At 59.3% G+C, this 115343-nt stretch carries 91 protein-coding genes and 5 pseudogenes (1 of these 96 running past the window's edge); 62 read left to right on the top strand and 34 right to left on the bottom strand.

What is annotated here, in order from left to right; translation table 11 throughout:
- Positions 1-776 carry the 3' portion of an NAD(P)/FAD-dependent oxidoreductase gene (locus HDC30_RS12585; RefSeq protein WP_183783273.1) on the top strand. It extends 373 nt beyond the left edge of the window, so the window shows 776 of its 1149 coding nt (coding positions 374-1149); its start codon lies beyond the left edge, outside the window; its stop codon occupies positions 774-776.
- Positions 777-966: 190 nt separating this feature from the next.
- A complete protein-coding gene (locus tag HDC30_RS12580; protein ID WP_003213368.1) occupies positions 967-1242 on the top strand; it encodes an HU family DNA-binding protein in 276 nt (91 codons plus the stop codon).
- Between the two features lie 96 nt (positions 1243-1338).
- Here HDC30_RS12580 and HDC30_RS12575 read toward each other — a convergent pair whose 3' ends face one another.
- A complete protein-coding gene (locus HDC30_RS12575; RefSeq protein WP_150370041.1) occupies positions 1339-1695 on the bottom strand; it encodes a hypothetical protein in 357 nt (118 codons plus the stop codon).
- Between the two features lie 752 nt (positions 1696-2447).
- On the opposite strand from HDC30_RS12575, the gene tssA reads away from it, so the two are divergent.
- From tssA to HDC30_RS12405, 34 genes are all read left to right on the top strand, one after another.
- The gene (gene tssA / locus HDC30_RS12570; RefSeq protein WP_027610379.1) at positions 2448-4010 is read left to right on the top strand and encodes a type VI secretion system protein TssA; all 1563 of its coding nucleotides are present in this window, start codon (positions 2448-2450) and stop codon (positions 4008-4010) included.
- A gap of 32 nt (positions 4011-4042) precedes the next feature.
- Positions 4043-4546: a type VI secretion system contractile sheath small subunit gene (gene tssB, locus HDC30_RS12565; protein WP_003229587.1), complete on the top strand. Its 504-nt coding sequence runs from the start codon at positions 4043-4045 to the stop codon at positions 4544-4546.
- Positions 4547-4571: 25 nt separating this feature from the next.
- Positions 4572-6047 carry a type VI secretion system contractile sheath large subunit gene (tssC, locus tag HDC30_RS12560; RefSeq protein WP_003229584.1) on the top strand — a complete coding sequence of 492 codons (1476 nt, stop codon included), beginning with the start codon at positions 4572-4574 and terminating at the stop codon, positions 6045-6047.
- A gap of 9 nt (positions 6048-6056) precedes the next feature.
- On the top strand, positions 6057-6464 hold the full coding sequence (tssE, locus tag HDC30_RS12555; protein WP_007920274.1) for a type VI secretion system baseplate subunit TssE: 408 nt from the start codon (positions 6057-6059) through the stop codon (positions 6462-6464).
- 11 nt (positions 6465-6475) lie between these two features.
- Positions 6476-7000 carry a PAAR domain-containing protein gene (locus tag HDC30_RS12550; RefSeq protein WP_097089463.1) on the top strand — a complete coding sequence of 175 codons (525 nt, stop codon included), beginning with the start codon at positions 6476-6478 and terminating at the stop codon, positions 6998-7000.
- 1 nt (position 7001) lies between these two features.
- Positions 7002-7679: a DUF6695 family protein gene (locus HDC30_RS12545; protein ID WP_103368527.1), complete on the top strand. Its 678-nt coding sequence runs from the start codon at positions 7002-7004 to the stop codon at positions 7677-7679.
- Positions 7676-8041, top strand: a complete 366-nt coding sequence (locus tag HDC30_RS12540) for a hypothetical protein (protein ID WP_097089467.1) — start codon at positions 7676-7678, stop codon at positions 8039-8041. Before HDC30_RS12545 ends, HDC30_RS12540 begins: the two co-directional genes overlap by 4 nt.
- Positions 8042-8052: 11 nt before the next feature.
- Positions 8053-8214, top strand: a complete 162-nt coding sequence (locus HDC30_RS12535) for a hypothetical protein (protein ID WP_177409024.1) — start codon at positions 8053-8055, stop codon at positions 8212-8214.
- A 220-nt stretch (positions 8215-8434) separates the two neighbouring features.
- Positions 8435-8866, top strand: coding sequence for a hypothetical protein (locus HDC30_RS12530; RefSeq protein ID WP_177409027.1), 432 nt, complete (start codon positions 8435-8437; stop codon positions 8864-8866).
- Positions 8867-8893: 27 nt separating this feature from the next.
- Positions 8894-10681 (top strand): type VI secretion system baseplate subunit TssF, encoded by a 1788-nt coding sequence (gene tssF / locus HDC30_RS12525; protein ID WP_115988606.1) that lies wholly within the window; start codon positions 8894-8896, stop codon positions 10679-10681.
- A complete protein-coding gene (gene tssG, locus HDC30_RS12520; protein WP_003229570.1) occupies positions 10645-11652 on the top strand; it encodes a type VI secretion system baseplate subunit TssG in 1008 nt (335 codons plus the stop codon). The genes tssF and tssG overlap by 37 nt, the downstream gene beginning before the upstream one ends.
- 11 nt (positions 11653-11663) lie before the next feature.
- Positions 11664-14321 (top strand): type VI secretion system ATPase TssH, encoded by a 2658-nt coding sequence (gene tssH / locus HDC30_RS12515; RefSeq protein WP_095137721.1) that lies wholly within the window; start codon positions 11664-11666, stop codon positions 14319-14321.
- A gap of 10 nt (positions 14322-14331) precedes the next feature.
- Positions 14332-15852: a sigma-54-dependent Fis family transcriptional regulator gene (locus tag HDC30_RS12510; protein WP_096795408.1), complete on the top strand. Its 1521-nt coding sequence runs from the start codon at positions 14332-14334 to the stop codon at positions 15850-15852.
- A 333-nt stretch (positions 15853-16185) separates the two neighbouring features.
- The gene (locus HDC30_RS12505; protein WP_003229566.1) at positions 16186-16326 is read left to right on the top strand and encodes a hypothetical protein; all 141 of its coding nucleotides are present in this window, start codon (positions 16186-16188) and stop codon (positions 16324-16326) included.
- Positions 16327-16344: 18 nt separating this feature from the next.
- Entirely contained in the window at positions 16345-17538 is a 1194-nt protein-coding gene (gene tagH, locus HDC30_RS12500) for a type VI secretion system-associated FHA domain protein TagH (protein ID WP_027610387.1), read from the top strand.
- Positions 17539-17543: 5 nt separating this feature from the next.
- On the top strand, positions 17544-18044 hold the full coding sequence (gene tssJ, locus HDC30_RS12495; protein WP_007962325.1) for a type VI secretion system lipoprotein TssJ: 501 nt from the start codon (positions 17544-17546) through the stop codon (positions 18042-18044).
- A gap of 2 nt (positions 18045-18046) precedes the next feature.
- Positions 18047-19378, top strand: a complete 1332-nt coding sequence (gene tssK, locus HDC30_RS12490) for a type VI secretion system baseplate subunit TssK (protein ID WP_183783271.1) — start codon at positions 18047-18049, stop codon at positions 19376-19378.
- Positions 19379-19383: 5 nt separating this feature from the next.
- Complete coding sequence (gene icmH / locus HDC30_RS12485; protein WP_003229559.1) at positions 19384-20259, top strand: type IVB secretion system protein IcmH/DotU; 876 nt, start codon at positions 19384-19386, stop codon at positions 20257-20259.
- Between the two features lie 13 nt (positions 20260-20272).
- Positions 20273-23812, top strand: coding sequence for a type VI secretion system membrane subunit TssM (gene tssM, locus HDC30_RS12480; protein ID WP_123585878.1), 3540 nt, complete (start codon positions 20273-20275; stop codon positions 23810-23812).
- Positions 23812-24540 carry a PP2C family serine/threonine-protein phosphatase gene (locus HDC30_RS12475; RefSeq protein WP_027610389.1) on the top strand — a complete coding sequence of 243 codons (729 nt, stop codon included), beginning with the start codon at positions 23812-23814 and terminating at the stop codon, positions 24538-24540. Before tssM ends, HDC30_RS12475 begins: the two co-directional genes overlap by 1 nt.
- Positions 24537-25538, top strand: coding sequence for a serine/threonine-protein kinase (locus HDC30_RS12470; protein ID WP_183783269.1), 1002 nt, complete (start codon positions 24537-24539; stop codon positions 25536-25538). Before HDC30_RS12475 ends, HDC30_RS12470 begins: the two co-directional genes overlap by 4 nt.
- 28 nt (positions 25539-25566) lie before the next feature.
- Positions 25567-27792, top strand: coding sequence for a type VI secretion system tip protein VgrG (locus tag HDC30_RS12465; RefSeq protein ID WP_183783267.1), 2226 nt, complete (start codon positions 25567-25569; stop codon positions 27790-27792).
- Positions 27789-28796, top strand: coding sequence for a DUF2515 family protein (locus tag HDC30_RS12460; protein ID WP_096795403.1), 1008 nt, complete (start codon positions 27789-27791; stop codon positions 28794-28796). The genes HDC30_RS12465 and HDC30_RS12460 overlap by 4 nt, the downstream gene beginning before the upstream one ends.
- Positions 28793-29671 carry a hypothetical protein gene (locus HDC30_RS12455; protein WP_183783265.1) on the top strand — a complete coding sequence of 293 codons (879 nt, stop codon included), beginning with the start codon at positions 28793-28795 and terminating at the stop codon, positions 29669-29671. Before HDC30_RS12460 ends, HDC30_RS12455 begins: the two co-directional genes overlap by 4 nt.
- 86 nt (positions 29672-29757) lie before the next feature.
- Complete coding sequence (locus tag HDC30_RS12450; protein ID WP_183783263.1) at positions 29758-31152, top strand: TIGR01777 family oxidoreductase; 1395 nt, start codon at positions 29758-29760, stop codon at positions 31150-31152.
- A 9-nt stretch (positions 31153-31161) separates the two neighbouring features.
- Positions 31162-33612, top strand: coding sequence for an alpha/beta fold hydrolase (locus tag HDC30_RS12445; protein WP_183783261.1), 2451 nt, complete (start codon positions 31162-31164; stop codon positions 33610-33612).
- Entirely contained in the window at positions 33609-34118 is a 510-nt protein-coding gene (locus HDC30_RS12440; RefSeq protein WP_285373427.1) for a hypothetical protein, read from the top strand. The genes HDC30_RS12445 and HDC30_RS12440 overlap by 4 nt, the downstream gene beginning before the upstream one ends.
- Positions 34119-34204: 86 nt before the next feature.
- Positions 34205-34660 (top strand): hypothetical protein, encoded by a 456-nt coding sequence (locus tag HDC30_RS12435; RefSeq protein WP_183783528.1) that lies wholly within the window; start codon positions 34205-34207, stop codon positions 34658-34660.
- 4 nt (positions 34661-34664) lie between these two features.
- Positions 34665-35036 carry a hypothetical protein gene (locus tag HDC30_RS12430; protein WP_052032672.1) on the top strand — a complete coding sequence of 124 codons (372 nt, stop codon included), beginning with the start codon at positions 34665-34667 and terminating at the stop codon, positions 35034-35036.
- A 19-nt stretch (positions 35037-35055) separates the two neighbouring features.
- Complete coding sequence (locus HDC30_RS12425) at positions 35056-35604, top strand: hypothetical protein (protein ID WP_047596813.1); 549 nt, start codon at positions 35056-35058, stop codon at positions 35602-35604.
- On the top strand, positions 35591-36439 hold the full coding sequence (locus HDC30_RS12420; protein ID WP_183783259.1) for a type IV pilus biogenesis/stability protein PilW: 849 nt from the start codon (positions 35591-35593) through the stop codon (positions 36437-36439). Before HDC30_RS12425 ends, HDC30_RS12420 begins: the two co-directional genes overlap by 14 nt.
- A 2-nt stretch (positions 36440-36441) precedes the next feature.
- Positions 36442-37200, top strand: coding sequence for a lysozyme inhibitor LprI family protein (locus HDC30_RS12415; RefSeq protein WP_183783257.1), 759 nt, complete (start codon positions 36442-36444; stop codon positions 37198-37200).
- A 60-nt stretch (positions 37201-37260) separates the two neighbouring features.
- Entirely contained in the window at positions 37261-38346 is a 1086-nt protein-coding gene (locus HDC30_RS12410; protein WP_103369792.1) for a M48 family metallopeptidase, read from the top strand.
- On the top strand, positions 38343-38942 hold the full coding sequence (locus HDC30_RS12405; RefSeq protein WP_103369793.1) for a lysozyme inhibitor LprI family protein: 600 nt from the start codon (positions 38343-38345) through the stop codon (positions 38940-38942). The genes HDC30_RS12410 and HDC30_RS12405 overlap by 4 nt, the downstream gene beginning before the upstream one ends.
- 500 nt (positions 38943-39442) lie before the next feature.
- On the opposite strand, the gene HDC30_RS12400 is transcribed toward HDC30_RS12405, so the two are convergent.
- Positions 39443-39814, bottom strand: a complete 372-nt coding sequence (locus HDC30_RS12400; protein ID WP_027610398.1) for a DUF6124 family protein — start codon at positions 39812-39814, stop codon at positions 39443-39445.
- 518 nt (positions 39815-40332) lie between these two features.
- Here HDC30_RS12400 and HDC30_RS12395 point away from each other — a divergent pair.
- Positions 40333-40716 carry a helicase gene (locus tag HDC30_RS12395; RefSeq protein WP_103369794.1) on the top strand — a complete coding sequence of 128 codons (384 nt, stop codon included), beginning with the start codon at positions 40333-40335 and terminating at the stop codon, positions 40714-40716.
- A 256-nt stretch (positions 40717-40972) separates the two neighbouring features.
- Here HDC30_RS12395 and HDC30_RS12390 read toward each other — a convergent pair whose 3' ends face one another.
- The 6 genes from HDC30_RS12390 to exbB form a co-directional block, all read right to left on the bottom strand.
- On the bottom strand, positions 40973-42373 hold the full coding sequence (locus HDC30_RS12390; protein WP_095137709.1) for an aminoacyl-tRNA deacylase and HDOD domain-containing protein: 1401 nt from the start codon (positions 42371-42373) through the stop codon (positions 40973-40975).
- A 79-nt stretch (positions 42374-42452) separates the two neighbouring features.
- A complete protein-coding gene (recG, locus tag HDC30_RS12385) occupies positions 42453-44528 on the bottom strand; it encodes an ATP-dependent DNA helicase RecG (RefSeq protein ID WP_027610400.1) in 2076 nt (691 codons plus the stop codon).
- A gap of 9 nt (positions 44529-44537) precedes the next feature.
- Positions 44538-45467 (bottom strand): hydrogen peroxide-inducible genes activator, encoded by a 930-nt coding sequence (locus tag HDC30_RS12380; protein WP_007962352.1) that lies wholly within the window; start codon positions 45465-45467, stop codon positions 44538-44540.
- Positions 45468-45721: 254 nt separating this feature from the next.
- Positions 45722-46471, bottom strand: coding sequence for an energy transducer TonB (locus tag HDC30_RS12375; RefSeq protein WP_095137707.1), 750 nt, complete (start codon positions 46469-46471; stop codon positions 45722-45724).
- On the bottom strand, positions 46468-46896 hold the full coding sequence (gene exbD, locus HDC30_RS12370; RefSeq protein ID WP_007962355.1) for a TonB system transport protein ExbD: 429 nt from the start codon (positions 46894-46896) through the stop codon (positions 46468-46470). Before exbD ends, HDC30_RS12375 begins: the two co-directional genes overlap by 4 nt.
- Positions 46897-46902: 6 nt before the next feature.
- Positions 46903-47859, bottom strand: a complete 957-nt coding sequence (gene exbB / locus HDC30_RS12365; protein WP_150370062.1) for a tonB-system energizer ExbB — start codon at positions 47857-47859, stop codon at positions 46903-46905.
- 188 nt (positions 47860-48047) lie between these two features.
- Between exbB and HDC30_RS12360 the strand changes: the two genes are divergently transcribed.
- Entirely contained in the window at positions 48048-48905 is an 858-nt protein-coding gene (locus HDC30_RS12360; protein ID WP_183783255.1) for an SDR family oxidoreductase, read from the top strand.
- 137 nt (positions 48906-49042) lie between these two features.
- Here the strand turns inward: HDC30_RS12360 and HDC30_RS12355 are convergent, their stop codons facing one another.
- The 6 genes from HDC30_RS12355 to HDC30_RS12330 form a co-directional block, all read right to left on the bottom strand.
- A complete protein-coding gene (locus HDC30_RS12355) occupies positions 49043-49783 on the bottom strand; it encodes a hypothetical protein (RefSeq protein WP_007962358.1) in 741 nt (246 codons plus the stop codon).
- A 73-nt stretch (positions 49784-49856) separates the two neighbouring features.
- Positions 49857-50237, bottom strand: coding sequence for a RidA family protein (locus HDC30_RS12350; RefSeq protein ID WP_003229509.1), 381 nt, complete (start codon positions 50235-50237; stop codon positions 49857-49859).
- Positions 50238-50261: 24 nt separating this feature from the next.
- Positions 50262-52367: a bifunctional GTP diphosphokinase/guanosine-3',5'-bis pyrophosphate 3'-pyrophosphohydrolase gene (gene spoT, locus HDC30_RS12345; protein WP_064389568.1), complete on the bottom strand. Its 2106-nt coding sequence runs from the start codon at positions 52365-52367 to the stop codon at positions 50262-50264.
- A 57-nt stretch (positions 52368-52424) separates the two neighbouring features.
- The gene (gene rpoZ, locus HDC30_RS12340; protein WP_003229503.1) at positions 52425-52688 is read right to left on the bottom strand and encodes a DNA-directed RNA polymerase subunit omega; all 264 of its coding nucleotides are present in this window, start codon (positions 52686-52688) and stop codon (positions 52425-52427) included.
- Between the two features lie 167 nt (positions 52689-52855).
- Positions 52856-53476, bottom strand: coding sequence for a guanylate kinase (gene gmk / locus HDC30_RS12335; protein WP_003229498.1), 621 nt, complete (start codon positions 53474-53476; stop codon positions 52856-52858).
- A 10-nt stretch (positions 53477-53486) separates the two neighbouring features.
- Entirely contained in the window at positions 53487-54350 is an 864-nt protein-coding gene (locus HDC30_RS12330) for a YicC/YloC family endoribonuclease (protein ID WP_047596795.1), read from the bottom strand.
- Between the two features lie 270 nt (positions 54351-54620).
- On the opposite strand from HDC30_RS12330, the gene rph reads away from it, so the two are divergent.
- Both rph and HDC30_RS12320 read left to right on the top strand, forming a co-directional pair.
- Positions 54621-55343 carry a ribonuclease PH gene (gene rph / locus HDC30_RS12325; protein ID WP_003229494.1) on the top strand — a complete coding sequence of 241 codons (723 nt, stop codon included), beginning with the start codon at positions 54621-54623 and terminating at the stop codon, positions 55341-55343.
- A gap of 29 nt (positions 55344-55372) precedes the next feature.
- A complete protein-coding gene (locus HDC30_RS12320) occupies positions 55373-55741 on the top strand; it encodes a DUF4870 domain-containing protein (RefSeq protein ID WP_025112709.1) in 369 nt (122 codons plus the stop codon).
- Positions 55742-55918: 177 nt separating this feature from the next.
- On the opposite strand, the gene HDC30_RS12315 is transcribed toward HDC30_RS12320, so the two are convergent.
- Positions 55919-56698, bottom strand: coding sequence for an exodeoxyribonuclease III (locus HDC30_RS12315; RefSeq protein WP_003229491.1), 780 nt, complete (start codon positions 56696-56698; stop codon positions 55919-55921).
- An 82-nt stretch (positions 56699-56780) separates the two neighbouring features.
- Here HDC30_RS12315 and pyrE point away from each other — a divergent pair, with 82 nt between their 5' ends.
- A complete protein-coding gene (pyrE, locus tag HDC30_RS12310; RefSeq protein ID WP_090287521.1) occupies positions 56781-57425 on the top strand; it encodes an orotate phosphoribosyltransferase in 645 nt (214 codons plus the stop codon).
- A gap of 165 nt (positions 57426-57590) precedes the next feature.
- Here the strand turns inward: pyrE and argB are convergent, their stop codons facing one another.
- The 4 genes and pseudogenes from argB to coaBC form a co-directional block, all read right to left on the bottom strand.
- Positions 57591-58496, bottom strand: a complete 906-nt coding sequence (gene argB / locus HDC30_RS12305; protein ID WP_003229488.1) for an acetylglutamate kinase — start codon at positions 58494-58496, stop codon at positions 57591-57593.
- A 17-nt stretch (positions 58497-58513) separates the two neighbouring features.
- Positions 58514-59890: pseudogene (locus HDC30_RS12300) on the bottom strand (phosphomannomutase/phosphoglucomutase); the annotation flags it as partial.
- A 328-nt stretch (positions 59891-60218) separates the two neighbouring features.
- Complete coding sequence (dut, locus tag HDC30_RS12295; protein WP_047596787.1) at positions 60219-60674, bottom strand: dUTP diphosphatase; 456 nt, start codon at positions 60672-60674, stop codon at positions 60219-60221.
- Between the two features lie 5 nt (positions 60675-60679).
- Positions 60680-61888: a bifunctional phosphopantothenoylcysteine decarboxylase/phosphopantothenate--cysteine ligase CoaBC gene (coaBC, locus tag HDC30_RS12290; protein WP_103369705.1), complete on the bottom strand. Its 1209-nt coding sequence runs from the start codon at positions 61886-61888 to the stop codon at positions 60680-60682.
- 136 nt (positions 61889-62024) lie between these two features.
- Between coaBC and radC the strand changes: the two are divergent.
- The 3 pseudogenes from radC to HDC30_RS12275 all read left to right on the top strand — a co-directional run.
- A pseudogene (gene radC / locus HDC30_RS12285) lies at positions 62025-62543 on the top strand (RadC family protein); the annotation flags it as partial.
- Between the two features lie 372 nt (positions 62544-62915).
- Positions 62916-62969, top strand: a pseudogene (locus HDC30_RS29345) (hypothetical protein); the annotation flags it as partial.
- A 64-nt stretch (positions 62970-63033) separates the two neighbouring features.
- A pseudogene (locus HDC30_RS12275) lies at positions 63034-63480 on the top strand (IS21 family transposase); the annotation flags it as partial.
- A gap of 276 nt (positions 63481-63756) precedes the next feature.
- Here the strand turns inward: HDC30_RS12275 and HDC30_RS12270 are convergent.
- The 3 genes from HDC30_RS12270 to HDC30_RS12260 all read right to left on the bottom strand — a co-directional run bounded on the left by HDC30_RS12270 (position 63757) and on the right by HDC30_RS12260 (position 65311).
- Positions 63757-63933, bottom strand: coding sequence for a hypothetical protein (locus tag HDC30_RS12270; protein WP_183783249.1), 177 nt, complete (start codon positions 63931-63933; stop codon positions 63757-63759).
- 155 nt (positions 63934-64088) lie between these two features.
- Complete coding sequence (locus tag HDC30_RS12265) at positions 64089-64610, bottom strand: hypothetical protein (protein WP_183783247.1); 522 nt, start codon at positions 64608-64610, stop codon at positions 64089-64091.
- Positions 64611-64810: 200 nt separating this feature from the next.
- Positions 64811-65311 carry a hypothetical protein gene (locus HDC30_RS12260; protein ID WP_183783245.1) on the bottom strand — a complete coding sequence of 167 codons (501 nt, stop codon included), beginning with the start codon at positions 65309-65311 and terminating at the stop codon, positions 64811-64813.
- 339 nt (positions 65312-65650) lie between these two features.
- Between HDC30_RS12260 and HDC30_RS12255 the strand changes: the two genes are divergently transcribed.
- Positions 65651-65935 (top strand): hypothetical protein, encoded by a 285-nt coding sequence (locus HDC30_RS12255; protein WP_183783243.1) that lies wholly within the window; start codon positions 65651-65653, stop codon positions 65933-65935.
- A 37-nt stretch (positions 65936-65972) separates the two neighbouring features.
- Here HDC30_RS12255 and HDC30_RS12250 read toward each other — a convergent pair whose 3' ends face one another.
- Entirely contained in the window at positions 65973-66269 is a 297-nt protein-coding gene (locus HDC30_RS12250; RefSeq protein ID WP_183783241.1) for a hypothetical protein, read from the bottom strand.
- Between the two features lie 733 nt (positions 66270-67002).
- On the opposite strand from HDC30_RS12250, the gene HDC30_RS12245 reads away from it, so the two are divergent.
- On the top strand, positions 67003-67257 hold the full coding sequence (locus tag HDC30_RS12245) for a hypothetical protein (protein WP_183783239.1): 255 nt from the start codon (positions 67003-67005) through the stop codon (positions 67255-67257).
- Between the two features lie 328 nt (positions 67258-67585).
- Here HDC30_RS12245 and HDC30_RS12240 read toward each other — a convergent pair whose 3' ends face one another.
- The 3 genes from HDC30_RS12240 to HDC30_RS12230 form a co-directional block, all read right to left on the bottom strand.
- Positions 67586-67951 (bottom strand): histone-like nucleoid-structuring protein, MvaT/MvaU family, encoded by a 366-nt coding sequence (locus HDC30_RS12240; protein WP_183783237.1) that lies wholly within the window; start codon positions 67949-67951, stop codon positions 67586-67588.
- A gap of 1136 nt (positions 67952-69087) precedes the next feature.
- Complete coding sequence (locus HDC30_RS12235) at positions 69088-69360, bottom strand: hypothetical protein (protein ID WP_183783235.1); 273 nt, start codon at positions 69358-69360, stop codon at positions 69088-69090.
- Positions 69357-69620: a hypothetical protein gene (locus HDC30_RS12230; RefSeq protein WP_183783233.1), complete on the bottom strand. Its 264-nt coding sequence runs from the start codon at positions 69618-69620 to the stop codon at positions 69357-69359. The genes HDC30_RS12235 and HDC30_RS12230 overlap by 4 nt, the downstream gene beginning before the upstream one ends.
- Before the next feature lie 756 nt (positions 69621-70376).
- Between HDC30_RS12230 and HDC30_RS12225 the strand changes: the two genes are divergently transcribed.
- A complete protein-coding gene (locus HDC30_RS12225) occupies positions 70377-70760 on the top strand; it encodes a DUF4354 family protein (RefSeq protein ID WP_183783231.1) in 384 nt (127 codons plus the stop codon).
- Between the two features lie 125 nt (positions 70761-70885).
- A pseudogene (locus tag HDC30_RS12220) lies at positions 70886-71526 on the top strand (HAD family hydrolase).
- An 18-nt stretch (positions 71527-71544) separates the two neighbouring features.
- Here the strand turns inward: HDC30_RS12220 and queC are convergent.
- The 8 genes from queC to HDC30_RS12180 all read right to left on the bottom strand — a co-directional run bounded on the left by queC (position 71545) and on the right by HDC30_RS12180 (position 78342).
- Positions 71545-72240, bottom strand: a complete 696-nt coding sequence (queC, locus tag HDC30_RS12215) for a 7-cyano-7-deazaguanine synthase QueC (RefSeq protein ID WP_183783229.1) — start codon at positions 72238-72240, stop codon at positions 71545-71547.
- Positions 72241-72371: 131 nt separating this feature from the next.
- A complete protein-coding gene (locus tag HDC30_RS12210) occupies positions 72372-72899 on the bottom strand; it encodes a hypothetical protein (protein ID WP_183783221.1) in 528 nt (175 codons plus the stop codon).
- Between the two features lie 14 nt (positions 72900-72913).
- Positions 72914-73090, bottom strand: coding sequence for a hypothetical protein (locus HDC30_RS12205; protein ID WP_183783219.1), 177 nt, complete (start codon positions 73088-73090; stop codon positions 72914-72916).
- 450 nt (positions 73091-73540) lie between these two features.
- A complete protein-coding gene (locus HDC30_RS12200; RefSeq protein WP_183783217.1) occupies positions 73541-74923 on the bottom strand; it encodes an MATE family efflux transporter in 1383 nt (460 codons plus the stop codon).
- Between the two features lie 225 nt (positions 74924-75148).
- Positions 75149-76021 carry an EAL domain-containing protein gene (locus HDC30_RS12195; RefSeq protein WP_183783215.1) on the bottom strand — a complete coding sequence of 291 codons (873 nt, stop codon included), beginning with the start codon at positions 76019-76021 and terminating at the stop codon, positions 75149-75151.
- Between the two features lie 639 nt (positions 76022-76660).
- On the bottom strand, positions 76661-76861 hold the full coding sequence (locus tag HDC30_RS12190) for a carbon storage regulator (protein WP_183783213.1): 201 nt from the start codon (positions 76859-76861) through the stop codon (positions 76661-76663).
- Between the two features lie 147 nt (positions 76862-77008).
- Positions 77009-77473, bottom strand: a complete 465-nt coding sequence (locus HDC30_RS12185; RefSeq protein WP_183783211.1) for a hypothetical protein — start codon at positions 77471-77473, stop codon at positions 77009-77011.
- The gene (locus HDC30_RS12180) at positions 77470-78342 is read right to left on the bottom strand and encodes a winged helix-turn-helix domain-containing protein (RefSeq protein WP_183783209.1); all 873 of its coding nucleotides are present in this window, start codon (positions 78340-78342) and stop codon (positions 77470-77472) included. The genes HDC30_RS12185 and HDC30_RS12180 overlap by 4 nt, the downstream gene beginning before the upstream one ends.
- 1837 nt (positions 78343-80179) lie before the next feature.
- Between HDC30_RS12180 and HDC30_RS12175 the strand changes: the two genes are divergently transcribed.
- From HDC30_RS12175 to HDC30_RS12110, 14 genes are all read left to right on the top strand, one after another.
- Positions 80180-95311, top strand: a complete 15132-nt coding sequence (locus tag HDC30_RS12175) for an Ig-like domain-containing protein (RefSeq protein WP_183783207.1) — start codon at positions 80180-80182, stop codon at positions 95309-95311.
- Between the two features lie 107 nt (positions 95312-95418).
- A complete protein-coding gene (locus HDC30_RS12170) occupies positions 95419-96801 on the top strand; it encodes a TolC family outer membrane protein (protein WP_311660617.1) in 1383 nt (460 codons plus the stop codon).
- A 75-nt stretch (positions 96802-96876) separates the two neighbouring features.
- Positions 96877-99042, top strand: coding sequence for a type I secretion system permease/ATPase (locus HDC30_RS12165; protein WP_183783203.1), 2166 nt, complete (start codon positions 96877-96879; stop codon positions 99040-99042).
- Between the two features lie 33 nt (positions 99043-99075).
- Positions 99076-100245 (top strand): HlyD family efflux transporter periplasmic adaptor subunit, encoded by a 1170-nt coding sequence (locus HDC30_RS12160; RefSeq protein ID WP_183783201.1) that lies wholly within the window; start codon positions 99076-99078, stop codon positions 100243-100245.
- A gap of 164 nt (positions 100246-100409) precedes the next feature.
- Positions 100410-100928 carry a fimbrial protein gene (locus HDC30_RS12155; protein ID WP_183783199.1) on the top strand — a complete coding sequence of 173 codons (519 nt, stop codon included), beginning with the start codon at positions 100410-100412 and terminating at the stop codon, positions 100926-100928.
- Between the two features lie 84 nt (positions 100929-101012).
- Positions 101013-101756, top strand: coding sequence for a molecular chaperone (locus tag HDC30_RS12150; RefSeq protein WP_183783197.1), 744 nt, complete (start codon positions 101013-101015; stop codon positions 101754-101756).
- Between the two features lie 20 nt (positions 101757-101776).
- On the top strand, positions 101777-104455 hold the full coding sequence (locus HDC30_RS12145) for a fimbria/pilus outer membrane usher protein (RefSeq protein ID WP_183783195.1): 2679 nt from the start codon (positions 101777-101779) through the stop codon (positions 104453-104455).
- Positions 104452-105762 carry a fimbrial protein gene (locus tag HDC30_RS12140; RefSeq protein ID WP_260319912.1) on the top strand — a complete coding sequence of 437 codons (1311 nt, stop codon included), beginning with the start codon at positions 104452-104454 and terminating at the stop codon, positions 105760-105762. Before HDC30_RS12145 ends, HDC30_RS12140 begins: the two co-directional genes overlap by 4 nt.
- Positions 105759-106514, top strand: coding sequence for a molecular chaperone (locus HDC30_RS12135; RefSeq protein WP_311660609.1), 756 nt, complete (start codon positions 105759-105761; stop codon positions 106512-106514). Before HDC30_RS12140 ends, HDC30_RS12135 begins: the two co-directional genes overlap by 4 nt.
- Positions 106515-106697: 183 nt before the next feature.
- Positions 106698-107156, top strand: coding sequence for a hypothetical protein (locus HDC30_RS12130; protein WP_183783191.1), 459 nt, complete (start codon positions 106698-106700; stop codon positions 107154-107156).
- Positions 107157-107576: 420 nt separating this feature from the next.
- Positions 107577-108653: a DUF2235 domain-containing protein gene (locus HDC30_RS12125; protein WP_311660606.1), complete on the top strand. Its 1077-nt coding sequence runs from the start codon at positions 107577-107579 to the stop codon at positions 108651-108653.
- Positions 108654-108924: 271 nt separating this feature from the next.
- Entirely contained in the window at positions 108925-109155 is a 231-nt protein-coding gene (locus tag HDC30_RS29480; RefSeq protein ID WP_183783521.1) for a filamentous hemagglutinin N-terminal domain-containing protein, read from the top strand.
- A complete protein-coding gene (locus HDC30_RS12115) occupies positions 109152-109628 on the top strand; it encodes a hypothetical protein (RefSeq protein ID WP_183783189.1) in 477 nt (158 codons plus the stop codon). The genes HDC30_RS29480 and HDC30_RS12115 overlap by 4 nt, the downstream gene beginning before the upstream one ends.
- Before the next feature lie 450 nt (positions 109629-110078).
- The coding region (locus tag HDC30_RS12110; RefSeq protein WP_183783187.1) for an Ig-like domain-containing protein at positions 110079-115343 on the top strand (5265 nt) is incomplete at its 3' end.

Here is a 115343-nt window from a genome sequence, read left to right as displayed (position 1 = left end):
TTCCGATCAACGATCTCGAAGATTACGCGCGCTTTCGTGCAGCCGCTGCGGGCAAGCGCCGCGTGTTGCTGCTGGGGGCGGGCCTGATCGGCTGTGAATTCGCCAACGACCTGATCCTCGGCGGCTACGAGGTGCAACTGGTGGCGCCGTGCGAGCAAGTGATGCCGATGCTGCTGCACCCGGCCGCTGCAGCAGCCGTGCAGGCCGGGCTGGAAAGCCTGGGCGCGCGTTTCCACCTCGGTCCGGTGCTGACCCGCCTGCAAAAAGTCGCAGACGGTCTGGAAGCGCATCTGTCCGACGGGCAGGTGATTGCCTGCGATGTGGTGGTGTCGGCCATCGGCCTGCGCCCGCGCATCGATCTGGCCGCGGCGGCCGGGGTGCAGGTCAATCGCGGTGTCGTAGTCGACCGGTATCTGAAGACGTCCCACGCCAATATTTACGCCCTGGGCGACTGCGCCGAGGTCAATGGGCTGAATCTGTTGTACGTGATGCCCCTCATGAGCTGTGCGCGTGCGCTGGCACAAACCCTGGCGGGCAATCCGACGGCCGTGAGTTACGGCCCGATGCCGATCACGGTGAAAACTCCGGTGTGCCCGTTGGTCGTTTCGCCTCCGCCACGGGGCAGCGAAGGCGTCTGGACCGTCGAAGGGCAGGGCGCCGACATCAAGGCCCTGTGCCACAGTGCCGATGGTCAGTTGCTCGGCTATGCACTGACCGGTGCGGCTGTGATGGAAAAACTTGCTCTGAACAAACAGCTTCCGGCCCTGCTGGCGTAAATACCGGTCGTTCTGTCGGAATCACCCCGCTTTTGCCCCTACAAAGGTCGCGGGGAGACTGGCGCCGCCGGTATCCGCGTGCCATTCTCACTCCCGTCTGCCGCAGAGTAGAGCCTGCGGCGCCTTGGGCGCTGTTCCAACGAGAACAGCACGGACATAACAACAAAAAACCGTCAAAGGGGCTTCACTAATGCGTAAACCAGAACTCGCCGCTGCAATCGCTGAAAAAGCGGATCTGACCAAAGAACAGGCCAACCGCGTTCTCAACGCCGTCCTCGAAGAAATCACCGGCGCTCTGCACCGCAAGGACAGCGTCACGCTGGTGGGCTTCGGCACCTTCCTGCAACGCCACCGCGGCGCCCGCACCGGCAAGAACCCGCAAACCGGCGAGCCGGTGAAAATCAAGGCCAGCAACACCGTGGCATTCAAGCCAGGCAAGTCGTTGAAAGACAGCGTCAATCCTTAACTGCGGCGAACTCTCCGAATAACGGGGAGCAGCGCAATAAAAAAATGGGCACACCGATTGCGGTCGGGTGCCCATTTTTTGTGGCTGCAATTCGGCTTATTGACGCCGGAAGCAGGCCTTGCCGTTGCCGAAATCCACGGCCAGGCAATTCGGTTCGATCGCCAGTTGCAGATCCTGGAACAGGCCGGACAAATCGCTGTTCGACGCCGGTTTGGTATTGCTTTTCAGCGTCACGGTGTTGTTTTCCACCTGCCAGGTGCCCTTGGCAAACCCGTCAGCGCTGCCATACGCCACGCCCGCGTCAAACGTGCCGTCCTTGCGCAGCAGCAATTCGGCGCCCATTTCCATTGCGCCGGTCAGATAGTAATGACCGTCCAGTGACGGGGTATCTGCAGAGGCCTGAGTGACGGGTAGCCACATGAGTGCCGCGAACAACAGGGGTTTCAATTCCATGAGGTAAAGCTCCTTGGCGGCTCCGGGGTCAGGAGCCGAATGAGATGCAGGCTTCGGACCGTGGCTCAACAGTCAGCCGGTCTGGTTGACATTGCCGGTCGAAAAGAATTTACCAAGGCAAGCTGGCAACGTGGGAAATAAAACGACGTAAGAATTATCCCTGACATTTGTCAGAGTATTTTCGGCGTGGAAGTGTTGCGTAAGTGGTGGAAATGACTGTTGGATCGCACTTCGATAATTATTGAGTTGGCACTGAAGTACAGCATTCACGAGATGAATAAAGTTTCAGAAAAATGAATTGCCATCAAATTGATGGCACTTTTTTTGTTGAGCGTTGTCGCCGCTGAATTGTTTGTAATTCCAGCGGGTTCTCGGAAAAATCCTACTTCTATTTTTTTCGAGAGTTGTCATGCTGGCCCCCGTGTAATAGGACGGATGTTCGACGCGATTCGCGTAGGCTGGATCGGGCCGCTCTGGATCAAGGGTTCTGAGGGCCCAGGGCAAATGTTCACAATATAAATCGCCATCAGGGATTCCCCTGCCACATATAGGGCGATCTCCTACACGGCCCAATGAACACTTCGTCTTGTTGTTTAACCAGATGCTTGCTAGTGGCCATCATAGTGATTACGATGCGCCCACTTGAAAGAGCACATCTCAATTGGATGAGTCGCTTCACTGCTCTTCGATACTGTCCCGCGCCGCGGCAACTCCAATAGGCGCATGACTGTAATCCTAATTAAAGGCCATGGATGTCCTACTCAAGCAAACTTTCCGCCCATTACCTCGAACTCGCAAAAGTCTCTGTTTCCAAAGAGAATTTCGCGGGCGAAGACGTTCGTTTTTCGAGCGAATTCGAGGCGCTGGAAAGCGAGCTGGCCAAAGCCTCGTCGATGCACGAAAGCGGGCAGATCGACTGGCTGAAAATCCGTGAAAACAGCGAAAATCTGCTGCGTACCCAATCCAAGGATTTACGCGTCGGCGCCTGGCTGACCTGGTCGTTGTACCAGCGTGAATCCTTCCCCGGGCTGCTGGCCGGCCTCGGTCTGCTGCACCATCTGTCGGAAAACCACTGGGCCGACGTTCACCCGCTCAAACCGCGCACCCGTGCCGCTGCCATCGGCTGGCTGGTGCCGCGCCTGGAGCAGGTGCTCACTGAAAACATCGCGATCAAGGAACAGCTGCCGATGTTCCGGCAACTGTCCGAGCATCTGGCCGGCCTCGATGCCGCATGCACCGAGCACTTGGGCGATGACGCACCGCTGCTGCTGCCGCTCTCGCGTCGCTTGAAAACCATGATCCAGCGTGCCGCCGACAATCAGCCGGCCCCCGGTGTGGTGGGCGCAGCGGTGGCGCAGGTCAAGCAGGCCGCGAGCCAGTTGCTGACCCCCGGCGCACCGATCGATAACGAAAAAGATGCCTACAAGGCTTTGCGCGCGCAGCAGGAAAGCGCGCGTCCGTTGTGTGCCTGGTGGCTCAAGCAGAAGGCCACCGACCTGCGCGCCCTGCGCCTGAACCGCACTTTGCTGTGGCTGCCGATCGACGCGGTGCCCGAACGCAACGCTGAGCAGATCACCGTGCTGCGCGGTCTGCCGGTGGACAAACTCAAGCAGTATCAGGATCGCTTCGATCAGGGCAAATACGCCGACCTGCTGGTGGAACTGGAGGCGAGCCTGGCGAAGGCGCCGTTCTGGTTCGATGGCCAGAGGATGGTCTGGGAATGTCTCCAGAACCTCAACGCCGAGATGGCAATGCGCGAAGTGGAAATCCACTTCGCGCTTTTGGTTCAACGCCTGCCCGGCATCATCGAATGTCGTTTCCATGACGGCGCGCCGTTTGCCGATCCGTCCACCCGGGCGTGGATCGCCGGCAATGTCATGCCGCACCTGCAGAGCGCCAGTGCGCCGCGCAAGGTCGAAACCGACGACGTCGAAACCCAGCCCGCCTGGGAAAAGGCCCTTCAGGACGTGCTGCCGATGCTGCGCAAGGAAGGCCTGAAGCCTGCCGTGCAGACGCTCAAGCAAGGGCTGCAATCGGCTCACGGTGGACGCGAGCGGTTCTTCTGGCAGTTCGCCCTTGCCCGGCTGTGCTTCATGGCCAAGAAGTACGAACTGGCCAAGAACCAGCTAGAAACCCTCGATCAGACATTACAGGACTCAGGCCTGCACGCCTGGGAGCCCGATCTTGCATTGGAAGTGCTGCATTTACTGCATAGCTGCTGCGAGTTGTTGCCGCAGAACCATGCCGTACGTGAACGCAAGGAAGAGATTTATCGCAGGCTGTGCCACCTCGACCTCGAAGTGGTACTCGAATAGGCCCCAGGGCCACAACCGCAAGGAGAAAAGCCATGGCCAAAGAAGGCTCGGTAGCCCCCAAGGAACGCATCAACGTCACCTTCAAACCCGCCACCGGCGGTGCTCAGGAAGAGATTGAACTGCCGCTGAAGCTGCTGGCAATCGGTGACTACACCCACCGCAAGGACGATCGCAAAATCGAAGATCGCAAGCCGATCAGCATCGACAAGATGACCTTCGACGAAGTGTTGGCCAAGCAAGAGCTGGGTCTGACGCTGAGCGTGCCGAACCGTCTGCAGGAAGATGGCGAGGCCGACGAGCTGGCTGTGCAACTGCGCGTCAATTCGATGAAGGACTTCAACCCGGCCAGCCTGGTCGAGCAAGTGCCTGAGCTGAAAAAACTGATGGAACTGCGCGATGCGCTGGTGGCCCTCAAAGGCCCGCTGGGTAACGCACCTGCGTTCCGTAAAGCGATCGAAGGCGTGCTCGCCGACGACGAATCCCGCGGTCGCGTACTCGGTGAGCTGGGCCTGAACGCCGCAGCCCCGGACGCCTGAGACTCCAGCCAAGGAAGCCAACACAATGAGCACTAGCGCAGCACAAGAGAAGAGCGCCGAAAGCGGCGAATACAGCATTCTCGACAGCATTATCGCCGAAACCCGTCTGACTCCGGACGACGAAGCCTACGACATCGCCAAGCGTGGCGTGTCGGCGTTCATCGAAGAACTGCTCAAGCCGCAGAACAACGGTGAGCCGGTCAAGAAGGCCATGGTTGACCGCATGATCGCCGAGATCGATGCCAAGCTCAGCCGTCAGATGGACGAGATCCTGCACCACCCGGACTTCCAGGCTCTGGAATCGTCGTGGCGTGGCCTGCAGTTGCTGGTCGACCGCACCAACTTCCGCGAAAACATCAAGATCGAAATCCTCAACGTCTCCAAAGAAGACCTGCTGGACGATTTCGAAGATTCGCCGGAAGTCATGCAGTCGGGCCTGTACAAGCACATCTACACCGCTGAATACGGCCAGTTCGGTGGTCAGCCGGTGGGCGCGATCATCGCCAACTACTTCATGTCCCCAAGCTCGCCGGACGTGAAACTGATGCAGTACGTGGCCAGCGTATCCTGCATGTCCCACGCGCCGTTCATCGCCGCCGCCGGCCCGAAATTCTTCGGTCTGGAAAGCTTCACCGGCCTGCCGGATCTGAAAGATCTGAAAGACCACTTCGAAGGCCCGCAATTCGCCAAATGGCAGAGCTTCCGTACTTCGGAAGACTCCCGCTACGTTGGCCTGACCGTGCCGCGTTTCCTGCTGCGCAACCCGTACGATCCGGAAGAAAACCCGGTCAAATCGTTCGTGTACAAGGAAACCGTTGCCAACAGCCACGAGCACTACCTGTGGGGCAACACCGCGTTCGCGTTCGGCACCAAGCTGACCGACAGCTTCGCCAAATTCCGCTGGTGCCCGAACATCATCGGCCCACAGAGCGGTGGCGCGGTTGAAGATCTGCCGCTGCACCACTTCGAAAGCATGGGCGAAATCGAAACCAAGATCCCGACCGAGGTTCTGGTTTCCGACCGTCGTGAATACGAACTGGCCGAGGAAGGCTTCATCTCCCTGACCATGCGCAAAGGCTCCGACAACGCGGCGTTCTTCTCCGCAAGCTCGGTGCAGAAGCCGAAGTTCTTCGGCATCAGCGCAGAAGGCAAGGCGGCAGAGCTGAACTACAAGCTCGGCACCCAGCTGCCGTACATGATGATCGTCAACCGCCTGGCCCACTACTTGAAAGTGCTGCAGCGCGAGCAACTCGGTTCGTGGAAAGAGCGTACCGACCTCGAGCTGGAACTGAACAAGTGGATCCGCCAGTACGTCGCCGACCAGGAAAACCCGAGCGCCGAAGTGCGTGGCCGTCGTCCGCTGCGCGCTGCGCAAGTGATCGTCAGCGACGTTGAAGGCGAGCCGGGCTGGTACCGCGTGAGCTTGAACGTGCGTCCGCACTTCAAGTACATGGGGGCCGATTTCACCCTGTCGCTGGTTGGCAAGCTGGACAAAGAGTAAGAGCGACTCATGGACGGATACGGCAGCCTGTTCGAGCGTCTCAACGGCGACGCGCAACTACGCAAGGGCAACAGCCTCGAGGCTTGTGCCATGGCGTCAGTGGCTGCCCATCTGGCCAAAATGCTCAGCACCCGGGCCGGCAGCGTGCAAACGCTGGCCGACTACGGGTTGCCCGATCTCAATGACATGCGTCTGAGCCTGCACGACTCTCTGAGTCAGGCCCGTCTGGCCATCGAAAACTTCATCGAAGCCTACGAGCCGCGCCTGAGCAACGTGCGTGTCATTTCCCTGCCGCGTGACCACGACCAGCTGCGGCTGGCCTTCAGCATCGAAGGCCTGCTGGAAGTCGAGGGTTTCAAGCGTCAGGTCAGTTTTTCCGCGCGCCTGGATGGCAGCGGCCAAGTGAAGGTCACCTAAGGAGATTCCCGATGTCTGGCAAACCCGCAGCACGCGTATCCGACCCCACCGCTTGCCCACTTCCAGGCCACGGTACCAACCCGATCGCCGCCGGTTCCGGCGACGTGTTCTTCGACGGCCTCGCGGCCGCCCGCCAAGGCGATGCCTCGGCGTGTGGTGGTGCGTTGGTTGGCGATCTGGCGACCACGGTTTTGATCAATGGCAAACCTGCCGCCACCGTAGGTTCAGTCGGGGCCCATGGTAACAAGGTCACTGCCGGCTCCGGGACGGTAATCATCGGGAATTCGCATACGCCTGCACCGTTCGTTCCACCGATTCCGTTGAGTATTTTTGGGTTCAATGTTCGTGTTCAGCTCTTGGACGCTGCTTCCGGGGCACCACTCAAAAACGTCTCCTATGTAGCGACACTAGAGGATGGGACGCAGGTGCAGGGAGTGACAGACGAGGTGGGTTTTTCGAAGCCCTTGGGTCAAAAGGCTCAATCACAAAGCGTTCAGTTCGCTGCTAAGCCGAACTGGCTTTTGCGAGGAGAGTGAGATGGGTCAAGCGGCTCAAGTCTCAACCGTAGTAACGACGCCTGCAGCTGATGTGGCGCCGGTTCAAATCTATTTGGTGGGTGACGACGACTACGTTATTCCAGTTGTTTTTCCAGACTACAAAATCCACATCGACGGCTATCAGACGACGTTTTTCGGTAAAAAAATAGAGATACCCGGTGGCAAAGCTCCCTACCTCGGACATGCGGGCGTTCTCGTAATTAACGGAAAAACGGGTCAGTCAAAATATTATGAATATGGTCGTTATCCCGGGCCTGGACCGGCAGGGCGGGTACGCGTTGGTCGAATTCCTGACGTGGTACTGAAAGGTGGCTCGATTACTGAATCGTCCCTCAAGAAAACCCTCAGACACATCGCCATCGAGCACGGCCAATCCGGAAATATCACCGGGGTTGTTTTGAGAGGACATGTCTACGACCAAGCGCTTACTTGGCTCAAAGCGAAAGAGGCGGAAAACTCGAACGCCAAACGGCAAGAATATGATCTCGGAAATCATAACTGTGTGACGTTTGCGACGGATTTGGCAGAGGCGGTTGGTTTCTCGATTCCTTTTCGTACGCGGGTTGTCGTCCCAAGTGCCTACATGGCCCAATTTCAATTCAGTGAACCAGATCTGGACTACATCTTCTCAACCGACACTTTGGAGATTAGCAAGTGAAGGTATTGAAGTGGACTTTCGTTTCCATATTTGCGCTGACGCTCTTTTTGGGAATCGCAGCCTACTCATTGCTTGAGCGTTCTGACGGAAAGGTGCCGACCTTGAAAAATCATCCTAATGCTCATTGGAGCGGGGCGCAGGATGGAGGAGTTTTTTTTGAAATCACTAAATCAGATCCTCCAGCCTATTACGTTGAGATTCGTTATGAGAGTGGGGACATCTGGGCTGAGGGTTGGATAAAGCACGGCCTTAAAGAGGGCCGTAAGTTAACCAGCCAGGACCTACTTGGTTACGACGGTGGTGACGTTGTTTATTTACAGGATGGAACAGTTCTGGAACTGAATGCGGCAGCGGTCAAATGATGTGGCTGAATATGATCCGGATGACAGGCAACTATCAGTTGAACATCCACGATGCCGCGGGCAACAAGACCCTTGACTCCGCTCAGTTGAAACAACGCCTGGCTGCGGTCAAGAAGGTCACTGAAGGCACGCAACGGGAATGGACGATCCGTGAGGTTTCGATCTGCCCATGAAACTGTCAGGGATCATCTGCATGTTGGGCTGGACAGGGTCTTTCGCATTTCTGGTCTCGTTGCCTGCCAGCGCTGTTCAGCGGGTCTATCGCAATGACGTGTACCTGTTGAACACCTGCGCAGTTGCGCTGGAGCTGATGCGGCAGGCATTGCCTGCGATTGCTTCGCAGGACTTGGTTTCGAAGATGAGGGGTTGCCCGTGATTGGTGTATCGAACGAGATGCCCATCCTCAGTCGCGCGCAGCTGAGTTTCTTCATGGGCGCCTTGTGGACGCCATTCTTGGCCATGCTGGCGTTCTCATCTTATGGCCTGTGGATTGGCGAATTTTCGACATTCGATTCGTCCGAGACTCACTGGGAGTATCTGTTGTGTTTCGGCTTGCCCGGGCTGCTGTTGTTTGCTCTGTGGGTATCGCGGACTGCGAAGCGCCGCAATGAGCAGCAGGCGCTGCGAATGGTCTGGCTGGCGCCGTTGAAGTTCATACCTTTCTACGCGGTGCCCTGGATGCTTTATGGCTTGTGCAGTCTGATCGCCGGGCCGTTCGACAGTGCATTCATGGCTTACGGCTGGATTCTGCTCGTGCCGTATCTCCTGATCGCCGGCTATTTCTGTGCGGGCGTGACGGTTGCGCTCTACAGGATATTTTTTTGATGAGTTCCACTACCAGGCAGGTAACCCGTGTCTTTTAACCACTACTACCAAAGCGAACTCACCGCACTGCGCCAGTTGGGCCGCCGTTTCGCCGAGCGTAGTCCGGCGCTGGCGCCGTTCCTGGGGCAGGCCGGGCGGGATCCGGATGTGGAGCGGTTGCTGGAAGGTTTTGCGTTCCTCACCGGGCGTCTGCGGCAGAAGCTCGATGATGAGCTGCCGGAGCTCAGCCATTCGCTGATGCAACTGCTGTGGCCGAACTACATGCGTCCGCTTCCGGCGTTCAGCATTCTGCAGTTCGATCCGTTGAAACGTTCTGGCCCGGCGCTGGTGGTCGAGCGCGATACGCCGATCGAAAGCAAACCGATCGAAGACGTGCGTTGCCGCTTCCGCACCTGTTACCCGACTGAAGTGCTGCCGCTGGATCTGGCCGCGCTGAACTACTCGGTGAAGGGCGACGGTTCGCTGCTCAGCCTGCGTCTGGAAATGAGCGCCGACGGCCACCTCGGTGAGCTGGAGCTGAGCAAACTGCGCCTGCACTTTGCCGGCGAGCGCTACATCAGCCAGATGCTGTATCTGAGCCTGCTGCGCAACCTGGAAGGCATTGAGCTGATCCCGCTGGACGGTGCCGGCAAGCCGATCGATGGCGTGTCCGGCAAGCCGATGGCGTTCAAGATTCCCGGTGACCGGGTCAAGCCAGTGGGCTTTGCCGAAGAAGAGGCGTTGATCCCATATCCGCTGAACACCTTCCGTGGCTATCGCTACCTGCAGGAATACTTCGCCTTCCAGGACAAGTTCCTGTTCGTCGATGTCAACGGTCTGGACATCCTCAAGGCGCTGCCGGAAGACACCCTCAAGCAGATGCGCGGCCTCGAGCTGCGTTTCGATATCCGCAAGAGCGGGATCATGCGCATGCGGCCGACCCTGGATAACGTGAAGCTGTTCTGCACGCCGATTGCCAACCTGTTCGCGCATGACGCGCTGCCGATCCGACTCGATGGCAAACAGGATGAATACCTGCTGCTGCCGGCGGAATACGATCTGGAAAACTGCGGTGTGTTCTCGGTGGAAACCGTGACCGGCTGGAAGCCCGGCGGCCTCGGTTATCAGGAGTACGTGCCGTTCGAATCCTTCGAGCATGACCCGAGTTTCGACGTGCCCAACAGCCGTCCGCATTACAGCATCCGCCAGCGTTCGTCGTTGCTGCATGACGGCCTCGACACCTACCTGAGCTTCGGCATCCGCCACACCGAAGCCCACGAAACCCTGTCGATCGAGTTGATCTGCACCAACCAGAACCTGCCGCGCAAGCTCAAGCTCGGCGACATCTGCATGGCCTGTGAAGAGACCCCGGAGTTCCTGAGTTTCCGTAACATCACCCCGGCCACGTCGAGCTTTGCGCCGCCGCTGAACCGTGACTTCCTGTGGAAGCTGATCAGCAACATGTCGCTCAACTATCTGTCGCTGGCCGACGTCAACGCGTTGAAGGTGATTCTCGAAACCTACGACCTGCCGCGCTACTACGACCAGCACGCGGAAAAGGTCAGCAAACGCCTGCTCGGCGGCCTCAAGCACATCAAGCACCACCACGTCGACCGGCTGCACCGTGGCTTGCCGGTGCGCGGTCTGCGCACCGAACTGACCATCGACCCCGAAGGGTATATCGGCGAAGGCGACCTGTTCGTTTTCGCTTCGGTTCTTAACGAGTTTTTCGCGCTTTACGCCAGTCTCAATTCGTACCACGAGCTGCGGGTAAAAAGCACACAGGGAGAGGTGTACCAATGGACACCACGTATGGGCCTGCAGCCCCTGCTTTAAGCGGGCTGACCAAGGTAATACGCGAGTACTCGCTGTTTCAGGCCGTGCTGCTGGTGATCGACCGGCTGCGCGAGGCGCACCCGTACCTGAGCGAAGACGATCTGTACGATCAAGTGGAGTTCCAGGCCAACCCGAGCCTGGGCTTTCCGCGCAGCGACGTCGATCGCGTGGAGTTTTTCGAAGAGCACGGGCAGATGCGCGCGCGCATGCGTTTCAACCTGATCGGGCTGGTCGGCTCCGGTTCGCCGCTGCCGGCGTTCTACGGCGAACAAGCGCTGGGCGACAGCGAGGACGGCAACCCGACGCGCAATTTCCTCGACCTGTTCCATCATCGCCTGCAACGGCTGATGCTGCCGATCTGGCGCAAATACCGTTATCGCGCCAGTTTCCAGAGCGGCGCGATCGACCCGTTCTCCTCGCAGCTGTTCGCGCTGATCGGTCTGGGTGGCGACGAGATCCGCAAGGCCAAGGAACTGAACTGGAAACGCCTGCTGCCATACCTCGGTCTGCTCAGCTTGCGCGCGCACTCGGCGGCGCTGATCGAAGCCGTGCTGCGTTACTACTTCAAGCACGAGGACCTGGTTATCGAGCAGTGCATCGAGCGTCGCGTGGAGATCCTCGACGAGCAGCGCAACCGCCTCGGTCGCGCCAACAGCCTGCTCGGTGAAGACCTGGTGCTGGGCGAGCAGGTGCGCGACCGCAGCGGCAAATTCCGCATTCACATCACCGAACTCGACTGGGAGCGATTCCACGAATTCCTGCCGATCGGTTTCGGTTACCAGCCGCTGTGCGCGCTGGTGCGGTTCACCCTGCGTGACCCGCTCGATTACGACATTCGCCTGGTGCTGCGCCCGGAAGAAATCCGCGAACTGCGCATTGGTGAGAAGAACGACTGTCGCCTGGGGTGGACCAGTTGGCTGGGCTGCGAAAAAGCAGACGGCGTGGTCACCCTGGGCAGCAAAATTCATTAAGGACGTGAGCCATGATCAACGTAGACCTGCAACAACTCATCCAGGCGCTGGACGCCGAAACCCGTCGTGACCTGGAACGTTCGGCCGAACGTTGCGTGGCCCGTGGCGGCAGCAAGATCCTCGTCGAAGACCTGCTGCTGGGCCTGCTGGAGCGCCCGAACGGCTTGCTCTCGCGTGCGTTGCAGGATGCCGACGTCGATGCCGGTGAACTGAGCGCCGCACTGCAATCTCGCGTTGAACACAGCGCCTCGCGCAACCCGGTGTTCGCCCCGGAACTGGTGCAATGGCTGCAAGACGCGCTGCTGGTGGCCAACCTCGAACTGGGCCAGACCCAGGTCGAAGACGCCGCGCTGATCCTCGCGCTGCTGCGCAACCCGATGCGCTACGCCGGCAGCCGTTACCAGCCGCTGCTCGCCAAGTTGAACATCGATCGCCTGAAGGAATTCGCCCTGTCGCAACAGGAGCAACCGGCGGCCAATGGCAAGCCGGCGGCGCAGGGCGAATCGCTGCTGCAGCGCTTCACCCATAACCTGACCCAACAAGCGCGCGACGGCAAACTCGACCCGGTGCTGTGCCGCGATGGCGCGATTCGGCAGATGGTCGACATCCTCGCGCGTCGGCGCAAGAACAACCCGATCGTGGTCGGTGAAGCCGGCGTCGGTAAAACCGCCATCGTCGAAGGCCTGGCCTCGCGCATCGCTGCCGGTGAAGTGCCGCAGGTGCTCAAGGGCGTCGAGCTGCTGTCGCTGGACATGGGCCTGCTGCAGGCCGGCGCCAGCGTCAAAGGTGAATTCGAGCGGCGTCTCAAAGGCGTGATCGACGAAGTCAAAGCCTCGCCGAAACCGATCATTCTGTTCATCGACGAAGCCCACACCCTGATCGGCGCTGGTGGCAACGCCGGCGGTTCCGACGCGGCCAACCTGCTGAAACCGGCGCTGGCCCGTGGTGAACTGCGCACCATCGCCGCTACCACTTGGGCCGAGTACAAGAAATATTTCGAGAAGGATCCGGCGCTGGCTCGGCGTTTCCAACCAGTGCAGTTGCACGAACCGACCGTCAGCGAAGCGGTGACCATCCTCCGTGGTCTGGCGCAGGTCTACGAGAAGAGCCACGGCATCTACCTGCGGGATGACGCGGTGGTCTCGGCGGCGGAATTGTCGGCGCGCTATCTGGCCGGTCGCCAACTGCCGGACAAAGCCGTCGACGTCCTCGACACCGCGTGCGCCCGGGTGCGCATCAGCCTCGCCGCTGCCCCGGAAAGCCTCGAACGCCTGCGTGGCGAACTGGCTGAAGGTGGCCGTCAGCGTCAGGCCCTGCGTCGCGATGCCGAGGCTGGTCTGCTGATCGACCACGAAGCGTTGGATGCGCTGGAAGCGCGGCTCGACGAAGCCGAAAGCGAAATGGTCGCGCTGGAAAGTCTGTGGACCGAGCAGAAACAACTGGCCGAGCGTCTGCTGGAACTGCGTCAGCAACTGGCCAAGGCCCGCGAAGCTGCCGCCGTCGAGCCGACTGTCAGTGTTGAAGAAGACGCCGAAGGCACCGTGATCGAAACCATCGCCGCCGAGGTCGAGGAGGGCCAGAGCGTCGAAGCGCTGGAAGCCGAACTGCACCAGACCCACAGCGCCCTGACCGCTGCTCAAGTCAAAGAGCGTCTGGTCAGCTTCGAAGTCTGCCCGCGTCTGGTGGCCGAAGTGATCAGCGCCTGGACCGGTGTGCCGCTGGCGCAACTGGCCCGCGAGCACAACGCCAAGGTCGCCAGTTTCGCCACCGACCTGCGCACGCGCATCCGTGGTCAGGAACAAGCCGTGCACGCACTGGATCGCTCGATGCGCGCCACTGCCGCCGGCCTGAACAAGCCTGACGCACCGGTCGGCGTGTTCCTGCTGGTCGGCCCGAGCGGCGTCGGCAAGACCGAAACCGCGCTGGCCCTGGCTGACCTGCTGTACGGCGGCGACCGTTTCATCACCACCATCAACATGTCCGAATTCCAGGAGAAGCACACCGTCTCGCGTCTGATCGGTGCGCCACCGGGCTACGTCGGTTACGGCGAGGGCGGCATGCTCACAGAAGCGGTGCGCCAGAAGCCGTACTCGGTGGTGCTGCTCGATGAAGTCGAAAAGGCTGATCCCGACGTGCTCAACCTGTTCTATCAAATTTTCGACAAGGGCGTGGCCAACGACGGCGAAGGTCGCGAGATCGACTTCCGCAACACCTTGATCCTGATGACCTCGAACCTCGGCAGCGACAAGATCAGCGACCTCTGCGAAGACGGCGCCCGCCCGACCGCCGAGTTGCTCGAAGAGACCATTCGCCCAGTGCTGAGCAAACACTTCAAACCGGCGCTGCTGGCGCGGATGAAAGTGGTGCCGTACTACCCGGTCGGTGGCCCGGTGCTGCGCGAGCTGATCGAGATCAAGCTCGGTCGTCTCGGCGAGCGCCTGAACCGCCGTCAGCTGGATTTCAGCTGGTGCCAGAACCTCGTCGATCACCTGTCCGAGCGCTGCACGCAAAGCGAGAGCGGTGCGCGTCTGATCGACCATCTGCTCGATCAGCACGTGCTGCCGCTGGTGGCCGACCGCTTGCTCGATGCGATGGCCACCGGTGAAAGCCTCAAGCGTGTGCACGCCACGCTCGACGGCAACGCCAGCGTGACGTGCGAGTTCGCCTGAGGTGGGTGTGATGTTCACTCAAGTGCCGCAGCCACTGGTCTATGCCGAAGCCTTGCTGGCGCAGTTCGCCAGCCTGTCGCGCGCGGCGGACGGTGCTGCGCTGCTGGGTGACTTCGTGCGTGGGCTGGCCGAACTGAGCGGTTGCGAATTGACCCAGCTGTACCTGCTCGACGCCACCCACACTTGCCTGGGGATGAACGCCGAATGCCTCGACGGCGCGCTGCAACCGCGCGCCGCCACCAGCCTGCCGGCGGACTACAACGGTGAGCAGCTGCTGCAGTTTGCCCTGTGCCAGAACCGCGTGGTCTGCCTCGACGATCTCGGTGCCAGCCTGCACGAAACCAGCTTTCTGCCGGCCACCGCGGGTGCCTGGCAATCGCTGCTGTGCGTGCCACTGGTCAATCAGCAGAAGGCGGTTGAAGGCCTGCTGCTGTGCGCCAGTCGTCGTCACGTCGACCTGCAAGGCTTTGCCGATTCCCTTGGCCAGCTCGGCTCGTTCGTTCTTGGTCAGCTGCACTTGCTGCAGCGTCTGCGCCAGCCGCCGGCAGAATCGGCCACGGTGGCGCGCAGTGTGCCGAGCATCAGCGGCTATGGCCTGATCGGCAAAAGCGCAGCAATGCGCCAGACCCATTCGTTGATCAGCAAAGTCCTGCACAGCCCGTACACCGTGCTGCTGCGCGGCGAGACCGGCACCGGCAAGGAAGTCGTGGCCCGGGCGATTCACGATTGCGGCCCGCGTCGCTCTCAGGCGTTCATCGTGCAGAACTGCGCGGCAGTCCCGGAAAACCTGCTGGAAAGCGAGCTGTTCGGCTATCGCAAAGGCGCTTTCACCGGCGCCGACCGCGACCGTGCGGGGCTGTTCGATGCGGCCAACGGTGGCACGCTGTTGCTCGACGAGATCGGCGACATGCCGCTGTCGCTGCAAGCGAAGATTCTGCGGGTGTTGCAGGAGGGCGAGATTCGTCCGCTGGGTTCCAACGACACGCACAAGATCGACGTGCGCATCATCGCCGCGACGCACCGCGATCTGTCGACGCTGGTCAGCGAAGGCAAATTCCGCGAGGACCTGTATTACCGACTGGCGCAGTTTCCGATCGAGCTGCCGGCCCTGCGTCAGCGCGAAGGCGACATCCTCGAACTGGCTCAGCACTTTGCCGAGAAGACCTGCGCATATTTGCAGCGTGATCCGGTGCGCTGGTCGAGCGCGGCGCTGGAACACCTGTCCGGTTACACCTTCCCCGGCAACGTGCGCGAACTCAAGGCACTGGTCGAACGCGCGGTGCTGTTGTGCGAGGGCGGCGAATTGCTGGCCGAGCATTTCTCCCTGCGCATGGAGCCGATGCCCGAAGACCACAGCGGCCTGAATCTGCGCGAACGCCTGGAAAAAGTCGAACGCACGTTGTTGCTCGACTGCCTGCGCAAGAACGACGGCAACCAGACCCTCGCCGCCCGCGAACTGGGCCTGCCGCGCCGCACCCTGCTGTACCGCCTCGGGCGGTTGAATATCAACCTGGGTGACTTCGATGGTTGATCTGAACCTGGCTCTTGCCGTTTGCACAACTCCTGTCTTGAAGGACTTCTCTGTGGCGAGGGGATTTATCCCCGATCGGCTGCGCAGCAGCCGTAATCCAGCAAACGCGGTTCTCCTGAAAGAACCGGTAATCAGGTTTTGGGGCTGCTTCGCAGCCCATCGGGGACAAGTCCCCTCACCACAAGTTGCTCACTTGCCACAGGAGGTGCGTGCGCCTCGCTGGTCTGGCTCAAGGCCCCGATGTAGAGCCTTCGAGACCATTCAAAGAATTAATTTCAGCGCCGCCCGCAAGGGTCGGCGCTTTGTGCTTTGTCTACCCCTGGAGACCCTCTGATGTCTGTTCGTCACTGGCACGCTGTCCTGCTGACCCTCGTCGTTCTATGCGGCCTTGGCGGCTGTAGCGGCAATTACAAATTCAACGACAACGACTATCGCCCGTTGGGTGATCCGCAAGCGGTCAATCGCGGCAAGTGACCGCAAGGAGCATCAAACATGGAACTGGTTTTCGAAATGCTGAACACCAAGCAGTTCGTGCCCACCGAGTTGTGCCAGAAGACCTTCAAACAGGCCGGCGGCGTGATCGGGCGGGGCGAGGACTGCGACTGGATCATTCCTGACCGCAAGCGGCATCTGTCCAATCACCACGCGATTGTCAGCTACCGCGAAGGCATGTTTTTCCTCACCGACACCAGCAGCAACGGCGTCCAGGACGGCGGCAGCGGCGCACGCCTGCACAAGGGCGAACCGGTGCGCATCGAGCACGGCAGCACCTACGTGCTCGGTGACTTCGAGATTCGTGCACGGCTGGTGCGCGATCCGGCGACCTTCGACGGCGAAGTTGGCCGTCCGCGTGCCGCCGGCAGCATCATTCCGGACGACGCCTTCCTCGACCTCGATCCGTTGAACGCGATCGAACAGCAAGAGCGCGTCTATTCGGAAATCGACGAACTGTTGGCGCCGACGGCCAAGCCCGAGGACTCCCGTCAGCGTGCCGACTACGCGCGCATCGACATGGAAAGCCTGATGGTGCCGGAGCTGATCGCCCCGGTTGAGCCCGAGCCAGCTCCGGCCCCGAAAGCCGTCGAGCGTCAGAGCGAAGGTTTCTGGGAGCATTTCGGCGCGGCGCTGGGCGTGGATGTCAAAGGTCTGGATCACGACGCCCGCGAAGCCTTGGCGCTGAATGCCGCGCGTCTGCTGCGCCAGAGCATCGGCGGTTTGCAGCAGAGCCTGCGCACTCGTTCGGAGCTGAAGAACGAACTGCGTCTGGCCCAGACCACCGTGCAAGGCACCAACAAGAACCCGCTGAAATTCGCCGTCGATCCGAGCGAAGCGCTGGAGATTCTGTTGCAGCCGCACAAGCCAGGGCACCTGCCGGCCGAGCAGGCGATCTCCCGTGCATTCCGCGATCTGCAAGCGCATCAGGTCGCGCTGCTCACCGCCAGCCGCGCCGCCGTGCGCGGCACGCTGGAGCACTTCTCGCCAGAGCAGTTGACCCTGCGTTTCGAGCGCGACAACAAGCCGTTGATCGCCACCTCGGGCGGGCGCTGGAGAGCGTTCGGCCGCTACCACCAGGCCCTGCGTCAGGACGATGACTGGAGCGAGCGTCTGCTGGCCCGCGACTTCGCCCAGGCCTACGAAGAACAGATCCGCCTGATCTCCACCCTCCACACCGACCACCAAGGATGATGCGCATGTCTCGCCGCTCGACCGCTTTTTTCAAGACGCTGACTGCGCTCACCGTGCTGGTGCTGCTCGCCGGTTGCTCGTCGCTGTCGCCGTACTCGAAAGTGACCAAGATCAATCTGAAGCTGACCGGCAGCGATCAGCTCAACCCGGACCTCAACGGCCGTCCTTCGCCGATCGTCGTGCGCCTGTTCGAGCTCAAGCACCCGGTGACCTTCGAGAACGCTGATTTCTTCAGCCTCTACGAACGCGCCAAGGAATCCCTCAACCCGGATCTGGTGGCCAGCGAAGAACTCGAGCTGCGCCCGGGTGAAACCGTGGAAATGAAGCTCAGCGTGGAGGAGGGCAGCCGCTACGTTGGCGTTCTCGCTGCGTACCGCGATCTGCCGGAAACCAAGTGGCGCTACACCGTTCAGGTCACCCCGCTGGAGCTGACCGAGGCCGATCTGACCCTCGATCAGGCCGGTATCCGCAACACCCATGAAGCGCTCGCCAAGGCGGATGACTGAACATGAATACCCATAAAGTCATTTGGCAGGAAGGCATGTTGCTGCGGCCGCAGCACTTCCAGCACAACGATCGCTATTACGATCACCAGATGAAAACCCGCACCCAGTTGCTGGGTGGCTACACCTGGGGTTTCCTCAATCTGGAGATCGACCTGCAGTTCCTCAACATGGGCAAACTGGTGATCAGTGCCGCCTCGGGGATCCTGCCGGACGGCAGCCTGTTCGAACTCGGCGGCAACACCGAGCCGCTGGCGCTGGACGTGCCGCCGAACACCGGTAACACGCCGATTTACCTGGCGCTGCCGTTGGTCACCGGTAACCACATCGAAGCGCGCCGTCCGGAGCAGTCCGACGTGCTCGCGCGTTACACCGTGTACGACGCCGAAGTGGCCGACTCCAACGCCGGCGATGATTCCGCCAGCCAGGTCAGCTGTGGCCGCCCGGATTTCAAACTGTTGCTCGGCGAGCAGCAGAGCGATCAGGCCTACGTGAAGCTGAAGATCTGCGACGTGCTCGACACCACGCCGGACGGCGTGATCAGTCTCGACCCGGATTTCGTGCCGACCTACATCCAGGCCCACGCGTCCAGCTATCTGCTGTCGTGCCTGAAAGAAGTCATCAGCATGCTCAACCACCGGGGCGACACGATTGCCGAGCGGATCCGCTCCAACGGCAAGGTCGGCGGCGCGGAAGTCGGTGACTTCATGATGCTGCAACTGATCAACCGTACCGAACTGCTGCTGCGCCACTACCTCGGTCTGGAGCAGGTGCACCCGGAAGAGTTGTACCGCACGCTGCTGACCATGCTCGGCGATCTGGCGACCTTCTCCAGCGACAGCAAGCGCCCGCGTCTGGACAGCCGCTATTCCCACGCCGATCAGGGCGCGAGCTTCCGCAAACTGATGGAAGCGATTCGTCAGGTGCTGTCGATGGTGCTCGAACAGCACGCTATCGAGCTGATCCTGCAAGCGCGTCAGTACGGCATCATCGTGTCGCCGTTGCACGACCACAAACTGCTCGGCTCGGCGTCGTTCGTGCTGGCGGCGAGTGCCAACTGCGACTCCGAAGAACTGCGCCACCGCTTGCCGGCGCACCTCAAGGTCGGCCCGGTGGAGCGCATCCGCCAACTGGTCAACCTGCACCTGCCGGGGATCAAGGTCAAACCGTTGCCGGTGGCCCCGCGGCAGATCGCGTTCCACTCGAACAAAACCTACTTCATCCTCGAACTCAGTTCCGAAGACCTGGCGCAGCTCGAGCGCTCCGGCGGCTTCGCGTTCCACGTGTCCGGCGAATTCGCCGAGCTTGAACTGAAATTCTGGGCCATCAGGAACTGACCGCCATGATCAAGGAAACGGATTACAACCAGGACGACAAAACCGTCCTGCTCGATCGTCAGGGCCACGGACCGGCAGCCAGTCCGCTGACCGACTTCGCCGCGCCGCCGCGCTTCGAGCAACTGGAAGAACGGATGATCTACGCCGCGCGCCTGCGCCCGGCGGAGGCGTTCAACATCAGCCTCAATTCGCTGGTGGCGGCGTCGTCCGAACTGCTCTCGGAAGTGGTGCGCCTCAAGCACAGCGAAACTCGCGAAGACCTCTACGCGCTCAACGAGCGCCTGACCGCCGGGCTCAAACTGTTCGAAGTGCGCGCCCTGCACAACGGCGCCGAAAGCAGCCAGGTGATGGCCGCGCGTTACGTGCTCTGCACCGTGGTCGACGAAGCTGTGGTGACTACGCCGTGGGGCAACGAAAGCGAGTGGTCGCAGATGAGCCTGCTCAGCAGCTTCCACAACGAGACCTTCGGTGGCGAGAAGTTCTTCCAGCTGCTCGATCGCCTGTCGAAGAACCCGGTCAAACACCTGCCGATGCTCGAGCTGATGTACCTGTGCCTGTCCCTCGGTTTCGAGGGCAAGTACCGCGTGCAGGCCCGTGGCATGCTCGAACTCGAAGGCATCCGCGACGCCCTGTACCGGCAGATCCGTCAGTTGCGTGGCGACGTGCCGCGCGAGTTGTCGCCGCACTGGGAAGGCCTCAACGATCAGCGCCGCAACCTGGTGCGCATCGTGCCGGCGTGGATGGTGGTGCTGTTCACGTTGGTCTGCCTGGTGGTGATGTATTCGGGCTTCGCCTGGGTCCTGGGCGAGCAGCGCGACACCGTTCTGCAACCTTATCAGCCGCTTGATCCGGCCGCGGTGCAACCGCAGTCGCAGCCGTAAACAGGGACGTGTGATGAAAAAGTTTTTCAAGAAAGTCGGCGCCTTCCTGCGCCAGACCTGGGTCTGGACTCTGCTGCTGGTGCTGTTCGTGGCGCTGCTGGTGTGGTTCGTCGGCCCGTTGTTGGCGGTGGATGACTACAAGTTCTGGGAAAGCGCGACCTCGCGTCTGCTGACCATCGCCGTGTTGTTCCTGATCTGGGGCCTGACCATGGTCTTCGTCAGCTGGCGCGCGGGCATCCGCAAGAAAGCCGTCGAAGAAACCGAAGATGGCCAGGATCGCATCCGTCGTGACGAGCTGATCGAAGAAGAGCAGAAAGAGTTGAAGGCGCGCTTCAAGGACGCGCTGAAAACCCTGAAGACTTCGAGCCTGTATCGCGGCCGCAGCGAACGCTGGCGCAACGACTTGCCGTGGTACCTGCTGATCGGTCCGCAGGCTTCCGGCAAGACCAGTCTGCTGGACTTCTCCGGGCTGGAATTCCCGATCAACAAGATCGACCGCAAGCTGACCCGCGACACCCTCGGCACCCGTCATTGCGACTGGTACTTCGCCGATCACGGTGTGCTGATCGACACCGCCGGGCGCTACACCACGCAGCCGGACGCCGAAGTCGACGGCAGTGCCTGGACCACCTTGCTCGAACTGCTGCGCAAGCGTCGTCGCGGGCGTCCGTTGAACGGTGTGCTGGTGACCATTCCGGTGGAATCGCTGATCGGTGGCAGCGAGCAGGACATCGACACTCTGGCGCGCCAGGTGCGCGGTCGTCTGCAAGACGTCTATCAGAAACTGCACGTCGATGTGCCGGTGTATCTGGTACTGAGCAAGGCTGACAAGCTGCTCGGTTTCGACGAGTTCTTCGATCAACTGACCCGCGAAGAAAGCGATCAGGTGCTGGGTACCAGTTTCCGCAAGGATCAGGTCGGCACCGACGTCGCGGTACTGCGCGGCGAATTCGAAGAGCTGCTGCGGCGCCTGAACAATCAGGTGATCATGCGCATGCACTCCGAGCGCGATACCCAGCGCCGTGGCCGCATCCTCGACTTCCCGCATCAACTGGGGCAGATCGGTGAGCGCCTGTGCCTGTTCGTCGACATGGCGTTCACTGGCAACCGGTATCAGCGCGCGTCGCTGCTGCGGGGTTTCTACCTGACCAGCGCTCCGCACCTGACGCAGGAAATGGACGCGACCACCGCCGGCATCGGCGCCAACCTCGGCATGAATGCCGGCGTGCTGCCGACCCTGCGCAGCGGCCGTTCGCGTTTCATCCATCATCTGTTCAGCCGGGTGATTTTCCCCGAGTCGGATCTGGCCGGCCTCGACAAGCGTGAGCGCAGCCGCATCCATTGGGGTCAGCGTGCGTTGTACGTTGGCGCACTGGCGGCACTGGCGCTGTTCGGCATGCTCTGGGCCGGTGGTTTCTCGGCCAACTATGAGCGTCTGGAAAACCTGCGCACGCTGGCGCAGAACTGGACTCAGCAGCGTTCGGCGCTGACCCCGCGTGATGACGCGATGGGCGTGTTGAAAACCCTCGACACCAGCTACGCCGCGACTCAGGTGTTCCCGAAGAAGGGCGACGTTTCGTACCACGAGCGTGGCGGTCTGTATCAGGGCGAAGACGTCAATCCGGTGGTCAGGCAAGCCTACGAGCATGAGCTCGAAGCGCAATTGCTGCCACGGGTCGCGACGATGCTCGAAGGGCAGATCCGCGCCAACATGAAGGACCGCGACAAGCTGCTCAACAGCCTGCGTGCGTACCTGATGCTGAACATGAAAGACCGTCGTGACGCGGTGTGGCTCAAGGACTGGGTCGCCACTGACTGGTCGCAGCGCTACACCGGCAACACCGCGGTGCAGAATGGTCTGAACACCCACCTTGAGCGCCTGCTGAAGCAGCCGTTCATCTACCCGCTGAACGATCAACTGGTGACTCAGGCACGTCAGGTGCTGCGCGCCGAATCGCTGGCCACCGTGGTGTATCGCATGCTCCGCGAGCAGGCGCGCAACCTGCCGGAATACCGTTTCAGCCAACACCTCGGCCCGCAAGGCTCGCTGTTCATCGGCACCGAATACGTGATCCCGGGGTTCTATACCCAGCAGGGTTATCAGCAATACTTCTCGGTGCAGGGTTCGGCGCTGGTCACTGACATCCTGCGTGACAACTGGGTGCTGGGCGAAGGCGCGGGCATCAGCGACATGGACTTGCGTCGCCTGATGGTCGAGCTGGAGCAGCTGTACTTCCGCGATTACGCCAACTACTGGAGCGAGGCCGTTGGCCAGGTGGCCTTGCCGCCGATCAGCGACGCCGGTGAAGGCGCCGAGCAACTGGCGGGCCTGACTTCGGCCAACTCGCCGGTGCTGGCATTGCTCACGGAAGTGCGCGAGAACACGCGCTTCCCGGCTGCTGCCGATCCGGTGGATGAAGCTGGTGATGCCGCCGATGCACTGGCAGGGCAGAAGGGCAAACTGGGCAAGGTCGGCAAACTGGCCTCGGCTGTCGCCGACAAGGCTTCGGCGATGGCCGTGGCGAAAAGCCTGCCGGACACCGCGAAGAAGTCGCTGCAACGCCGCTTCGAGCCGCTGCACCGTTTGCTCGATGACAACAACGGCCCGGCCGCAGACCTGACCCCGGCCATCAGCGCGCTCAACGACCTGCAACTGCAACTGTCCGGTCTGGCCCGTTCCAGCACGCCGGAACAAGCCGCGTTCGAAATGGCGAAAACCCGCATGAGCGGCCAGCGTGATGCGCTGACCAACCTGCGTGCGGCCTCGGGTCGCCTGCCGCGTCCGCTGAGCGTGTGGTTCAACGTGTTGGCCGAAGACTCGTGGCGCCTGGTGCTCAACGACGCTTACCAATACCTGAACGGCCGTTATCAGAACGAGCTGTACAGCGTGTATGGCAAAACCATCAGCAAGCGTTATCCGTTCAGCGCCAGCAGCACCAGCGACGTGGCGATCAGCGACTTCCGCGAGTTCTTCCGCGCTCAAGGCACCGTCGATCGCTTCTTCGACAGCTACATGCGTCCGTTCGTCAGCGGTGATCCGGGCAACTACCGGATGCGCAGCGTCGACGGTCACAGCCTGCCGGTGTCGAAGATGTACCTCGACCAGATGGCAGCAGCCCTGACGATTCGTCAGAGCTTCTTCTCGATCAACCCGGCCGAGCCGACCGTGCAGTTCAAACTGGAGCCGTACACCCTCGATCCGGCCGTCAGCCGTTCCGAGTTCAAGTTCGGCGACAAGACCATGGAATACCGCCACGGTCCGATCCTGCCGATGACGTTCAAGTGGCCGACCGATGCTGAAGACGGTCGCACCAGCCTGGTGATGGACAAGATGGCCGGGCGTCCGATTGGCATCGAGAAGAACTCGGGCCCATGGTCGCTGTTCCGTCTGTTCGACCTGATGCAGACCGAGTACCTGACCGGTCGCGACGTGCTGGTGCTCAAAGCCGACGTGGGTGGCCTGCGCGCCAACTACCTGCTGACCAGCCAACGCACGCCGAACCCGTTCGACATGGGCGTGCTGCGTACCTTCCGTATGCCGGTGCAGCTCTGATGCTGGTGGCCAGTCCCTGGCGCAGCGCGGCGCGTACCGACCCGGGCAAGGTGCGGGCGCGCAACGAAGATGCCTTCCTCGACTCGCCACAGCAGGGGCTGTGGGTGGTCGCGGACGGCATGGGCGGTCATCAGGGTGGCGACATCGCCAGCCAGTTGATCGTCGCCAGCCTGGCTGAACTGCCGCAGCACGAGGACTTCGACGAACGCCTCAAAGCCATCCGCCAGTGCCTGCACTGGTTGAACCGGCGCTTGGGGCAGGAGTTGACGGTCACCGCCGGACGCCACGACAGCATCATGGGTAGCACCGTCGTGGCGCTGCTGGTGGAAGGCAATCGCGCGGCCTGCATCTGGGCCGGCGACAGCCGTTGCTATATGTGGCGTGGGCAGCGGCTGTATCAGCTGTCCAAGGACCATTCGCTGCAACAGCAACTGATCGACGAGCAACAGATGAGCGTCGAACAGGCGGCAGCGCACCCGGCGGCTCAGGCCTTGACCCGAGCCGTCGGCGCCGCCGAACAGCTGACCCTGGATGTCCTCGAACTCGAGGTCTATCCGGGCGATGCGTTTTTGCTGTGCAGCGATGGTTTGTATCAGGGCCTGAGCAGCGATGCCCTCGGCAACGCCCTCAGCCTCAGCGCGCCGCACGTGGCGCTGGAACGTCTGTTCGACGGCGCCCTGCGGGGCGCCGCTCGGGACAACCTGACTGCCGTGGTGATCCGCCAATGACTGAAATCGAATCCTCAGTCGATGACTTGCTGATGAGCGAAGAGCAGGCCAGCAACCTGACCTACTTCGCCTTCGCCAAGGCAAACAACGCCGAGCCGCTGCTGGCGCCGACCAAGGCCAGCATCGGTGCATTGCCGGACGTACTCGCCGGCCGCTACCACCTCGAGCGTCTGCTCGGGGCTGGCGGCATGGGCGCGGTCTATCGGGCACGGGATCTGCTGCACGAGCAGTTCGGCGATCCCGACCCTTACATTGCGCTGAAAATCCTCAGCGAAGAATTTGCCGAATCGCCGGACGCCAGTGCCTTGCTCTACAGCGAGTTCGCCCTGACCCGACGCCTGCGCCACGACAACGTCGTGCGTGCACACACTTTTGAAGTCGATACCGACTGCCAGCGGGCCTTCATCACCATGGAATACATGCGTGGCCTGACCCTGGACAAATTGCTCTGCGAGCGGCCGCTGGGCCTGCCGTGGAAAGAAACGCGCGACATCGCGTTGCCGCTGCTCGACACGCTGGCCTACGCCCACCGTCGCGGCGTGCTGCACGGTGACATGAAACCGAGCAATGTCATGCTCAGCGAAGACGGCCCGCGCCTGTTCGACTTCGGTCTCGGCCAGGCAGACGAGGGCGTGTTGCCCGGCCTGCCGCACCTGAGCCGCGAGCGTTTCAACGCCTGGACCCCGGGCTACGCCGCCCCCGAACTGCTTGAGGGCCAACCGTTGTCGGCCAGCGCGGACGTCTACGGCGTGGCTTGCGTGATCTATGAACTGGCGAGCGGCAAACACCCGTTCCGCCGCTTGCCCTCGACCCAGGCCCGCGACGAGCACCTGGAGCGCGAGCTGCAAGCCCCGGCGAACTTACCGAAACACGGCTGGCCAGCGCTGCGAACCGCGCTGAGCTTCAATGCGGCAGAACGCACCATCACTGCCCAACAATTGCGTGACGCCTTGGGCGCCACTTCGTCCTGGCTGCAACGGTTGCGACTTCGGGCGTAACGGACGACATTCGAACAGGGAGCGCTTTATGTTCAACCCAGCTAACGAAACCCACTTCAGCCTCAAGGTCGAAGACTACGTGGGCGACCTGCAAGTGCTGTCGTTCACCGGCACCGAAGGCATCAGCCAGCCGTTTCGTTTCGACCTCGAACTGGTCAGCGAAAACCCCGATCTGGACTTGGAAAAGCTCCTGCACAAGCAGGCGTTCCTCGCGTTCGATCCACAGGGCTCGGGCATCCACGGCCAGATCTACCGCGTTGCCCAGGGCGATGCCGGCAAGCGCCTGACCCGCTACAAAGTCTCGCTGGTGCCGCAACTGCAATACCTGCATCACCGCACCAACCAGCGAATCTACCAGCAAATGTCGGCGCCGAAAATCATCGCGCTGATCCTCGACGAACACGGGATCAAGGGCAACGCCTACAGCTTCCAGCTCAGCCAGCCGTGCCCGGATCGCGACTACTGCGTGCAGTACGACGAAACCGATCTGCACTTCGTCCAGCGCCTGTGCGAAGAGGAGGGTATTCACTACCACTTCCAGCACAGCGACAAGGCCCACCTGCTGGTGTTCGGTGATGACCAGACCGTGTTCCCCGACCTCGGCCAGCCGACCGCCTACATACAGGGCAGTGGCATGGTCGCCGAAGAACCGGTGATCAAGGGCTTCAAGCTGCGCCTGGAAACCCGCACCAGCCGCACCACGCGCCGCGACTACGACTTCGAAAAACCGCGCCTGCAAATGGAAGCAGCGTATAAACCGGATGGCGAGAGCACTGAACCGGATCTCGAAGACTACGACTACCCGGGCCGCTTCATCGACCGCGCGCGCGGCAAGTTCCTCAGCCAGCGCGCCCTGGAACGCCACCGGGCCGACTACCGCCAGGCCGAAGGTCGCGGCGACCAGACCAAACTGGTCAGCGGCCACTTCATGGCCATGTCCGACCACCCGCGCAGCGAGTGGAACGACCTGTGGCTGCTCACCGAAATCTTCCACGAAGGCAAACAGCCGCAAGTCCTCGAAGAAGGCGTGACCAGCGACACCACCGACAACAAGGACGACTTCCACCAGGGCTACCGCAACACCTTCCTCGCCACCCCGTGGGACGTGTTCTACCGCCCGGCCCTCGAACACCCGAAACCGCGCGTGCTCGGCAGCCAGACCGCCATGGTCACCGGCCCCAAAGGCGAAGAAATCCACTGCGACCAATACGGCCGCATCAAAGTGCAATTCCACTGGGACCGCGAAGGCCTGGCCGACGACAAAACCAGCTGCTGGCTGCGCGTCTCCAGCTCCTGGGCCGGCGACCGCTACGGCGCCATCAGCATCCCGCGCATCGGCATGGAAGTCCTCGTCACCTTCCTCGAAGGCGACCCCGACCAACCCCTCGTCACCGGCTGCCTGTACCACAAGGAAAACCCGGTGCCGTACGCCCTGCCGGCAAACAAAACCCGCAGCGTCTTCAAAACCCTCAGCTCCCCGGGTGGCGGCGGTTACAACGAACTGCGCATTGAAGACAAAAAGGGTGCGGAGCAGATCTACATCCACGCCCAGCGCGACTGGGACGAAAACATCGAGCACGACCAGAAAATCCGCGTCGGTAACGAACGCCACGACACCGTGGTGAAGAACACCTACACCGAGCTCAAGGCTGAAGAACACCGCACCACCATCAGCGATCGCAAGATCGAAGCGAAGCTGGATGATCACCTGACTGTTGGGCAGAACCAACACATCAAACTCGGTACGGCGCAGCTCACCAGCGTGGGCAAAGAGATTCACCTCAAGGCTGGGGACAAGATTGTTATCGAGGCGGGGACGGAGCTGACCATCTTAGGGGGTGGGAGCTTTATCAAGCTCGATGGCGGTGGTGTGACGGTGGTTGGGCCGGTGGTGAAGATTAATGCCGGGGGCTCGCCGGGGAGTGGCACCGGGATCGGGATTCTGGCTCCGGTCATTCCACTGATTGCTGATCAGGCTCGGGCGGGCAATACACTTAAATCCGGGACTGCGAATAGCCCGAAATATGATGAACAGATCCGTTTTGTGACTGGCCTAGGTCAACCTATCAAGTCGGTAAAAGCCGCAATTATTCTCCCTTCTTCAGTCGCTCCAAAAATCTCCAAAAGCAACACCGAGGGTCTGCACCCGCGTGTTGTAAGCGATAGCGAGGAAACCGCGGAAGTCCATTTGATGTGGGATGAACTCATCGTGCCGGAAGGCTCCGACGATTACGAAGCGAGTAGAAATAAATGAGCACACCTGTTGCTACCTTCAAAACAAACAATCAGAGCTGCTCCGTTCAAGACATTACGTTGAAATGTGACAAATTGTGGACGATGGGGCAGCAAGAGGCGATCAGTCGGCTAAGTGTGGCTGAGACGAGCTGGTTCTCTTCGTCCAGCAAGATGGTATTGGTGGGTGATTTCAGCGCACGAGCCGCACGCATCGCCGCTGCCTATGCCGAGTTTTATTTGGAGCGTGGTGAAGATGGAAAGCCAGACTTAAAAGGTAGATTTTATTGGATGGGGCTGGCAGCTTTCGCGAGTAAGCAGGTCATGTGCGGTCTGGATTACATTCCTTCGGAACCGTACCTGACAGGGATAGTGCCGTTGCCGTTTCAGATCCCCTACAAAATAGGTAAAAACGGCCTCGGTATGGGCAATTTTTGGCTGTTTCAGGATATTTTTGTTTGGCACTGGTTCTATAAAAAGTATCCAGAACAATTTAATGATTGTGCGCCGAAGCGAAATGCCAAGAGCTGTGATGCGCAAGTTCAAATGAATATTGATGAACTGCCTTGGGCAGACGATGCACTACCCGTTCTGAATAATCTGGGCTTGACCCCAGATATCACCACTGGCTTCAATCTTATAAAAAAATCCGAGACGACATCTGATCCAGTTGCGAAACGAAATCTTCAGCAGCAATCGCTTCTGGCAATTGCTGATCATGAGCAAAGAAGAATTCTTCAGCCGCTTATTTACAACGGATTTCTGTTTCAGAAGGTTCTACAGACTCAAGCTGCTGCCGAAGGTGCCCCTTTTGTACCGTTACGGGTTGCCTCTTTTAGTTCTGCTTGTGATGTGAACAATAAGGAGTTGAGAGTTCAGATGACGAAAGGCGATTTGTTTAACGAGTCAGATCGAATGGTGTTCATTCAGGAAATTGCAGAGCAGTACCATAAAATGATGGGGCAGAAAAAAGAATATATGGAGCAGCAAATAGGGATGATTTCTACCTGGAAAAACCGGAAATGAAAATTTATGGCTTATTGGTTTTTTTATTGCTTGCAGCATGCGGCGATTCAGACAGTGTAGGAGCTGGCTCCATGACGAACAAAAATCCGCTAATCAGTGTTGAGATTGGCGAAGAGATCAAAGATCTACTTTCTAATTCCCCGGTGCCTTTCTCGAAAGAGTGCATCTCTGACGTAAACATGTGTTGGTATAAAGTCAAGAAGTCTTTCGGTGACGATGATCTGCCGTCAGTTGAGGTGAATAAAAATCTGCGACTGAATCAGGTCGCCAGCGTCAGCACTGCAGTAGATGGTGAGGTAGGTACGACTACAGAGAACCTTGACTTATCGGTTCGCAGCCTCCCGGATGGCAGCAAACATGATGAGTATCGAGCGTTTTTGTACGGGTTGATTAAAGACATAAAAAAAGCGGGTTGGATGCACTATTACGCACCTTCTGACCCAAGAATTTCGGGCAGTCAGATTGACAAGATTAATTCAGCTGATGAAGTTATGGGGGATTACGTATTAAGCCACCCGTGGCTGGATCCGAACTATGAACTGGATCTTGAGCGGTGGTTGAAGGTTGGTAAATTTTACAATTGGCATTTTCACAAAGATGGCAATCATCTGACGTTGAAGGCATGGCGGCGAGATTCTGATGATGCTCCTGATGAGCGCGGAACCTATTTGGTGAGCTTGAGCTTCACAACCGACCGTGAGTATTGGAGTGCTGCTTTTCCAGAGACTGAAGATAAAAAACGCTGGAAAGAACTGCTACCAGGCAAGTTGAAAGAATACGCTGCGATTCGGCAGTCCCGGGAAAACAAGGCGGAAAAGGCGGGTATTGAAATTGATTCGAGCTATCAAGACCCAACCATCCAAGCATTAAAGTAAGCAGGTTGAATGGGGGCGGATTGTGTATTGAGTTTTGCCCGTCCCCCTTAAACTCTCCACCCCAAGTAATGCGCTCAGGACACGGAATGCCAGCCCCCTCGACCTCGCTTCGCCCCGCGGTAGTGTTCTGGTTATACACCGCCGCAATCGTGCACATACTTGCCGGCCTCACCCTGGCCTGGGCCGGGCATTCCGGATTACTTGACGGCTATCTGCACACCCTGGAACTCGCATTCTGGGGCGCCGATGCGGTACCTGCCGCCGGCCACGAACAACAGGTCTGGTGGCTCGCGCTGTTTGGCGCGACGCTGCAAAGTTATTCGCTGTACATGCTCGCGCTGGTGCACTTGGGCAATCGCTTGAAAGCTCCAGCAGTGTGGGGATGGTTGATCGCCGGCATCCTGTTATGGGCGCCGCAGGACATGTGGCTGTCTGCGCAAAAGCAGGTTTGGTCGCATCTGTGGCTCGACGGTTTTGCGTTGCTGGTGTTGTTACCGCCGCTGGTGTGGCTGTATCGCCATGACCGCCGGAAGTCTCCTGCAGTAAACACAACGAGCCTGTCTAACCCGTTTGCCAGCGGCGCTTTCAAGCGCGTGCTGATCACCGGCGGCACCGGGTTCATCGGTGAAGCTTTGGTCAACCAACTGCTAGACGCCAGCCATTCGGTCAGCGTCCTAACGCGCGACCCGTTGAACGCGGCCAATCTATTCGACGGCCGCGCCCGCTGCGTGCATTCGCTCAGCGAACTCAGCCGCGACGAAGCCTTCGACGTAGTGATCAATCTCGCCGGCGCACCCGTCGCCGGCCCACGCTGGACTCCCAAACGTCAGGCGCAACTGCTCGCCAGCCGAGTCGGCACCACCGAAGCATTGATGACCTGGCTAAAGAACACCAAGCAAAAACCATCGCTGTGGATTCAAGCCTCTGCCATCGGCTTCTACGGCGTGCGCGATGCCAGCGAAAGCCTCGGTGAACACGCCAGCAAGGGCGACGGTTTCATGGCCGAACTCTGCGCGCGTTGGGAAGCCGCCGCGCAACCGGCCACTGAGTTTGGCGTGCGTCAGGTGGTGCTGCGTCTTGGCGTGGTCTTCGGCCCGGGCGGCGCGTTGACGCCGTTGCTGCTGCCGTTCCGCTTGGGCTTCGGCGGGCGCATGGGCGATGGTCGGCAGATCATGAGTTGGGTGCATCGCGATGATGTGCTTCAGGTGATCGCAATGGCTTTCGATGACGACAGTCTGCGCGGTACCTACAACATGGTGGCGCCGGAAACGGTCAGTCAGGCAGCGTTCGCCGAGCAGGCCGGCAAGGTCCTCAAGCGTCCGGTGTGGTTCCATATTCCCGCCGCGCCAGTGCGTGCGCTGGCAGGGGAGATGGCGCAGTTGTTCTTCGATGGTCAGCGCGTGGTGCCGCAGCGTTTGACCGAGGCTGGCTACACATTCCGTTATCCAACCCTCGACGCTGCTCTGCGCGATCTGACCTGAGGATCGTCCATGAGCAAGCCCTTGATGTATCTGCTGGCCGGCAACGGCAGCGCCGCCGATTGGTGGAGTGACGCGCTGCCGCACTTTCAGCGTTACGACGTGGTGCCGCTGGAGCTGCCGGGCTTCGGCGCCAACCTGCAGCCGCCCTGCGAGGATCTGGCGGACTACGCGCAGACCTTGCTGGCGATGACACAGCAGGGCAGCGCGATCATGGCGGTCGGGGTCAATGCGTTGCTGGTGTTGCATGCGTTGCAACGTCGGCCGGGGCACTTCTCCCGCAGCGTTTTGTTGGCGCCAGTCGGTGCGTTTCTATGGCAGCGGCGGTTGCCGGCGCTGATGTCGCCGCTGCCGATTCGCAAGACCATTCACTGGCTGCTGTCGAACAAACCCGCGCTGTTCGCGCGCAAGTTCTCCAACCAGACCTGGACCCCCGCGCAATACCAGCGCATGGGCGCCGGTTATGCGCGCTGCCGTGCGTTCGTTCCGCATTGGGATCTGATTCGTGCCGACACTGCGCTGCCGCTGCTGGAGTGGATCACCGATCCGGTCGAGCTGGTCTGGGGCGATCAGGACGCTGTGCTCGGCATCGAGCAAGCGGCGGCGTGGTCGGCGATTCTCGCTCGCGCTGATCTGACTATCAGCCTCAAACCCGGTTGGGGCCATTACCCGTGGATCGACTCGCCTGCGCAGTTCGCGCAGTGGCTGGAGTCGGGCGAGCGCGGGTTTGTCGCGCACACCAAGGGCGGGCGTTTGCGCTTGGCTGAACTGGCCCGGCAAGCGGTGCCGGCGGCGCTGACCCTCAACGATTGCAATGATCCGCGTCTGCCAGCATTTCTCGCTGCCCAACCCGACGTGACCTGGGCGGTGCGCTCCTCCAGTTATGGCGAGGATCAGGCCGATTCGGCAAATGCCGGTTTGAGCACAACCTATCTGCGCGAGCCGACCGCCAATGTGTCGAAACGCATCGCCGAACTGACGGCCGAAGGCGTCGAGGAAGTGGTGGTGCAGCGCTTCATCACGCCGGTAGTTTCCGGGATCGCGTTCGTGCGCCATCTCTCGGTAGAGCTGGAGTGGGTTGAAGGCCATCTCGAAACGCTGGCCGACGGTCACGTCAGCCCCTCACAAGCAACGCTTTCGCGGCTTGGTGATGCCTGGCGCAGCGGCACGTTCACGCCGTCCCACGGCTTGACCGAAGACCTGCTGTGGTGCTTTCTGCAAGACGTATTGCGCGTGTTCCACTACGTGCCCGGCGACGTCGAATGGGCCTGGGACGGCTCGCAACTGTGGCTGCTGCAATACCGGCCGATCAGCGATTATGGCTGGCGCCGGCACCTGACCGCCGCCAACATCGCCGAGATCCTGCCGCCGCAACCGAGCGTGCTGGTCGAGTACGCCCAGCGCCGCGCGGCAGCGAGTATCCCGGCGATCATGGCGCGCTGGGATGCGCGAGTGTTGCAGGACAACGAGCCATTCACTGCTGTGTTCGGCGGTGCTTCCTACATCAACAATGATCTGTTTCTTGCCCGGTTGGCCGACTGGGGCATCAGCGCCGCTAACTACGCCGGTGAAGTTGGCGGAGCGACGCCGCATCTGCCGTGGCAACCGCTGAAGATGCTGCGTTCTTTGCCGCTGTTTTTACGTATGCAACGCAAGGCTCGCGGCCATTTGCTGAATCTTGAAAACGGCTTGCAGCGCTTCGATCGGGAACTGGCCGAACTCGTCGCCCAAGCTGCCGATGGTCAGCAATTGGCGGACTGGTTCACACGGTTTTACGTGTTCGTCGTGCAAGGCAATCTGTGCATTGCCACGGCGCTGGCGAGCAGTGGCGGCGACTGGCTGGGCCGCCCGCCGACCGCGTACGACAACCTGGAAAACTGTCCGCACCGATTGCCGTGGGAAACCGATCCGGCCACCCCGCGACCCGCGTCGAGCGAGCTGCCGCTACAGCCATTCCCGCAATGGTCCGGGCTGGTCCGCCTCGCGCATTCGACCGGCCTGCCGGGCCTGCGCGGTTACTACCTGCAAGTACGCGAGTGGTACCGCGACAACCTGATGCGCATCTTCTTCCGTCTGCATCACGCCATGCCGATGGCGGATCGCGAGCACTGGTTTGCGCCGCATCCCGACGTGCGCACCCGTGACGGCAGCTTCTGGCAGGACGGTCGCGAAGGTGCGGAGCAGGCCACCGGTTTCATGATTTATCCGGGGCAAGTGCAAGGCATTCTGGGCGAGGATATTTTGCTCGAAGACACCCTCGATCCGGGGCGGCACGCGCATTACCAAACGGCGCGGGCAGTGATTGCGCGGATGGGTGGGCGGTTGTCGCATGGCTCGACGTTGCTGCGCGAATTGCGAAAGCCGTCGGCGGTGATGCCGCAGGTGGATCCTGCGTGGGTGGGGTGTGAGGTGTTGTATCGGGATGGTGAGTTGCAATTGATGAATTCGAAGGATACGAAGTGAAACGACGGTTGTTGATGTGTTTGGCCTGGTTGCCGATGGTGAGCATGGCGACGGATCTGTGCAATTCGGAGACCGATACGAAGAATTTTCTCTCGCAATGGGTGGAAAGACCCGATTACATCCTGGATATACATTCAAGTTTTCAACCTGATGGATTCAGTCTGGAGGAGGGCAAGGTGGTGTATCACGGCGATCTTAATGACGACGGCCAGGAAGATTTCATTTTCACCTCCTACTCAAGCCGTGGTTCAGCGGGTGACTCGACCTTCGCCTTCCTCATCCAGTGCCACGGTTACTTGAAGCATGTCGGGGGCGATTATTTCGCCGAGGTCAAAGTTCTGGACGGTACGCCCAAGAACGGCGGCGATGTAAAAGACATCGAGATCTACTCCTACATTCGCGATAAGCGCGGCCAGATCCGCTACAAGGGCAAAGAGGCCATGACCCGGCCACATCTGTGGCGATTCAATCCGCACACACAGCTTTATGAAGGGCAGTCTGAGTGAGCCGACGGTCCCCACTGCATTTACGGAGTTACTACGTGAAAGGATTTTCGATTGTTCTCGGCAGCTTGATATTGGCTGCCGCGTCCATGGCATTCGCTGCCGACCCAACCTTCAAGGATTACACCGTCACGCCAGTGTTCACCGGCCCCAACCATAAGTTGGTGCTGCAAGAAAACAGCAGCTCAATGATGGATCAGGCACGGGTGCAAGCCTTGCAAGGCAAGGTCAACTTCGCCGGCCATTACATCCTGCACAGACTAGGTTGTGGCGGCAGCGCCATTTGCGGCGAAGTGCTGGATGCCCAGACCGGTGAGGTTGTTGGCGGTCTGCCGAATGCTTACGACGGCAGCACCTTCGGCATGGTTTACCAGCCCGATAGTCGTTTGATCATCGTCTCCGGCATCACGCTCGACGGTGAAGAGGACGCCCAAGGGAATGCGTTGGAAAGCGGCAACCGGGATCGTTACTACGAGTTTGTGAATAACGAATTCCGGCTGCTGAGCATGACAGACGTGGAATCGTCGCCGATGGATGAGGAGTGAGTCGATGAATCGGTTTTTCATTCGGCCTGTGCTGATTGCGCTTTCGCTTTTATCTCATTCACTGCCCGCGACTGCCAGCGAAGGGAGTTGCTACGGCTACCTTACTGAGCTTGTCAGGAGCAGCGATTTTCCGTTTCGTTATGTCGGCAAGGACAAGGTCAATTTGCTGATCGATGAGGATGACGGTGAAGTAGTGCGCGCTCAGCTGTTTTTCGACACCGACGGCACCGGCACGATTGGCTGGATCAAATACACCCCGGCTACCCGTGTATTGCTCAATAGCTCGGCGGAGTTGGAGGAGCCAGTGGCATTGTCATTCGATGCCAAGTTTGCGGACGGCTATGCGAAGTGCTTGGCGGAACAACAGGCTGGTTAACGGCGAAAAGGATTTCTTAATGAATCAGTTTTTGTTTTTCGGGGGGCTGGCATGGTTGTTCTCTTCCCCAGCCTTCGCCGCGCCGACGGATGCTTACACCCAACGCGATGTCATGCAGTGCGGCGGTGTTGAAGTGGTGTTGGTGTCGTCTTGCCGATCGGTGACGGTGGATGATGCGGAAACCCACGTTATCCCGGTTTGCTCCGACCAGACCATCAACATCGGTAGCAAGGTGCTTCGACGCGATATCAGCAAAGTTTCACAACTCACTTCCGACGGTGCGAAGACGAAGATGTTGAGCAATGTCGTTGTGGCGATGGATTGCGTGGAAGGCACCCAGGGCAGCCTTGTTTCGATAGGCGGATATGGCGGTTGTGGTGCCTGCGCGGAGTGGCATGGGTATTACTCGACAGCAGGGCTATTGGAGCAATACAGCTTCGATAATAACCAACGCTCTTTTGGCTCGAAGGGATCTCGGGAAGAGCTGATCAAGGCCTATGGCGTTACGAAGAGACAGCTAATGTCAGAAAGCCCGGCGGTGAAGAGGATCGTCTATGGCCAGCCTTAAGTGGGTGTTGATGATCAACTGCCTTCTTGCCGCCACAAGTGCCCTTGCCGAGGACCCGCCCATAGTCGGTATCGACGGACACACGGTTACGTTTCGAGCGACAAAGTGGACTATGCCCGGCGTTGAGCCGGGGATCGCATGGTTCACCGCCAACGGCAAAACCTTCCCGCTTTTCGGCGCCGACATTGGCGCCGATGGGCATTCCAATATGCTCAGTCCTGACAAGAAAACTCTGCTGCTCGATCCAGTGATCTTCGGGATGTTGTCGCTCGAGAATGGTGAAGAAAAACTGGAGTCGCAACAGCATTGCGTTGTGATCTCCATGGAGACCGGTTGCGTGCTGGCTGATCGTTGGTCCACTTTTTGTGTCGGTCAGTGGAAGGGCAATCAGTGGATTTCCGCAGACGGTGATGTGCTCACTCCTGCCCTGGAGACGAAGTCCCCAAAGGACTTGCTGAAATATGTTTCAAGTATGAGGCCGGCGCAATCCCGCGCAGAATCCATCGAATGGGGCCTGAACTTTTTAAGCCCCGAGTCCTACATGGCGTGCCATCCCCCGGCGCAAAATGTTCAGGCGTACAACGACCTGGGTTTTTATCTAGCCGAGGGCGGTAGAGATGAGCTGGCGCTGAAGTTTTATCGCGGCGTTGAAGCCGTTGGTAAACGCACGGTACTGATGTTGAACATTGCCGACTCGCTCTGGCGCCTTGATCGCAAAGATGAAGCGCAGCGCTATTACATCCAGTACCGCGACGCGATGAGTGCCGACGGCAGGGCGCAGAAAATACCTCGACGCGTAGTTGAGCGATCCGCAATTCAGGGAATGAAAAACTGAACATGTTTGTGCGTTTTATCGCGTTGTCCTTTGGATGCCTGTTTGCCTCTTTTGCGATGGCCGAGGACGACTGCAAAGAAATCACCGTTAGCGCCCAGGTCGATCGGTGTGTGGAGGCAGCCCGCAAGGAAGCCGACACGCAACTCAATGCCAGCTACAAGAAACTGCTGGGACGGTTTGAGGCTCAACAGCGGCGCGACCCTGAGCAGGGTAAGGCGCTGGTCGCCATGGCCAGAGAATCCCAGCGCGCCTGGATCAAGCTACGCGACACCACATGCCCGCTTGAAGCCACGGAAATCGAGCCTGGGGTGGCAGCGCATGTCACGACTATCAACAACTGCGTGGCCAGAATGAGTCTGGAACGTGCAGCTTATCTGGACACGATCGTCGCTGATGAGCCGGGTAATGTGGTCGATCTCAACAAAGTGTCCAGAACCGACGCCCATCGATTTGGGGATGTCGTCGCGCGCTATGTCAGCACCTTTGGCAGCCCTTGCCTGACAGTCCAGATATTGGCGCCCAATGGCGGTTGGAGAGTGCTGTCCTCCAAGCGGTTCTGCAGTCTCGAAGGCAAGGCATTTTGGACGGACTATGCCGATGCCGGGTTTGAGGATCATGCGTTTGCCGAGGATGGGTTGCACGTGACGCTCAGTTTGACGGAGCTTCGTGGACTTGGAGAGAGGCGCCTTGCCTGTGTGATTCCGATTCAGAATGAGCAAATCAAAGAACTGAAATGCGGTTCGTTTGAGCCCGGTGCTTAAACGGGCAAGATCTATTGGGCGTATTTGGACATCATTTGATTGAATCAAGGATTGAAGAAAGTGAAACGCGTATTGCAGAGCGTTCTCTGCGCTCTAACTTGTTGTGTCGCTGTACCGGGTTCTCCCGCGCTTGCTGCGCCCCAAGTTCTCAAGGAAATCCCGGCAAACTTATTAGGCGATGAATCTCGGCAAAACGTCTTTGTGCTGGCGGGCGAAGCGGACGAGGTCTCCAACCGGTTGTTGATTGCGCCGGTACAGGCACGTGATGAGAACATCTTGCTCGATACGTCGAAGGCGCTGCCTCTGATCAAGAGTCAGTACTCGTCTGCGCTTCAGGGTGTCTTCAGCGTCCATGTACTCAAAGGTCGCCCTGGCGTCATGACTGTCATTGATCCGCAGGCTGAGGAAGCTGTCGTCAAGCAGCCGTTCGTTGAGGCTGGGGATTACATAGCGCTGGTAACCAGTGAGGAAGACAACGCGGTTTATAACTTCAACCTGTTGTTCGCCTTCAATAGAAGCTCGAAGCAGTTTGAGCTGAAAGCTCTGCTAGAAGTGGCGAATAACGACTCATGTGATCGATCGCTCGTCAGCGTAGTGGAGTTGCCGGTGCAGACATTGGGCCCAATCACTCTCGCTTCTTTCGATGGGCGTGAAGTGCTGCAGAAGTTGCAGGTTGCTCGTGTTGGTCGTATTGAGGGTGTTAAGAAATTGATGACCGTCGATTCGGCTGATCTTCTGGATATGGCGCTGGCAGCCTATAGAAAGGGTGATGAGTTTTCCCTCAAGGATACGATGAGCTACGTGTTGATGGGCGGTGGCTCGCATGACACTTGTCCCCCCGATAGCTATATCGTCGCAAAGTACTACTACCCGCAGCGTCCCGGCTGGTCCAACGACTTAGGTTTTTTACTCGGCGAAGCGGGTTACTACGCAGAGTCCATTGAGCTGTTGAATGCGGTGATTGCACACAACCCAGCGCGGACGGTGGCTTACCTGAATCTCGCAGATAGCTATTGGGCTATGAACGATAAAGAGCGAGCGGTATCGGCGTACAAGCAATATGCGTCGCGTATGTCGGACGCGGGAAAGGCTTTGAAAATTCCTGCTCGGGTAGCTGAGCGCAGTGGCGGAGTATCCGGGTCATGATCAAACTCAAGGCGCTCTGTAGGCCGGTCGCGGGTGTTTTTTTTGCTGCTTTGCTGATTCCTGCGCATGCCCAGGAAGTCTGTAATCCCGACAGTTTTTCCAATCCCGATTTGATCATTTGTGGTCAGCAGACTTTCGAGAAAGTCGATGCAGTGTTGAATGAGCAATATAAGAAAGTTTTGGTCAGTTTGGCGCCTGCTGACAAGAATCAGCTGACCGATGTGCAGAAGAAATGGGTGCGTTTCAAAGAGTCGTTTTGCGAGGATACCTATCAGTCGGCTTTGCCCGGTGCAGAGGCACCCATCGAAAGGCTCGCGTGTCTCGTGCAAACAACCAATGCCCGGTTGGGAGAGTTGATTGCTCTGCAGACGGGCTTACCGCTAGATGGCTTTTACAAGGCGGCATCTGCGATTGCGGGGAAGGATCATGAGAGAGACTTAGCGGCCGCCATTGAGCGACTGGGAGGGGATGAGTTCGATGATCCGCTTTGGAAGCAATATGCGGATGGGCACTGCGAAATGAGCGAGCGTTTGTTCCGTGAGGATTTCGCGAATTGCAGCGTGCGGATGCGCTTTCAGTTACCTCTGAACCGTTGAAGGAATGATCGGTTTGAAATCAATCCGGATGTTATCTGTTGCGTTGTCATTCCTCTTTCCTCTTGTGGCTCACAGCGAGGTCAAAACGGAGATCTATTGCTTCCGTTCACAAGAGGGTAAGAGCAGCAATTTTGAATTGCGGACGTATCACGACTCGAGCGCCAAATGGCAAGTTGCGAGCGTTAGGTACAGTAAGTCGAAAGAGGCGCTTACTCTCGTCTATGGAGGCTCGGAAGAAGAGTTTCCGAACCCTAATCGGCCCCCCGAAATCACGACGAAGTGGGAGGAGGTGTCGGGAGGCCTTGTGACTGGTGATTATGTAATGGCGAGCCAGGATCCCTTCGTTTACGGAATCGTTTACACAAACCGTAAGTCCGGAAAGAAGTACATATTCGAACACGATAGCAACATGAATGCTTTGCCTGAAACAGGCTGTCAGTGGTGACTCACGTACTTGAGAAAGGGGACTTAAAGTCCCCTTTTTTCATCCGCAAATCCCGCTACGACTTGGCCGCCAGGTTCCGCACTTCAATATGGTCGAGCGTCCCTTCCACCATCAATCGCACCCCGTCCGCCATTCTGCTCAGGGCCAGTGCTACTGAGCGGCGGGAGCCGTGGAGGTCGTCGGCGAGGTCGCAGGCGATGGCGCTGATGGACAGGAGGTCTTCGGAGGCGTTGGCCATCAGGGCTTCGGCGTCGGTGCCGGGGGTGAGGCTGAAGAGGCCAGTTTCGCGTTTGGGTTGGGATTCGGTGCGCGGTTTGAAGTGGTGGTCGAGGGCGCGTTCGGCGGCTTCGTGGAATTTCTTGGATTCCAGCGATTCGTAGGGCGATATGTCTGGGGTTTCGGGGGGATTGGGTGTTGGTTTGATCATTCGGTCTTACTCCAGTTTCAGGAGCCGACACCGTTTCGCTCGCACTTCGAAAGTGGTGGCAGCTGTGCATAGGTGTGCAAGACCGGTGGAGTCACCCGGCAGACCCGAAGGCCTCCCATACACAGCAGCCATAACGATCCGCGAGCATAGGAAAACGCTCGGCGAATTGCCATAACCAATGTGGACTCTCACCGGACTTGCACGTCCGTATCACCAATTCGTGGTGACCTATTGAGGCTATCGATGAACCATCATCCTGCCTAGTTCACGCACAACACCACGCCTTGCAGGAAATTTCCCATAGGTTTGCAGGCTGGAAGGTCAAAAGATCGCAGCCTTCGGCAGCTCCTACAGGGATGTGTTTCAACAGGTGTAGGACGGTGGGTGCAGAAGTGTGACTTGGCGGTCATCGTGCGGGAAATGGGCTGCATCATCTTCCAATAGCGGCCGATAGTGGCGTTATCGTCTGAATCCCTTACACTGCCCCGGCCGTTCATTTTCCTTTTGAGGCTGTGCGCATGAAATTTCGTTTTCTACTGTGGATGCTGGGTCTGTTGATGGGTAAGGCCAGCCGGACAAATCCTGCGTTCCAGCAGCAGTTGGGTGACAAGGATCTGGTGTTTCAGCTGCAGACGCTGGACGGGAAAGTGGCGCGGCATTTCGTGGTGAAGGATCAGCGCATTACCAGCAAGTCTGGGGTGGTGGCGGAGCCGGCGTTTGCGATTGCGTTCAAGGATGCGGGTTATGCCTTTGCCACGATGCAGGCGAAGAACAAGCAGCTGGCATTTATGCAGGGGATTCAGGACAAGTCGATTCAGCTAAAGGGGAATCCGGCGCTGGTGATGTGGTTTCAGGGGTTGATGAAGTATTTGAAGCCGAGGAAGGCCAAGCCTAAGGCTTGAGCCGAGTCTTGATGAGAAGAGCTTTTGTGGCGAGGGAGCTTGCTCCCGCTGGGCTGCGGAGCGGCCCTGAACCCTGAGGCCTTGTTGTGTCAGGCATATCTTGTTGGCTGGTTTTGCGACTGCTGCGCAGTCGAGCGGGAGCAAGCTCCCTCGCCACAGGTGCTCAGTACATCCAGGAAACCGAGGTGGATTCTTCGCGAGCAGGCTCGCTCCCACAGGGGTTGTGTAAACCTTGGGGGAGCGGGCCTGTTTTGGTTCAGGCCTGGCTGAACTGCGAGGCCAGTTCGCGCAGCAGGACTTCGGCTTCGAGGACTTTACTGACCACGTCATTTGCCTTGTCGCGGGTCAGGCCGACGCGTTCGAGCAGGGCGTCGGGGATGTCTTCGTCGGGGCCGGAGCCGATGCCGCGGCTGCGCAGCAGGCGCACGGCCAGGCAGACGAGGTTCGGGTATTCGGCGTAGGCGCCGTCGTAGCTTGGGTCGTGCTGGAAGCGCAGAGCAGTGGCCAGTTCATCGGGCATGTCCCAGTAGCGCATTAGCCACGAGCCGATCTGTTCGCGGCTGATGCCCAGCAGGTGCTGCTCGATGTAGCTGTGGCACAGGTGCGGGTTGACCTCCAGGTGGCGGCAGATCAGCGAGAAGTGCGGCGGGAACACGTGGGCCAGCAGCAGGTAACCGAAGTTGTGCAGCAGACCGGCGAGGTAGGTCAGGCCGGCTTCCGGGCGCTGGGCGCGCGGCATGGCGCGGGTCAGGCCTTCGATGACGGCGGCGGTGTAGATCGATTGCTGCCAGTACGGCGTGGTGTGTTGCGGGTGGTCTTTCGGCAGGCTCAGGGTCTTGCCGAGGGCCAGGCCCAGGGCGAGGTTGATCACCAGATCGAAACCGAGCACGCGAACGATCGCGTCTTCCACCGAGCGGATCTTGCCCGGCGAGGCGTAGTACGGCGACGCAGCCCAGCTCACCACTTGTGCAGCCAGCGCCGGGTCGGTTTCGACCACGCCGGTGATGTCGTCGATGGTGGCGTTGGGGTCGACGCGCAGCTTGATGATTTTTTGCGCGGTCTCAGCCAGCGGCGGAATTTCGATGGTCGCTTCCAGACGCTGCTGGATCCGGCGTGCGGTGAATGCCTGCACGGCCTGGGTGATTTCCTCGCGGTCATCGTCCGGGCGATCAAGGTTCGGGCGGATGCTGCTCAGGGCTTCGCCGAAGTTGGCGGCGCTGGCCTTGGTCAGCATGCTCTTGAAGGCTTCGCTGGTGATTTCCAGCAGCAGGCCCGGCTCGCCGGAGTTGATCAGCAGCTTCGGTTCGCGCAGCAGGCTCTCTTCGTAGAGACACGGCGAACTGGTCAGCGCCGGCAGGCCCGGCAGCAGGCTCAGGCTGTGTTTGCCGAGCATCTTTTCCAGGCGCTCGGTGGACACGGCGGTCAGGCGTCGGCCAGTGAGTTCGGCGAGGCGGTTGAGGTCGAGCAACTGGCTCTGCGGAAACAGCACCATCAGCGCGCCGACGGCATCGTCCAGCAACACGGCTTGTACCTTGCGCGAAGCATTGAGGCCGTGGTGGTCGAGCACTTCTTCGTAGGCGATCCCCAGCTTGCCGAGCAGCAGCCGAATTACAGACGGCGCGTGCGGAAGTTCAGGGGCGAGAGCTGCGTCAGTCATGGTCTGTATCCGTTTTTGAAACAATGGCAGGAGTATAACCAGCTCTGTAGGAACGATCCTGCACAAACTGCGACGGTGCTCACACTTGGCCGTATTGCTGCCCGTGGCGCAACCAACGGTCGAGCAATGGGCTGACGTGAGTCGGCCAGCGTTCCAGCAGCGCTTGCGCAGCATCGCGTACGGCGGGCAGCAGATCGGCGTCGCGCATCAGGTCGGCGACTTTGAATTGCAGCAGGCCGGTCTGACGGGTGCCGAGCATTTCGCCGGGGCCGCGCAGTTCGAGGTCTTTTTCAGCGATGACGAAACCGTCGTTGGTCTCGCGCATGATGCCCAGGCGCTGACGGCCGATCTGCGACAGCGGCGGATGGTAGAGCAGCACGCAATGGCTGACCGCGCTGCCCCGACCGACGCGACCGCGCAACTGGTGCAACTGCGCGAGGCCCAGGCGCTCGGGGTTTTCGATGATCATCAGGCTGGCGTTGGGCACGTCGACGCCGACTTCGATCACCGTGGTGGCAACCAGCAGTTGCAGGTTGCCGGCCTTGAATTCGGCCATGACCGCCGCTTTTTCGGCGGGCTTCATGCGCCCGTGGATCAGCCCGACTTTCAGCTCGCCGAGGGCGGCGGTGAGGTCTTCGAAGGTGGTTTCGGCGGCCTGACAGGTCAGCTCTTCCGACTCTTCGATCAGGGTGCACACCCAATAGGCCTGACGCCCTTCGGCGCAGGCGCTGCGCACCCGTTCGATGACTTCGACGCGACGGGTGTCGGTGACCAGTACGGTGTTGACCGGGGTGCGACCGGGCGGCAGTTCGTCGAGGATCGAGGTGTCGAGGTCGGCGTAGGCGCTCATCGCCAGCGTGCGCGGGATCGGCGTGGCGGTCATGATCAGTTGGTGCGGACACATGCGCCCGCCGACGCCTTTCTGCCGCAGCGCCAGACGCTGTTGCACGCCGAAGCGGTGTTGTTCGTCGATGATCACCAACGCCAGGTTCTTGAATTGCACTTCGTCCTGGAACAGCGCGTGGGTGCCGACCACCATCGGCGTGCCGCTGGCGATCTGTTCCAGCGCGGCGACGCGATTCTTGCCCTTGAGCTTGCCTGCCAGCCATGCGACGTCGATGCCCAGCGGTTCGAGCCAGCGCTTGAAGGTGATGAAGTGTTGCTCGGCAAGGATCTCGGTCGGCGCCATCAGCGCGACCTGATAACCGGCCTCCAGCGCTTGCAGTGCCGCGAGGGCGGCGACCACGGTTTTGCCCGCGCCAACATCGCCCTGAATCAGCCGCAGCATCGGTTCGTGCTGGCTGAGGTCGTAGGCGATTTCGTTGCCCACGCGTTGTTGCGCGCCGGTCGGGTTGAAGCCGAGGTTGGCCAGGTATTTCGGTGGCAGTTTTTTCGCCTTCGGCATCGCCGGCGCGCGCAGCGAACGCATGCTTTCGCGCAGACGTTGTTGCGACAGTTGATGGGTCAGCAGTTCTTCGAAGGCCAGCCGATGCTGGGCCCAGTGATGACCGAGGGCCAGTTCATCGACGTCGGCGTCGGCGGGCGGGTTGTGCAGGTAGCGGATCGCGTCGGCCAGCGGCGCCAATTGGTAGTCGCGGGCCAGTTCGGTCGGCAGCCAGTCGGGCAGGGTGTTTGGCTTGAGCAGCGTCAGGGTCTGCATGCACAACTGGCGCAGGCGCTGTTGGGTCAGGCCTTCGGTGAGCGGGTAAACCGGGGTCAGGGTTTCGTCCACCGGCGGCGGTTCGTCACCGGTGATGGCGCGGTATTCCGGGTGGTAGATTTCCAGCCCCGAAGCGCCGGGCCGGACTTCGCCGTAGCAGCGGATCCGCGTGCCGCGCTTGAGGCCTTCTTTCTGTGCATTGCTGAAATGGTAGAAGCGCAGGCTCAGGCCGCCGGTGCCGTCCTGCATGCGCACGACGAGGCTGCGACGCCGGCCCATGACCACGTCGGCACCGCTGACGGTGCCTTCGACCACCGCGTCCTGGCCAGGGCGCAAGTGGCCGATCGGCACCACACGGGTGCGATCCTGATAACGTAGCGGCAGGTGAAACAGCACGTCCTGGAGGTTTTCCAGGCCGACCTTGGCCAGCTTCTCGGCCATGGCTTCGCCGACACCCTTGAGTGCCGTCACCGACACTTGCGACAGCTCGGTCATGACCCTGGCTTAACCGGCCGTGACCGGCGCGGCGGGCTTGGCCACCGAGCACAGGCGAACGGAGTCGGCGAGGATCTCGATGGCTTTCGGCCGCGGGAAGCTCGCGCGCCAGGCAATCGCCACGGTGCGGAATGGCACCGGCGCCGACAGCGGGCGTACTTCGATCACGCCCGGGGCGTAGTGATGGCTGTCGACAGCCGACAACGGCAGGATCGAGATCCCCAGGCCGGAGGCGACCATGTGGCGGATGGTCTCCAGCGAGCTGGATTCCACCGTGGTGTGCTTGGCGCCGTCGTTGCCCTTGGTCAGGGTCGGGCAGGCCTCAAGCACCTGGTCGCGGAAGCAGTGGCCTTCGCCGAGCAGCAGCAGGCTCTTGTCGTTGAGCAGGCCCGGGTCGATAGATTCTTTTTGCGTCCACGGGTGCTGGGCTGGCATCAAGACGTAGAACGGCTCGTCGTACAGCGGCAGGGTCAGCACGTCGGCTTCGTTGAACGGCAGGGCGATGATGATCGCGTCGAGCTCGCCGTTGCGCAGTTTGTCGCGCAGCACGTGGGTGAAGTTTTCTTCGATGTACAACGGCATCTGCGGGGCGACCCGGTGCAGTTGTGGAATCAGGTGCGGGAACAGGTACGGCCCGACGGTGTAGATCGCGCCGACTTTCAGCGGGGCGGTCAGCTGGTTCTTGCCGGCCTGGGCCAGTTCACGGATGCCTTGCGCCTGTTCCAGGACTTTCTGCGCCTGGGCGACGATGCCTTCGCCGACCGGGGTCAGGCGCACGGCGCTTTTACTGCGCTCGAAAATCAGCACACCGAGTTCGTCTTCAAGTTTTTTCACGCCCACCGACAGGGTCGGCTGGCTGACGTGGCAACGCTCGGCGGCGTGGCCGAAGTGCTGCTCTTGGGCGAGGGTAACGATGTAGCGTAATTCTGTGAGGGTCATAGCAAGCGTCCATGAAGTTGCGGGCCAAGCATAACGGCTGCAATCGATAGACGCACGTTATCAGACTGAGTGAGGAATGCGACACCGGGCAATGTGAGTTTGCCGTTGCCAGATAGGCAAAAGGCACCTTTCGGTGCCTTTTCGTTCCCACTGTCGACCCTGTGGGAGCGGGCTTGCTCGCGAATGCGGTGTGTCAGATCCATGGATGTCGACTGACACGACGCTTTCGCGAGCAAGTCCGCTCCCACATTGGATCAGCGGCGTTTATCCAGCGAGTACACAAACGGCGCGACAATTTCGATTGAGCCGTTGTTGAGCATGTCCGCCGGTGGCTTGGGCAGCGGTTGTGCGCGGCGGATCATTTCCAGGGTGGCCCGGTCCAGATCGGCGTTGCCCGAGCGGCCCACCAGTTCGAACGACAACACATTGCCTTCAGCGTCGACGACGAAACGCAGACGGTTCAAGCCTTCCTTGCCGCGAGCCTGCGCACTGGCCGGATACTTCTTGTACTTGCCCAAGTGCGCGAGCAGGGTGTTTTGCCAGCTGGCCTTGGCGGCCATTTGTGCGGGCGACGGTCCCGGTGCCGGCTGGGCGGATTTCTCCGTCGGTGCCTGGGTCGGCTGCGTCTCCGCCGGTTTTTCCTCGGAAGGTTTTTCCTTCACCGGCTCCGGTTTTTTCTCCACCGGTTTGGGCGGCTGCGGTTTCGGCTTTGGCTTGGGTTTGGGCTTCGGTACGGCAATCTCGGCCTTGGGTGCTTCAGCCAGTTTCGGAATCGGCAACTCTTCGACCGGAGCCGGTGGCTGCGGCGGTGTGACGACTTTCGGCGGAGCAGGCGGTGGCGGGGTCGGAACCGGTGCCAGCTCGACCATCATTGCCTGCGGCGGCAGTTCGATGGGCGGGCGGGCGGTCCAGTTCAGCGCCAGCGCGATCGCCAGCGCGTGTACGCCCAGCACCACGGCCAGGCTACCGCTGTAACGCGTCAGCTTATGGCGCGTCGTGATCATTTCTTGGCTGCGCTCTCAAGGCCCACCAGACCAACCTTCAGGTAACCGGCCGAGCGCAATTTATCCATCACGCTCATCAGGTCGCCGTAGTCCACGCCCTTGTCGGCCTGGAAGAAGATGGTGGTGTCTTTCTTGCCCTGGGTCTTGGCGTCGAGCACGGCGCCAAGGGTATCGGCATTGACTTCGTCGTCGCCGATGTACAGGCGCTGATCAGCTTTAACGCTGAGGAACACCGGTTTCTCCGGGCGCGGCGCCGGTTTGGCGGTCGAGGCCGGCAGGTCGACTTTGATGTCCACCGTAGCCAGCGGCGCGGCCACCATGAAGATGATCAACAGCACCAGCATCACGTCGATGAACGGCGTGACGTTGATTTCGTGGTTCTCGGCCAGATCGTCGTCTGCGCCTTCTTTCAAATGCAGGCCCATGGCCGATTACCCCACTTTCACCATGTGTGGTTGCGAGCTGCTGCGCTCAGGCTGGTGATCGAGGTCACGGCTGACCAGCAACAGGACCTGCGCCGAAGCGTCGGACACCTGCGCCTTGTAGCCAGCGATAGAGCGGGCGAACACGTTGTAGATCACCACCGCAGGAATCGCCGCAACCAGGCCCAGCGCGGTGGCCAGCAGCGCTTCGGCGATGCCCGGCGCCACGACGGCAAGGTTGGTGGTCTGGGTCTTGGCGATGCCGATGAAGCTGTTCATGATGCCCCACACGGTACCGAACAGGCCGACGAACGGCGCGGTGGAGCCGATAGTGGCGAGGACGCCGGTGCCGCTGCTCATGTTACGGCCACAGGCTGCGACGAGGCGCTCAAGACGGAAGCTGACGCGCTCCTTGATGCCTTCTTTCTCGCGGCTGTTGACCGACAGGCGCATCTCTTCGAGGGCGTCGTGCACCAGCAGGTTGGCGAGGGTGCCTTCCTTTGCCGCAGTGGCGCTGGCTTCCTTGAGGGTCGCGGCTTTTTTCAGCGCAGCGATTTCACCGCGCAGACGACGCTTGGCGCCCATCAGCTCGAAGCCTTTGGCGATCCAGATGGTCCAGGTGATGATGGAAGCGATGGCCAGACCGATCATCACGATTTTCACGATGATGTCGGCGTTCTGGTACATGCCCCATGGCGACAGGTCGTGGGCCATGCCCAAGCTGTTGTCAGGTTCGAGCACTTCAGGCGCGTCTGCTGCGCTGGCGTCTACAGCCTGTACCGGGTCGGTGGCGGCTGGCGCGGCGGCGGCAGGTGCGTGTTGTTCGGTGGCAGCCGGGGCGGTTGGCGCCTGGGCATCGGCGAAGGCGGCGGTCGGCGCCAGCATCAGGCTGAGCAGCAGGGCCGCCACCGCGCTGAAGGCGCGAGGTCGTTTGGTTGGCGAAGCGGGGTTTTGATTACGTGTCATGCTGGCCGGACCTGAAGTAGAAAACGGTTGATGCTCTTCCAGGCCTCGTGAGGCCGAGAACAAAAGTGGGGTGCATTATTGCAAGTAATTCTTGTTAACAGAAGTAATAGAGTATCTTTTTTTCCACGATTGCTAGCCGTTCGTCCTTTGCGAGGGCTAGTCTGTTCCTTTCGTTAGGGAGTTTTTTGATGTCCGCGCCTTCTGTTTTGATTGCCGGTTGTGGTGACGTCGGCAGTCGTCTGGCTACGCAATTGTTGGCCGCCGGCTGGGAGGTGCATGGTCTGCGCCGTGATATTTCGCGTTTGCCGGATGGCGTCATCGGCGTGGCGGGTGACCTGTTCAAGGAAGACTGCCCGGAAAACTGGCCATTCGGGGCGGTGGATTATCTGGTGTATTGCGCGGCGGCGACCGATCACGATGAAGCCGGTTATCGCGCTGCCTACGTACAGGGTTTGCAGAATGTGCTGAGCTGGCTGAATGACTTTGGCCAGGTGCCTGAGCGACTGCTGTTCGTTTCCAGCAGCAGTGTGTACGGGCAGCAGGAAGGGGAGTGGGTCGACGAGCATTCAGCGACCGTCGCCAGCGGCTATTCCGGGCGAGTGATGCTTGAGGCTGAGCAAGTGGCGCTGAAAAGCGGTATCCCGGCGAGCATCGTGCGCCTGACCGGCATTTACGGCCCGGGACGTGAATGGCTGCTGACTCAGGTGCGTCGTGGTTATCGGGTGGCGGTCGAGCCACCGCTGTACGGCAATCGCATTCACGCTGATGACGCAGCAGGGCTGATGGCGTTTCTGCTGCAGGCAGCTCATCAGGGCACGCCGTTGCAGGATGTTTATATCGGAGTGGACGATGCGCCGGCACCGCTGGCCGAAGTGGTCGCCTGGTTGCGCGAGTATCTGGGTGTCACCGATTGGGCGGAAGACGCCAGCGTACGCCGCACCGGCAGCAAGCGCTGCAGCAATGCTCGGGCGAAGGCACTGGGCTGGACGCCGACGTATCCGAGTTACCGTGAAGGCTATGCGGCGATTCTTGAAGGTAAGTGCTGACTTTCTAACGCCACAAACCACTGTGGGAGCGGGCTTGCTCGCGATGGCGGCTTGGCAGTCAACTAAGGTGTTGAGTCTGATGGCCTCATCGCGGGCAAGCCCGCTCCCACAGGGTTATATATTGTTCTCAGGTGTGGTTATTGCTTTTCAAGCAACCACTTGCGCTCACCCGGGGTGAACTGCGGCATTTCATCCGCCAGTGCGCTGTTCACCGCCTGGAAAATCTCCAGCGCCTTGCCTTTGCGGGCGAAGATCCAGTTGTTGCCCTGGCCGTTGAGTTGCAGCCACATGCTGTCGTGGTCGCTGTTCATCGAGGCGCAGTCGCCTGCCAGGCACAGGGCATAGCGGTCGGCGCCGGGCAGACCGGAGACCTGGCCGTCGGCCTGGAACTGCACGGTGTTGCCTTCGCCGTCGCCGCTGGCAATCTTCCAGCTGCCGCCCAGGTACGCTGAATACAGCGCCCGTTCGAAGCTGGCACCGATTGGCGCGCCTTCCGGTACGGGGATTTGCGCGCGGTCGAACAACTGATCCGGCTCGTTCTCGGTGGCGGCTTGTTTCATCCGTCCGCCGTCGCGTTTCAGCTCACTGCCGGAGCTGCCATAGAAGTCGACTTTCCAGGCGCCGGACTGTTCGCCCTGCAGCCGTCCTTCGACGTTCTCGAAACCGTTGGTGTAGCGGGCCTGACCAGCCTTGGTGTTGACGTCCCACTCCAGGTTCGGGCCATAGGCCTGAAGCGCTTCGCGCAGGGGGCCGCCCTTGGCAGCAGCGTCGATCGCCACCTGGTTGATCCAGGTGCCGCTGATGTCACGGTCGGCGGGGTCGCTGGCACAGCCGCCGAGGAAAATGGCGAGCAGCGAGAGAGCAAGCGCTTTGCGCATGGTGGAATCCTTTCAAAACCTTTTCTTTACCGCAGAGCAGTCGGCGCAGCGTTTGAAGGCTGCGCCGTGCGCATTACTCGATGACCAGGATGGCATCCATTTCGACCTGCGAACCCTTCGGCAGGGCAGCAACGCCGATGGCGGCGCGGGCCGGGTACGGCTGATCGAAGTACTTGCCCATGATCTCGTTGACCTTGGCGAAGTGGCTCAGGTCGGTGAGGAAGATGTTCAGCTTGACGATGTCCTTGAACGAACCGCCAGCGGCTTCAGCCACGGCTTTGAGGTTCTCGAACACCTGGACGGTCTGGGCTTCGAAGCCTTCAACCAGTTCCATGGTCTTTGGGTCCAGAGGAATCTGGCCCGACATGTAGACGGTGTTGCCGGCCTTGATCGCCTGGGAGTAGGTACCGATGGCAGCTGGGGCCTTGTCGCTGGTGATAACGGTCTTGGTCATGTATGACTCCTTGTTAGGTGTGAATTAGGCACGCATGCGGGTGATGCGGATGACCCCGGTCAGGGCGCGCAGTTTCTTGATCACGCGGGCCAGGTGCACACGGTCGTGTACGCTGACCACCAGTTGGACGACGCTGATGCGGCCATCGCGCTCGTCCATGCTGATTTTCTCGATATTGCCGTCGGCCGCGTTGACGCTGCTGGCCAGCAGGGCGATCAGGCCGCGCTGGTGTTCCAGCTCGACGCGCAGCTCGACGTTGAATTCGCCGGTGACATCCTTGGCCCACGAGAGCTGGATGCATTTTTCCGGGTTGTGCCTGATTTCGCTGATGTTGCGGCAGTTGTCCAGGTGCACGACCATGCCTTTGCCCGCCGACAGGTGCCCGACAATCGGGTCGCCCGGGATCGGCGTGCAGCATTTGGCGTAACTGAGCACCAGACCTTCGGTACCGCGAATCGCCAGGGGGCCTTCCGGGCTCGGCAGCTGCTCGCCTTCGCCAAGCAGGCGGCGCGCCACGACATAGGCCATGCGGTTGCCCAGACCAATGTCTTCGAGCAAATCTTCAATCAGTTCGAGGCGGTATTCGGTGAGCATCGCCTTGACGCGCTCGGTCGGAATTTTCTCTAGCGAGCTGTCGAAACCGTTGAGCACCTTGTTCAGCAGGCGTTCGCCGAGGCTGATGGACTCGGAGCGACGTTGCAGTTTCAGTGCATGACGGATGTGCGTACGTGCCTTGCCGGTGACCACGAAGTTGAGCCACGCCGGATTCGGCCGCGCGCCGGGTGCGCTGACGATCTCGACCGTGGAGCCGCTTTGCAGCGGTTCGGACAGCGGTGCGAGACGGCGGTTGATCCGGCAGGCGATGCAGCTGTTGCCGACGTCGGTGTGCACCGCATAGGCAAAGTCGACCGCCGTGGAGCCTTTGGGCAGCTCCATGATCCGGCCTTTGGGCGTGAACACGTAGACCTCGTCCGGGAACAGGTCGATCTTCACGCTCTCGATGAATTCCAGCGAGTTGCCGGCACGTTGCTGCATTTCCAGCACGCCTTTGACCCACTGGCGGGCACGAGCGTGAGTGCCTTTGGGCTGCTCGTCACCGCTGGATTTATACAGCCAGTGAGCGGCAATGCCGTTGTTGGCCATTTCTTCCATTTCGCGGGTGCGGATCTGGATCTCGATCGGTACGCCGTGCATGCCAAACAGCGTGGTGTGCAGCGACTGATAGCCGTTGGCCTTGGGAATCGCGATGTAATCCTTGAAGCGTCCCGGCAACGGTTTGTACAAATTATGCACAGCACCCAGCACGCGGTAGCAGGTATCGACCTTGTCGACGATGATCCGGAACGCATAGACGTCCATGATCTCGTTGAAGGCCCGACGCTTGCCGCGCATTTTCTTGTAGATGCCGTAGAGGTGTTTCTGGCGACCGCTGACTTCGCCCTGGATGCCGTCGATCGCGAGGCAGTGGCCGAGGGACTCTTCGATCTTGTTGACGATTTCCTTGCGGTTGCCCCGGGCGCGCTTGACCGCCTGGTAGATCCGCGCCGAACGCATCGGGTGCATCGCCTTGAAGCCGAGGTCTTCGAATTCGATACGAATGGCGTGCATGCCCAGCCGGTTGGCGATGGGCGCATAGATTTCGAGGGTTTCCTTGGCGATCCGGCGGCGTTTTTCCCCGGACAGCACTTCCAGCGTGCGCATGTTGTGCAGGCGGTCGGCAAGTTTGACCAGGATCACGCGAATGTCGCGGGCCATGGCCATGGCCATTTTCTGGAAGTTTTCGGCCTGGGCTTCGGCCTTGGTCTCGAAGTTCATCTGGGTCAGTTTGCTGACCCCGTCGACCAGTTCGGCCACGGTTTCACCGAACTGCGCTTGCAGCGCTTCTTTGGCGATACCGGTGTCTTCGATCACGTCATGCAGCATCGCGGCCATCAGGCTCTGATGGTCCATGTGCATGTCGGCAAGAATATTCGCCACCGCAAGAGGATGCGTGACGTACGCCTCGCCACTGCGACGGCGCTGACCGTCATGGGCTTGTTCGGCGTAGAAATACGCTCGGCGGACCAGGTTGACCTGGTCGTTGCCGAGGTAGGTCGATAAGCGATCGGCGAGGGCGTCTATGCTCGGCATGATGACTCCTGCCGTAGGCTGTGTTCCCGCGCCGTGCTACGTCGACCAGGCATAGGCTTAGACGGCCTCGTTGGACTCGTCCTCGAACGCAGCGAAGACCGGGTCTTCGTGGACGATTTCCTGCTCGGCGATGAACTCGTAGCTCATCAGGCCTTCTGCGATTTCACGCAGGGCGACAACGGTCGGCTTGTCGTTTTCCCACTGGACCAGTGGCTCTTTGCCGCCGGTGGCCAGTTGACGGGCACGCTTGGTAGAGAGCATGACCAGCTCAAAGCGGTTTTCCACGTGTTCTAGGCAGTCTTCAACGGTTACGCGGGCCATGGTATTCCTCGGAGCGAATGCAATATGCGCGCTGCCCGGTTGGGCGAGCGGACTGAGCAGTTTAAAAAATCACCAGCGATTAGGGAAGCGCTGATTTTTTGACCAGACCCTTCAACGCGCTGCAAGCACCAATGTAAAGCGCTTGCAGCGGTTTTGGGAAGTGCTGATTAACCCAGTAGTTCGGCCAGTAATTTGCCGAAACGTACCTGCTGGCGTTTCTGTTGCAGCTGATTGGCGCGGAAAATCGCCTTCAGATCGTCCAGTGCATGGGCGAAATCGTCGTTGATGATCAGGTAGTCGTACTCGACGTAGTGGCTCATCTCACTCACCGCTTCGCGCATCCGGCCGTCGATGATCTCGTCGCTGTCCTGACCGCGGTTAGTCAGGCGCTGGTGCAAGGCCTGCAATGACGGCGGCAGAATGAAGATCGAGCGTGCCTGCGGCATCAGCTTGCGCACTTGCTCGGCGCCTTGCCAGTCGATTTCCAGAATCAGGTCGTGACCTTCGTCCAGCGTCTGCTGTAGGCGGCTTTGCGAGGTGCCGTAGAAGTTGCCGAAGACTTCGGCGCGTTCGAGGAAATCGCCGTGCTCGCCCATCTTCACGAACTCTTCGCGAGTCACGAAGTGATAGTTCACGCCGTCCACTTCACCCGGACGCATGGCGCGGGTGGTGTGGGAGATCGAGACGCGGATCTCCGGATTTGCATCGGTCAAAGCCTTGACCAGGCTGCTTTTGCCTGCGCCCGATGGCGCGGAAATGATGTACAGGGTGCCGGTGCTGTGGGTCATGTCTGTTGCCTTACTCAATATTCTGCACTTGTTCGCGCATCTGCTCGATCAACACCTTGAGGTTGACGGCGGCCTGGGTGCTGCGCGGATCGAAGGCCTTGGAGCCCAGTGTGTTGGCTTCGCGGTTGAGCTCCTGCATCAGGAAGTCCAGGCGCCGACCGGCGGCACCGCCGGACTTGAGCACCCGGCGCACTTCAATGATGTGGGTGCTCAGGCGATCCAGTTCCTCGGCCACATCGCTCTTTTGCGCGAGCATGACCATTTCCTGTTCCAGGCGCTGCGGGTCCAGTTCGGCTTTCATGTCGGTGAAGCGATCGAGGACTTTCTGACGTTGGGTGGCGAGCATCTGCGGCACCAGCTCACGCAAGGTCACGACGTCCTCTTCAATGGAAGTCAGGCGCTCGTTGATCAGGCGTGCTAACTCCGCGCCTTCGCGCTCGCGGCCGGCCTTGAGTTCCTTGAGACCTTGATTGAACAGCGCCAACGCATCGGCGTTCAGCGCCTGTGGATCAGTCGCGTCGGCCACCAGCACGCCGGGCCAGGCCAGCACTTCCAGCGGGTTGAGTGCTGCCGGGTTCTTGATCAGGCCGGCAACGGTTTCGGCGGCGGCGACCAGTTGCGCGGCGCGCTCGCGGTCGACTTGCAACGGCTTGCCGGTGCTTTCTTCAGTGAAACGCAGGGTGCATTCCAGTTTGCCCCGCGACAGGCCCTGACGCAGGGCTTCACGCACGGCGCCCTCGAGGTCGCGGAACGACTCCGGCAGGCGCAGGTGCGGTTCCAGATAGCGGCTGTTGACCGAGCGCAGCTCCCAGCTCAGGGTGCCCTGGACGCCGGCTTTCTCGACGCGGGCGAAGGCGGTCATGCTGTGCACCATGGCGGTGACCTCGCAATGCAGATCGGCGCAGAAGGGATGTTCCGCAGGCTCGATATCAATGAATTTAAGCCGACTGGCAGCAAAGGCGCAGGATTGTAGCGCAGTGCGGCGGATGCGCCCAAACACACGGTGTGACAAAGGGCTGCAGGCCGTCGGTTATGCGCGTTTCAGGGCCCTGGGTCGACGGTCGGAATTTTTAACCCGTGCCCAGGCGCGGTGCAGCGCTCTATAATGCTCGGCAGTTTTCCGTCCCCAGTACAGGTATTCCCTATGAAACGTCCAAGTGGTCGCGCTGCCGATCAGCTTCGCTCGATCCGCATTACCCGCAACTACACCAAACACGCCGAGGGATCCGTACTGGTCGAATTCGGTGATACCAAGGTCATCTGCACCGTCAGCGTCGAAAACGGCGTGCCGCGTTTCCTCAAAGGCCAGGGCCAGGGCTGGTTGACCGCCGAGTACGGCATGCTGCCGCGCGCCACTGGCGAGCGTAACCAGCGTGAAGCGAGCCGTGGCAAGCAGGGCGGCCGCACCCTGGAAATCCAGCGCCTGATCGGCCGTTCGCTACGCGCTGCGCTGGACATGTCCAAGCTGGGCGATGTGACCCTGTACGTCGACTGCGACGTGATCCAGGCTGATGGCGGCACCCGCACCGCCTCCATCACTGGCGCCATGGTGGCCCTGGTTGATGCACTGAAAGTGATCAAGAAGCGCGGCGGCCTGAAAGGCGGCGACCCGCTCAAGCAAATGATCGGCGCGGTGTCGGTCGGCATGTATCAGGGCGAGCCAGTGCTGGATCTGGACTATCTTGAAGATTCCGCCGCCGAGACCGACCTCAACGTGGTGATGACCAGCACCGGTGGCTTCATCGAAGTCCAGGGCACCGCCGAAGGCGCGCCGTTCCAGCCTGAAGAGCTGAACGCCATGCTGGAGCTGGCGAAGAAAGGCATGAACGAAATCTTCGAACTGCAAAAGGCTGCACTGGCCGACTGAGCAGGTTCGTAACCCGCAAGGAGGACGTGATGAGTGATGAGCAAGAGTTGCTGCCCAAGCCGAGCCAGGAGGTTCGCCAATGGGCGATGTTTTGTCACTTGTCCGCCTTGCTGGGGATCTGGATTCCGTTCGGCAACCTGATCGGACCGCTGATCCTGTGGCAGATGAAGCGCGAAACCGACCCGTTCATCGACGCTCAGGGCAAAGAGGCACTGAATTTCCAGATCACCGTGGCGATTGCTGCCGCGATCTGTCTGCTGCTGATGGTGTTGATCATCGGCTTCTTCTTGCTGGGCCTGCTGGCCATCGGTGCATTGGTGCTGACGATCATTGCCGGGGTGAAGGCCAATGACGGGTTCCCGTATCGCTATCCGTTCACCTGGCGCCTGATCAAATAATAGCCAGCGACGATTTCCCTTGTGGGAGCGGGCTTGCTCGCGAAGACGGTGTATCCGTCAACGAATAGGTGGCTGACACGACGCCTTCGCGAGCAAGACCGGTCGCACATTTGAAAAGCAGTTACCCACAAAAAAGCCGACAGTAATGTCGGCTTTTTTGCATTCACGAATCGACGCTTATATGGTCAGCGTCCAGTCGTAGTCGACGATCAGCGGCGCGTGCTGCGAAAACCGTGGCTGACGTGGCAGGCGTGCGCTGCGTACGAAACGGCGCAAGCCTGGGGTCAGCAGCTGGTAGTCGAAGCGCCAGCCCAGATTCAGCATCTCGGCCTGTTCGTTGTCCGGCCACCAGCTGTATTGGTCGCCTTCGCGGCTGACTTCGCGCAGGGCATCGACGTAGCCCATGTTGCCGACAATCTCGTCCATCCAGGCGCGTTCTGGCGCCAGGAAGCCCGGGGATTGCTGGCTGTCGCGCCAGTTCTTGATGTCGAGCTTCTGCTGCGCAACGTACAGCGAGCCACAATAAATGTACTCGCGACGTTTACGCCGCTGTTTGTCCAGGTACTTGCCGAAGTCGTCCATGAGCTTGAACTTCTGGTTCAAGTCCTCATCGCCGTTCATCCCCGAAGGAAGCAGCAAGGTGGCAATACTGACTTTGTCGAAATCTGCTTGCAGGTAGCGCCCGTAGCGGTCGGCCGTCTCGAAACCGAGACCGCTGATGACAGCCTTCGGTTGCAACCGCGAATACAAAGCCACGCCACCTTGGGCAGGGACTTCAGCATCGCAGGCATAAAGGAAGTAGCCATCCAGTTGGAAGGCTGGGTCATCCAGTTCAAAGGCGGAGGCACGGGTGTCCTGCAGGCAGATGACGTCGGCATTCTGTGCTTGCAGCCAACTGAGCAAACCACGCTCGACTGCAGCCTGAATACCATTGACGTTCACACTGATGATCCGCATAAATGGCCCCAAAAATCGCGTGCGTGTATGATACACGGCGTCAAGCTAATTAGCTAAATCCGTGGTATTTGGGGTTTTTTTCATGCAAGCGTATCAGCGCGATTTCATTCGTTTTGCCATCGATCGCGGCGTTTTGCGCTTCGGTGAGTTCACCCTGAAGTCCGGGCGCACCAGTCCTTACTTCTTCAATGCCGGCCTGTTCAACTCGGGTTCGGCCCTGGCGCAGCTGGGGCGTTTCTACGCGGCAGCCATCGCCGAAAGCGGCATTCCTTTCGACGTATTGTTTGGCCCGGCCTACAAAGGCATCCCGCTGGCAGCCACCACCGCTGTCGCGCTGGCCGAGCATCACGACCGCGACCTGCCATGGTGCTTCAACCGCAAGGAAGCCAAGGCCCACGGCGAAGGCGGCAGCCTGGTCGGCGCGCCGCTGACCGGTGACGTGCTGATCATCGACGACGTGATCACTGCCGGCACTGCGATCCGCGAAGTGATGCAGATCATCGCTTCCCAAGAGGGCGCCAAGGCGGCCGGGGTGCTGATCGCCCTGAACCGTCAGGAGCGTGGCAACGGTGAATTGTCGGCGATCCAGGAAGTCGAGCGTGACTTCGGTATTCCGGTGATCAGCATCGTTTCGCTGAACCAGGTGCTGGAATTCCTCGCCGACGACCCGCAGCTCAAGCAGCATTTGCCAGCCGTGGAAGCGTATCGCGCCCAGTTCGGCGTCTGACGCGCTGCCCTTGTAGGAACTGCCGAAGGCTGCGATCTTTTGATCTTGTTTTTTGAAAGCAAAACATCAAAAGATCGCAGCCTGCGGCAGCTCCTACAGGGATTGCAGGCAAAAAAAGACCCCGTTCAGCCAGGCTGAACGGGGTCTTTTTGTTTACGTCATTGCTTACGGACGCTTGCGATTGCTGATCAGCGTGCCCACACCGGTGTCGGTGAAGATTTCCAGCAGGATCGCGTTCGGTACGCGGCCGTCGATGATCAGCGAGCTGCCAACACCGCCCTGAACCGCTTCCAGTGCGCAGCGGATCTTCGGCAGCATGCCGCCGTAGATGGTGCCGTCGGCGATCAGGTCGTCGACCTGCTGGGTGCTCAGGCCGGTCAACACGGTGCCGGACTTGTCCATCAGGCCGGCGATGTTGGTCAGCAGCATCAGCTTCTCGGCTTTCAGCGCTTCGGCGACTTTACCGGCCACCAGGTCGGCGTTGATGTTGTACGACTCGCCGTTCTCACCCACGCCGATCGGCGCGATCACCGGGATGAAGTTGCCTTTGACCAGCAGGTTCAGCAACTCGGTGTTGATTCCGACCACTTCACCGACCTGACCGATGTCGATGATTTCCGGCTGGGTCATCTCCGGGGTCTGGCGGGTGACGGTCAGTTTCTTCGCCCGAATCAGCCCGGCGTCTTTACCGGTCAGGCCGATGGCGCTGCCGCCGTGACGGTTGATCAGGTTGACGATGCTTTTGTTGACCTGACCGCCGAGGACCATTTCCACCACGTCCATGGTCGCGGCGTCGGTGACGCGCATGCCATCGACGAAGTGGCTTTCGATCGACAGGCGCTTGAGCAGATCACCGATCTGCGGGCCGCCGCCGTGAACCACCACCGGGTTGATGCCTACGGCTTTCATCAAGACGATGTCGCGGGCGAAGCCGGTTTTCAGCTCCTCGCTTTCCATCGCGTTGCCGCCGTATTTGATCACCAGGGTCTTGCCGACATAACGTCGGATGTAAGGCAACGCTTCGGACAGGACCTGGGCGGTGTGGGCGGCGGCTTCGCGTTCGAGGGTCATTCAGGGCTCCGGGTGAATCAGAACGGTAGTTGGAGATCAGGTGCAACGCGTTTCAGTTGGGCGTGGAACACGTCCTTGATGCGCTGCAATTCAGCCTCGTCATCGGCCTCGAAGCGCAGCACCAGCACCGGAGTGGTGTTGGAGGCGCGTACCAGGCCCCAGCCTTTGGCGTAATCGACTCGCACGCCGTCGATGGTGGTCAGGTCGGCGCCTGCGCCCCACTGTGCGTCGTGCAATGCATCAATGATGCTGAATTTGCTCTCTTCGGTCACATGGATATTGATTTCCGGCGTAGAAATATCGTTCGGGAAGGTCGCAAACAGCTCTTCGGCGGTGGATTTTTCCTTGCTGAGGATCTCCAGCAGCCGTGCGGCGCTGTAGATGCCGTCGTCGAAACCGAACCAGCGCTCCTTGAAGAAGATGTGGCCGCTCATCTCACCGGCCAATAGAGCACCGGATTGTTTCATTTTCTTTTTGATCAACGAGTGACCGGTCTTCCACATTAGCGGGCGACCGCCGTATTCCTTGATCAGCGGCACCAGGCGGCGGGTGCATTTGACGTCGAAGATGATTTCCGCGTCCGGATTGCGCGCCACCACGTCGCGGGCGAACAGCATCAGCAGGCGATCCGGGTAGACGATGCTGCCGGTGTTGGTCACCACGCCGACACGGTCGCCGTCACCGTCGAAGGCCAGGCCGAGGTCGGCGTTGGTTTCCTTGACCTTGGCGATCAGGTCGACGAGGTTCTCGGGCTTACCCGGATCCGGGTGGTGGTTGGGGAAGTTGCCGTCGACTTCGCAGAACAGCGGGATGACTTCGCAGTTCAGCGCTTCGATCAGTTGCGGGGCAATCACGCCGGCCGCGCCGTTGCCGCAGTCGACCACGACTTTCAGACGTCGGGCCAGTTTGACGTCCTGGACGATTTCGGTGGTGTAGCGGTCGAGGATTTCGACCTGGGTCACGCTGCCCTGACCGCTGGTCAGGTCATTGGTCTTGATGCGCTCGTGCAGCACCTGGATCTGCTCGTTGGCGAGGGTGTCGCCGGCGATCACGATCTTGAAGCCGTTGTAGTTCGACGGGTTATGGCTGCCGGTGAGCATCACCCCAGACTTGCCGGCCAATACGTTCGCCGCGTAATACAGCGCAGGCGTCGGGACCAGGCCGACGTCGCTGACGTGGCAGCCGCTCTCGGCGATACCGCGGATCAGTTCTGCAACCAGCTCCGGGCCGGACAGGCGACCGTCGCGACCGACGGAAACATTCGGTTCACCTTGGGCCAGGCTCTGCGAGCCGATGGCGCGGCCGATCCAGTAGGCGGTTTCGGCATTGAGGAATTCCGGCACAGTGCCGCGAATGTCATAGGCGCGGAAGATGCTGTCAGGAAGCTTCGGGGCGATCTTGGCGGGGGTGCTCATCTGCACAAATGCTCCATCTCGAAAGTGGCGGGACACACCGACGATTCACTCGGCGGCAGGCTCAAACTGAAGGGTATGACGGCGTTTTCCACAGAGAGTTCGTGGTGTGAAAGGGCCATGACGCCTCGGCTGGCGTGGCTTGTGGCCGGCAAAACCTTGATTTTCGGTGCTAAAACCTGCTGCCGAAAAAGCACAAATTTTGTGGTGAGGGGATTTATCCCCGATTGCTGCGCAGCAGATCCAAAAGCCTTGGGGCCGCTTCGCGGCCCATCGGGATAAATCCCCTCGCCACAATAATATTTCAGGGTTATTTAGTGCCGGTATGGCCAAATCCGCCCGCGCCGCGTTCGGTTTCGACGAACTCTTCAACCATTTCGAAATGCGCCTGCACCACCGGCACCAACACCAGCTGCGCCAGACGCTCGCCGACGGTCATGGTGAAGTCGTTCTGGCCACGGTTCCAGCAGGACACCATCAAAGGGCCCTGATAATCCGAGTCGATCAGGCCGACGAGGTTGCCGAGCACGATGCCGTGCTTATGGCCCATGCCCGAGCGCGGCAGGATCAGTGCGGCGAGGTTCGGGTCGCCGATGTACACCGACAGACCGGTAGGGATCAGCACGGTTTCACCCGGCTTGATCACGATGTCCTGTTCCAGCATGGCGCGCAGGTCGAGACCGGCGGAGCCTGGGGTGGCGTATTGCGGCAGCGGGAATTCGGTACCGATGCGTGGGTCGAGGATCTTGGCTTGCAAAGCGTGCATGTAAATTAAACCTGGTTCAGACGTTCGGCGATAAAAGTGACCAATTGGCGAGCGATCTTGCTCTTGCTGGTCTGGGCGAAAACAGTGGCATGAAGCTCACGGTCGATCACGCTGCAGGCGTTTTCTTCGCTGTTGAAACCGATGCTCGGGTTGGCCACGTCGTTGGCGACGATCAAATCGAGATTCTTGTCTTTCAGCTTGCGTGCAGCGTAGTCGAGCAGGTGTTCGGTCTCGGCGGCGAAGCCGACACTGAACGGACGGTCGGGACGGGTCGCGATGGTGGCCAAGATGTCCGGGTTACGCACCATTTGCAGGACGAAGCCGTCGCCGCTTGTAGGGTCTTTCTTGAGTTTTTGCGGGGCAACGACTTCCGGACGGTAGTCCGCCACCGCTGCCGAGGCGATGAACACATCACACGGGATGGCCGATTCGCACGCTGCAAGCATGTCGCGGGCACTGACCACATCGATGCGCGTGACGCGATCCGGCGTCGGCAGGTGCACCGGGCCGCTGATCAGGGTCACGCGGGCGCCGGCTTCCACCGCGGCTTCGGCCAGAGCGAAGCCCATTTTTCCGGAGCTGTGGTTGGTGATGTAGCGCACCGGGTCGATGTTTTCCTGAGTCGGGCCGGCGGTGATCACCACGTGCTTGCCGGTCAGCGCCTGACGCTGGAAGCAGTCCGCCGCGCACTGCGCCAGATCGGTGGCTTCCATCATCCGGCCCATGCCGACGTCGCCGCAGGCCTGGCTGCCAGAGGCCGGGCCGAAAGTCTTCAGGCCACGGCTTTCAAGGATTTTCAGGTTGGCTTGGGTTGCCGGATCGCGCCACATCGCCTGATTCATTGCTGGCGCGACGGCCACCACGGCGTCGGTGGCCAGCACCAGAGTTGTCAGCAGATCGTTGGCGATGCCTTGGGCCAGACGCGCAATCAGGTCGGCAGTGGCCGGGGCGATCAGCACCAGATCGGCCCATTTGGCCAGTTCGATGTGGCCCATGGCCGCTTCGGCGGCCGGGTCGAGCAAGTCGAGGTGAACCGGGTGCCCGGACAGGGCCTGCATGGTCAGCGGGGTGATGAACTCGGCGCCGCCATGGGTCATGACCACGCGCACTTCGGCGCCCTGGTCAATCAGGCGACGAACCAGATCGGCGCTCTTGTAGGCCGCAATGCCGCCGCCGACGCCCAGAACGATGCGTTTCCGATACAGCCGCTGCATAGGTCTGCCTTTACATTTCGTGGGTGACATACGTGGCGAAACCCCCTCCCCAGGGTGAATTCGCCCGCAAAAAAGATGGGCTACGATATCACAGCGACCGCTACGGAACAGCGGTGCCCACAGACAAGGAAGGTGTATGAGTATTCGCGATTGGCCGGCGGCGGAGCGGCCGCGGGAGAAGCTGCTTGAACAGGGCTCGGGAAGTCTTTCGGACGCCGAGTTGCTGGCGATTTTTCTTCGAACCGGGGTCACGGGAAAAAGCGCGGTGGATCTGGCGCGACACCTGTTGACGCAATTCGGCAGCCTGCGCGCGTTGCTGGAGGCCGATCTTGCGGCGTTCAGCGGACAGTTGGGATTGGGGCCTGCGAAATTCGCGCAGTTGCAGGCGGTGCTGGAAATGGGGCGGCGACATCTGGCCGAGTGCATGCGTAAAAAGCCAGCACTGGAGAATCCGCAGGCAGTTCGGGACTATCTGAAATCCATGCTGCGCCATGAGCCCCACGAGGTGTTCGGCTGCCTGTTTCTCGACTCCAAGCATCAAGTACTGACGTTCGAGGCACTGTTTCGCGGCTCGATCGATAACACCAGCGTGCATCCTCGGGAAGTGGTGAAACGCTCATTGGCCAACAACGCGGCGGCGGTGATTCTGCGTCATTATGGTGTCAAACAAAAAGTTGCATATGCCTGAAACTACCGTACCAGGGCCCGTGTTTGATTTTCTGATAGGCTAGGACGTTGCACTTGGAATGTTGCAGACCCTCCTCAGTTACCGCTGCACTTGAGGCAATTAGCTTCTGAGGGCATCTGCGCTCCACCAGCGAATAACGGTCTCAGGGGCTGGAGCGATAGCTTTAAGTAACCTGCCGACTTCTATAAGAGCATGACCACCTATGCCGACCACATCATTGGCAAGGCGTCTACTTCCCGAAGATCGTCGCCGGGTCTATCTGAAACTCGCTGTGACCGATGACTCGTTCATGGTCGTTTTAGAAGCAATGACCTGAAATGTCCGATCTGTGGGCGCGCGGTGCTGGTCACAGACACCCGCGACCTGGCGTACACCAACAATAACAAATCGACCGTTATCCCGGCCGTGCACGGCGATTTCTGCCCTGCTTGTGGGGAATCGATTCTTGCCCGCACTCTGGCTTGGCTCTCATGCCCGCGGTTTGCTTTTTTCGGCGGCACCGCACAGATCGCAGTGGCGTGAGCAAGGCGCACCGTTACGAGCCCGATATCAGCCCAACTACCGCGATCTGGCCGAGCACTACGGTGTCGCCGTTTTGCCCGCTCGCTCACGAAAACCCAAGGACAAAGCCAAGATCGAAGTCGACGTACAAGTGGTCGAGCGCTGGATACTGGCGGTGCTGCGCAACCGCCAGTTTTTCTCCTTGAGCGAACTCAACATGGCCATCGGTGTGCTGCTGGATCGGCTCAACCAAAAGCCCTTCAAAAAACTGCCCGGCTCACGCCGCTCAGCCTTCGAAACCCTTGACCAACCGACGCTGCAAGCGCTGCCGGAGCATCCATACGTCTATGCCGAATGGAAAAAGGTACGGGTCCACATCGACTATCATGTGCAGGTCGATGGAGTGCAGGTTTTCATGAAAGACATGTGAATTATCATGAATAGCAAAAAAATCATGGTAAAACATAGTGCGTTTTAATTTATTAAAAATCTTAAAATTCAATGCGTTATCGATTTTTTACATAGCGTTGTTAGCTTAGCGATACTATTGATGTCTGGTGCAAAAAAACCTGGCCAGAAGCCAGGTGAGGGGTAACAAGCGGTTTTAAATCAAATACAAAAAAGGTCGTTGACCGCGTTCACCGCTTTATTACTGGAATCCAGAATCATTGTGCTCAGTTCAAACACGGAACAATGCAACGGCTCCATTGCCCGTACAGATGCGGTTCTGTTCCTCCTGGTTGGCAATCGCTGGCAGCCCCAGGGAAAGGCGCTGGCGTCCTTGCTGGGTAAGACCGTTGAACATGTCGCAGACCTTCATGACGTCTTCCCAGACAAACTGTTCGTGCGTATTCATAGAGCTGTTTTCCTGTCCTGGTGTTAACGACGCTTTCCTCCATGAAAGCGTTGGGCAGACCTGCCGTGGCTCAGTATTCAACGACCGACAGCGCAGGCAGGGCGATTTTTGTATCGATTTTATACGGGGGAGTGGCTTTTAAAGCGGCGTTTCGCTCAGCGGCTGTGGAGCAACTCCTCCAGATCCTTGCCGGTGATGGTGATTTGGGACGGCGATAACCTGACGTAACCGCCCGTGGCGGCATTGACTAACAGGCCGGAGAAACTCAGCACAGCCGCTTCGGTGGAGATCGACTGGATGGTGACTTCCACCGAGGTAGGGAATTTTGTCGACTGGGTGAACAGGTCGCCATTCCAGCGCGTAATCAATTCGACTTCGGGGTGGCTGTAGCTGAGGCTGCGCACGCGGTAGCCGGGGTGGATATTGGCGCGCAGCAGCGTGAGGTCGAACAGATGATTGCGGCTGGAACCGACCCGAATCGAGACGGACGGCTCACCGAGGCTGTTGACGCCAGAGAGAACGCGATTGACCTGTTTGATGCTGACCAGAGGTTGGGCAGCCTGACCCTGCGGCGAGGGTGAAGCCTGTGGTGGGCTGGCTGGGGGCTCAAGGTCGCTGCAACCGGTGAGCAAGCTGGCCAGGCCTAGCAGGCAAAGACATGTCGGAAAACGATCCATGTTAGGTACTCTGAGAGAGAAGTGACATCACCCGTCCCTGGGTGATCAGGCGCGCAGTTTGCCAAAAGCTGCGGGCTATACAATGCTGGCATTTTGCCGGTGTTGTGAACGTTCACGAGGCCCATCCCAAACAGCCCGGCGTGTGTCTGGGCTTAAAGAAAACGCCTTGTTGTCACACCAAGGTGTGGGCAGCGAGCCGATCAGATGCGTTCAGTCAGGGCGGCCAGGTCGTCGCCGCGAATCTTCACCACGGCCGGCGGCAGATCAATAAGGGCACCGGTCTCCGCATGCACCAGCCGGGCTGCCAGTTCCAGTGCGGCCTCCTTGTCGGTCAGAGAGGTGATCGCCAGGCGAGCATCGCGCGGGTAGCCCCGGGACTGGTAATAAAAACGGCCATTCCAGTTGGCCTCGATTGCCGGTCTGCGCTCAGAACCCTGCTGCCCATCGGTGGTAAAACCTTCCCGGACATCGGTTCGGTCGAGGGTCAAGGAAAAATAGTTCTGTGGTGTCTGCTCGGTATACAGAAAAACCGAGACGCTGTAGAAGTTGACCGAGCCGACACTGACGGTCGCCACCTCACGGGACAGGACGCGCACGTCGTCTCCCACGGGCGATAGGGCGGTGCGTTCGGCCAGGGGCACGCAGGCGGTCAGCCAGACAAACCAGGGGCTGCAGACCAACACGCGTAGAGCCGCTTTCAAAAGGCATACTCCTTCCATGGGGTGTGCGTCGGGGCACGGATCCGGCAAGGTATTTACCATCTGCCGTGTCGGCGTGGGTAAGGGAATGGTCACAAGATGTTCCAGACCTTGGCGCGCCGGCGCGAAACAGCGGCTAAGGTGAATGTGCAATGAACCGGGCGGCACGCAAGGGGCTCTAGAGGGTAGGAGGCGTGCGCCGCCCCTGAGGGGCAAAAGATGTGCCGGCGTATAAAGCGGACCGCTGAGGGATCGTAAGGGCGCTGCTGTCGCACGGCAGTGACTGGCGTCGTGACCCAGCGATAGATAACCTTATCCCATCCAAGAACCAGGAAGTGATCCATGACCCAGTGCTCCAACCGAGAGATCTTGGCTGCTGTCCACGAGCGAATTAAGCAGATGGACTGTGTTCGTACCCGTGCCGGGGCCCAATATGAATTTGGCTATATGAATGTCTGGATCGGCGCCCTGTCCTGGGCGCACCTGATTGATGGGAAGGGGTGTGAGAATCTGCGTGCGCAGATGGATCAAGCCTATGCCCGAACCCTCACACGGCTCAATGAGCTAGGTGCCCCCGGATTTCAGGCGGCCCTGATCCAGGCGCAGGGCAGCCAACCGAGCGCCTGAGCAGGCGCTGTTCCCCACCCGTACCGGCGCTGCAGGTTTAGCTAGATACCGTCGCCTGCGGCGCGCTCGAGGACGTTGCGCTGCTGCGAAAACCCGTCTCCGGCTCGCGGTTGCCAATGCGCTCCATCCCGAGCAACAAGCGGCGATCCAGCAGCCCCAACGCGCGCTCCACCGCCCCCACTTTGGAGGGGTGGGTGAAGTCCACCAGGCGTGTGGCCACCACGCGGGTGCAATGAAGGCGACGGGCCAGTTCGGCCCGGCTGATGCCTTCATCGCACACGGCATTCCACAGCATCAGCTTGGCCACCACAATGATGGGCAGTTGCAAGACCATGGCGGCGTCGGGGAGGGCAGAGGCCCGGGGAATCCTGCGCCTTTGCTGGCGTACCGATCCAGCGCGGCAATCAGCCCCTCGCGGGCAATGGTCAGCGCCTGCGCCTGAGTGGGAGCCACAAGATCCATTTCGGCAATGTCCGGACAGGACAGGCGAACCCCGTCAGCTTCGCCCTGCAGGGTTATCGGGTAGTGATACCTGGCGTCATCCTTAAATGTTGAATAGACCATTGCTCGCGCTTTCGTTCGGCGCATTGAGGGCGGGTTGGCCGGCCGGCACGCGATGACTCTTGTCGTTCACAGGGCGCTGCCACAGCACAGGGATCACCTGACGCTAACGGCTTCTGTGCCCGCTCGTCCGCTCATCGAGCGTGGTCGCAAAAACGTGCCGATAACCCTAGCAAACGAGCGAACCGGGTTATTCGAAAACTCTTACCGGGTATTTCAACCTGCTTGTTTCACGACATTGGGGTCAGCAGTCCCCCCCCCCCGGGGTGTTCTCACGGATTGTAGGAGGGGAGCAATCGCTGCGAGCGTGGCCGCCGACATGGACGAGTAAATAAGAGTTGGATTTTTGACGCTGATAGCCACGGTTTACCCGTGTGATTACTGATCTCAAAGATCTGCTGAGAGAAATTCACACCGCCCTCACTGGCAAAGGCCTGCAATCGGGCATTTAATCAGCGTGTGGAGACCGCGTCAGGGAGGATGAACCCATCCGTGAGAACGCCGCCATGCAGACCGAACCCGATCTGGTGGCGGACGATGTATTGAATACCTGTCAGACCCTAAATGTGTTTGGTGAGCATGCGTCGCGTAGCCTGATCGAAGGCCATTCGCTGCCGCTGTCCGAGCGTGACAGGGCGCAGTTGCAAGAGGCTTTCAACTTGATGCGTCATGCCCTGGATCGAGTGCAGCCGCTGGTGGCCAGACCGTTCAAGGAAATGCACAACTGGACGCTGCACGACAAGGATTACCCCTTCTTGTGATCTGCTTCGCAGGCGCGCCCAGGTAGGCGCGCCTTGCAGGTGACGGAGTTGCTCTTTTTTCCCCCTTCTGCGCTTTCTCGGTCTTGCCAGAGAACCGGCCGGCGTCTCGGCTCAACGCTCGCGCACACGTGCAGGGCCCGGTGGGTAGGGCCTGGCGAAATCTTTAGTCGATAGAGAATGGCAGGGTGAGGTACGTCGCGGGGGCTTTGGAGGCCGCGTAGGGGAAACCGTGAAGGTCGCAACTCGAAGGCGACTAGGCTGCGCTAGGCGCCGAATGATTCGAGTGAACCGAGACTGCGGGACCCAAGTGTTCGGCAGTCCGGTGCGTCTAGTTAGTCAGCCAGCCTTCGACGGTGACCGATCCATGCTCGCTCTTCCATTGTTTTAGGACGCGGTGATTGCCGCCTTTGGTCTTCAAGACCTCCCCGGTATGGGGATTGTGATAAACCTTGAGTTTGCGCTGGCTGCGGCCATCGACCACGGGGAACGCCCGCACCCCTCGCTGCCGTGCCTGCGGATCGAGGATCTGCGCCACTTCGCGAAAGCTAAAGCTGTACTCGCTCAGCAGATCCTGCAGCCGCGCTTCAAATTCAAGCTCCTTTTTCAGGCGCGCATCACTTTTGAGAAAATTGAGCGCCTCTTGTTGTCGGGCCAAGTGTTTTTCAAGCTCACGGTATTCTACAAGTTTTGACATGGAAAACTCCGTTTGTTTTGATGCTGTATTAATAATACTACCCCAAACAGTGCATGCTTGGCACTACAGGCTGAAACACTACGATGAGGGGCGACATCTATTGTGCGGCTATATTTTTTCGAATGTACAGAGAGGAGCGCCTTTATCAGCCAGGCACAAGTTTAAAGATAGACCATAAGAAAATACAGGATATTTTTAAGCGCGCCTGGGGCCCCAGGTGTTTTTCAGTATTTAATGGGTCGTGGTCGTGGTCGTGGACTGATGAGGCTTTTATGGGCGTTTCAGCGGGGAGCGAATGCTTGGCCCTGAGATGCAGTGGCGGTTCACATTCTTTACACATATACATCAAGGCAATTCAATATTTTGACATGGACATCGTTTTGTCCGCTGACGTTACAGTTTTTCCGACGGTGCGCTGCGATTCTACCTTGCCAGGGCTCTGGGGCAGGCTGGCTGCTTGACGCGGCTGTCTAACTTCAGAGCGGCGGCGCGCCGTCCTACGGTTGACAGGGTTGTTTGCAGGGATGGCCTCATTATCCCGGACAGTCTGCCTGAAATACCTCAGGTGACATTCGCCTACGCAGGCCAGATACATGTATATTGAAGTGACCCCTAGGTGCGGCCTCCTTGAGGCTGGGATGTTCGCCCTTATCCAATAACCACGCGATGTGATCAGCATGACCCGATACATCGCCTGTTCAAACCATGGTGGGTTTGTCAATTTGTCGTCGGTTATACACGACTCATTGTACTCAATCTCTGCATTTTAAATCGCTCCATTCGATAGGCAGTTGCTCTTTGTTGTGCTGTTTCAATAGTGTAACAACTTCGAATTTGCGCCAGTTCAACTCGGTCCATTGAGCATTTTTGCGCGCTAGTTTTTGAGGCGTGGTGTAATCGAAGCGCATGGGCTGTGCGAAATTTTGTCGTTTATTGCTCATCATTCGTTAAGCCGCGTCAGGGGAGGTTAAGCGGCCAGCCCGGCCCTCAATTTTTTTCCGTATCCTGGGCCAGGCTGTACAGGATTTTTACCCGCAAACGGCTAAACAATGAGGGGAATTCTGCGTGCGGGGTGTTCGCAGGGTGGCGGATCGGGGGTAGGGTGTGGGGACACCAAAAGTGGTTGGCCCACGCGTTCATGTAGGGAGTGAGTGTCGATGCTCCAGTTCCTGTCGACGCTTCTGAACGGCGGTGTCAAATCCTTGATGCAGCACGCCGAGACTGTCGGGGGGCAGCGCCTGGGTGGTTTCCAGGCCCAAAACGAAGCCTTGGGCGCGATCCATGGCGCGTTGGGTCTCGGCGTGTGTCCGGGCGGCGCGGATCAGTTGCAACAGCTGGCCAACCTGGATATAGACCGCCCGTGGCAAGTCCGGGGTCGCCATGGGCATGTGTGTGGTGGGTTCAATCATGTGTGGGGCTCCGGGTTGCTGTTATCGTTGCTGAACGTCAACCAGCCGCCATCGAGCTCCCGTTGGTCTCGCAGAGTCAGACCGGCGAGCGTGCGGCCATCGGGCAACAGGAGGCTGATATAACGTACGGGTGTGGGGCCCAGCAGCGGATGGCTGAGCTCCAGGCGCAGCACCTGTGGCGTCGCCGTGTCGGCCAGGGCGGTGCCACAGGGACCGTCCGCGAGAATAATATGGGCCTTGGCGTAATGGGCGCGGGGCATCGTGTGCTCCTGTTTGTTGCATGAATCCCTGAAAGGGGAGGGTTACCCAGTCTAGAGGGGAGCGGGTCGTACCGACAATCGTTTGTCTGCACATATGCGTCGGCGGCTGGCAACGGGGCCTGACGCCGCGCTCGGGTCTGCTCAGGCGCAGCTAGCTGGAACGAATTGCAAAAACTATTTGACTCTCCAGGCGGGTCTGATCGCGTGATTCAAAATGGCGGCGGCCCAGCGCAGGGGGCAGTTCGATCTGCAGCGACAGCACACTGGATACGCAATCAAGAATGGCTGGCTTTTTTAATGACGTCATTTCGTTGGGGAAAAGGTGGGCGCTTTAACGGGCGACTGGATAACCGCAGTAGCAAGCTATCCCCCCTGTAACGCAGTGGCGTTGTTTTTTCGCGCCCTCAGGGCATTACGCAAAGAGCCATTTGTTTAGGGTTGAGGGCTAATCTTTTTCAGGCTTTTTGACAGCGTGTTCAGTGTTGTGACGTCAAAACATGGCTCGGCCTTCGATGAGACTCAAGAAGCGGCTCGTGTGAGCCGTGAGGCGGCGATTTTTAACAAGTTTTCACGGCGTTCCCTGTTGAGGTCGAAGTTGTTCGCGAGCAGAGTAGCGACAATGGGAGGGGGGTTGAATGTCGGTGCTACACCTTCGCAAAATAAACACGCCATAAAAGATGACGCCCCTGCCGCGTTGGCCGAGTATTCGTGTTACCCGGCCTTACCCCTTATCCACGCAAGCCTGTGGAGTTATCTGTGAACATTCGTCTAATCCTTGCAGGGGGGGCCTGCCTCGTGGCGTTGGGGGTGAGCGCCCAGAACAGCCCGGCACCCTCGATCCTGTTGCATTCGGTGCAAAAAGACCAAGGATCGGTGTGGACAGGCACGGTCAGTTACTATTTCAAATCCTTTGATGCCGTATTGGTGAATACGGGCAAGGAGGATATCGATCTTAGTACCCTGTGTTTTAAGGCGTATGACGCCAAAGGGCAGGCCTATGCCGTCGATGCCATGGATGAAGCGCTGGCTCAGGGCACGCTCAAGGCCAGCGCGTCGGTCAAAGGTTTTTATCAGTTCTCCGGCCAGGACGATGGGGTTTATGGTGCCTCCTTGGTCAAGGCGCAGCCCTGTCCTCGTTAAGGCCCGGGTGGTGCCGCGCTGGCCGCCGAGCCCGGCGCGAATCTCCTGTGAGCGCCGATGATCCATCCACCTCACGCCCCGTGCGTTTTGTGAGTGAAATGAGTGACACCCTGAATCCGCTCGGCCTGGCTTCGCCGCCGTCTGCCGATGTCTTTTGTTCCCCGCTACCGGTGCTGTCGGTGTTCGATTTTGACGGTACCCTGACGCGTCACGACAGTTTCATTCCGTTTTTGTGGTTTGCCTGCGGCACGCCACGTTTTTGCCTGAACATGCTCAAGCTGGCCGGGCCTAGCCTGGGTTTTGTCTGTGGTCGGTTGAGCCGTGATCAGCTCAAGGCGCAACTGGTGTCCACCTTTCTGACCGGTGTTTCGGTGCAGTGGGTGCGCGAGCAAGCGAGCGCATTCTGTCAGGCACGCTGGCCCCGCTTGATGCGCCCGGCCGGTGTGCGGCGGTGGCCGCCGAGCTGCAGTCCGGGGCCCGGGTTACCCTGTGCTCGGCATCGCCCAGCCTGGTTCTGCAAGCGTTCGCCGATCGACTGGGGGTCGAGTTGATTGGTACGCAACTGGAAAGCGTTGACGGTATACTGACCGGCCGTTTGCTGGGAGGGAATTGCCGGGCTGCCAACAAGGTGCGGCGCCTTGAACAGGTGTATGGCCCACTGCATCAGTTTCGTTTGCGCGCCTGGGGGGATTCAGCAGGGGATGAGGCTTTGCTGGCTCAGGCGCAAGAGCCGTACTGGCGCCATTTCCATTCGCGCTGGGTCTGAGGTCTCTGCTATCGGTGTTCAGCAACCGTTGAGCCTTTCGAGGAAGTCATTGCGCAGGGGACGCTGGTTGGCCAGGTATTGCTCCAGTCCCTGCGCCCGCCGATGGCAGGCAGTGCACTGTCCGCAGCCACTGCCCAGCAGACCGTTGACGCAGGTCAGCGTCTGGTAGCGCACCAGGTTCAACTGTTTATAGGCATCGGCCATTGCCCAGGTATGCGCCTTGCTCAACCCCCTCAGCGGGGTCTGGATCGTGAGCGGATACGCCATCCCCAAGGCCAGGGTCTGGCTCATGGCGTCGACCAAGGGGTCACGCTCCTGCGCCTGGCCTGAAAAGTCGGTTTCACCCACGCCGGTAATGACGGTGCGTGCCTGCACCTGATAGGCGTAAAGCGCCGCCAGGGTCAGAAACAGCAGGTGGCGTCCCGCCTGCGTACTGGGTAGCGCGCCAGGTAGAGCGCCGATAGCGACTGCGGGGAGGGAGAGAGGCATGCGAGGGCTAAGGGCCAGTTCGTTGAGCACGGTGATGTCCAGCACTTTATGGGCGGTCACGCGCAGGGTGGTGGCCAGGTGGCGGGCGACGTCGATCTCTTCTCGGTTGCGCTGGCCGTAATCGAACGTCAGGCAATGCACCTCATCGTAGCGTTTGAGGGCCTGGATCAGGCAGGTCGTCGAGCCTTGACCCCCGCTGAAGACGACGACAGCTTTCTGTTTCATGGTGCCTTTTTCCTGATGAGTGAAGTGGCGGCCTGCTGCAATCCTCAAGGCGGCGTCGCCGTCTAACGCCTGACGTTTATCGTGTGCCTGAGGGTTTGCCCAAATACTTTGAGGTGGCTAACGGCGGCGCCTCATACGCAGGCGTACGGGTGCTGAGGCGCACACCATTGAATGCGGTTCATCGCGCTCTGATCCTGCTGCTGCAGCGCCTGATCCAGTTGGCTTTTGAGGTGTTCGGCCTGCGCTCGGGCCTGCTGCTGGAAATGCAGCAGATCCTGGTGAACCTGGTGTAGTTGTTCGGCGCTGTGCTTGGTCAGGGTGCGGGCACCAATGCGGTTGCGGCAGGCGACCAGGCCCGACAGGCCACTTTGTACCAGTCTGTTCAAGGTGACCTGATCGGTCAGAGCACTGTCGTAGCGGTGCACTTTGCCCAGGGCGATGGACGTGAAGCCGCTCAGCAGGTACGCCGTGTAACCTTCCTCGATGAGCGCCCGTTTGAGTACTTTGAGTTTGATCAATCGCCTCGACAGGGAGTCGACCCAGCGGTCTCTGTGCCACTCCTGATCCGGCCCTGGCCGCTGGGTGGTGGAGCCCGCGGGAATGGCACCGGCGCCGGTCAAGGTCAGCGGCTTGCCGGTGGCCGTGGCGTAGACAGCCATACCATGAAAATAATCTACCAACTGCCAGCACTGGCTATCCAGCAGGCGGCCGTCAGGGGAGGAATCTTCGAGGGCGGCGGCGTGGTAATGCAGTCGTGCGGCAGCGGCACCCCGGCCGGCGGCGCCTCGGGCAGCTGCAGCGGCCCGACATAAAGGCCCTGTCCATTGATCTGGTAAACGGTCTTGCTCATGTAAACCTCAGTACGGGATGCTCGCGCCGGTGAGGGTGCACGCAGGGGTTGCGCTCGGGCGGACGCCTTAACCGGATGACCTCGGCCACGGCCCAATGGTTGCATTCGCCTGTCCCGCTTATGTACCGATAAAGGTGTCCCGGGAGCGCCAATAGGGCGCTGACGCCTTCCTCGCCTCGTGTCCCGCGCGCTGAAATGATTTGTCACAGCTGCTGATTCCCTCACCCGCGTTGTAGCCGTATGCTGGGTGGGCAATGCAAAGGGAATCGCGCTTCACTCTAGGGGAGCGCGGCAGAATAACCGCCTACCTTAGGCGGTTTTTTTGTGCCCGCGTTTTGGACGATTCGGCCGGCGCCGCGGTCTGTTTCTGTCTGCGACCTTGAACACTTGAACACTTGAACACTTGAACACTTGAACACTTGAACACTTGAACGCGGTGCGCCGATCGCGTCAGGGCTGCTGCGAATCCTCTTCTGTGGCACTCGGCGGTGGGGTGGCCAGGACCGCGTGGCGCCTGAGCATCATCAGCATGGCCGCCCCCAAAATGATCGTGGACACCGGCAAGGCCAAAAACACCCCCGGCACGCCCAGCCACGGGGCCAGTACCAGCAGCGCCGGCACCTGAACCAGCATGTTTGCCAGCGTGATGGCGACGGCCTTTTTGTTTTCGTTGATGGCCTGGAAATAGGCCCCAGCCAACACCAGCAGGCCATCGATAAACAAGGCAAACAGATGCAGCTGCAGCGCCTGTACGGTGGCCTGGGTCAGCAGCGTATCGTCAGGGCTGACGAAGACGCGTGTCCAGGCATACGGCAGCGCAAAGATCAGGGCCACAAAGATCAGGCCGGTGCCGGCGATCCAGCGCAGCGTCAGGTTGAGGGTCTGGCGGATCGAGGCCGTGAGTCCGGCGCCGTGGAAATAGCTCACCATCGGTTGCATGCCGGTGGCCAGGCCTTCGGCCAGCAGGTAGTAGAGGGTCATGACATAACCGGTGACCGCATACGCGGCCACGTGCACGGTGTCGCCATAGTGCATGAGCGCCGCGTTGTGCAGCACCACGGCAAAGCTGGCATACAGGTACATCAGCAAGCTGGAAAAACCGCTGCCCAGAATGGCTTGGCAGACGGCCAGCTGCGGCAGTGTCCACAGCCCGTGGCCGTGCAGTCGCAACGGGTTGCGGCGTGAGCACAAAAAAAACAGACCGATGATTACCGAGACCGATTCGCCTGTGACTGTGGCCCAGGCTGCGCCTTCCAGACCCCAGCCCAGCACCACGATAAACATATAATCGAGCAGCACGTTGAGCAGGGCGCCGATGAGCATCATGCCGGTTGCCAGCATTGGGGCGCCCAGGTTTCTCACCAGAATGGGCAGCGCCAGGCTGGCCATGATCAATGGAGAGCACCAGCCAAATACGCGTAGGTAGTCACTGCCGTGGCTGAGCACCTGCGCCTCGACGCCCTGCATTCGCAGAAGCTGATCACCCCAAACCAGGATCAGGACGCCGACGGCCAAGCCGGTCAGCACAAACAACCATAGCCCCTGCGTGATCAGTTGCCGGGCCTTGTTCGGATGCGCCTGACCTTGGGCGATCGAACAATGGATGCCGGTGCCCATGCCCATCATCAGACCCACTCCAGCGATCAAGCCCACCCAGGGCCATGCCGTGTTGATGGCCGCCAGGCCATCTGCGCCGATGAAATGGCCAATGAAGATGCCGTCCACCATCTGATAGAAGCCGCTGACGAGCATGGCAAACACGGTGGGCCAGGCGTACCGCCGGTAAGTGGCAGGCACATGGTGCGGGCTGATGGTCAGGATTGCTTCGGACATGGTCGCAGTCTTTGAAAAAACACTGAGCGTGAGAAAGAAACAGGGCTGGACAGTGGCCGCCAGGCCACTACGCAGTGAGCGCGCCAGGGGCGGCTGTCAAGCTTACCCGAGCGGGCGGCTCGCACCATCGAGCTTGCAGCACTGTACTGTAAGAAAGGATTTCCAGAAGCGGGCACCGCCGGCCTTTTGCGTGTGACCCATCTTCCCTGCGTTGTGGTCGCACCGTCAGACCACGTCGTACAGACGCGGATGCGGCCTGGAGAAATACGCCCGAACCAGCTCCTGAACCGGCAGGTCGCGGGCGTAGAGCCAGCCCTGGGCCTTCTGGGCTCCGAGGGCACTGACGCGCTCGGCTTGGTTTTGCGTCTCGATGCCCTCGACCACCACATCGATGTCCAGCTTGCGCGCCATGTCCAGGACATGGGACAGGATGATGTTGGCCGAAGAGCTTTCGGTGCGGGTAAAGGACTTGTCGATCTTGAGCACGTCCACGGGCAACTGATCCAGGTAGGCCAAGTTGGAGTAACCGGTACCAAAGTCGTCCAGCACAATCAGGTGGCCATGGGCACGCAGACGATTCAACTGGATGGCGGCCAGTTCGCTGTCGAGCGCCACGCGCTCGGTGACTTCAAAGGCAAAAAGCGAGGCGGGTAGTCGGTGCTCGGCCAGCAGCTGTTTGACGAAGTCGGGAAAGGTGGCATCCATCACGTCGTCGGCCGACAGGTTGATGGTCACGTAGAAGTCCTCGCAGGCCCACAGGCTCTGCGAGTATTCCTCCACCACCTGCTGGCAGACCCAGCGGGTGACATTGGACATTAGCCCGGCGCGTTCAAGCATCGAGACGATGGCCTCGGGTTTGAATTCACTGCCCTTGCCGGGCCAGCGCAGCAGCGCTTCGGCACCGATCCACATACCCGTGTGCATGTCCACGATGGGTTGGTAATGCACCGCCAGCTCCTTGCGGTGCAGGGCTTTGAGAAAGTCGGAAGCGGAAAAGAGGTACCTGTTATACACGGCGATAACAATTTGCTGAAGCCACAGAAGCGGCAAGGTGGAAAGGACGCGATGAGACAAGTGCGGCGCGAGAGTCGGTTTCATGGTGGATTCTGCTTGGGCGTGGGGAGCTGTGTGCGCCGTCAGAGGCGTGCGGTGGGCTGCGCCAGGCCCCAGAGAAGAGGACATCACGATCCGCGACGGTTGCGACGTTTGTACCTTGGGGGAGCTCGCGGTGATGTTGGCCAATGTATCGTCGAACCAGATCGATGACCCCGTAGCCGATGGCGGCGGCGTGCCAGAAGAGCGCAGCAAGCGCCGTAAGGAAAGAATGGCAAGGCATCGGCCAACCAGCCTGGGCGGGACGGGTGTCTTACGTGTCATGGCATGTCCCCTACAATCGTGCCGCTTACCAGTGCATCGTCTACGCGAGCAAGGGCAAGAAACTTATATTTTCAAATTATCCCTACCAGAGGCCTGCCAAAGAAAAACAGGGGGATCCCGCACCTCATGCCGATTATAGGAGCGGGCAAAATACCGTTAACGCAATCAGTGTGAATTGGGAGGAATTCATCGGGGGTGAGATACGGTGGTGGGGCACCAGAATCCTAGAGGGCCAACCGAGGGATAAATAGTGGGGCTGTACGCCGTGCTGGCCGTGGAGGGTGTTGTTGGCAGGTTTGGTGGGAATACCGCCTCGCCAAGTGTCAAAGGCCGTTCAAGAATGAGCGGCCACCACGGCATCTATTTACGCAGAGTGCGCAGGCGGGCCTTGGGAAAACGGGGTTTGAAGTGAGGTGAGTTGAGCAGTTCCGAGCGCACGATGCACACCTGCTGCGGCGCTTCAAGGCCCAGTTTGACAAGACCGCAGCGAACCGCCAGGACGTGTATCTGGGTGGTGTGCAGGGTGACGGATTCACCTATCAGAATATCCATTTCAATCATTGAGTCGGGTCCATTCGTTTTTGTGGAAGTGACCCGATCGTTGCATACCCTGCTAAGCAATCCTAATCAAAAACCGTGAAACACTCTCATCTTCACGTCGCCGCGGGGAAGCAAAAACAAACCTGCATCACAGCAGGATGTACATCCTCATTCCGGCCCAAAACAGCGTACCGAGCTGAGTTCTTTGAGGTAGAAGCACAAGCTCCCGCCCTTGTTGTCCAGTTTGTACAGGGTCAGTTCCGACATGGCGGTGGAGAAAAAGGTCTGGTTGAAAGAAATGTCCCGGTCGATCGACAGCAAATTGCGCTGATTGGCTTCGTCCTTGTCGATGATGAAACGCCCACTGCCGGCCAAGCCGTTCAGCAGCTTCAAGGTGTACTTCTGGTTCTCCTCATTAATCTGCTCGAACTGATGCACTTGCCGGCCGTGCGATTGCAGGCGCTGATTGGCAGAAAAGACGTTGCCGGTACTGGAGATGATTTCTCCGGACGCAAAGTAGATGCCCTGAAAGACCGGCTTTTGCGAAAGCGTGTAGTACAGAACATGCAGCGCGAGCAACAGCGCGATGGCGCCTATCAGCACGGTCTTCAAGCTAAGGTGGATCGCTTTCATTGCAGGCACCCCTTCAGTTGGGCATCGGAAATCGCACCCAGCTGTTTTTTGTGGATCGTCAGAAATCGCACGCTGGTTCCCCGGTCAATGCAGGTGACTTCATAAAAGCTGTGCATGCGGTTGAGGATCACAGTTTCGGGCTGGGTCGCCAGGCGAGCCAGGCGCAGGCGTAAATCCTGCAAATCGTTTTTTATCTGAATGAGTTCCTGGTCGCTTTCGGAGGTATAAAAGGTGGTCAGGTTGTCCGTGTGCTCCTTGAGCACGGAAAGGCCCGTCTGTTGCACCAGCAGCCAGTCAAAACGCCACAGCAGCGTCACCAGCAGCGCCGTCATCAGCGTGGCCAATAGAAAGTTGATCGAAAAACTCGAAGGAGCTGTACTGGCAGGCTCCAGGTGAACGGGCGGGGCCGCGGGGGGCGGCAGCGGTGCACTGGTCGGCGGCACGTCATGGGCATCGACAAAATAGCTGTGATCCGGCTCGTTGTTGAGGAAGCTCGAATTGAATCGGTAACCGCGTCTGGGGAACGTCTGGATGATGAGCCGGTGTTCGTCATCGTGAAACAACTCACGGATGTTGGAAATGGCCTGGTTGAGACTGTTCTGTCCCACCACGCGACGCGGCCAGGCGAATGAAAAAATCTCTTCGCGGCTCACGATCACATCGGCCTTGAGAATCAGCAATTCCAGAATCCGGCTTGAGGTGTAGCTGAGCTCAAAAAGCTTGCTGCTCACACCGTCGTGAATAACGATCTGGTGCTTGGCGGGCGTGAATTTGGCGTGCTGCTGCCCCTCCAAAAAAGTGATGAAATAGTCGGTTGATTTGTCGTCTATGGACAGGGCCGTGTGATCGTCTGTGGTTAACATTTGCATGTGCCTCTATACACGTAGTTTGCTACTCAGCCGTTTCCTGGCTCCATCCAAGCATCGGGCCATTGCTGTACTGATCATTTGTGACATTGTTAAAACGCTGGCGGCGTCAAAAGGTCGCCAGTCAATAAAGTGCAAGGCATTCAGGCAGGTATATAGGTCGAATCGGGGATGTATTTTTTCACCCGGGAGCAATTAAATCATTCACCTCTGCCGTTCCTGGCAGAACGCCAGAGGTGAAAACAATGAGCCGGAATGCGCCGTCATGGATGTAGTAAAGCCCAACCTTTGATGAATGCACGTGCTTTGCAAAAAAAATTAACTCGTGTTGTCGCTATCTAACGCTCGTTTTATATACGCGCACGGCCGTTTTCTTAACGCTGAACGAGGCCCGCGCCCGGTAGTTACTACTATGTATCGTTCAGCCACAAAGCCAATGTTACATGGTCAAAGGACTGACGCCAACACTTGTAGGGACTAAAAGTGGAGCGCACCTCATGCGTGTTGTTGTCATGCACATATGTAAGCGGCGCTTTTTCATGGCGCCTCAGGTGACCGCGGTATTTAATCATCGGGAAAATCCGAACCGTCCTGTCAAGACTGGACGGTGTGCAGCCGTCATCATGTGCTCATTCAAAAAATGTTCCGTGCGCTGGGTGGATCGAGCATCCGCGAAGGGCGGGATTTCACGTGTGAAACGTGCGTGAGCTGTCGCTGCCTCACTTTGTTTCACTGCAAATGATCGGTGCCTGGTTTTATGGTAGGCGAAATCCGCGCCAGCTGGCGTGTGAGTTTTGTGATATTCGGTTAATTCATTTGTATTCATGCCGGTTGAATGCATTTTGCACGAGTCCAGGCGGCTGGGTCGTGGGTGGTCACCCACAGGTGCGGTGCCATTCTTTCTTTATTGAGTGCATTTATGACGCTGGGGGGAGTGTCGGTCATGGGTGGGGCTTGGGCGCTCTGGCGCGGGGCTGGCCGGTAGACTCGTGCAGTGTCTTAGGTATCGAGGCGGCCGGTTGGCGGCGAGAGCGGCGACGGGCGAAGGGGTTATGTACTTATATATGTATATATGAGGTCGGAGGAAAAGTATTTTTGAGACGTCTTTTTGGCGCCAATAAAGTACTTGTCGTCAATGATCATTAAGGGGGGGGCGCAGGTTTAACTCACTCCTCGCTAAATAATTGGGTTTTAGCGGCGTGGGAGCATTGGGTTTAGTGAAAATGAATTATTCACGACTATTTCTTTCGGTATTCGTGGTTGCGTGGTGACTTGGATCCCCATTGTTTTGAAAGGCGATGGAAAAATATGCCGAATGCGCTTTCGACCTTTGTTTATCGAGGCGGCGCTTGAGTTGGTCGGGAAGGGAAAGGGCACCACCTAGTTAGTTGGCACTCTCATGCGCTGGGCTGTGTGTGTGAATTTTTGTCTGAATATGTGAAAAGGGTGGCGGTTTGACTTCAATGGCGCCGGTTTGAATGGCGGCTCTTACACTGGAAAATAAAAAACAGGACTATGATTCGTTCAAAACGAGGTGCATGGTTATTACGCAAATGCAATCGGTACCTTGTCTTCTTACTTCTCTGCCCCGCCGGATCGTAAATGAATGCAGACCGGGACAACGAGCTCCAAGCGGCGTTAGCGCGACGCTGACCTCCGTTGGGTAATTAGCAGGCGTTTGGACAGAAATCTTCTGAAATAGTTCGCACTTTGCAAAGTGCACTACACACCCATCCCAAGGATGGTTATTAACGGCTTACAGGGCGCGCGCGGCTATGTCTTTGATTGACGATAAATAATCTTTTTAACGCAGCAGAACGACCGATTTTGGAGACTCTAAATGAAAGCAGTCATCACCGTAATCAACAAAACCACCCGCGCATCCAGCACCGTCTTCGGTCTTCATGCCGCGCTTGCCGAGCCTTCCGTGGTTCAGTTGTCCGTCAATTCTGTCAAAGACATTGCCTCGCTTGCGCGCCAGGGTGATGCGCTGGTGATTTCGATGCGCTCCGGTGAGGTCTTTACCGTCGATGATTTCTATCTGCTGCACAAAGGCGTCAAAAATACTCTGGTGATCCAGGACGCGCAGGGTGAGCTGCTGACCCCGGCGGTCGATGCCGCCGGTCAACCGGTGCTCGACACCGCCAGTTTTGTGCACATCGACAGCATTGAACCGTTGTTGCTCGATGGCACCAACCCAGAATTTAACGGCTGGTGGTTGGCCGGTGCCGGGCTGCTGGCCGGCGGTCTCGCACTGGCCGGCGGTGGTGGCGGTGGTGGTGGCCATAGCGCGCCTGCCGCCACGGATCACACCCCAACCGCGACCGCGCACATCAACGCCATCAGCACCGATAGCGGTGTCGCCGGTGATTTCACTACCAACGATGCCACGCTGGTGGTGACCACAGCGATCAGCGGCCCTTTGGCGGCTGGTGAAAAAGTCCAGATCTCGCTCGACGGCGGAGCCACCTGGCACGACGCCACCTCCATCGGTGGCAACCTCTACGCCTACGACAACACCGCCCAGGTGCTGGCCGACGGCACCTATGTTTTCGAATCGCGTATCGTCAGCGCCGCCGGCACGCCCGGTGCGGTAAGCACCCAGGTGGTGGTCATCGACACCGTGGCGCCGACAGTGGCGCAGAGTTTGAGCATTGCCGGCATCAGTGATGACACCGGCTCCAGCAACAGCGACTTCATCACCAGCGATCACACCCTGGTCATTCGTGGCAACCTCGGCGCGCCCTTGGGGGCCGGCGAACGGGTGGAAATCTCCCTGGACGGTGGCGTGACCTGGTCCACCGTCACGGTGTCGGGCACCACCTGGAGTTTTGACAACACCGCCAATCTGCTGGCTGACGGCACCTATACGCTGCAGGCGCGCGTAATCGATGCGGCCGGCAATGTGGGCCAGGTGGCCAGCCACAGCCTGCTGTTGTCTTCGGCGGCGGATAACGTGATCATCAGCTTCAGCTCGATCTCGCCAGACACCGGGATCAGCAGCGTCGACTACGTCACCAACGGCACCAAGATCACCTTCCTCGGCACACTCACCGCGCCTCTGGATGCCAACAACACCGTGCAGATCAGCCTCGATGGCGGGGTGACCTGGGAGCAGGCGATCGTCAACGGCACCCATTGGGAATACGACCCGATGCTGGACGGTACCTACCACATCATGGCGCGGGTCATCGATCTGGCGGGCAACATCGGCAGCACCGCGAGCATTGATCTGGTTGTGGACACCACCGTGCCGGTGGTCTCCTCCTCGGGCAGCAGCCTGGTGGCCAACCCGGACGGCAGTTTGAGTCTGTCGGGTGGTGCCGGCACTGCCGAGCCTGGCAGTATCGTGACCGTGCAATTTCCGGATGGCAGCAGCGGCACAGGCGTGGTTGGCAGTGACGGCAGCTATGGCCCGATCACCAGCGCGCTGGGTCAGCCAGCCGGCCCGACCAGCATGACCTTGACCGACATTGCCGGCAACGTCAGCGCCCCGGCCTCGCTGCCTTATCCGGACACCACCCCACCCACGGCCACCGCGATGATCAGTGCGATCAGCGACGACACCGGTGCCAGTGGCAGCGACTTTGTCACCAACGATTCGACCCTGAGCATCAGCGCGCAACTGACCGGCTCCCTCGGTGCCGGGGAAAAAGTGCAGATCTCCCTGGACGGCGGCGCCACCTGGCACGATGCCGTGCTACAAGGCGGCTCGACCTATGTCTATGACAACACCGCCAATCCCCTGGCCGCCGGCACCTACACCGTGCAGGCGCGGGTGGTCGACATGGCCGGCAATGCCAGTGCGGTCAGCTCGCAAAGCGTGACCATCGACACCCAGCCCGGCAGCGGTAACAGCATTGCTTTGACGGCGATCAGCCAGGACACCGGCGCCAGTAGCAGCGATTTCCACACCAGCGACCACACCCTGGTGTTCTTCGGCAGCCTGGGCGCGGCGCTGGCCGCCGATGAAGCGGCGCAGATCAGCCTGGACGGCGGCGCCACCTGGCAGAACGTGGTGGTCTCCGGCACTTCGTGGACCTTTGACAACACTGCCACCGCCATTCCCGACGGTACCGTGGGTGTGCAGGTGCGCATTGTGGATCTGGCGGGCAATGTCGCGGCGACCGCCAGTGCCACGCTGGTGGTGGACTCCCTGGCACCGGCCGCGGCCAGTGTCAGCCTGGATGCCATCACAACCGACACCGGCAGCGATGCGCATGACTTCGCCACCCAGGATCACACCCTGGTGTTCAGCGGCCCGCTCAGTGCCGCGCTGTCGGGCGACGAGATGGTGCAGATCAGCCTCGATGGCGGCGCCTCGTGGCAAACCGCGAACGTCACCGGCACCAGTTGGAGCTTTGACAACTCGGCCACTGTGCTGGCCGATGGCAGCTACACCGTGCAGGTGCGCGTCACCGATCTTGCCGGAAACCTGGGTGCCTCCAGCACCCAGCTGGTGGTGATCGACAGCGCCATTCCGGCGCAGACCGCGACCCTGGACAGCATCAGCACCGATAGCGGGGTGGCAGGCGACTTCATCACCAACGACAACACCCTGATCTTCAATGGCTCGCTCAGTGGCGCGCTGCCGGCGGGCAGCAGCGTGGAAATCAGCCTGGACGGTGGCAGCACCTGGGTGACTGCCAGCGTCGCCGGCCTGAGCTGGAGCTATGACGCCAGTGGTGCGCCGCTGGCCGATGGCAATCATGTGGTACAGGTGCGCGTCACCGACACGGCCGGCAACAGCAGCGCTGCGGTGACTCAGGGGGTGAGCATCGACACCAGCGGCCCGGTCACCAGCCTGCCGAGCTTCGATGGCATTACCGTGGACTCGGGCGTCAGCAGCACCGACTTTGTCACCATGGACCGTACCCTGGTGTTCAGCGGCTCGCTGACCGCGCCCCTGGCCAGTGATGAAACCCTGCAGTTCAGCCTGGACGGCGGCCTGACCTGGTCGGCCACCACCGTCAGTGGCACCAGCTGGGTCTATGACAACACCAGCGTTTCGCTGGTCGATGGCAGCTACCTGGCGCAGCTGCGCGTGGTGGATACCGCCGGCAACGTGGGGGCCACTGCTGCCCAGATGGTGCAGATTGCGGCCAGCGTGGCCCCGACCGCCACTGTGGCCATTAGCGGCATCACCACTGACACCGGCAGCAGTGCCAGCGATTTTGTCACCAGCGATCAGAGCCTGATCTTCAGCCTGACCCTGAGCGGCACCCTGAATGCCGGCGAGTCGGTGCAGGTGTCGCTCGATGGTGGTACGACTTGGCAAATGGCCTCACTGGTCAGCGGCAGTACTTACACCTATGACCACACCGCCACCCAGCTCGGCGACGGCGTCTACAACCTTCTGGCCCGCGTCACCGACACGGCGGGCAACACCAGTGCGGCCGGGAGCCAGGTGCTGGTGATCGACGCCAGCGCGCCGTCCACCGGCAATGCCGTGGCGATTGTCAGCTACACCGACAGCGTGGTGCAAAACACCGGCACCTTTGGCGCCGTCACCCCGACCAACGATCCGGCCCCGGTGCTCAACGGCACCGTCAGCGGCCTGAGCGCGGGCGACGTGCTGCAGGTCTTTGAGGGCACCACCTTGCTGGGCCTGGCCACCGTCAGCGGGGGCACCTGGAGCTATGCGTTGGCAGCGACCACGGACGGCACTCACACCTACCATGTGGTGATTGTCGATGCCGCCGGCAACAGCGGCACCGTCTCCAGCGATTTTAGCCTCAGCCTCGATACCCTGCCCCCAAGTAACGCCATCACGATGGGGCCGATCACCATCAGCGTCGACAGCGGGACCGTGGGCGACTTCATCACCAACGACAACACCTTGGTGTTCAGCGGCACGCTGGGTGCGCCGTTGGGGACAGGGGAAAGCGTACAGATCAGCCTGGACGGCGGCGCCAACTGGCTGACCGTCAGCTCCAGTCTTAATACCTGGAGCTTCGATCACACCGCCACCACACTGCCCGACAATACCTACAATGTGCAGGCGCGCGTGATCGATGATGCCGGCAACGTCGGCCAGAGCACCAGCCAAGTCGTCGTGGTGGATACGCAGACGCCGAACGCGAACATCACCGTCGACATCATTGGCATCTCCCTCGACACCGGCAGTAACGGCAGCGACTACAACACCGCCGACAACACCCTGCTGTTTCTGGGCAACATCGGTTTGCCGCTGGGCATTGGTCAGCGCGTGGAAATCTCGCTTGATGGCGGCACCAGCTGGGCGACCGTGACCATGACCGGTGCCACCGAATGGCAGTACGACAACACCGCCAATACGATGCCGGACGACACGTACACCGTCGTGGCGCGGGTCATCGATACCGCCGGCAACGTGGGCCAGACCGACACCCAGATCATTCAAATCAACAGCCAGGCGCCGGTAGGCAACTCGATTGAAATCCTGGCGATCTCGCCTGACTCCGGAAGCCCGACCGACTTTTTCACCAACACCGGGGTACTGTCGTTCAGCGGCATCATCACCGCGCCGCTCAGCGTGGGCGGGGCCGTGGAAGTCAGCCTGGACAACGGCCTGAGCTGGTTCGCGGCCACCGTCACCGGCACCAGCTGGACCTTCGACAATACCGCGCAAAACCTGGTCGACGGTACCTACAACCTGCAGGCGCGCATCGTTGACATGTTTGGCAACGTTGAACAGACCGCCACCGAAGTCATCAAGGTCGACACCGTGGCCCCGAGCGCGACCGCCACTGTGGCGATCACTGCGATCAGCAACGACACCGGTGTTGCGGGCGACTTCATCACCAGCGACAACACGCTCATTATCAGCGGCACCCTGGGCGATGTCCTGCAAAGCGGCGAAGGTGTGCGGGTGAGTCTCGATGGCGGTACCTCCTGGAGCATTGCCACCGTCACGGGCACGAGTTGGAGCATTGACCTCACCGGCACTCCGTTGCCAGACGCCACTTACACGCTGCTGGCCGAAACCTTCGACCTCGTTGGCAACGTTGGGCAGAACGCCACCCGAACCATTACCGTCGACACCTCGCTACCGTCGGCCAGTGTCACCATCAGTGGGATCTCCACTGACAGTGCCACCCCGAGTGACTTCATCACCAGCGACCAGACGCTGGTGGTGAGCACCACCTTGACCGGCAGTCTGAACGCCGGTGAGACGGTGCAGATCTCTCTGGATAACGGTGCCAACTGGCATGACGCGACCCAGGTCGGTGGCTTCTATGTCTATGACAACACCGCCAATACTTTGGCCGAAGGCACTTATACCTTTCTGACCCGGGTCGTGGATGCGGCCGGCAGCGCCAGTGCGTCGGCCTCGCAAACCGTGATCATCGATGCCAGCGGGCCGAGCACGGGCTATACCGTCACCCTCGACAGTTACACCGATAACGCCCCGTCGCAGACCGGCGACTTCGCCTCCGGCACCAGCACCAACGACACCACCCCGCTGTTGCAGGGCACCGTGACCGGTCTGATCAGCGGTGACACCGTGCAAATCTACGAAGGTTCCACCTTCTTGGGGTTGGCCACCCTCAGTGGCAACACCTGGCAATACCAACTGGGCACCACCTCCGAGGGCGGCCATACCTATCAGGCGATCCTGGTCGATGCCCCCGGCAACGCCGGCCTGTCCTCCAGCGCCTTCAGTCTGACCATTGATACCCAGATGCCGAGCAGCCTAACCACCATCAACATTACCGCCATCGATGGCGACAGTGGCACCAGTGGTGATTTCAACACCAATGACAACACCCTGGTGTTCAGTGGCACTCTAAGTCAGGCGCTGGTCGGCGATGAGCGCGTGGAACTGAGCCTGGATGGTGGGGTGAGTTACCACTTGGCGACCGTGGTCGGTACCACTTGGACCTATGATCACACCGCCACCCCCCTGCTGGACTCCACTTACAACCTTATGGCCCGGGTAGTTGATGCGGCCGGCAACGAAGGTCAGACCGACACGCAGGCGCTGGTGATTGACACCGCGGCGCCGCTGGCCACGCAAACCATCGCCTTTACGTCCATTTCCTCGGACACCGGAGTCAATGGGGCGGATTTTGTCACCAGTGATCCAACCCTGATCTTCAATGGCACCCTCGGTGCATCGTTGCAAAGCGGGGAGAGCGTGGAGGTGCAAATCAACGGCGGCGGCTGGCTGCCGGCCACCGTTAGTGGCCTGAGCTGGACTCTGGATCATACCGGCACCACCTTAAACGAAGGTGACTACACTGTGCAGGCACGGGTGGTCGACATCGCCGGCAATGTTGGCCAAAGCGCCAGTCAAGTGGTGACGGTGGACACCTCGGTACCGACGGTCACGGTGGCCATTACTGGCACCACCGACAACACCGGTGCGATCAATGACTTCACCACCAGCGACCCGACTCTGGTCTTCAGCGGCACCCTGAGTGCAGCGCTGGGCGCCGGCGAGCAGGTGTACTTCAGTTACGACGGTGGCACAAGCTTTGCGTTGGCCACGGTGTCCGGCACCAGTTGGAGCTTTGATAACCGGGGCCAAGTGCTGGGTGAAGGGACGCACAGCCTGCAAGCGCGGGTGGTGGACGCGGCGGGCAACTTCGTCGACAGCGCCATCCAAAGCCTGACCATCGATACCGTAGCACCGATGACAACCATTGCCTTCGGTGCCATCAGTGACGACACCGGGGTGGCAACCGACTACATCACCAGTGACCCAACCCTGACCTTTAGCGGCACCCTGAGTGCAGCCCTGGCCAGCGACGAGCGTGTGGAAATCAGTCTCGACGGTGGAACCTCATGGGCCACGGCCAGTGTGACCGGCACGGCCTGGAGTTTTGATAACACCACCCAGACGCTGAGCAACGGTTCGCACAACCTGATAATTCGGGTCATCGATGCAGCCGACAACGTCGGGAATTCGGCCATCAAGACCTTGGTGGTGGATACCCAGGTGCCGACTCCGACCCTCACCATCGACTCGATCTCCACCGATACCGGGCTCGACACTGGTGCCAGTCTGCACGACTTCATCACTTTCGACGACACGCTGTTGTTCACAGGTTCCCTGTCGACAGCGCTGGTCGGGGACGAGTTTGTGCAGATCAGCTTTGACGGCGGTACCTCGTGGACACTGGCCTCGGCCAGCGGCACCACTTGGACCTACAACCATACCGGTGCCGGTAACGAAATGGCCCCGGGTAACTACACCGTACTCGTGCGGGTGATGGATGCGGCCGGCAACATCGGCCCGGAAAGCTCGCAAGCACTGGTCATCGACCGTACGGCGCCGAGCGAAACCCTGACCCTGACCGGTATCAGCACCGACAGCGGGACGCTCGGCGACTTTACCACCCAGGACAATACCCTGATCTTCAGCGGCGCAGTGAGCAGTGCGCTAACGGGCGACAGCGTGGTGCAAGTTCGTATCGACGGCGGCCAATGGCAGACGGCCACTGTGATCGGCACCAGTTGGAGCTTTGATAACAGCGCCGCGACACTGAGCGATGGCAGCCACACCGTGCAGGCTCGTGTGGTCGATGCGGCAGGCAACAGCACGTCCAGCGTCACTCAGGCGGTGATCGTCGATACCACGCCGCCGTTACTCAGCACCGTGCCGCTTTTCGGCGGCATCACCCTGGATCTGGGCATCAGTGGCACGGACTTCGTTACCCGCGACCACAGCTTGATCTACAACGGTACCCTGACGGCCCCCCTGGCCAGCGATGAACATTTGCAGTTCAGTATCGACGGCGGCGCCCACTGGGACACTATCACCAACGTCAGCGGTACCGCCTGGAGCTATGACAGGACGACCCTTCCGCTGAGCAATGGCACTTATACTGCGCTCCTGCAGGTCGTGGACGATGCCGGCAACGTGGGCGCCACGGCCAGCAAGACCGTGGTGATCTATGACGTCGTGCCCGTGGCCACCGTGTCGATCACCGGCATCACCGATAACACTGGCAGTACCGCCGACTTTGTCACAGGCGACCAGACTCTGGTGTTCTCCCTGACCCTGGTCGGCAGCCTGGGCGCGGATCAGTTCGTGCAGATCTCGCTCGATGGCGGCAACAGTTGGAATAATGCCGTGCTGTCTTCGGGCAGCACCTACGTGTTCGACAACAGCGCCAATACCCTGCCTGAAGGCACCTATGCGCTGCAGGCCCGAGTGTTTGACGTAGCCGGTAACAGCAGTCCGGTGGCGGGCGTCACGCTGCAAATCGACATCAGCGCACCGACCTCCGGCAATGCGGTGGCAATCTCCAGCTACACCGACGATGTGCTGCTGAACACCGGCAACTTCGGTGCAGGCACCCAGACCAACGATACCGCGCCTGTGCTCAACGGTACGGTCAGCGGCCTGAGTGACGGGGACGTGGTCCTGGTCTTTGAGGGCACCACCTTGCTCGGCACGGCCACCGTGACCGGGGGTACCTGGACTTATCAATTGTCGGGGTTGAGTGATAGCAGTCATACCTACCACGCTGTGATCGCCGATGCCGCCGGCAACACCGGTACCGCCTCCAGCGATTTTGGCCTGACGGTGTTTACACAAATGCCGAGTGCGACCACTACCATCGACATCACCGGTATCACCGACGACTCCGGTACCCTCGGCGACTTCATCACCAACGATACCAACTTGGTGTTCTCCGGTGTATTGGGGGCTCAGCTTCTGGCCGGAGAGTCGGTCGAAGTGCGGGTGGACGGCGGTAACTGGGGAGCGGCCACCATCACCGGCGCCGGCACCACCTGGGCGTTCGATTACACCGGCACCACGCTGAGCAATGCCACCCACACAGTCGAAGCCCGTGTAGTGAACGCCGCCGGCAACATCGGTCAGACCGACAGCCAAGCGGTACAGGTGGATACGGTAGCGCCGAGCGCGAGCACCACCGTCAACATCATCGGCATTTCCCTCGACACCGGAGCCAGCGGTAGTGACTTCCTCACGGCGGACAATACACTGATCTTCCTTGGCAATATCGGTAGCCCTCTGAGCGCGGGCGAGTACGTCGAAATCTCGATCGATGGCATCAATTGGGATCGGGTGACCATGACCGGTCCGACCGAATGGAACTACAACAACGAAAGCAATGTGCTACCCAATGATATTTACACTGTCCAGGCACGGGTGGTGGACGCGGCCGGCAACGTAGGCCAGACCGACAGTCAGTTGGTGGAAATCAACAATACAATACCGGTTGGCAACTCTATTGAAATCTCCACCATATCGCCGGACTCGGGCAGCCCGACCGACTTCTTCACCAACGATCCGAAGCTGACCTTCTATGGCATCATCACTTCGCCGCTGGACGTCGGCGGGCACGTTGAACTGAGCTTTGACAACGGCCTGACCTGGTCCAATGCCGTCGTGACCGGTACCAACTGGACCTTCGACAACACCGCCAACAGCCTGCCCGAAGGCTCACAAATCGTCATGGCGCGCATTACCGACGTGTTCGGTAACGTCGAACAGACGGCGCAGGAAGAGATTCGGATCGACACCCAGGCCCCGAGTGCCACTACCACCGTTGCGATCACGGGCATCACCGATGACACCGGCACCGCGGGAGACTTTGTCACCAGCGATGACCGACTGATCTTTAGCGGCACTCTGGGCGCGCCCCTGCAAACGGCCACCTCCCTGCAAACTGCCGAAAGTGTGCGGGTGAGCCTGGACAATGGCGCCACCTGGCACACCGCTAGCGTCACCGGCACCAACTGGACCTACGATCACACCGGCACCCAGTTGCCATCTGGTACCTACACCTTGCTGGTACAAGTGGTCGATCTGGTCGGCAACATCGGCGAGAGCGCCAGCCGCGGCTTTACCGTCGATACGACGACACCGAGTGCCACGGCCGCCATCAGCGCTATCACCACCGACAGCGGCACGGCGGGGGATTTCCTCACCAACGATCAGAGCCTGGTGGTGACCGCGACCCTGACCGGCTCTTTGGGCGCTGGGCAAAGCGTGGAAATCTCGGTGGACAACGGTGCCAACTGGCACACCGCGATCTCCATTGGCAGTAACCAGTACACCTATGACCACACCGGCACCACCCTGGGCGAAGCCACCTACACCTTCCTGGCTCGGGTGATTAACGCCGCCGGCACCGCCTCGGCGGTCGCCTCGCAAAACGTGACCATCGACATCACCGGTCCGACCGTGGGCTACACCCTCAGCCTGAATACCTTCACCGACGATGTTTTTGCCCTGACGGGCGACTTCGCCAGCGGCACCAGCACCAACGACACCACTCCACGGCTCAATGGCACGGTCACCGGGCTTGCCAGCGGTGACACGGTGGCCGTCTACGAGGGCAGCACCCGCCTGGGGCTGGCCACCGTTGCCGGCTCCACCTGGAAATACATCCTGGCCACAGTGGCTGAAGGTTCGCACACCTATCACGCGGTGGTGGTGGATGCAGCGGGCAACATCGGCCTAGCCTCCCCCGATCTGTCCCTGATCGTCGATACCCAGGCCCCGGGCGCGGCCAAAACCATCACCTTCGGCGCGCTCAATTCCGACAGCGGTGTGACCACCGACTACATCACCAATGATAACACCCTGATCTTCAGCGGTACCTTGGGCGCCACCCTGGCCGCCGATGAGCATGTGGAGTTCAGCTTTGATGGGGGCTCCACCTATGCCACGGCCACCCATACCGGGTTGACCTGGACTTACGACTACAGTGGCCAGACACTGAACGACGCCATCTACAACCTGAAGGTACGGGTCGTAGACGCCGCCGGCAACGCTGGGCAGAGCGCCAACAAGGTACTAGAGGTCGACACCAGCGCGCCGGACGCGACCAAAACCATCGCCTTCAACTCCATCACCAATGACACCGGTGTTAGCGCCACCGACTTCATCACCAATGATAAGGGGCTGTTCTTCAACGGCACTCTGGGGGCCGCCCTTAACATGGGTGAGAGCGTGGAAATACGCTTCGACAATGGCATCTGGAGGGCTGCCAGCAACAGCGGACTGACCTGGTCATTTGACTACACCGCTACCGACTTGAGTGAAGGGGTGCATACCGTCGATGTACGAGTGGTCGATACGGCCGGTAACGTCGGCCAAAACGCTACCAAACAGGTGACGATAGACCTCACCGCCCCGACTGCCACCATCCAGATCACCAGCATCACCGACAACACCGGTGCCACCACTGACTTCACCACCAGTGATCAAAACCTGATGTTTGGCGGCACGCTCAGCGCCGCGCTGGGCAGCGGCGAGCGGGTGGAGTTCAGCTATGACGGAACCAATTACAACGACGCTGTTGTGAGTGGCACCAACTGGACGTACGACGCGACCGGCGTCACCCTGGGTCAAGGGGATCACTTCCTCAAGGCGCGGGTGGTGGATGCGGCAGGCAACTACGTCAACACTGCCAACCAGACCTTGACTGTCGACTTCGCCGCGCCGACCCAGACCATCACGATTGGCTCGATCAGCACCGACACCGGTGTGAATGGCGACTTCATCACCAGCGACACCACGCTCACGTTCACCGGTACTCTGGGGGCGATTCTGGGCGCCGGGGAGCGGGTGGAAATCAGCTTCAACAACGGCACCTCGTGGACGACGGTCACCAGTGTGACAGGCACCACCTGGACCCACATCGCCACTTTGACTGAGGCGTCCTATCCGGTAGTCGTGCGGGTCATCGACTTGGCCGACAACGTGGGGCTGACCGCCAACCGGACGGTGGTGGTCGATACTACGGCGCCGACCGCCACGGTGGCGATCAGTGCTATCTCGGACGATAACGGCATCAGTGCTACCGATTTCATTACCAATGATCAGACCCTGCTGATCGATGTGACCTTGACCGGAACGTTGGGTGCAGGAGAAGGCATCCAGGTCAGTACCGACAATGGGTCGAGCTGGCTGGCGACGACGGCCACATTGGTCAGCGGTAACACCTATCGTGTGGACAATACAGGTACGACGTTGGGAGCTGCGACTTACAACCTCAGGGCGCGGGTGGTGGATCTAGCGGGCAACGCGGGAACGGTTTCGGCTGCGCAGGCTGTGACCATTGATATCACCGCGCCTACCGTCACGGCGATCACTCTGACGGCTGTCACCACCGATACCACGGCCGGTCTGACCACGGGCACTGGCAGCACCACCGACAGTGCGGTCAATACGGATTTCAATACCCGCGATACGTTCTTAACCGTGAGCGGCGGCTACACCGGCACCTTGAATACTGCGACCGAACTTTTGCAGATCAGTACCGATGGTACGACCTGGATCAATGTGCCGACCGCCAACATCAACACCACATCCAAAACCTGGACCTACACCGATCCAACGCAAAGAACCTCGGCTACCACGTATCAACTGCGGGTCATAGATACGGCAGGTAACGTGGCGGCGGGTGCTGCTTCGCAGGTGATTAACATCGATATCACAGCGCCGTCGATTGCTGCTCTATTGGCACCGGTGTTGACCTCGGCGTTTGACTCGGGCGTGGTAGGTGACAACATCACCACCAACACGTCCATCACCTTTACCAGTGCCACCAGTGGATTAGGAGAGGTGGGCTCGACCATCGTATTGGTCAACGATGTCGACAATGACGGGGTCTATTCGCAAGGTATCGATACGATTTTAGGGAGCACAACCGTAGCAGCAGGTGGCGCTTGGTCGCTCAGTACCAGCGGGTTGGCGGTGGGTGGCTATCACCTGGTCTTTATGGGAGTAGACACAGCGGGCAATCGGAGCGTACTCACTGCGAATACTCATTTAAGGGTAGTAGGCTCAGATTTATCGTCGCAGTTAACTGTAAGTGGGTTTGTTGGAGTGATCGCATTTGAAGCAGTTAAGTTAGATCATAACGGCTTGTGGAATATCTATCGCCCAGGTCAACAATCGGCAAGTTCTTGGGAGGTTGAAGTTCAAACTTCTTTGACTAGCGTTACAGTTGCGGGGAATGGTATCAGTCAAGGAACCTTCACATCTATCGCCTATGCGGATTTTGAGCGAAGTGGTTATTCAGGATTAATTGCTGTAGGTGTAAATCCTTCAGCTATTTTTAAAATGATGAGGACTACGAGTAATACATTGTACAGCGACGCAGGGCTTACTGGGAATGCGCGTAGTGGGGGGGGGATTGTGGTTTATGATCACTTCGGTGATGGCTGGCTTGATTTTGCTATGGGTGATAGTAATGCGGCGTCTCTAACCTTTGCGTCAAATAATGCAGGTTCTGTTATATGGATGAATGGAACGAGCTCTTCGGGAGGTCGTCCAACAGGGACGGCAGGCATTAACAGCTATGCCGAAGCATCGGCGGTTGATTTAAATAATAATGGCACGGTCGATATTGTTGAGCATACAAACGGCAATGGTAATTTTGCCCTGACGACTTTCTTAAACACCCAATCACCCAACACCTTCATCCTATCGCATTTGTCGGGCGTGTTTTCGACTGCCCCCACCATTCCGATGACATGGGCGGATTTTAATAATGACGGTTATATGGATTTGTTTTTAGGGCGCGGACGCAACGCTGCTAATACATCCGATACTAGTGCAAGTCGGATTTATTGGAATAACCAAAGTGGTGGATTTGGTACAGCCGCGGGGACAACCGGAGGAACCGCAACTTATTTTTCCGACTCGGTTGCGGGGAATGAGAGTTTGGCTATTGATTGGAATCATGATGGGAAAATGGATGTGGTGGAGTTTGCCGCGTCTGGGAGTAGCCAACTTTATTTAAATCAAGGTGGCGGTAGCTTTACACTGACTAGTTTCGCTTCTACAGGTAGCAACCATCTTGGTGCCGTCTTGATGGATTTTAACTGGGATGGAGCACAAGATGTTGTGCAGTATGTTTATGCGCTAGGAGTAAGTAATCCAGTTATGCTAAATAATAACGCCGTGGCTGATGGTGCGAGTTTGCATTTGCAGATATTTGATCATCAAGGGCTGAATGTTTTCTATGCTAATACTGTGCAGCTCTATAACTCCTCCGGCGCGTTGGTTTCATCACAGATCATCAATCCGCAATCGGGTATGAATACTAACGAAAGTTCCGCACTGGTTTATTTTTACGGCTTGAGCGCAGCCGAGACCTACACTGCAGTCTTGCTGAAGAGTGTCAGCGGCGTTTCCAGTGATGTTTCTGGTGTAAATACGCTTGGTGGCAACACCATTGAAAACGTCAACGCCACTTGGACGGGATTAACCACGGGGCTGGCCACTCACAACTATGTGCTGTCCGCTGAGTCTGGCAGCAATAGCGCCAACGGAAAGTTCATCGGTACTGGCTACAACGATCACTTTTTTGCCACAGCCGGAACAGATACTTTTGTCGGCGGCGGAGGCTGGTTGACTCACTACGGTACGCCATCTTGGAATATCAGTCGCGGGGAAGATGTCCTGGACTTCAAGCTGGCAGACACCACCGCGGTGACCGTCAACCTCAACACCACGACGGCGCAAAGCACCGGTTTCGGCACAGTGACGCTGACCGGTATCGAAGGCATCATCGGTGGTGGGGGTAATGACAACCTCACTGCCAGCACTACGGCGGGGGCCAATAACTTCTTCGACGGCCGCGGCGGCAATGACACCTACACCATGACCGGTGGCGGCCATACCTTGCTGACCTTTACCAACCTCAATAACAGTGACGCCACCGGTGGAAACGGCAGTGACACGGCCATCGGCTTTGGCCTGGGCAATGTCAACAGCGTGGCGGCAGCGGATGCGATCGACCTCAGCGCCTTGCTGACAGGCTACACCGGCACCGCTTACGTCTACACCGATACCACTACCAGCAAACCCGTACTCGATAAGGCTTCGGAGGGGCTGATGAATTACCTGAATGTCACCAACAACGGCACCAACACCTCGATCAGCATTGACCGCGACGGGACTGGTTCAACGTTTGCCCCGACTCTGGTACTGACGCTGAACAACGTAGCGACGGACATGGAGACCCTGCTGGTCAACCACCAACTGATTGTATGAGTGAAAGGAGTGCGGTAGTGCGACAACGAACTCGCACTACCGCTCCTCCAGGCACCTGAGCGCAAAGCTCGATTAAAAAAACGATAGTTTTTTGCTGGGAACTTTATATGCGTAGCTATATGAGGGTGCCTTTCGTGTGCCCGCTCCTGCCCAAAAATGCCTCCAATCACTTTTATAAAAAGTTTGCCCTTTCTGGATTGTGGGTTGCGTTGATGTGTTGGCAGCCTGATTTGGCGTGGGCGGCTTATGCAGAGAACCCGCAAGCCGTCGAGATCACGCCCGCTGCACATTTAACCGCTGAAGCTGCGATCATGCTGGCCTTTGCTCGCAGTCCGCAATTGGCGCAGGCCTATGCGCAGATCAAGAAAGGCGAGGCGCGCAAAGACGAGGCCAAGAGTGCGTATTACCCGCAATTAAGTCTGGCCAGCAATTACGGCCTGCACAATGAATACGCTTATGGCCCGAAACTCAAACAACTCATTTATGACTTCGGTAAAACGTCGGGGGCGATCGATAACCAGGCTTTTCTGACCGATTCCTATCGTGAAGACCTGATGAAGACGATTACCGAAGTCTCTGGCAATACCTTGTTGGCGTACTCCAACGTCAGGCGTTATGAGGAAATCATCGGCGTAACCCAGCGCATGATCGCTTCGTTGAAGAATGTGAAATCGACCGCTGAGTTGCGCTTGTCGGCCGGTTTGAGTTCCTCAGCCGACGCACTTCAGGCAACCACCCGCATTGCCTCCTACAACACGACCCTTGAGCAGTACCGCAGTCAGCTGGAGAACGCCAAGGTCAGTCTCGCCCAATTGACCGGCAAGTATGCCCAGACGCTTGCCGAACTGCCGCCAGCATTGGCCCCGGATCTGTCCAGTAACAAAGGGCAGGTCGACTACGGTGCTGTGCCAGCGGTGCGTTCGGCGGTGGCCCAGGTCAAGGCCGGCGAAGCGGTGCTCAGTTCCACCAAGGCGCAACATTTGCCGAGCATCAGTCTGGATGCGGCTTACCTGCACCAATACAACCGCAACTTTGCCAACAGCCAAAACGGCTGGGACACCCAAGTCGGGATCTCGGTCGACGTGCCGCTGTACACCGGCGGGGCCATCTCGGCGAGGGTCTCTCAGGCTTACGAGGATCTGGAAACCTCCAAGGCCAACGTCAATCAGGCCATGCTCGAGGCCGATCAGCGTTCTTCCACCGCCTTGAGCAACTGGCGCGGGGCGGACGCCCGGGTTCAGAGCAGCCGCTATCAGGTGGATATCGCCCTGCGCACCCGGGACATCTACCAGGAGGAATACAAGCTCGGCGAGCGCAGCCTCACCGACTTGCTGAGTGTCGAGCAGGACGTCTTCCAGGCGCTAAGCAACAGCGCCTCGGCCAAGTACGACCGCTTTGATGCGGTGATTAATTTTGCCGTGATCCAGAACTCCTTATTGCCGCTGCTGGGCGTGGACAGCCCATCGCCGCAGACACTGCCCCATCTCTAAACGGTGTTAAGGCTTGAAGCCGGCCATCGGAACTCAGGTTTTAAAAAGAATATAAAAAGAGAGTCAAGGATTTATATGAGCGAATTCGACGGCAACATTGATCTCAAAAAGTGGATTGCAGCCTGGTCGCGCGTCGGTGCCTCCTATGGGCATCCGGTAGACCCGGAATATCTGGCGCACCAGATGACCTGGCATGAAAGCGACACGCTGGAGCAAAAAATTCTGCGCCTCTCATCCTTGGTGAACCTGCAGGCCAAGATTAAAACCCTGAAGAAGGTTCACCTGTCGCCTCAGATGGTGCCCTTTGTCATCGCCCGCAATGACGGTCAATTGGCCGTGGTGGAAGCGATCAATGCTGATGGCAGTTTGATGTTTTGGCTCACCGACAGCAGCGACCTGCAATACGAGTTGGCGGCCGAAGACTTCTGGTCGCATGCCAGCGGCATGGTGGTGCTGCTGACCCCGGCGCTGCGTGGCCGCGATTCGCGGGTCGACGAGTTCGTCAAACCCTACGAAAAACACTGGCTGGTTCAGGGCTTTCGCGGCACCGGGCACAAGATCATCGAGGTGTCTCTGGCCTCGCTGGTGAGCAATGTTCTGGCCCTGGCCGGGATTCTGTTTTCGATGCAGGTGTATGACCGGGTCATTCCCGCCGAGTCGTACAACACGCTGTGGGTCTTGTTCATCGGCGTGCTGATTGCGGCGATCTTCGAGTTCCTGATCCGCATAGCGAGGACGCGCGCGTCCGACATCATGGGCAAGAACGCGGACTTGAAAATCTCCGCCTACCTGTTCGCCCGGGCCATGGCCATTCGTAACGAAGCGCGGCCCAAGTCCACCGGCTCGTTCATCTCGCAGATCCGCGAGGTTGATCACGTTCGCGAAATGATCACCTCAAGTACCGTGGGGGCGGCTGCCGATATGCCGTTCGTGCTGGTGTTCCTGGGCATCATGGCCATGATCGGCGGGCCGCTGGTGTGGATTCCGCTGCTGGCCATTCCGCTGGTGATCATTCCCGGTCTGTTGCTGCAATGGCCGCTGGCCAGGCTCTCGCGTGAAGGAATGCGCGAGAGTGCCCTGAAAAGCGCGGTGCTAGTGGAAACCATCGAGGGCATCGAGGACATCAAGGCGCTGCAGGCCGAACCCTACTTCCAGCGCGTGTGGAAGCAGAACCACGAGATCAGCGCCGACATCGGCATCAAGCAACGCTTCTGGGGCGGCATGCTGTCGGGGTGGGGTGGTCTGGTTCAGCAGTTGTCGTATTCGGCCATGCTCGTGCTCGGGGTATACTTCGTCCTCAAGGGTGAAATGACCACCGGTACCCTGGTGGCCTGCAGCCTGTTGTCCTCGCGCACCTTGTCACCGCTCATGCAACTGACCATGGTCTTTTCCCGCTGGCAGCACGCCAAGGTCGCCATGAACGGGCTGGATGAACTGCTGAAAAAACCGGTCGATCTGCCTCCTGAAGAGTCGCGTGCGCATTGCCCGCATCTGCTCGGCAACTACCAGTTAAACCACGTGCAGTATGCCTACGACTACGGGCAGACCAAAAGCATTCTGGACATTGCCGACTTGCGCATTGCCCAGGGCGAGCGCGTGGCCATTCTCGGTCGGGTCGGCGCCGGTAAATCCACCTTGCTTAAACTGCTCGCCGGGCAGGGCATGCCCACCCAGGGCAAGGTCACGCTTGATGGCGTGGATCTAAGCCTGATCGACCCGATGGATGTGCGCGCTCAGGTCGGTTTTCTGGCCCAGGACTCCAGGCTCTTCTTCGGCTCTCTGCGCCAGAACCTGCTGATGGGCCACCCGCATGCGACCGAACAGGAAATGCTCGACGCCCTGTCGGTCAGTGGTGCCTTGAGCATGCTGCAGCGTGACGCCTCGATTCTTGATCAGGTGATTCATGAAGGCGGTCGCGGCCTGTCCGGCGGGCAAAAGCAAATGATCCTGCTCAGTCGCATGCTGCTGCGCAATCCAAAGATCGTGCTGCTCGATGAGCCGACCTCGAACATGGACGAGGGCCTGGAGCAAGAGGTCTTGAAGCGTCTGGATACCTGGGTGGCCGGCCGCACGCTGGTCGTGGTTACCCATCGTCCCGCCCTCCTCAAAATCGTCAAGCGTCTGGTCATCGTTGAGGGCGGGCGTGTGATCGATGACGGCCCGCGCGACAAGGTACTGAAGAAGTACTCGGCGCCGGCTGATGCGGCGGCGATGGTGCCAGCCCAGAAGGCAACCAAATAGCTCTACACCCGGGTTTATTGGCAGGTATCGATTATGAGTAACGTAACGACAAGTAAATTGATGACGGCGGAGAAACTCCCCTCATCCTCGATCATCTGGTTATCGCTTCTGGTGCTGGTGGTCTTTGGCGTGTGGTCCTATTTCGCTCTGCTTGATGAAGTGACCGTGGGGGCCGGCAAGGTGGTGCCGGCTTCGCAGGAACAAATTATCGAGAGTCTGGACGGCGGGATCATCCTGCAGATGCTGGTCAAGAAAGGCGATCTGGTGAAGAAGGGCCAGGTGCTGGCCAAGCTCGATCCTGGTTACTTCGAATCCACCGTGCGTGAAGCCAGCGTACGCGTGGATGCCCTGCAGGCCTCCATTGAACGTTTGAATGCTGAAATCACCAAAACGCCGCTTGTGTTCAGTGCCCGGGTGCAAGCCGACCCCGAACTCGTGCGCCAGGAAACTGAGCTGTACAACGCGCGCAAGCTCGGTATCGAGGCCACCGTCGTCGACCTTCGAAAAACCATGGACCTGATCCGCGCGGAATTGGCCATGACCGATCCTCTGATCAGCAAGGGCGCGGCCAGCCAGGTGACTTCCATTCGTTTGCGTCGCCAGCTCTCGGAACTGCAAAGCAAGATCAACGAGGTCACCAGCAACTACTACGTGCAGGCGCACGAAGCATTGGTCAAAGCCAAAGGCGAAATGGAAGCGCAGCGCGCCATCATGGCCGGACGGGAAGAGCAATTGGGCCGCACCGTGCTGACCTCGCCGGTGGACGGGGTGATCAAGGAAATTCACGTGACCACCCTGGGCGAGGTGCTCAAGCCTGGCGAAAAACTCATCGAGATCATTCCGCTGGGTGGCGAGCTGTTGATTGAAACCAAGATCAACCCCCGCGACATCGCCTACATCCGCCCGGGGCTGGCCGCCAACGTCAAGCTGACCGCCTACGACTCCTCCATCTATGGCGACATTAAGGGGGTGGTCGACATCGTTTCCCCCGACACCATTCGCGACGACGTGCACCCCGACCAGTACTTCTATCGGGTGTACGTGCGTACCAGCAGCACCTCCATCAAGAACAAGGCGGGCATCGAGTTTCCGGTGGTGCCGGGCATGGTGGCGAGCGTGGAGATCAAGACCGGCGCCAAGACGGTGGCCGACTATCTGTTCAAGCCGTTGAACAAGTTCAAGGAGTCATTGAGGGAGCGCTGATTCATGGCCTTTTAACAGGGTAGATGCAGGAGGTGGTAGCAGACAGGTAAATCCAAAAGAGAGCCTGGATAGGCACGTTGTAGAGGTTCGCTATTCCAAAAAGACGTGGCTGATGTTCGGCGCAAGCCGATGGCCACCGCTCGAGTACAAGAGGAAAGTTGAATATGAAACGTACAGCGTTAACGGTTGCGATGGTGGCTTTTCCCTTCATGGCATTTGCTGCGAGCCAAAATACGCTCACCTTCAAAGGAGAGGTGGCGGCTCAGACCTGTGCAGTCAGTGTCAATGGCGGAAGCTCCACCGTCGTGTTGTTGCCTGTGGTGTCCACCTCGTCGTTGCAAAAACGCGGTCTGACTGACGGCGAAATCAGCTTCACCGTCGAGGTGAGTGGTTGTGAAGCACCCAAGGGGAAAACACCCATCACGACCCAGTTTCTGGCCAATGATGTCTCCGAAGGTCACAACCTCAAGAACATGGGCACTGCCGAAGGGGTCGCCGTGCAACTGGTGGCGCCTAACGGCAAACCGATAGAGCTGAACGGAATCACCCGTGTAGACGGACTGGTGCTGGAAGAGGGTCAAACCGAAGCCAGCGCAGAGTTCCGTGCACGGTATATCAGTGAAGATAAAGTCGGCCCTGGTTCAGTGACCACCTCTGTGCAGTACTCCATCACCTACCTGTAAGGAGCCAGGTTAACCGCACACTGCCGATCCCGTGGTTGGGGATCGGCAGCTTGATGGGTTTTTCATTCCTGCGCGGACGATTCCATGATGACTATTTTTTATCGATTCAGCTTTTACGCCGTGATCGTGCTCTCGATGCTGTTCACCTCACCGGCTTTTTGCAGTGTGGTACTGGTCGGCACGCGGGTGATCTATCCGGCGAGCGCTTCTGAAAAAGCGCTGCAATTTACCAGTCAGGACGACTACCCTAACCTGGTGCAGATCTGGCTGGACAAGGGCAATGCGCAATCCAAACCTGAAACCGCCGATGCGTCGTTCATTGCCACGCCGCAGATCTTTCGCATGAATCCGCATTCGGGGCAACTGGTGCGTCTGGTGTTTACCGGTGCGGATCTGCCGACCGATCGCGAATCGGTGTTTTATCTGAATTTTGTCCAGATGCCGGCGATCAAGGCCAGCCAAGCCAGTTCGAATTTAATGGTGATGTCCGTGACCAGTCGGGTGAAAGTGTTCTATCGTCCTAAGGGACTGGGGGGCAGTACCGACGAGCTGGGCAAGGCGTTGAAATTCAAGGTGCAGGGCCGTGGGGCCGGCGCCAAGATTCAGGTCGAGAACGCCACGCCGTATCACGCTGTGATCAGAGAGGCGAGCCTGCTGATCGCCGGCAAGGAAGTGCCCGTCGCATCCAGCCTCATGCTCTCCCCCAAAAGCACCACGTCGTGGGTCATTCCCGCGTCCGTGCCAGCGCTTGAGGCCCGTCAACGGCTGCAACTGACCTTGGTCAATGATTTGGGCGGCGATGACGTCAGTGAAGTTATGCTTGAGTAAGGGTGTTGATTGGATGCTGTATGGATGAGCGTCATCATGAGCGTGTGGCTTCAAATTCTGCTCGCCCGAGCGTGCTGGTCGCGCTATGGACGATTGCGCTGGTGGCTCTGAGCCTTTTCTATCCCAAAGCACACGCCGCTGTGGACGCGCCTGCCACGCCGGCTACTCCGGCGACGCCCGCTTCGCCTGACAGCAGCGATGAATATCAGTTTGATGAGAACCTGATGTTTGGCATGGGCTCGGTCGCGCGCTTCAACAAGCCCAATGCGATTGAACCGGGTGACTACAGCGTTGAGTTGTACATCAACAACCACTTTGTGCAACGCGCCACCTTGCGTTTTTCCGCCTTGGCCGATGGCCGTGTGCAACCTTGTCTGACGGCAGCCTTGCTGGAAAATGCCGGCGTCAAGCGCAGTGCCATTGAAGGGGCGGGCGGTGAGGCGTGCCTTGAGCTGGTCAAGGCGGTCAAGGGCGCCAGTTTCACCTTTGACATGGGCGCGCAACGTCTGGACCTGCAGGTGCCGCAAAGCCTGATCAACCGCATGCCCCAGGGGTACGTGCCCCCCGAGAGTCTGGACAGTGGTGAGACCCTGGGCTTTGTGAACTACAACCTCAACCACTATCACGTCAGCCATACGGGCAGTTATGCCAGCCGTAGCGATTCCTCGTACGGCGTCTTCAACAGTGGGGTGAACATGGGCATGTGGCGGCTGCGCCAGCAGGGCAGTGTGCGATACAGCGATCAGGGTGCCGAGTGGAACAGTACGCTGCTATACCTGCAGCGCCCCCTGCCCAGCCTGCAAAGCGAGCTGACCCTGGGCGAGGGTTACACCTCGGGCCAGTTTTTTTCCGGGGTCAGTTACCGCGGACTGGAGCTGGCCTCCGATGAACGCATGCTGCCCGAGTCCATTCGCGGCTATGCACCGACGGTGCGCGGCATTGCCCAATCCAATGCCCGGGTGAGCATTGTCCAGGATGGCAGCGAGATCTATCAGACTGTGGTACCGGCAGGCCCCTTCGAGATCAGCGACCTGTACGCCACCCACTACAATGGCGATCTGCAGGTCACGGTCGAGGAGGCCGACGGGCGTATCAGTCGGTTTTCGGTGCCGTTTTCTTCGGTTGCCGAATCCTTGCGCCCGGGCTCCTCGCGCTATGCCTTTGCCTTGGCGCGCACCCGCGACATGGGCACCGATACTGCGTTTACCGAACTGACCTATCAGCACGGTTTGAGCAATGCCGTGACCGTCAACAGCGGTCTGCGCCTGGCGCAAGACTATCAGGCCGTGCTGCTGGGCGGGGTGTACGCTAACTGGCTGGGTGCTTTTGGACTGGACACCACCTATGCGCGTTCCGACGTCCAGAGGGCAGGACAGATGAGTGGCTGGATGTCGCGTTTGTCCTACAGCCGCACCTTTGAGCCGACCCAGACGTTGCTGACGGTGGCTGGTTACCGGTATTTCTCCGCCGGCTATCGGGATTTTGGTGACGTGCTCAATTCGAGCCTTACCTACAACACCTACAACGGCTATGCCGGTACGGACAATCAGTACCTGCCCAACACGCGCTGGGAGGTCTCGGTGAACCAGGCGCTGGATGTCTGGGGGTCGCTGTATCTGTCGGCCGCGACCCAAAACTACCGCGGCGGCCATGACCGCGACACCCAGTACCAGATGGGCTACAGCCAAGTATTTAACGACACCCTGCGCTTGAATGTCTCGGTGGCCCGTCAGCGCACCGGCCCTTCACGCAGCGGGTACGCGGGCGGGGATCCTGGCGTGATCGACGATCCGTTGGTGGATAGCAGCTTTAATCAGGTGCAGGTGCCCGGCATCACCGAAACCCTGGTGCTGGTGTCACTCTCGTTTCCTCTGGGCGACCCCTCTCACGTCAATACGCCGGTGCTCAACAGCTCCGTCAGCCACAGCGTCAACTATGGCGATGTGTACCAGAGCTCGCTGTCCGGGGTGGCCGGGGAAGAACAAAGCCTGAGTTACGGACTCGACGTGTCGCATGATGCCGAGCAACGCCAGAACACCTACAGTGGCAACGTGCAAAAACGCACGCGCCTGGGCACCCTCGGCCTGAATGCCTCCAAGGGACAGGATTACTGGCAGGCGGCCGGCTCGGCCCGGGGGGGGGTGGCCATTCACAGGGGCGGCATCACACTCGGCCCCTATCTGGGCGACACCTTTGCCCTGGTGCAGGCCAAGGGCGCGACCGGTGCCGGGGTGCTCAACGGCCAGGGCACGCACATCGACAGTTCTGGCTATGCCCTGGTGCCGTCCTTGACCCCGTACCGCTACAACACCATCGCCCTGGATCCGGAAGGCATGGACGTCAACACCGAGCTGGAATCGGGCCAGCAGCGGGTGGCCCCGCTGGCGGGAGCGGCGGTGAAGATCGAGTTCAAGACCCGCTCCGGGGCCGCCTTGTTGATCACCGCGCACCTGCCGCAGGGCCAGGTCATTCCCATGGGGGCCGAGGTCATGGACGACCAGGGCGTGGTGGTCGGCATGGTCGGGCAGGGCAGTCAGGCGTATGTGCGCAGCGAGCAACAGGCCGGCCATTTCAGCATTCGCTGGGGGGAGGAGGCCGATGAACAGTGTGTGATGGCGTATGACCTCAAGGGACTTAATCTCAAGCAGCCGCTGGTGCGGCTGGACAGCGAATGCCGTACAGCAGGAAGTGCACCATGAAACTTTCAATGATCGGGCTGATGTTGGTCAGCCTGCTGGGCACGTCCCACGCACAGGCCCAATGTGAGCAGCTCTACAATGGGGTACAAACCTCTGACGGCAGTTCGGCGCAGATCAGCATCGGGCGGGTCAGCCTGACCTCGACCCACCTGCAGCCGGTAGGCTCCTCCCTAGGCAGCGTGCTGGTGAGCGCTGCCAATGCGCCGGGGCTCAGTGGCGAAACGGTGTTGTGGCAGTGCGACCAAGCGGACAGGCACCAGATTTACGAGTTGTTTGCCACCAACGGCGCCGACCGGGTCGGCGGGCACTGGGAAATCGGCGCCGGGGCCGGCACTTCGGCCAACGACGGACTGCCCGGGTACTTTGCCACCTATTTTGGCTATGTGTCCCTCAAATTGACGCACCTGAACTCCGGCAAGACCTTTACCCGCTACTGGCAGGAAAGCCCGATCAGTCACTATGACGTGGTCGGGGACAAGATTCAGATCAAGGGCAAGCACCTGAGCATGGTGCAGGCCGAGCTTGCCCGTGTGTCCGCACTGCCTCCGGCCAGTGGCAGCGGCAGCGATCAATGTGCAGGAATTGCCCAGGGAGCCGGCAGCAGCGTGGCCGCCTACACCTGTACGGTGCCCAATGCCTATATCCAGTTTAAGGGGCCGGGCATCGTATCGGATCGGGCCGGCACCGATGCCAATACCAGCCGCACCTTTCTCGGGGTACGCAACGGGGTGGCGTTCGGTCTGCGCGGTGGCGCCTTCATCAGCTACAACGCCGCCTGCGCCGTGCGCAGCGTGACCCCGGTGGTCACCTTTGCGCGCATTTCAAGCCAGCAACTCAATACCGGGCAGACCAGCGAAAGCGATTTCTCCATCGAGCTTGAATGCAATGACTTTGCCTTGAACATCACCACGCAGAGTCTGTATGGCATTCAGGTCTCCCCCAATGCCTATGAGCAGGCGCAAAAACTGGGACTCGTCACCGGGGACGGTGCGGTGACCTATCTGCTGTCCACCGGCTATGGCAGCGATCCTTCGATCGCCACCGGGGTGGGTATTCGTCTGCGCCAGAATGCCACCGGCGCGGACATGAATTTTGTCGGCCAGGCCGGCGCCCCTGTCGGGGCTGTCGGTAACCGCGGCGCCGGCGGCTGGTATCCGATCCGCGAAGGCCAACTGATCAGTGCCACTGGCACCGGTGCCTCCGTCTACACCCAGTCGATCACCGCCATTCTCTCGGCCTTGCCCGGCATGAGGGCGCGCGCGGGCAAGGTTGACGCCGTGGCCATCGTGCGGGTGAGGGTGCAATGACGGATCGATGCGAACGCTGGAGGCGAAAGGTTCTGCTGCTGGCAGGGTGCGTTATCGCTTTGCAGGCCCATGCCGGTGTAATGCCTGAAAGCACCCGGGTGATTTACCGCGAGGGGCAGAAGGAGCGCACCTTGATGTTGGCCAACACCAATGCCTACCCGGTGCTGGTACAGGTCTGGACCAACCATGGTGAGGAAGCGCTTGCTCTCCAGCAAGCGTTGACGCCACTGGTGGTCGTACCGCCGGTGTTTCGGCTACAGCCCGGTGCGCTTCAAGGGCTGCGCCTGATTTTGACGGGCGAGCACCTGCCCACCGATCGTGAATCGGTGTTCTGGCTCAATATTTACGAAGTCCCTCCGACCCTCTCGAAAGCGTCGCAACCCGGGCCGCGGGTAGCGGTGGCCATGAACACCCAGATGAAGGTGTTTTACCGGCCCAAGGCACTCGCCGACGCAGGCAACAGCTCGGCCACCACTCTACGCTTTGAGCTGCGCTCGGCGGGCGAGCAGAAGTGCCTGTGGGTGCATAATCCTTCGCCGTATCACGCCTCTTTTTCTTCGTTGAAACTGGTCGAATACGGCCATGAAAGGGCGGTGATCCCGGCGCACGACATGATGACCTCGCCCTTGAGCGATCGCTGTTACGCCTTGCCGCCCGGTCCAGCAGAGGGGGGGCAGGCTCAGGCGCAGGTTCAGTTCACCCTGGTTGATGACAGTGGGCATTTTGAGCAAGGTTCCGCGCGGCTTGAATAGCGAGAGGGATGGGCTTACCTGCCGGCGCGTAAGGTGAAGGGGAAGCGCATCCTTAGGCCTTTTTCATTGGGAAACAGGAGAAGTGGGCCTTGGGTGATGCCTGAAATATTATGAAATAGGTGAGGGCGGCGCGCTCATTAGGCGCTGCTACGCTCGAGGACTCTTCGTTATTGGAGCCCATAAATGCTGACGACCCTGCCAAACCTGCTGAACAGTAAAAATCAACTTAAAGCCTTGCTGGAAACAGCCCTGAAGGCAGAAGGCGAGATTGACCGGAGCGCCGCATCAGACGCGGTGTACGACTGGATTGATCAACTCCACCAGCAACTGACCTCCGATCATTTGGCTTTCTCAAGACTGCAGTTGGAAAATGAGGAGCTTGAGGTCGAGCTGGCGGATACCCGCGACTGGGAAGTGGAAGAGAAGAATTACACGTTGCATCGATTGAAAACAGGCAGCTACGTCTATTGCCGCGTGACCCCCACCCATAATGCAATCAGTGATTACTACCTGTGCGCCACCTGCTTTATGAACAAGGTCAAATCGATTCTTCAGCCCGTGCATAAAGCCTTTGAGTGCCACGTTTGTAACTCTTCAATCCAAGGCTTGCCCTTGCCCAAACCCACCATTGAGATGTTGTAAACGGTTAGGGTCTTGCCACGCTGTGACCCCGATGTGCGGTTGCCGCCTGTTGAGCAGGGGGCGTCGCTTTCAATAGCGCTGAACAGCGAGGAGCGGCATTAAGGTCGCCTTGTACGGCTGTCAGGGCGATTGCTTTTCCTACTGAAACAATCAGTAAGAGTTGCCCCACGCGCCTGGGGATTCGTTTGCTAGCCTCGCCGTTCTTCAAGGAAAAGAAGTCGAGTGCTCAAGGAATGTGTCCAACTGACTGGGAAAAAGCGTGTGATCACATAATGCCGAGGGGTTTGTCGGCCAGCTACTCCAAATCCACCGCGCAAGAAAGCCAAAACCGGCCCTGCCGCGCCCTACGAGCCGCCAGCCTTACTCGAAGAAAAGCCGCTTCCGGCCAAGATCCGCACTCGCATCGCAGTGCGCATTGGCGTGTTTTTCGACGGTACCGGCAACAACGCGGCGAACTCGGCCATGGGCCTGGCATGTGGCGCGCATCATGCAATCAAGCCTCAAGACCTGGCGGCCAGTTGCAAGCCGTATATGAGTGATCCGGACAGCAGTTATGGCAACGACGTCAGCAATGTGGAAAAACTGAGTCGACTCTATTACGAAGGGAATGACGGAGACGAAACGGGCAAGCTGTCCACACGGATGGTGTATGTGGAAGGTATCGGCACCACCGCCGGTGCAAAGGATAATGTTCTGGGTATGGCGACAGGACGTGGCGAGACAGGAATCGCTGGCCGGGTTCAGCAGTCCTTTGACTTAATTGAGAGGGCAATTTCTAACATTCTCAAAGACAACCCCGGCAGTGAAATCACCTCGCTGACCTTCGACGCATTCGGTTTCAGCCGAGGCGCAGCGGCCGCACGTCACTTTGCCAATGAAGTCGCCTTGGGCCAGCGAGGCCCGCTGCGAGCCATCCTGACCAGATATGAAAGGGAGCTGAGCCGCACTTTTCTGGATTACTACAACAGCGACATCCGCATGGGCTTCATTGGGCTGTTTGACACTGTTGCTTCTGTAGGTGGTTTTGCCAACTGGTGGAACGTGCAAAGCCCCATCACGCCAGGTGTGCGTTTGCTCCTGCCGCGAGCGTTATTTAGCGACTTGGTGCACTTGGTGGCGCGTGATGAGCATCGGGCCAATTTTGCCTTGAACCGGGTGTCGCCCGATCACCCGGAAATCACCCTGCCTGGCGTGCACTCGAACATTGGTGGCGGCTACCGGGCCGAGGCGCAGGAGCGTGTTTTGGTCGGGGTCATGCAAGGGGTGACTGTGCCTAAGGGCTCCAACGTCAGGCGCACGGATATCTATGCCGAGGCGTTGGTAAAGAAAGCGAAGCTGGTGATCAAGGGCTGGCCGGAGGAAATGCTCGAGGTCGTTACGCCCATGCCCTTGCCGCTAAAGACCGGGAAGAATGATCCAGAGCAGGAGCGGGTGTTTGCCGGCTTGCAGCTCCAGCGACAAATCGATCGCACAGAGGCTGCAATTCGGCCGGAATGAAATGGCGGGGGAAAACTCCCGCCGTTTTGACATTTCCATTAAAGCTGATCAATTCACCTTTCTGCGCGCCCATGGCGCAATGTCGGTGGTGTGCTGGTGGGGTGTCTGGCTTATGGGCGCAGAATCTGCCGAATGCCGGCGTGGTCACTCATCGCAATGTCAAAATTCATCCCTAATGGCGCGCAGATGACCATCTCTCAAGGGGGAATGCAACCATCGACTGGAGCACCTTCGATATCGGCACCGGCCATAGCGTTCCTTCAGTCATGCGCTGAGTGCCGATGCCGCGCTGAATCGGATCGCCGGGGCGCAAGGCCAGATCAATGCCGCGCTGAATACTAATGGCCGAATATCTCTGCTCTATCCCAATGGCGTGGCCTTTGGTCCTGGGGCACAACTCAACATGGATTGTCTCGCGGTAGCGACGCAGGCGATCGAGATTGAGCATTTCATGAATGGCCGCTTTCACTTCAAGCCTACAGAGTCACCGTTGGCGAGGTGAGCAACCAGCAAGTGATCATCGGCAATGAAAAGCAGGGTTTTGTTGTGTTGGCCGGTGCGGGGAATCTCAGCAATAACGGTTCCCTCATGGCGACTCAGGGAGGCGTGCACATGGTTTTGGCTCAGGCATTCAAACTCACCCTGCCCAGCGGCAGTCATCCTTTTCTGAATGTCGAGCTGGCAGGCGCAGTGAGGCGGCCGGTTGATCTGGTATGTCCAATGAGGGGGATTAAGGTTGCCAATATTGAGCTGCAAGCCAGCCAAGGTGGGGGACGGTACAGTGGTGTTATCGAAGCCATCTCTCTTCTAAAGCGGGCTGCAATGGGGCAGTTTGATCTCGTCAGTCCTGTCTTCGCGATGGTGCTGAACGGCCAGAGCACCGATGGCAGGGAGGGGGAGGTTATTCCCGACTCCTCTTTCCGGCGGGAGAGGATTGCTGTTGGAGGGGGGGCTGATCATGCCTATCGAGCCTGAGCCCTTGGATCCCCTTGTTGCTGGAACAACATTTGGGCCGAGAGAGATCACGCTGGCGGTGACATCGGGTGAATCGAATAGGCCTGCTTGGAAATTCAAAGCCTGCGTTTGGCTGGGGCCAGTTTCTGGCACTTGCAGGTGCCTCTGGAAGGCATGCAGGCGTGGTTCAACTAATGGTGGAGAGTGGCTGAGGTCGCGAACGGGAAGCGCCTTGACTCCGCACCGCGCTCGTGGCTGTTAAGCGTTGAGCGTTTAGTACACGCGAAGTCTGCGGCAGTGCTCGCTTGATGTATGAAATATAGCGTTGGCCCAGCTGCAGTAGAGGCGAGCTGGGCTCAGCTGGTTCCTCGGTAAGAGAGGTGAATCACTTTTTTTCATTGTTATTGCCGTCGGGTCGGTGTTGTTTGCGGCTATAAAGCACGTGAATATTTCACGAACATCAGATGGTTTATGCACAATCCAGACTTTGGTTTTTTTCAACGTAAGACAGGCGCCTTTCGCAAAACAGCATTTCTTTGCTTAGCCCTCCAGTTCTTAAGTGTTGCCAGTGCAGTCGCCTCTCCGGTAGCGGAGCAGGTGGCGCAAACTGTGCGTGAAAAAAATCAAAAAGTCGCCCCGGATCAGCAGTATGTGCTGGTCGTGCCTTCGGAGCATGAAACCCTCAGTACTCTGGCGGCGCGCTTCGCCGTACCGGAGTCTTCCTTGCTCGCTCTGCATGATCAGGCCATGCTCTTGGGCTGGACAGGCCAGGCTCTCATGGTTCCACGCCAGAGCTCGGGTGAAACGCGTTTATATCCCGCCTATGTCACCTATTCACTCAAGGCCGGCGAAACGCTGAGCTCTGTCGCTGTTAAGGTGAACCGCTCCGAAGTCGAGCTGCGTCGGCTTAACACCTTGGTGTTGGGGGAACCCGTTGTCAGCACGCTTGAAGCCGGTGAGGTGATGCTGATTCCGGCCGTCGCTCACACAAAAGTCACAAAAGGCTCCAAGCCCGTTAAAGGGGTGGACTCTGCGCAAAGTCAGCAGGACTTTGAAACGCTTCTGGCCAAAGTGGCCGCCGACGCCGGCAATGCCTATGAACGTCAGGCACGTAACAATCGCCAAGGCGCAAGCAGCTTTTTTGTGCAGCATGGGGCCACGACGGCCACCAACGCGCTGACCAGTCTCATGTCCTCCTCGATGGAGGAGGTTCTGTCACCTTATGGTCGCGCCAAGATTGGATTGAGCGCGAATGCGCGGACCAATGATGTCAACCTGAGTGTGGACTATCTGCACCCCATTGCCGAAACCGAGCAAGACATCCTGTTTGCTCAGGTGGGCGCACGTACGTTTGACAATCGTAATCTGGGCAACGTGGGCGTAGGCTATCGCCGCTTGGTCAGCTCGGATCTGATGTTGGGTGCCAACACGTTCTTCGACCATGATTTCACCCGTAGTCATACACGGGCCGGTGTGGGCCTGGAGATGTGGGGCAATACTGCCCGGTTGGCGACTAACGCCTATGCCCCTATCAGCCCTTGGAAAAAGTCTGATCAGCAGCGCCTGAATTCCGATCCTAATCGGATGAACCTGTTTGAGCGTCCGGCCGCGGGTTGGGATGCGCGTGGCGAAGCCCAGATTCCTGGCATACCTCAGCTCTCTGCCACTGCGCAGTATTTTCAGTGGAAAGGCCAGGGTGTTGACGCCTTTGGCGCAGGTAAGCTGAAGAAGGATCCGTCCGGGCATGGTGTTGGCCTGAAATGGCAACCGATCCCGTTGCTGGGCTTTACCTCTGAGCACCAACGACTTCAAGGCGGCAGCGGGCAGTTCAGCTTCGGCATGAACCTGAACTGGAGTTTTGACCGGGATCTCAAGCAACAACTGCGTTCTGGACAAGCGACGGCCCTGCGGCCCCTCGTCCTGGCCAAGCAGGACTTTGTTGACCGCAATTACAATGTGGTGTTGAACTATAAAGAGCAGGCCAAATACCGCGACTTCGGTTTTATTTCGCAAGCCGTGGTCGTACAGGCAAACTCCCCATCGGGTACTCCGGTTACCCAACCGTCCCCCTTGCTTCGTGGCACCCCGGCGGCCGGCATCGTGCGTTACGAGTTGGTCAACAATACCGCGCTGGTGACGATCGATCCGCAAACGGGTGTGATCACCGTAGCGCCTGGTGCGGAGACGCAACAGGTCACCGTTATCGCGCGCCTGCATATGCCACGTTTGGCTTCCCTGGATGGTAGCCGTGGTGTGGTGGAGCAGTTGCTCGCCACTGCCGGCGACGTTTTGCGGGCTACCGCTGACTTCTTTATCCCTTCAGCGCATGCGGTCGAGAATCAGGCTATTCCGCAGAATTATCTGGAAGTGGCGGATGCCAATTATCACTTGGCTGTTATCGAGGGTCAGTTGGCTATCGGCTCCATCGAGTTGGCAGTTATTGAGGATCGCTCGCCGGCTAACGGCAGTACGCCCAACGTGGTGAGTGCGACGGTGTGGGATGACAGGGGAAATCCGGTCGCTGACACGGAGGTGAGTTTCACGCTTAACAATGCGACGACGCGCGATACGCAGGTGGCTGTGACCGATGCCAGTGGTGTGGCGCGCTTGAGTTTTGTAAGTCAGCTCGCCGGGAAAGTCACAGTTACAGGCAAAGCCAATAGCCAGGCGCATGCCATTGATGTGCATTTCATCCCGGATGTTGTATCGGCAAAACTCACGCTGGTAGCTAATAAAGACCAAGCAACTGCCGGTAAGGATGAAGTGATCCTTACCGGTACGCTTATTGATGAAAACAAGAATCCGGTGGGCGGTGTCACGGTTGGATTTGACGCGAGCATAGCCCCGGCAACTGATAAGCAACCGACGATTGCTCGCAGTGTCATTACCGATGAAAAGGGAGAATTCAGGGCGTCCCTTCAAAGCAATAGCGCTGGGAAAGCTTTGGTGACTGCACGAATAGATGGCCAGATAGGCGAGGTTATCAGTAAAAGTGTTTCTATCCTGTTTGCAGCCGATTCGGCCACGCCGCAGATTATCTCGCTGACGGCCCAATCGACCGGTGATGTGGCGGCCAACGGTGTGGCGACGCACTCGGCGATTGCGACGGTGACGGATGAGCATGGCAACTTGTTGCCAGGCGCCGAACTGAGCCTCGAACACGCGAACACTGTCCAGGCCAGTGTTGCGGCCACAGGTGCCGACGGCACCAGCGTGGTGACGTTCAGCAGCACCAAGGCTGGCGATATCACGCTGACGGCGAAAGTCGGCGACAGCTCGCAATCGGTTCAGCAGCGTTTTGTGGCGGATCCGGCCACACCGAAGATCGTCTCGCTGACGGCCCAATCGACCGGTGATGTGGCGGCCAACGGTGTGGCAACGCACTCGGCGATTGCGACGGTGACGGATGAGCATGGCAACCTGTTGCCAGGCGCCGAACTGAGCCTCGAACACGCGGACACTGTCCAGGCCAGTGTTTCGGCCACAGGTGCTGACGGCACCAGCGTGGTGACGTTCAGCAGCACCAAGGCTGGCGATATCACGCTGACGGCGAAAATCGGCGACAGCTCGCAATCGGTTCAGCAGCGTTTTGTGGCGGACGATTCCACTGCTGAGGTCAATGGTAAACTGATAATGGATCCGGATAATTCGTTCGCCGACGGCAAGAGCGAGAACGTCCTTAAAGGTCGCATCGTCGACGGCACCGGCAATTCGCTGGCGAACTACAGCGTGGATCTGAAGGGCGATGATGGCCTGGCCATTGCTGCCACTGTGAGTACTAACGATGACGGCAGTTTCACGGTGCCGATGACCAGTCGTGTGGCACGCAGCCATGCCCTGACGGTGATCGTGGGTCAAACGTCTCATGAGCTGACGTCCACCTTTGTGATGAACCCGGCCACTGCGAAGTTCGATGCCCTGACGATCACCGAACACGAGGTGTTTGCTGACGGTGTGGCGACCCACCGCCTGAGTGGTCGCGTGGTAGACGGCACGGGCAATGCGCTGACGGAGTACGAAGTCACCCTAGCGGGAGACGACAAACTGCTCGTTGCCAGGAGTGTGAAGACCGGTGACAACGGCATGTTCAGCGAAGCGCTGAGCAGCCGTGTGGCAGGCACTTATGCACTGACGGCAACTGCCGGCAGTGATGAGCGGACACTTGACGCGACCTTTAAGGTCAATCCGGCGACGGCGAAGGTCGAGGGTGAGTTGGTGATCAACCCGAACAACTCGCTGGCCGATGGCCAGGGCGAGAACGTCCTTAAAGGTCGCATCGTCGACGGCACCGGCAATGCGCTGGCGAACTACAGCGTGGGTCTGAAGGGCGATGATGGCCTGGCCGTTGCTGCCACTGTGAGTACTAACGATAACGGCAGTTTCACGGTGCCGATGACCAGTCGTGTGGCACGCAGTCATACCCTGGCAGTGACGGTGGGTAAAACCGTTCATGAGCTGACGTCCACCTTTGTGCCCAATATGGCCACAGCAACGATTCTGGCGAGTGATCTGCAGGTGGGTTCAGGAGCAAAAGCCGATGGGGTTGAATACAACACTGTAACGGTGAAAGTAACCGATGCTCACGGAAATGCTGTGCCTAATGCAAGCGTCAGCTTCGAATCGACCAATCCAAAGGCGCTGATCAAGCTAAAAGATGCGAAAGTGAATACCGATGGTAAAGGTATGGCCAGCACTACGCTGACCAGTACCGTGGCCGATTCCAGTCTTATGAAGGTCACGGTAAACGGTCAGTCGCAAACCAAGGCTACCCATTTCATCGCAGATAAAGACACCGCTCAACTTCTAAATCTGGAAGTAATGAAAGATAAGTCTACGGTCAGCGATAAAGATGGAGAAAATTCGAATATCGTCAAGGCAACGGTTGTAGATAAAAACAACAATCCTTTGGGAGGCATTGATCTTGAGCTGAGTGTAGGGAATGGCGCGGTGCTCGACGCTGCCACACAAACAACCAACGTGCTTGGTCAAGCCGGTATTAGATTTCATAATGCCCGGGCAGGTATAACCAAGGTTTTTGTGAAACTTGGTAGTCAAGAGCGCTCACAAGATACTACTTTTGAAGCAGACCGAAAAAGTGCGCGAATTACAGTTTTTGATATTACGAAAGACGGAGCGTTGGCAAATGGTTTTGATCAAAATAAGATCAAAATTAAAGTTCAGGATAATTACGATAATGCCGTGCCCGGAATCTCTATAGGTTTTATAGCGAGCAACGAGGCTGTCATCCAGCCGACTGCCGTCACAGACGATAAAGGTGAGGTGGAAAAAGAACTGGTAAGTTTCTTAGCCGGAGTAAGTGAAGTCACCGCTTCGGTTCCTTTGCACGCTCGTTCCCGAAATCTGAAATTCGTACCGGATCTCAACACAGCGACGGTTTCGTTGTCGGCTGATAATAATGAAGCCATAGCCAATGGAAAAGACATAATCAAAGTAAAGGCGACGGCCAAGGACGCTCATGGCAATGCCGTAAGTGGGATGGAGATACAGTTGGCCGCCACCAGTGGCACGGTTGTAGCGACCGTTGTCACTGGAGATGATGGCTCCGCCAATATCGATTGGATCAGCGGTATAAAAGCTACCGACGGCGTCCTGACCGCCAGCTGGGGCAACAAGAAAACCGCTGAAGCCAAGGTCAAGTTCATCGCGGATACGGGCACGGCCACTATCCTGCTGGTGGCTGACAAAACCGAGGCAGTGGCCAACGGCAAGGACGTG

Source organism: Pseudomonas sp. JAI115, from assembly GCF_014200835.1.
GTDB classification, from domain to species: domain Bacteria; phylum Pseudomonadota; class Gammaproteobacteria; order Pseudomonadales; family Pseudomonadaceae; genus Aquipseudomonas; species Aquipseudomonas putida_A.
Note: the sequence above shows the minus strand (reverse complement) of the source record. Positions and strands in the feature narration are given on the sequence as shown.

Bases quoted from the DNA above. Each gene is read 5' to 3' on its own strand.
- HDC30_RS12420 (WP_183783259.1), top strand. From the start codon at position 35,591: ATGGCCAGCCTTAAGTGGGTGTTGATGATCAACTGCCTTCTTGCCGCC.
- HDC30_RS12190 (WP_183783213.1), bottom strand. From the start codon at position 76,861: ATGATTGAAATGGATATTCTGATAGGTGAATCCGTCACCCTGCACACC.
- spoT (WP_064389568.1), bottom strand. From the start codon at position 52,367: ATGCCGAGCATAGACGCCCTCGCCGATCGCTTATCGACCTACCTCGGC.
- recG (WP_027610400.1), bottom strand. From the start codon at position 44,528: ATGACCGAGCTGTCGCAAGTGTCGGTGACGGCACTCAAGGGTGTCGGC.
- HDC30_RS12175 (WP_183783207.1), top strand. From the start codon at position 80,180: ATGAAAGCAGTCATCACCGTAATCAACAAAACCACCCGCGCATCCAGC.
- tssA (WP_027610379.1), top strand. From the start codon at position 2,448: ATGTCCTACTCAAGCAAACTTTCCGCCCATTACCTCGAACTCGCAAAA.
- tagH (WP_027610387.1), top strand. From the start codon at position 16,345: ATGGAACTGGTTTTCGAAATGCTGAACACCAAGCAGTTCGTGCCCACC.
- HDC30_RS12155 (WP_183783199.1), top strand. From the start codon at position 100,410: ATGAAACGTACAGCGTTAACGGTTGCGATGGTGGCTTTTCCCTTCATG.
- HDC30_RS12430 (WP_052032672.1), top strand. From the start codon at position 34,665: ATGAATCGGTTTTTCATTCGGCCTGTGCTGATTGCGCTTTCGCTTTTA.
- HDC30_RS12195 (WP_183783215.1), bottom strand. From the start codon at position 76,021: ATGAAACCGACTCTCGCGCCGCACTTGTCTCATCGCGTCCTTTCCACC.
- HDC30_RS12270 (WP_183783249.1), bottom strand. From the start codon at position 63,933: ATGAATACGCACGAACAGTTTGTCTGGGAAGACGTCATGAAGGTCTGC.
- HDC30_RS12475 (WP_027610389.1), top strand. From the start codon at position 23,812: ATGCTGGTGGCCAGTCCCTGGCGCAGCGCGGCGCGTACCGACCCGGGC.
- icmH (WP_003229559.1), top strand. From the start codon at position 19,384: ATGATCAAGGAAACGGATTACAACCAGGACGACAAAACCGTCCTGCTC.
- HDC30_RS12265 (WP_183783247.1), bottom strand. From the start codon at position 64,610: ATGGATCGTTTTCCGACATGTCTTTGCCTGCTAGGCCTGGCCAGCTTG.
- HDC30_RS12350 (WP_003229509.1), bottom strand. From the start codon at position 50,237: ATGACCAAGACCGTTATCACCAGCGACAAGGCCCCAGCTGCCATCGGT.
- HDC30_RS12135 (WP_311660609.1), top strand. From the start codon at position 105,759: ATGACGGATCGATGCGAACGCTGGAGGCGAAAGGTTCTGCTGCTGGCA.
- HDC30_RS12200 (WP_183783217.1), bottom strand. From the start codon at position 74,923: ATGTCCGAAGCAATCCTGACCATCAGCCCGCACCATGTGCCTGCCACT.
- tssB (WP_003229587.1), top strand. From the start codon at position 4,043: ATGGCCAAAGAAGGCTCGGTAGCCCCCAAGGAACGCATCAACGTCACC.
- HDC30_RS12355 (WP_007962358.1), bottom strand. From the start codon at position 49,783: ATGCGCAAAGCGCTTGCTCTCTCGCTGCTCGCCATTTTCCTCGGCGGC.
- HDC30_RS12250 (WP_183783241.1), bottom strand. From the start codon at position 66,269: ATGGTCTTGCAACTGCCCATCATTGTGGTGGCCAAGCTGATGCTGTGG.
- coaBC (WP_103369705.1), bottom strand. From the start codon at position 61,888: ATGCAGCGGCTGTATCGGAAACGCATCGTTCTGGGCGTCGGCGGCGGC.
- HDC30_RS12210 (WP_183783221.1), bottom strand. From the start codon at position 72,899: ATGGCTGTCTACGCCACGGCCACCGGCAAGCCGCTGACCTTGACCGGC.
- gmk (WP_003229498.1), bottom strand. From the start codon at position 53,476: ATGACCCACAGCACCGGCACCCTGTACATCATTTCCGCGCCATCGGGC.
- HDC30_RS12380 (WP_007962352.1), bottom strand. From the start codon at position 45,467: ATGACCCTCACAGAATTACGCTACATCGTTACCCTCGCCCAAGAGCAG.
- HDC30_RS12180 (WP_183783209.1), bottom strand. From the start codon at position 78,342: ATGCAAATGTTAACCACAGACGATCACACGGCCCTGTCCATAGACGAC.
- HDC30_RS12405 (WP_103369793.1), top strand. From the start codon at position 38,343: ATGATCAAACTCAAGGCGCTCTGTAGGCCGGTCGCGGGTGTTTTTTTT.
- HDC30_RS12455 (WP_183783265.1), top strand. From the start codon at position 28,793: ATGAAAATTTATGGCTTATTGGTTTTTTTATTGCTTGCAGCATGCGGC.
- HDC30_RS12245 (WP_183783239.1), top strand. From the start codon at position 67,003: ATGCAGACCGAACCCGATCTGGTGGCGGACGATGTATTGAATACCTGT.
- HDC30_RS12145 (WP_183783195.1), top strand. From the start codon at position 101,777: ATGGATGAGCGTCATCATGAGCGTGTGGCTTCAAATTCTGCTCGCCCG.
- HDC30_RS12240 (WP_183783237.1), bottom strand. From the start codon at position 67,951: ATGTCAAAACTTGTAGAATACCGTGAGCTTGAAAAACACTTGGCCCGA.
- argB (WP_003229488.1), bottom strand. From the start codon at position 58,496: ATGACCCTCGAACGCGAAGCCGCCGCCCACACCGCCCAGGTCCTGTCC.
- HDC30_RS12510 (WP_096795408.1), top strand. From the start codon at position 14,332: ATGTTCACTCAAGTGCCGCAGCCACTGGTCTATGCCGAAGCCTTGCTG.
- HDC30_RS12415 (WP_183783257.1), top strand. From the start codon at position 36,442: ATGTTTGTGCGTTTTATCGCGTTGTCCTTTGGATGCCTGTTTGCCTCT.
- HDC30_RS12170 (WP_311660617.1), top strand. From the start codon at position 95,419: ATGCGTAGCTATATGAGGGTGCCTTTCGTGTGCCCGCTCCTGCCCAAA.
- HDC30_RS12580 (WP_003213368.1), top strand. From the start codon at position 967: ATGCGTAAACCAGAACTCGCCGCTGCAATCGCTGAAAAAGCGGATCTG.
- tssK (WP_183783271.1), top strand. From the start codon at position 18,047: ATGAATACCCATAAAGTCATTTGGCAGGAAGGCATGTTGCTGCGGCCG.
- HDC30_RS12575 (WP_150370041.1), bottom strand. From the start codon at position 1,695: ATGGAATTGAAACCCCTGTTGTTCGCGGCACTCATGTGGCTACCCGTC.
- HDC30_RS12375 (WP_095137707.1), bottom strand. From the start codon at position 46,471: ATGATCACGACGCGCCATAAGCTGACGCGTTACAGCGGTAGCCTGGCC.
- HDC30_RS12395 (WP_103369794.1), top strand. From the start codon at position 40,333: ATGAAATTTCGTTTTCTACTGTGGATGCTGGGTCTGTTGATGGGTAAG.
- HDC30_RS12165 (WP_183783203.1), top strand. From the start codon at position 96,877: ATGAGCGAATTCGACGGCAACATTGATCTCAAAAAGTGGATTGCAGCC.
- HDC30_RS12450 (WP_183783263.1), top strand. From the start codon at position 29,758: ATGCCAGCCCCCTCGACCTCGCTTCGCCCCGCGGTAGTGTTCTGGTTA.
- HDC30_RS12545 (WP_103368527.1), top strand. From the start codon at position 7,002: ATGGGTCAAGCGGCTCAAGTCTCAACCGTAGTAACGACGCCTGCAGCT.
- tssC (WP_003229584.1), top strand. From the start codon at position 4,572: ATGAGCACTAGCGCAGCACAAGAGAAGAGCGCCGAAAGCGGCGAATAC.
- tssH (WP_095137721.1), top strand. From the start codon at position 11,664: ATGATCAACGTAGACCTGCAACAACTCATCCAGGCGCTGGACGCCGAA.
- HDC30_RS12160 (WP_183783201.1), top strand. From the start codon at position 99,076: ATGAGTAACGTAACGACAAGTAAATTGATGACGGCGGAGAAACTCCCC.
- HDC30_RS12530 (WP_177409027.1), top strand. From the start codon at position 8,435: ATGCCCATCCTCAGTCGCGCGCAGCTGAGTTTCTTCATGGGCGCCTTG.
- HDC30_RS12130 (WP_183783191.1), top strand. From the start codon at position 106,698: ATGCTGACGACCCTGCCAAACCTGCTGAACAGTAAAAATCAACTTAAA.
- tssE (WP_007920274.1), top strand. From the start codon at position 6,057: ATGGACGGATACGGCAGCCTGTTCGAGCGTCTCAACGGCGACGCGCAA.
- HDC30_RS12505 (WP_003229566.1), top strand. From the start codon at position 16,186: ATGTCTGTTCGTCACTGGCACGCTGTCCTGCTGACCCTCGTCGTTCTA.
- HDC30_RS12185 (WP_183783211.1), bottom strand. From the start codon at position 77,473: ATGAAAGCGATCCACCTTAGCTTGAAGACCGTGCTGATAGGCGCCATC.
- rpoZ (WP_003229503.1), bottom strand. From the start codon at position 52,688: ATGGCCCGCGTAACCGTTGAAGACTGCCTAGAACACGTGGAAAACCGC.
- HDC30_RS12425 (WP_047596813.1), top strand. From the start codon at position 35,056: ATGAATCAGTTTTTGTTTTTCGGGGGGCTGGCATGGTTGTTCTCTTCC.
- HDC30_RS12460 (WP_096795403.1), top strand. From the start codon at position 27,789: ATGAGCACACCTGTTGCTACCTTCAAAACAAACAATCAGAGCTGCTCC.
- HDC30_RS12535 (WP_177409024.1), top strand. From the start codon at position 8,053: ATGATCCGGATGACAGGCAACTATCAGTTGAACATCCACGATGCCGCG.
- HDC30_RS12445 (WP_183783261.1), top strand. From the start codon at position 31,162: ATGAGCAAGCCCTTGATGTATCTGCTGGCCGGCAACGGCAGCGCCGCC.
- HDC30_RS12230 (WP_183783233.1), bottom strand. From the start codon at position 69,620: ATGCCCCGCGCCCATTACGCCAAGGCCCATATTATTCTCGCGGACGGT.
- HDC30_RS12390 (WP_095137709.1), bottom strand. From the start codon at position 42,373: ATGACTGACGCAGCTCTCGCCCCTGAACTTCCGCACGCGCCGTCTGTA.
- tssJ (WP_007962325.1), top strand. From the start codon at position 17,544: ATGTCTCGCCGCTCGACCGCTTTTTTCAAGACGCTGACTGCGCTCACC.
- HDC30_RS12330 (WP_047596795.1), bottom strand. From the start codon at position 54,350: ATGGTGCACAGCATGACCGCCTTCGCCCGCGTCGAGAAAGCCGGCGTC.
- HDC30_RS12315 (WP_003229491.1), bottom strand. From the start codon at position 56,698: ATGCGGATCATCAGTGTGAACGTCAATGGTATTCAGGCTGCAGTCGAG.
- HDC30_RS12255 (WP_183783243.1), top strand. From the start codon at position 65,651: ATGACCCAGTGCTCCAACCGAGAGATCTTGGCTGCTGTCCACGAGCGA.
- HDC30_RS12465 (WP_183783267.1), top strand. From the start codon at position 25,567: ATGTTCAACCCAGCTAACGAAACCCACTTCAGCCTCAAGGTCGAAGAC.
- HDC30_RS12470 (WP_183783269.1), top strand. From the start codon at position 24,537: ATGACTGAAATCGAATCCTCAGTCGATGACTTGCTGATGAGCGAAGAG.
- HDC30_RS12550 (WP_097089463.1), top strand. From the start codon at position 6,476: ATGTCTGGCAAACCCGCAGCACGCGTATCCGACCCCACCGCTTGCCCA.
- HDC30_RS12400 (WP_027610398.1), bottom strand. From the start codon at position 39,814: ATGATCAAACCAACACCCAATCCCCCCGAAACCCCAGACATATCGCCC.
- HDC30_RS12360 (WP_183783255.1), top strand. From the start codon at position 48,048: ATGTCCGCGCCTTCTGTTTTGATTGCCGGTTGTGGTGACGTCGGCAGT.
- HDC30_RS12435 (WP_183783528.1), top strand. From the start codon at position 34,205: ATGGCATTCGCTGCCGACCCAACCTTCAAGGATTACACCGTCACGCCA.
- HDC30_RS12205 (WP_183783219.1), bottom strand. From the start codon at position 73,090: ATGAGCAAGACCGTTTACCAGATCAATGGACAGGGCCTTTATGTCGGG.
- queC (WP_183783229.1), bottom strand. From the start codon at position 72,240: ATGAAACAGAAAGCTGTCGTCGTCTTCAGCGGGGGTCAAGGCTCGACG.
- HDC30_RS12320 (WP_025112709.1), top strand. From the start codon at position 55,373: ATGAGTGATGAGCAAGAGTTGCTGCCCAAGCCGAGCCAGGAGGTTCGC.
- HDC30_RS12150 (WP_183783197.1), top strand. From the start codon at position 101,013: ATGATGACTATTTTTTATCGATTCAGCTTTTACGCCGTGATCGTGCTC.
- HDC30_RS12140 (WP_260319912.1), top strand. From the start codon at position 104,452: ATGAAACTTTCAATGATCGGGCTGATGTTGGTCAGCCTGCTGGGCACG.
- pyrE (WP_090287521.1), top strand. From the start codon at position 56,781: ATGCAAGCGTATCAGCGCGATTTCATTCGTTTTGCCATCGATCGCGGC.
- dut (WP_047596787.1), bottom strand. From the start codon at position 60,674: ATGCACGCTTTGCAAGCCAAGATCCTCGACCCACGCATCGGTACCGAA.
- tssM (WP_123585878.1), top strand. From the start codon at position 20,273: ATGAAAAAGTTTTTCAAGAAAGTCGGCGCCTTCCTGCGCCAGACCTGG.
- HDC30_RS12235 (WP_183783235.1), bottom strand. From the start codon at position 69,360: ATGATTGAACCCACCACACACATGCCCATGGCGACCCCGGACTTGCCA.
- exbD (WP_007962355.1), bottom strand. From the start codon at position 46,896: ATGGGCCTGCATTTGAAAGAAGGCGCAGACGACGATCTGGCCGAGAAC.
- exbB (WP_150370062.1), bottom strand. From the start codon at position 47,859: ATGACACGTAATCAAAACCCCGCTTCGCCAACCAAACGACCTCGCGCC.
- rph (WP_003229494.1), top strand. From the start codon at position 54,621: ATGAAACGTCCAAGTGGTCGCGCTGCCGATCAGCTTCGCTCGATCCGC.
- tssG (WP_003229570.1), top strand. From the start codon at position 10,645: ATGGACACCACGTATGGGCCTGCAGCCCCTGCTTTAAGCGGGCTGACC.